We start from the raw sequence: 112211 nt of genomic DNA, 5'->3' as shown, positions 1-112211 counted from the left end.
GCGTCTTCCTCCCAGGAATCGACCTCACCGGGGCCACCTCCCGTACCCTCGACCCCATGTCGCTCTACGCCGCATACGCCGGCAACCTCGACGCGCGGCTGATGACGCGCCGCGCACCGCACTCGCCGCTGCGCGGAACCGGCTGGCTCAACGGCTGGCGGCTGACGTTCGGCGGGGAGCAGATGGGCTGGGAGGGTGCGCTGGCCACGGTGGTCGAGGCGCCGCGCTCGCAGGTCTTCGTCGCCCTGTACGACCTGGCCCCGATGGACGAGGACTCCATGGACCGCTGGGAGGGCGTCGGCCTCGACATCTACCGGCGGATGCGGGTCCGGGTGCACACCCTGGACGGCGAGGAGCCGGCCTGGATGTATGTGCTCAACGGCTACGAGGGCGGGCTGCCCTCCGCCCGCTACCTCGGCGAGATCGCGGACGCCGCCGACTCGGCGGGCGCCCCGCACGACTATGTGATGGAACTCCGCAAGCGCCCCTGCTGAGCCCCGCGGACCGGCCCTTCTGTGCGAAAGCACGAACGGATGCCCCGAGTCTCTGTACGGGAACATCTACGCGCGTAGGGAATCAGCGGTTACGCTCATCCGCGTGAACGCATCAGTTATTCCGGACCACATCCAGGGCGACCCGCGCGCCGCCGCCGACGACGCCGCCGCCCGCCTGCGCGAGCTGACCGGTGCCGAGACCCACGACGTCGCACTCGTGATGGGCTCCGGCTGGGCACCCGCGGGCGATGCGCTCGGCACCCCGGAGGCCGAGTTCCCGGTGACCGCCCTGCCAGGATTCCCGGCCCCCGCCGTCGAGGGCCACGGCGGCACGATCCGCTCGTACCTGATCGGTGAGAAGCGCGCCCTGGTCTTCCTGGGCCGCACGCACTTCTACGAGGGCCGGGGCGTCGCCGCTGTGGCGCACGGGGTGCGTACCGCCGTCGCGGCGGGCTGCAAGACCGTCGTCCTGACGAACGGCTGCGGCGGGCTGCGCGAGGGCATGCGCCCCGGGCAGCCGGTCCTGATCAGCGACCACATCAACCTCACGGCGGCGTCGCCGATCATCGGCGCCAACTTCGTCGACCTGACCGACCTGTACTCGCCCCGGCTGCGGGCGCTGTGCAAGGAGGTCGACGAGACCCTCGAAGAGGGCGTGTACGTACAGTTCCCCGGCCCGCACTACGAGACGCCCGCCGAGATCAACATGGTCCGCGTGATGGGCGGTGACCTGGTCGGCATGTCCACCGTGCTGGAGGCGATCGCGGCCCGGGAGGCCGGGGCGGAGGTCCTGGGCATCTCCCTGGTGACGAACCTGGCCGCCGGGCTGAGCGGGGAGCCGCTGAACCACGAAGAGGTGCTCCAGGCGGGCCGTGACTCCGCGACCCGGATGGGCTCGCTGCTGGCGCGCCTGCTCGACCGCATCTGACGGGTCCGTTTCCCGGGGGCGCCCCCTCCCCCAGCAACCTCCACCAAGACCACCAAGGAAGGCGGACGACCGTGACGACTCAGGACCTCGTCGCGCGGGCCAGGACCTGGCTCGCGGAGGACCCCGACCCCGACACCCGCGAGGAGCTGGCGAAGCTCATCGAGGCGGAGGACCTGGCCGAGCTCGGCGCACGGTTCGCCGGCACCCTCCAGTTCGGCACCGCGGGCCTGCGCGGTGAGCTGGGGGCCGGTCCGATGCGGATGAACCGCGCCGTCGTCATCCGCGCCGCCGCCGGGCTCGCCGCGTACCTGAAGGACCAGGGGCAGGCGGGCGGCCTGGTCGTCATCGGGTACGACGCCCGCTACAAGTCCACCGACTTCGCGCGCGACACCGCCGCCGTGATGACCGGCGCCGGACTGCGGGCGGCCGTGCTCCCCCGCCCGCTCCCCACCCCCGTACTCGCGTACGCCATAAGGCATCTGGGCGCCGTCGCGGGCGTCGAGGTGACCGCGAGCCACAATCCGCCGCGCGACAACGGCTACAAGGTCTACCTGGGCGACGGCTCGCAGATCGTCCCCCCGGCGGACGGCGAGATCGCCGCCGCGATCGCCTCGGTCGGCCCGCTGGACACCGTCCCGCGCCCGGACGACGGCTGGCAGACCCTGGGCGACGAGGTGCTGGACGCCTACCTGGCCCGTACGGACGCCGTACTGGCCGACGGTTCACCGCGCACGGCCCGCGTCGTCTACACCGCGATGCACGGCGTCGGCACCTCGGTCCTCACCGCGGCCTTCGACCGGGCGGGCTTCCCGGCCCCGGTCCTCGTCCCCGAACAGGCCGAGCCGGACCCCGCGTTCCCCACCGTCGCCTTCCCCAACCCGGAAGAGCCCGGCGCGATGGACCTCGCCTTCGCCACCGCACGCCGCTCGGAGCCCGACCTCGTCATCGCCAACGACCCGGACGCCGACCGCTGCGCCGTCGCCGTCCCGGACCCGGCGGCCGACGGCGGCTGGCGGATGCTGCGCGGCGACGAGGTCGGCGCGCTGCTCGCCGCCCATCTCGTCCGCCGGGGGGTCAGCGGCGTCTTCGCGGAGTCGATCGTGTCGTCGTCCCTCCTCGGCCGGATCGCGGAGAAGGCGGGCCTCGGCTACCAGGAGACGCTCACCGGCTTCAAGTGGATCGCCCGGGTGGACGGTCTGCGCTACGGCTACGAGGAGGCGCTCGGCTACTGCGTCGACCCGGACGGGGTCCGCGACAAGGACGGCATCACCGCCGCGCTGCTCGTCGCGGAACTCGCCTCCGTACTCAAGGCACAGGGCCGCACCCTGTCCGACCTGCTGGACGACCTCGCGGTCGAGCACGGTCTGCACGCCACGGACCAGCTGTCGGTCCGGGTCGAGGACCTCTCCCTCATCGCGGACGCCATGCGCCGCCTGCGCGAGGTGCCCCCGACCGCCCTGGCCGGACTCACCGTCACCTCGGCGGAGGACCTCTCCCACGGCACCGCCCTGCTGCCGCCCACCGACGGACTCCGCTACCAGCTGGAGGGCGCCCGGGTCATCGTCCGCCCGAGCGGCACGGAGCCCAAGCTCAAGTGCTACCTGGAGGTCGTGGTCCCGGTCGCCTCACCCGCCGGACTCCCGGCGGCCCGCGCGAGGGGCACGGAACTGCTCGACGGCATCAAGCGGGACCTGGCGGCCGCGGCGGGGATCTGAGGCGGGGCGGGAAGCCGAACGCTTCCCGCCCCTGCCCGTCCTCCCCGGGCCCCCGGCGCGGTCAGCCCGCGAACCGTGCCATCCACTTCTCGACCTCGTCGGCGGAGCGGGGCAGGCCCGCCGAGAGGTTCTCGTGGCCGTCCTCCGTGACGACCAGGTCGTCCTCGATCCGGACGCCGATCCCGCGCCACTCCTCGGGCACGGTGAGGTCGTCCGGCTGGAAGTACAGGCCGGGCTCGACGGTGAGCACCATGCCGGGTTCCAGCGCGGCGTCCACGTAGGCCTCGTTGCGGGCGTGGGCGCAGTCGTGGACGTCCAGGCCGAGCATGTGGCCGGTGCCGGCCATGGTGAAGCGGCGCTGGAGTCCGAGTTCGTACGCGCGCTCGGCCGGGCCCTCGATGAAGCCCCACTCGACCAGGCGTTCCGCGAGGTGGCGCTGGGACGCCTCGTGGAAGTCGCGGTAGGCGGCGCCCGGCTTCACGGCGGCCATGCCCGCCTCCTGGGCCTCGTAGACCGCGTCGTAGACCTTGCGCTGGAGCGGTGTGAAGGTGCCGTTGATCGGGAGGGTGCGGGTGACGTCGGCGGTGTAGAGGGTGTGGGTCTCGACGCCGGCGTCGAGCAGGAGGAGGTCGCCGGGGCGTACCGGGCCGTCGTTGTCCGTCCAGTGCATGATCGTGGCGTGCTCGCCAGCCGCGCAGATCGAGCCGTAGCCGACGGCGTTGCCCTCAAGGCGGGCGCGGCGGAAGAAGGTGCCCTCGATCCAGCGCTCGGAGGAGGCGACCGCGCGGGAGAGCTCACCGATCACGTCGGTGAATCCGCGCACGGTGGAGTCGACGGCCTTGCGGAGCTCGGTGATCTCCCAGGCGTCCTTGACGAGGCGGAGGTCGCTGAGCGCCTCCTCCAGTTCGTCGTCGCGCTCCTCGTCGGTGGTGACGGCGTCCTCCAGGGACGGGTCGATGCCCCGGACGATCCGGGTCGGCGCGCCGGAGCCGGCGGCGAGTGCGTCGGCCGCGGTGCGGACGTCGCGGCAGGGCAGGCCGAGTACCCGCTCCGCCTCGGCGAGCGAGCGGCGCCGGCCCATCCACAGTTCCGCCGTGGGGCCGGTCCAGAACTCGTCGTTGTCCCGGCTGTCGCGGGGCAGCTGGAAGCAGTAGGCGTCGTGGCCGCCGTCCGCGCGGGGTTCGAGGACGAGGGCGCCGTCCCGGGCCCGGTCGCCGGTCATGTGCACGTAGCCGGTGTAGGGGCGGAACGCGTAGCCGTCGTCGTTCGACCGGACCTTGAGGTTGCCCGACGGGATCACCAGGCGCTCGCCGGGGAAGCGCGCGGAGAGCGCCGCGCGGCGGCCGGCCGCGTACGGGGCCTGCTCGTCGGGCTGGAGGTCGTGCCGCTCGGTGTCCGCCCAGCCGGTCCGCATCAGGGCGGAGAGTTCCTCTGAGATACCTGCGTAGAGACGGTTCTTTCGGCCTTGCGCCACGTCGTACACCTTCTTCTGGTGGGTTCCTCGGCGGCGAGGTACGCGTGCCCCGCCGGGTGCGGCCCGGGGCGCCCTCGCGGCCGCCGGTCGGCGGCACCCGGACGGTACCCCGCACGGGGTGCGCGCGGGGCGAAGGAGTGCCAGTGGCACAGATCGGCCATATCCGGACGCGGCCGTTGGACAATGAGGGCATGACGAACGAGAGACTCCGTGCGGCCCTGCGGCTCCTGGGGCTCGGTACTCCGGCGGCCGATGTCTATCTGGCGCTGCTCGATCTGGCCCCCGCGCCGCTGCCCGCCGTCGGCGCGGCGGCGGGTCTGGCGGGGCCGGAGCTCGACGCGGCGTACGGCGCGCTGGTCGACGCCGGTCTGGCCAGCGCCGCCGGGGACGGCGGGGACGTGGTGGCCCCGGTGCCGCCGGCCGCGGGCCTGGAGATCCTGGCCCGGCACCGGGCGAGCGAGGTCGAGGCGTCGCGGATCGCGGTCGGGGGCGCGTTCGACTCGTTCCGGCGGCAGCGGCTGGCGGCGTACAACGACCATCTCGTCGAGGTCGTCACCGGCGACGCCGTCGGCCCCAGGATCCGCCGGGCCTGGGCGAGCGCCCGCGAGCAGATCCGGCAGTTCGAGTCACCGCCGTACTTCCCGCTGCCGGGCGCCACGGACGACGCGCTGGCCACCCTGGCGCGCGGAGTGACGCAGCGCGTCGTGTACTCGCGGGAGTCGCTGGAGCACCCGGGCCATCTGAAGGACGTCATCGAACCGTGCGTCAACGCCGTGAGCAGGCCCGGGTGCTGCCGTCCGTGCCGGTCAAGCTGGTGATCATCGACGACGCGTACGCGCTGGTGTCGCTGTCGATCAAGGAGGCCGACGTGCACAACACCATGCTGGTGGTGCAGCCGTGCGGACTGCTCTCCGCCCTCATCGCGCTGTTCGAGCAGTCCTGGCAGAACGCCCTGCCCTTCCACGGCCGCACCGCCCGGCCCGGCGGCCTGCCGCCCGCCGACCGCCGACTGCTGTGGCTCCTGGCGGGCGGCGCAAGCGACGAGGTCATCACCCGCGAACTGGGCATCAGCCGCCGCACCCTGTTCCGCCGCCTCCAGGTCCTGATGGCCCGGCTGGGCGCCGCGAACCGCTTCCAGCTGGCGCTCCAGGCTCAGCGCAGCGGCTGGCTGTGAGGATGGGGCGGCCGGACCGTGCGGGGACGGACGGGGCTGCCGTGCCGGGCTCAGCCAGTCGGGGAGGGCACTCGACCCGCCGAGGAGGGCGCTCAGCCCGTCGCGCCCAGCACCACCAGCAGGATCGCGCCCACGGCCGCCGGGGCGATGACCTCGTACGCCCAGCGCACCGATGCGGTGATGTCACCGGCGACGGGCTTGTCGCCCGCCCGTTCGGCCAGCTCCCGCAGGTCCACCACGGTCTGGTCGGCGCCCGCGGTCAGCGCCCTGGTGGCCTGGACGTCGGCGGTCACCGAGGTGCGGCCGTACGGGTCGTCCGTCGCCTGGCGGGTCTGGCGGCGGGCGGCCTTCTTGCGCTGCCGCAGCGAGACGGGGACGGCCCAGAGCTGGTACTTGGTGCCTTCCTGGGTGAACAGTTCGCTGGAGTAGCCAGCCCGCACGTTCGCGACGTCCGTCCAGGGCAGCGTGATCGTGCGGAACGGATTGCGGATCCGGACGCGCCGGTCGTTGGCGAACACCACGGGGCGCAGGGTGAAGGCGACCACCAGGGGGACCACGGTGAGCAGCCCGGCCAGCGCCAGCCACGGCACCCGGCCCTCGCCCCGGATCGCGGCGTCCAGGCCGATCCAGAGGATGAGCAGGAGCAGCAGGGCGCCCCCGACCAGCCCGGCGGGCGACCGGAAGGTCCGGTCGGCGTAGGTGGGCTCTGCGGGTGGCGTGGGGCTCGTCATGAGCCCGATTCTGCCTCAGAAGCTATGGTCCAACCCCCGCTGGGCTCGGAACGCCTGGCACGGCCGCTCGCGGCGTTGCCGAAACGCCCTAATAGCTCCGCTATGAGGACACTCCGGCGCCTTGCGATCGACCGCACCAGACGTTCCGAGCTGATCCAGCGGGGGTTGGACCACAGCTCCTGACGAGCGCAAGCGACGCGGGGGCGGCTCCCGGTCGCCGACCGCGCCGGGCCGTGGGTCCGGGCGATACGCGAACGGCATGGGCCCCTGTACAGGCCGCTACGCGCGTAGATATGCTCATCTGGTGACCATGCCCACCACTGCTCCCGCATTCGCCGACGCGACGGCGTCCGACAGTGCGCTGCGCCGCTTCCTGCACGGGCTGCCCGGCGTCGACGCCGTCGGCCTCGAAGCGCGCGCCGCCTCACTCGGAACCCGTTCGATCAAGACGACGGCCAAGGCGTACGCCATCGACCTCGCCATTTCGATGATCGACCTGACGACGCTGGAAGGCGCGGACACCCCGGGCAAGGTCCGGGCGCTCGCCGCCAAGGCCGTCCATCCCGATCCCACCGACCGCACGACCCCGCGCACCGCGGCCGTCTGCGTCTACCCCGACATGGCGGCGACCGCGGTCGCCGCCCTGGCCGGTTCCGGCGTCAAGGTGGCGTCCGTCGCGACGGCCTTCCCGGCCGGCCGGGCGGCGCTCGACGTGAAGCTCGCGGACGTCCGTGACGCCGTGGCCGCCGGGGCCGACGAGATCGACATGGTGATCGACCGGGGCGCCTTCCTCTCCGGCCGGTACCTGAAGGTGTACGAGGAGATCCTCGCCGTGAAGGCCGAGTGCGGCTCGGCCCGCCTCAAGGTGATCTTCGAGACCGGCGAGCTGTCCACGTACGACAACATCCGGCGGGCCTCCTGGCTCGGGATGCTGGCGGGTGCGGACTTCATCAAGACGTCGACCGGCAAGGTCGGGGTCAACGCCACCCCCGCGAACACCCTGTTGATGCTGGAGGCGGTGCGCGACTTCCGGGCGCGGACCGGCGTCCAGATCGGCGTGAAGCCGGCCGGCGGCATCCGCACCTCGAAGGACGCGGTCAAGTTCCTGGTCCTGGTGAACGAGACGGCGGGCGAGGACTGGCTGGACAACCACTGGTTCCGGTTCGGCGCCTCCAGCCTGCTGAACGACCTGCTGATGCAGCGCCAGAAGCTCAGCACCGGCCGTTACTCCGGCCCCGATTACGTGACGGTGGACTGATACCCCATGGCATCCGCATTCGAGTACGCACCCGCCCCCGAGTCGCGCTCCGTCGTCGACATCGCGCCCTCGTACGGGCTGTTCATCGACGGTGAGTTCACCGACGCCGCCGACGGCCAGGTCTTCAAGACGGTCAGCCCGTCGTCCGAGGAGGTCCTCTCCGAGGTCGCCCGCGCCGGCGCGGAGGACGTGGACCGGGCCGTGAAGGCCGCCCGCCGCGCGTTCGAGAAGTGGTCGGCGCTGCCCGGCTCCGAGCGCGCCAAGTACCTGTTCCGGATCGCCCGGATCATCCAGGAGCGCAGCCGCGAGCTGGCCGTCCTGGAGACCCTGGACAACGGCAAGCCGATCAGGGAGACCCGCGACGCGGACCTCCCGCTGGTCGCCGCGCACTTCTTCTACTACGCGGGCTGGGCCGACAAGCTGGACCACGCCGGCTATGGCGCGAACCCGCGCCCGCTCGGGGTCGCCGGGCAGATCATCCCGTGGAACTTCCCGCTCCTGATGCTCGCGTGGAAGATCGCCCCGGCGCTCGCCACCGGCAACACGGTGGTGCTGAAGCCCGCCGAGACGACCCCGCTCTCCGCGCTGTTCTTCGCGGACATCTGCCGGCAGGCCGGGCTGCCCAAGGGCGTCGTCAACATCCTCACGGGGTACGGGGACGCCGGTCAGGCACTCGTCGAGCACCCCGACGTGAACAAGATCGCCTTCACCGGCTCGACCGCCGTCGGCAAGGCCATCGCCCGCGGCCTCGCCGGTACGGACAAGAGGGCCACGCTTGAGCTGGGCGGCAAGGGCGCCAACATCGTCTTCGACGACGCGCCGATCGACCAGGCCGTCGAGGGCATCGTCACCGGCATCTTCTTCAACCAGGGCCAGGTCTGCTGCGCGGGCTCCCGGCTCCTCGTCCAGGAGTCCGTCCAGGACGAGGTGCTGGACGCGCTCAAGCGCCGGCTGACCACGCTGCGCCTGGGCGACCCGCTGGACAAGAACACCGACATCGGCGCGATCAACTCCGCGGAGCAGCTCGCCCGGATCACCGCGCTCGTCGAGACCGGCGAGGCCGAGGGCGCGGAGCGCTGGTCCGCCCCCTGCGAACTCCCGTCCGCCGGCTACTGGTTCGCGCCGACGCTGTTCACCAACGTCACCCAGGCGCACACCGTCGCACGCGACGAGATCTTCGGCCCGGTGCTGTCCGTGCTGTCCTTCCGTACGCCGGACGAGGCGGTCGCCAAGGCCAACAACAGCCAGTACGGCCTCTCGGCCGGCATCTGGACGGAGAAGGGCTCCCGCATCCTCGCGGTGGCGAACAAGCTCCGGGCAGGCGTCGTCTGGGCCAACACGTTCAACAAGTTCGACCCGACCTCGCCGTTCGGCGGCTACAAGGAGTCGGGCTTCGGCCGCGAGGGCGGCCGTCACGGTCTGGAGGCCTACCTCGATGTCTGACGGGCGACTGAGCGTCTTCAAGACCTACAAGCTGTACGTCGGGGGCAAGTTCCCCCGCTCCGAGAGCGGCCGGGTGTACGAGGTGACCGACTCCAAGGGCAAGTGGCTGGCCAACGCGCCCCAGTCGTCCCGCAAGGACGCCCGCGACGCGGTCGTCGCCGCCCGCAAGGCGTTCGGCGGCTGGTCGGGCGCGACCGCGTACAACCGCGGCCAGGTCCTCTACCGCGTCGCGGAGATGCTGGAGGGCCGCCGGGAGCAGTTCGTCCGGGAGGTCGCGGAGGCCGAGGGGCTCTCCAAGTCCAAGGCGGCCGCGGCCGTGGACGCGGCGGTGGACCGCTGGGTCTGGTACGCGGGCTGGACCGACAAGATCGCCCAGGTCGTGGGCGGGGCGAACCCGGTCGCGGGGCCGTTCTTCAACCTCTCGACGCCCGAGCCGACCGGTGTGGTCACCGTCCTGGCCCCGCAGGAGTCGTCGTTCCTGGGCCTGGTCTCCGTGGTGGCCCCGGTGATCGCGGCCGGCAACACCGCGGTCGTCATCGCCTCGGCGGACGCGCCGCTGCCCGCCCTCTCGCTGGGCGAGGTGCTGGCCACCTCCGACCTGCCCGGCGGAGTCGTCAACATCCTGTCCGGGAAGACGGCGGAGATCGCCGCGCCGCTCGCCTCCCACCAGGACGTGAACGGCATCGACCTCACGGGCGCCGACGCGGAGCTGGCCAAGGAGCTGGAGATCGCGGCGGCCGACAACCTGAAGCGCGTCTCCCGCCCACAGGCTGTGGACGGCGACGACTGGTCGGCCGATCCCGGTACGCGCCGGCTCACCGCGTTCCTGGAGACCAAGACGGTCTGGCACCCGACGGGCGCGCTGGGCGTGTCGGGCTCCTCGTACTGACGCGCCGACGGACATGACGCGCTGACGGACATACGGGTGTGGCCCGTGCCCCGGACTCGCCGGGGCACGGGCCACCTCCGGGTCAGCTGTGCAGCAGCCCCGTGACCTGCCCCACCACGGGGAGGTCCTTCAGCGCGCCGCCGCTGGTCACCGGGTCCGTGACCAGGGCCGTGGAGACCGGCTTGAAGTCCGCGATCTGCGTCCCCACCGCGTTGTCCAGCGGGTCCGTGCCGGTACCGGCCAGCGGGTCGAGCCGCAGATGCGTGACGGGGGCGATGCTGTTGTCGAGCGCGGGGCCGAGCGCCCCGGTCAACGCCCCGCCGGCGGCTTCCGTGGCCGCACCCAGCCCGCTGCTGCCGCTGTCGCTGCCGGTCACCGGTGCGGCGGGCAGCGGCGCCGCCTGGGCCGCCGCACCCCCCGCGCCGAGTGCGGCTCCCACCGCGGTGACGGTCAGCCCCGCCCGCAGCAGAGCGCGGCGCGGGGACTTGGAAAGTGCGTGACGTGCCATGGATTTCCCACCTGATCGGGCCGATCGAACCATCGATCGAGTAATCGTCTGGGCGCACAGCGTAGTTGAGGTGTGATGCTCGATACCAACAAGACCTCCGGGGGGTCCCCTGTGCGGGTCAATGCCTCACACTCATGTCCTGTGAGTTCCCATGCGCATTCGACCCGCGTCGTCCTCCTTGCGGGCCCCTCCGGCTCCGGCAAGTCCTCCCTCGCCGCCCTCACCGGTCTTCCGGTGCTGCGGCTGGACGACTTCTACAAGGAGGCCGGCGACCCCACCCTGCCGCTCGTCCCCGGCAGTACGGACATCGACTGGGACTCCGCGCAGTCCTGGGACGCGGAAGCGGCGGTCGCCGCGATCGCCGCGCTGTGCCGCACCGGCCGCACCGATGTGCCGCTGTACGACATCGCCACCAGCTCCCGGACCGGGCACGAGGTGCTCCACATCGAGCGCACCCCGCTCTTCGTGGCCGAGGGAATCTTCGCCGCCGACATCGTGGAGCGGTGCCGGTCGCTCGGGGTGCTCGCGGACGCCCTCTGCCTGCGCGGCCGCCCGTCGACGACGTTCCGCCGGCGGCTGCTGCGGGATCTGCGCGAGGGCCGCAAGTCGGTGCCGTTCCTGCTGCGGCGGGGCTGGCGGCTGATGCGCTCGGAACGGCGCATCGTGGCCCGCCAGGCCGAACTCGGCGCGCACCCCTGCAACAAGCCCGAAGCCCTGGGCCGCTTGGCCGCAGCGGCGGCGGGCCGCTGCCGCACGCCCGCCATTTCAAGCCCCTCCGGCGATTGAGGAGCGGGGGTCCGGGGGCAGCGCCCCCGGAACGCGCCGCGGGGCCGGACGAGACCCCCCGGCCCGTCCGACCCCACAGCTTCCCCCGTACGCCGCCGCCTCCCCCGAAGCGACGACCCCGTTTCCCCCGTTCCCCGTTCCCCCGTATCCCCGTTCCCCCGTCGCCTCAGGCCACCAGCTCGCCGAAGGACTCCTCCTCGTCACGGCCGAAGCTGAGGACCTCGTCCTCACGCAGCCGGCGGAGCGACCGCCAGATGCTGGACTTCACCGTGCCGACACTGATGTCGAGGATGGACGCGATCTCCGGGTCCGTACGGCCCTCGTAGTAGCGCAGGACCAGCATCGTGCGCTGGAGCTCCGGCAGCCGCGCCAGCGCCTGCCAGAGCACGGCACGCAGCTCCGTGCCACGCATCGCGTCCGTGTCGCCCGCCGTCTCCGGGAGCTCCTCTGTCGGGTATTCGTTCAGCTTGCGCCTGCGCCAGGCGCTGATGTGCAGATTGGTCATGGTGCGGCGCAGATAGCCGCCGACCGCCGCCTTGTCACTGATCCGGTCCCACGCCCGGTACGTCGAGAAGAGGGCGCTCTGCAGCAGGTCCTCGGCCTCGAACCGGTCGCCGGTCAGGTGATAGGCGGTTGCGTACAGGGAGGCGCGGCGTTCCCTGACGTAGGCCGTGAACACCGCTTCGGTGTCCTCGTCCCGCGCCGGGGCCTGCCGCTCCCCCGTGGCCTCCCCGTACGTGCTTCCCCCGTTGCTCCCGCCCGTTGAGGCGGGTGCGTCCACCACCGTCATGTACGACGGGTGCTGACGCCCAGCGCCGCGAACGCACCCCCGCCCGTTCAATGCGGCGCCGGACTTCTCCGCGGTCCGCCCGACGTCGTGGAGACGCGTGACAACTGCGCTTGCGGTGATGCTGTGAGTTGCGTTCATCTCGCGCCCCCCGTCGGTGGAGTCCGTCCGTTCCTTGTGACAACGAGCTTGCCGGGGCAGTTTCATGGCGCTGTCCCCCGACTGTCACAGGCCTGTCACAGGGCCCTGTGAGGACGCGATCAAGAGGTGCCCGACCCATAAGAGGGGACCAACTGTCGAACTAGGGCTCCCCCATGGGTCAGAATGACCAGCGTGCCTTTCCTGTTGCTGATCGAGGACGACGACGCCATCCGCACGGCCCTCGAACTCTCGCTGTCACGCCAGGGCCACCGTGTGGCCACCGCGGCGACGGGAGAGGACGGCCTCAACCTGCTGCGAGAACAGCGGCCCGACCTGGTCGTGCTGGATGTGATGCTGCCCGGAATCGATGGATTCGAGGTGTGCCGGCGCATCCGGCGCACCGACCAGCTGCCGATCATCCTGCTGACCGCGCGCAGCGACGACATCGACGTCGTGGTCGGCCTGGAGTCCGGTGCCGACGACTATGTGGTGAAACCCGTGCAGGGCCGGGTGCTCGACGCCCGGATCCGTGCGGTGCTGCGCCGGGGCGAGCGCGAGTCCACCGACTCCGCGACGTTCGGGAACGTGGTGATCGACCGGTCCGCGATGACCGTCACCAAGAACGGGGAGGATCTCCAGCTCACGCCGACCGAGCTGCGTCTCCTGCTCGAACTGAGCCGCCGCCCCGGCCAGGCCCTGTCCCGGCAGCAGCTGCTGCGGCTGGTCTGGGAGCACGACTACCTCGGTGACTCCCGGCTGGTGGACGCCTGCGTCCAGCGGCTGCGCGCGAAGGTGGAGGACGTGCCGTCCTCGCCGACCCTGATCCGTACCGTGCGGGGCGTGGGATACCGGCTGGACTCGCCGCAGTGAGCACGGCTGTGCGGCGGGGCCTGCTCGCCGGGCTCCGCTGGACCAGCCTGCGGCTGCGGCTCGTCGTCGTGTTCGCGCTGGTGGCGCTGACCGCGGCGGTGTCCGCGTCCGGGATCGCGTACTGGCTGAACCGCGAGGCGGTGCTGACCCGTACCCAGGACTCGGCGCTCGGGGACTTCCGCCAGGAGATGCAGAACCGGGCGGCCTCGCTGCCGCCCCGTCCCACCAAGGACGACCTGGAGCACGCCGCCGCGCAGATGGCGAGCAGCAGCCCCGGTTACAGCGTGCTGCTGATCGACGAGCGCGATCCGGGCAAGCCGATCGTCGGCACCTCCGACGTGGACACCTTCACCCGGGACAACGTGCCGGAGTCCCTCCAGAAGCAGGTCGCCAAGAAGCAGCCGGTCAAGGCGGGCAACAAGTACCAGTACCACCTGTTCTGGCAGCGGACCTCGATCCGCGGCACCCCGTACCTCGTCGGCGGTACGAAGATCATCGGCGGCGGCCCGACCGGCTACATGCTCAAGTCGCTCGACCAGGAACGGCAGGATCTCAACTCCCTCGCCTGGTCGTTGGGGATCGCCACCGCGCTCGCCCTGGTCGGCTCCGCGCTGCTCGCGCAGGCCGCCGCGACGACGGTGCTGCGTCCGGTGCAGCGGCTCGGTGACGCCGCCCGCAAGCTGGGCGAGGGCAAGCTCGACACCCGGCTAACGGTGTCCGGCACCGATGAACTGGCCGATCTCTCGCGGACGTTCAACAGAACAGCGAGTTCGCTGGAGAAGAAGGTCGCGGACATGACCGCGCGCGAGGAGTCCAGCCGCCGGTTCGTCGCCGACATGTCGCACGAACTGCGCACCCCGCTCACCGCGATCACCGCGGTGGCCGAGGTGCTGGAGGACGAGGCCGACAGCCTCGACCCGATGATCGCGCCGGCCGTGCACCTGGTGGTCAGCGAGACCCGGCGGCTCAACGACCTGGTGGAGAACCTGATGGAGGTCACCCGCTTCGACGCGGGCACGGCCCGGCTGGTCCTGGACACCGTGGACGTGGCCGACCAGGTGACGGCCTGCATAGACGTGCGGGCCTGGCTGGACGCGGTGGATCTGGACGCCGAACGCGGCATGATGGTCCGCCTCGACCCGCGCCGGCTCGACGTCATCCTGGCGAACCTGATCGGCAACGCGCTGAAGCACGGCGGTTCGCCGGTCCGGGTCACGGTACGGACCGAGGGCGACGAGCTGGTCATCCAGGTCCGCGACCACGGCCCCGGCATCCCCGAGGACGTACTGCCCCATGTCTTCGACCGCTTCTACAAGGCCAGCGCCTCCCGGCCGCGTTCCGAGGGCAGTGGTCTCGGCCTGTCGATCGCCATGGAGAACGCGCACATCCACGGCGGTGACATCACCGCCGCGAACTCGCCGGACGGCGACGGCGCCGTGTTCGTACTGCGCCTGCCGCGCGACGCGGAGGCGCTGAACCGCACCGCAGAGGACCACGACGCGGAGACCCCGGACCAGGAGGACGACGCGACGTGATGTCCAGTGAACGCCGGGGCCGACGCCCCGTGACGTCCGGCGAACGACGGGGCCGGCACCCCATGACGTCCAGCGAACGACGGGGCCGGCGCCCCGTCGCGGCGGTGGCCGGGGCCGCGCTCTGCGCGATACTGGCCGCGGGCTGCGGGATCAGGACGACCTCGGTCCCGGTGGACGCCGGGCCCGCGCCGTCCAGGGTGCCGTGCGACATGCCCGCGCAGGACGGCGCCGCCCAGCCGGGGCAGAGCATCGGCGCGGAGATCTACCTGGTCTGCAACTCGCAGCTGGTCGCGGTCGACCGCACGGTCCCGGTCCAGGAGGCGAAGGCCGGCCGGCTCACGCTCGCCGGGGCCCTCCTGAACGAGCTGCGCGAGGAGCCCCCGGCCTCCGAACGGCAGGCGGGCTTCGCCACGGACGTCCCAGCCACGCTGCGTGTCGGCGCCCCCCGCGCGGGCGACCCGAAGGACGCGCTGCGGCTCAGCGAGCAGCCGGAGGACCTGACGGCAGAGGCGCTGGCCCAGATCGTCTGTACGTACACGGAGAGCGAAGGGCTCGTCCAGGGCGGCACGGTGCTGCTCGGCGGCCCGGGGGCGTACGCGCCACGCGGCTATCTGTGCACCGCGGAGACGAAGGCCAGGCCCAAGACCGTACCGACACTGGGCGCGCTCAGGCTGTCCTGAACGGTCCGGCTGTCCTGAACAGTCCCGGCTGTCCTGAGCGCGTCGGCTGTCCCGAGCAGTGCCGCTGTCCCGAGCGCGCCGCCTTGACCTGCCGCACGGTGAGCCATGTCTCCCCCTGGGGAGCGGAACCGATCCTGCCGCTGCCCGCGTCTTGGGGAACGTGCGTCAAGGTTCGGGCGGCCAAGCCGTCATCCGCTTCCGCGCGGCCGGAGTATCGCTCCTCCTCGCGCATCTGCTGCTCGTCGGGTGGCTGACTCTCCGCCCGCTGGACGTGCCGTGGATGACCGCCGCCAACCTCCAGCCGTTCGCCGGTATCAAGGCGGACCTTGCTCTGGGCCCGGTGACCGCCACCCGTCGGATCGGCGGGGACCTGCTGCTGCTGGCGCCGCTGGGCGTACTGCTCCCGATGGCCGGTGGCCGGCTGTTCGTCTCGCCGTTGGCCTCGCTCGCCCGTACCGTCGCGGCCGGGGCGCTGATCTCGCTGGCCATCGAGCTGGGCCAGACCGGGGTGCCCGGTCAGGTCGTCGACGTCGACTCGCTGATCCTGAACACCGTCGGTGTGGCACTCGCCCACGCGCTGTTCGTCCCCGCCTGCCGGGCCCGGCTGCGCCGCCGCGAGCAGCGCCGGATCCGGGTTCCGGCACCGGTCGGCCGGGAGGTCCCTCAGGGGTCGACCCCGACGATTTCCGGGGTCGGCATCGCCCCGTAGAGCGATGCCCCGCCACCGTCGTACGAGCCATCCTGGATACATCGGGAATGGACAGGCCGCTCCCGGCACGGGGAGCGCGACAGGCCGCTCCCGTCAGCAACGGTTCGCGAAGGAGCCCACCATGGCCGCACTTGCCCGCCCCCGCGACGGACGCATGATCGGTGGAGTGTGCGCGGCGCTGGCCCGGCGCTTCGGCACCTCCGCGGGAACCATGCGCGTCATCTTCCTCGTCTCGTGCCTGCTGCCGGGCCCGCAGTTCCTGCTCTACCTGGCGCTGTGGGTGCTGCTCCCGCAGGAGGAGCGCTCGTCGTCCTCCGCCGCGGCCTGGTAGCCCCGTACACATGCCGGTGGGCGGGCACCCCGGTCGGGGGCCCGCCCACAGGCGTGTGCGGTACGGGTCAGCGGCCGAGCGGCACGCCGTTGAGGTTCAGGCCGCCGGTCTTCATGCCACCGGTGGGGAGGCCGCCGAGGAGACCCTTGGCGGGGGCGGTGACGTCCTTGACGGTCTTGGCCTGGCTGGTGCCGAGGAGGTTCGTGGCGGTGTCCGTGACCGGCAGCGTCGAGGTGGCGTTGGCCAGGGAGCCGACGACGGGCAGGGCGCCGGTCGCGGTGTCGAGCGGCAGCGCGGCGGCCGACGCGGTACCGGCGGCGGCAGCGGCGAACGCGGCACCGAGAGCGGCGACGCCGAGAGTCCTGGCAGCAGACTTCTTCATGTGAATTTCATCCTTGGGGAAGGGGATGTGAGCGGCTCTGCAAGGTAGCCAGCTCCTGGCCCGTCCCGCAAACATCGAAAACACGCGAAAACGGCCGGGACATGCCGTCCCGGCCGTGTGTCGCGGAGCGTCCGTTCAGCCGGCCACGGAGGTGGAGACGCTGGTCGCAGCGGTCTGCTCGAAGAGCCATTCGGACTTCAGCTCGGCGTATCCGGGCTTGATGACGTCATTGATCATCGCCAGACGTTCATCGAAAGGAATGAATGCTGATTTCATCGCATTGACTGTGAACCACTGCATGTCGTCGAGCGAGTATCCGAAAGTCTCGATCAGCTTCTCGAATTCCTGACTCATGCTCGTACCACTCATAAGTCTGTTGTCCGTATTGACCGTGGCCCGGAAGTGGAGCTTGCGCAGCAGCCCGATCGGGTGCTCGGCGTACGAGGCGGCGGCGCCGGTCTGGAGGTTCGAGGTCGGGCACAGCTCCAGCGGGATGCGCTTGTCCCGTACGTAGGAGGCGAGGCGCCCCAGCCGCACACTGCCGTCGTCCGCGACCTCGATGTCGTCGATGATGCGGACACCGTGGCCGAGCCGGTCGGCGCCGCACCACTGGATGGCCTGCCAGATCGACGGCAGCCCGAAGGCCTCGCCCGCGTGGATGGTGAAGTGGTTGTTCTCGCGCTTGAGGAACTCGAAGGCGTCGAGGTGCCGGGTGGGCGGGAAGCCCGCCTCCGCGCCGGCGATGTCGAAGCCGACGACACCCTGTTCCCGGTAACGGTTGGCGAGTTCGGCGATCTCCAGCGAGCGGGCGGCGTGCCGCATCGCGGTGAGCAGGGCGCCGACCCGGATCCGGTTGCCGTCCCGGCGGGCCCGCGCCTCGCCCTCCCGAAAGCCCTCGTTGACCGCCTCCACGACCTCTTCGAGGCTCAGCCCGGCTTCCAGGTGCTGCTCGGGGGCGTAACGGATCTCGGCGTACACGACCCCGTCGGCGGCCAGGTCCTCCGCGCACTCGGCGGCGACCCTGACGAGCGCGTCACGGGTCTGCATGACGGCGCAGGTGTGGGCGAACGTCTCCAGATACCGCTCCAGCGAACCGGAGTCGGCGGCTTCCCGGAACCAGTTGCCGAGCTTGTCCGGCTCGGTCTCCGGGAGTCCTTCGTATCCGGTCGCCGCGGCGAGGTCGACGATCGTCCCGGGGCGCAGGCCGCCGTCGAGGTGGTCGTGGAGAAGGACCTTGGGCGCACGCCGGATCTGATCCTGGCCGGGCACATTGAGGGTCGGGCTCATCATCCACGCACTCTAGCGCCTACGCGCGTAGAGCGCCGCTGGGTACCGCTTGCCGATACGTAACGGTGACCGCGAATACGGGTGGCGTACACCCTTCCTTCTGAGACTGTTACGTCATGGCACAGCGCGCACTACCCCTGCCTGCTGCGAGGCTGGGACGGGCCGTCAGAACGGCCGGAGCACCTACCGAGGTCAGCGGCGTGGTCGTGCTGCTCCCGGACGGCGAGCCCCACTCGTACCGCCGCCCCTCCCCCGTCTCGTACGTCCGCCAGCTCCCGCTGGCCCGCGCCCTGACCCGGGCCGCCCGGGACGACGGCCTCACCGCTCACGTCGTCCACTACCGCTGCCGCGGCTGGAACACGACGGAGGCGCGGCTCGCGGCGGACGCCGAGTGGGCGGTGGAGGAGGTGGTACGCCGCTACGGCGACGTCCCCGTCTGCCTGGCCGGCCACGGCATGGGCGGCCGCGCGGCCCTGCGCGCGGGCGGCCACCCGGCGGTGGGCGCGGTCCTCGCGCTGGCCCCCTGGCTGCCCGGGGAGCCGGACGCGGAGCCGGAGCCGGTGAAGCACCTGGTCGGGCGTCAGGTCCTGCTGGTGCACGGCACCACCGACGCGGGCGCCGACCCCGAACTCTCCTTCCGCCTCGCGGAACGCGCCAAGAAGTCGAACCGCGACACCTGCCGCTTCGAGGTCCACTCCGACGGCCACGGCCTGCGCCAGCACCACAGCGAAGTGGCCGCCCTCGCGGCGGACTTCGTCCGGGGCGCGCTCTTCGGCCACGCCTACGCCCGCCCGGTGGCCGACGCGCTGGCGGCCCCGCCGCCGCTGGGGCTGCGGATGCCGCTGGCGGCGGGGTTCGGAAAGTCCTTGGGACACTGAGGCCGAGGAACCGGACGGTTCGGGAGAGGCGGGGCAGGATGAGTTTCCGGCTGGCGGCGTACGCCGTGTGTGTCGAGGACGGACGGGTGCTGATCGCTCGTCACGTCTCTGCGGACGGGACGAGCAACTGGACCCTTCCGGGCGGCGGGGTCGAGCACGGGGAGGATCCCTTCGACGCGGTGATCCGGGAGGTCGCGGAGGAGACCGGCTGCACGGCGGTGGTCGAGAGCCTGCTGGGGGTGGACTCACGGGTGATCTCGGCGGCCGAGGCACGGCACGGGGTCACGCACCAGAACGTCGGCGTCTTCTACCGGGTCCGCATCACCGGCGGCCGGCTGCGGCCCGAGCCGAACGGCGAGATCGCCGAGTCCGTCTGGACACCCTTCCCCGACGTCGCCGCCCTGCGCCGCTCCTCGCTCGTCGACATCGGCCTCGCCCTCGCGCACACCGCTCCCGCGACCGGCCACGTGGGCCCCGTCCCGGTCGGCGGCCTGATCCAGCACTGAGCCCCCCGTGGGCCCGGCCGCGGTGCGATGTGGGCCCGGGGATGGGCCTTCGGGCACTGTCCGTGGGCCCCCGTGTCGTCGTTACGGTTCGGGTCCGGCGGGTGTCCCGCCCCCGGTGACCCGGGCGAGGTACGACGAGGTGACGCGTGAAGCGCAGCGATCGGATACGCCGAGGCGTACGCACGAGCACGGGGCAGAGCGCGATCGAGTACCTGGCCGTACTGGGCATCGTCGTGGCGGTGGTCGGCTCGATCGTGGCCGTCAGCATCGGTGGCGACGTGACCGGTTCCGCGCACGAGCAGATCTGCCGCATCGCGGCGACGACGGGCGGCGGGGGCGAGTGCGGCCGCGATGACAACGCTGTCAGCGACGGCGGTACGGAGTCCGGCGACGACGAACCGGACGACGACGCGGGCGACGAGCCGGGCAGCAAACCGGGCGACAAGCCCTCCGGGAAACCCTCGGAGAAGCCCTCCGGGAAGCCCGACGAGAACAAAGGGAACGCGCTCCCCAGCCTGTGCTTCGAGCCGAGGGAACGCTCGTCGAACTCATCGGTCTCGGTCCCCGGCAACGGCCCCGTCAGCACGGCCGCCGCCTGGGGGTACTCGTACCTCGTCAACTTCATCATCGACAAGATCAACAACGAGAAGAACAAGGAGAAGCGGGTCAAGCAGGCGCTCGACGACCTCTCCTACTGCCTCCCCGACTACAACATCGTCATCGCGCAGCCGCACGAGGGAAACCTGCAGCAGATGGACGGCGCGGCGATGATCCAGACCGTCGAGATCAGCGGCACGACGTACCGCGTGTACGCCTTCAAGACCGGCACGTTCACCTGGGCGGACGATGCCGACCTCGGGTGGAAGAACCGCGCGTTCAAGGGCGTGTTCGACGTCAGCGAGGACAAGCGCACGGTCACGTTCGACGAACCGCCCCGCCCCAAGCGGAAGAAGGACTGGAAACCCGGCGACGAGGGCTGCCAGATCGAGGGCCAGGAGCCGCCCGACCGGAGCCGCTACTACAACACGTACTCCCCACTGGACAACGAGGGTTCGGCCCAGGCGGTCCGGATGCTCGTGAACGACATGCGCCGCTGCTACCCGGACTACAACGTGGTCGCCATGCACTCGGAGCAGTCGTCGCACTGGGTCGACAAGCCGGACTCGTTCATCAACGAGAGCAGGTACCGGCTGAACTCCAACGAGTACCACGACGAGGAGACCGGCGACGACATCGCCTCGGGCCGCGCGGTGTTCGACGTCTACGTCTTCGACAAGGGCACGTTCAGCAACGACGGCGACGGCGGGTACACCAACTGGGCGTTCTACGGCGACTTCACCCGCGACGGCTCGGAGGCCACCTTCGAACAGCCCGAACCCGCCGACCTGGACGCCGACTCGATCTCCACCGGCTCGGAGTCGGTCAACTTCAACGACGGCGCCCCGAAGTACACCGACGGGACGTACCCCGGCACCGACTACGACGGCAAGGCGCCGGGCGACGACGCCGAGCTGAACCAGTCACTGATCGACGAGTACAGCCGCGCCTTCCCCGACACGAACATCATCGCGGTGAAGAACTTCAACGACCTCTCCTTCTCCGGGGTGTCCGGCCTCGAACACCTCGCGGTGGTGGACGGCGTCGACATCTTCTCGATCAAGAACGGCACGATCATCAACAACGGTGACGGCGGCTGGAAGAACTGGGGCTTCGCGGGCACGTACGACCGCGACAAGGACTCGAAGGAGGTGACGTTCAAGCGGTAGTCGGCAGTCGGACCGTAAGCACCTCGCGGGTGGCGGGCCGAGGGTAAGTTCTTGTGCCTGCGACACCACGGCCGCAACCCGATTCGAGACCTCATGAGCGTTTTGCCGGATTACCCGAAGATGGTGGGAAACTGCTGCCACGCGCGGTATACGTGCAGGTCGCGCAGTCTGCTCCCCGCGCGTGCGGGGATGGTCCCGAGTTGGACACGGCGGAGGCCGCGAGTTTCAGCTGCTCCCCGCGCGTGCGGGGATGGTCCCTCCGGCCGTCGCCGGACCACCCCGCCGCTCGTCTGCTCCCCGCGCGTGCGGGGATGGTCCCGTGGTGTTGGTGCGGGTGGCGTAGACGGTCATCTGCTCCCCGCGCGCGCGGGGATGGCCCCGGATACGCCGGACTCCCCGGGCCCCTGTGCCACTGCTCCCCGCAAAGGCGGGGGTGCCCGTCCCCGCAGTCGCGGGGGTGCCCGTCCCCGCAATCGCGGGGGTGCCCGGTCGGGGGCCGCACCGCGTACGCGCCTGCCGCGCACCCCCGACCGCTGCCCGCGGCACCCCGCCCCCGTTCTCGCCGCTCACTCCGGCAGCAGGTGGCCCCTTCGGGAGAGCAGGAACTTCTTGAACGCCGCGACCGGTGGGGTGTCCGGGTGGCCGTCGAGCCAGGCGACGCCGATCTCCCTGGCGGCCCGTGGTGCTGTCACCGTCAGTTCGACGACTCCTGGGCGGGCGACTGCCGGAGGGGGGAGCAGGGCGACGCCCAGGCCGGCCGCGACCAGGCCGCGCAGGGTTTCCGCCTCCTCGCCCTCGAAGGCTACGCGGGGGACGAAGCCCGCCTCCGCGCAGAGGTCGTCCGTGATGCGGCGCAGGCCGTAGCCGGGTTCCAGGGTGACGAACGTTTCGTCGGCGGCCTCCGCCAGGCGGACGCGGCGGCGGGTGGCGAGGCGGTGGTCGTCGGGGACGACCAGGCGGAGGCGTTGTTCGTCCAGGCGTCGGGCCACCAGGTCGGGGGCGTCCGGGACGGGTGAGGTGAGGCAGAGGTCGAGGCCGCCCGCGCGGAGGCGTTCGATCATGGCTTCGCCGTAGTTCTGGACGAGCTGGAAGCGCACGCGGGGATGGTCGGCGCGGAAGGCGCGGATCAGGGCGGGGACGGTTTCCGAGCCCATGGTGTGGAGGAAGCCGAAGGCGACCTTGCCCGCGGTGGGGTCGGCGTCCGCCCGTACCGAGTCGGCGGCCTTCTCCACCTCCGCGAGGGCCCGTTCGGCCGAGCCGAGGAAAGTGCGGCCTGCGGGGGTGAGGGAGACCGTGCGGCCCTTGCGGGCGAACAGCGAGACCCCCAGGTCCTGTTCCAGCCGGACCATGGCCCGGGAGAGCGTGGACTGCGGGACGCCCAGCTCCTGTGCGGCCCGCGTCACATGCTCGTGACGGGCGACCGCCGCGAAGTAGGCGAGCCGTGGCGCGAGGACCGCGCGGATGTCTTCTTCGTAACTGCTTGGTGACAGCCGTGGCTGTGAGCTGTGCTGATGCGCCATGGGATTGATTATCGGTGGTTTGTGCATTGGACGCATGAACACAGGTCGGCCTACGTTCTACGCATGCCTCCCGCCAGTACCGGGGCGTCCACCATCGTCGTGGCCGCCTCGACCCAGCCGTCCCCCGTAAACCCCGTGACCGCAGCCGGGACCGCCACCGCGGACCGGCTCGAACCCGGTGGGCCCGGCTACCGCCGGATGAGCTTCGCGCTCTTCGCCGCCGGTGTCGCGACCTTCGCGCTCCTCTACTCCACCCAGGCGCTGCTGCCCGCCGTCTCCGCGTCCTTCGGCGCCACGGCCGGGCAGGCGAGCTGGACGGTATCGGCGGCGACGGGTGCGCTGGCGCTCTGTGTGCTGCCGCTCAGCGCGCTGTCCGAGCGGTTCGGGCGGCGGCAGATGATGACCGCGTCACTGACGGTCGCGGTCGTGGTCGGGCTGTTCGTGCCGTTCGCCCCGTCGCTCGGCTGGCTGATCGCGCTGCGGGCCGTACAGGGCGCAGCACTGGCCGGACTGCCCGCCTCCGCGATGGCGTACCTCGCGGAGGAGGTCCGGCCCAAGGCGCTGGTCGCGGCGATCGGGCTGTTCGTGGCCGGCAACAGCATCGGCGGGATGAGCGGCCGCATCCTCACCGGCTGGGTGGCCCAGCTGTGGGGCTGGCGGGCCGCGCTCGGCTCCGTCGGCCTGCTGGCCGTCGCCTGCGCCGTCGTCTTCCACTTCATGATCCCCCGGGCCCGGCACTTCACCCCCGGTTCGCTGAACCCGAAGGCCCTCGCCAGGACCGTTGGCGGGCACCTCGCCGATCCGCTGCTGCGCCGGCTGTACGCGATCGGCGCGCTGTTCATGACGGTGTTCGGCGCGGTCTACACGGTGATCGGCTACCGGCTCGTGGAAGCGCCGTTCAACCTCCCGCAGGGGGTCGTCGGCTCGATCTTCCTCGTCTATCTGGTCGGTACGGTCTCCTCCGCAGCGGCGGGGAAGCTCGTGGCACGGATGGGGCGCCGGGGCGCGCTGTACCTCGCCGTCTCCACCACCGCCGCCGGTCTGCTGCTCTCGCTGGCCGACCAGCTGGTCGCGGTGCTGGGCGGGCTGGTCCTGATCACGGCGGGCTTCTTCGCCGGGCACGCGGTCGCCTCCTCGTCCGTCAGCCGGACGGCGACCAGGGGCCGGGCCCAGGCATCGGCGCTCTACCAGTCGGCGTACTACCTCGGCTCCAGCGCGGGCGGCACACTCGGCGCGGTCGCGTTCCACGCAGGCGGCTGGGCGGGCACGGTCACGCTGGGACTGCTCGCGGTGCTCGGCGTCGTCTCGATCACGCTGTACGGGACGCGGGCGGCGCGCGTCGAGGAGCGCCGGTCCGCAGCCGTTCTGTCCGTCCAGAACTGAGACGTCCAGAACCGAGCCATACAGAACTGAGACATACGGCGCACAACCAACCACTCCCCTCCGCGCGTCTTGCAGGCGGAATCACCGCACTGTGCGCGAAGGGGAGTTGGGGCATATGAGAGCCAAAGAGAACATAAAGAAGATTCCGGGCATGACGGGCATGCGGTCGCGGCGCGTGCTCGCACTGTCCGTCGCGGGCCTGACCGCGATACCGGCGATCGTCCTCGGCACCGGCACGTCCGCACAGGCGGCGTCCTGCACGGCGTCCAAGGGCCCGTACCAGAAGCAGGCCGAGAAGTACCTGCACCTGAAAGTGGACGGCAAGCAGTCGGCCGCCGACTGCAAGGCGATCAGGTCGTTCCAGAGCACCTACGGGGTCACGCCCACCCTCGGGTACGCCGGGCCGGTCACCTGGCGCACCATGCAGACGCTCACCGCCCAGAAGGCGGCCGGGAAGAACCCGAACAAGGCCAAGAAGTGCCCCACGAACAAGGGCCGCATCGCCTGCGTGGACCTGACCCGGCAGATCAGCTGGATCCAGGACGGCAGCAAGCTGAAGTTCGGCCCGGTGCCGGTGCGGACCGGGCGGGACGGGTACGAGACCCGTACCGGCGCGAAGAAGATCTACTGGCGCCACATCAACCACGTGTCGTCGATCTACCACTCCGCGATGCCGTACTCCCAGTTCTTCGACGGCGGGGAGGCGTTCCACGCGGTGGGCGTGAAGATGTGGAACCCGCCGGGGTCGCACGGCTGCGTCAACATGCGCACCGCCGACGCGAAGTCATACTGGAAGCTGCTCAAGAACGGCGACGACGTCTTCGTGTACGGGCGCAAGCTCGGTACGTGACCGCTTCCGCTCTTCCCGCCCCCGTTGTCAGTGCCCTGGGGTAGCTTCCGAAGTGCTGGAGTGATCGGTGTCACGGCGCAACAGGGGTGGAGCGACGCAATGGGTGATCTGACGGCGACGGCGGGCGATGTCGACAGCCGCCTCGAAGGACACCGGACCGAGCTGACCGGGTACTGCTATCGGATGCTCGGTTCGGCCTTCGAGGCGGAGGACGCGGTCCAGGACACGCTGGTGCGCGCCTGGCGCAATTTCGACAAGTTCGAGGGGCGTTCCTCGCTGCGGTCCTGGCTGTACCGGATCGCGACGAACGTCTGTCTCGACATGCTGAAGGCGGGCAACAAGCGCGCCAGGCCGGTGGATCTCTCCGGCCCGACGCCGCTCGCGCAGGCCGCGCTCAACCCACTGCCGGAGAACACCCTGCTGGAGCCGATGCCGGACGGGCGGATCCTGCCGTCGGTCGCGGACCCGGCGGAGGCGGCGGTGGCGCGCGAGTCGGTGCGGCTCGCGTTCGTCGCGGCGCTCCAGCATCTGCCGCCCAAGCAACGGGCCGTACTCATCCTGCGCGAGGTGCTCGCGTGGAAGGCCGGCGAGGTCGCGGAGCTGCTCGACACCTCGGTCGCGTCGGTCAACAGCGCCCTCCAGCGGGCGCGGGCGACGCTCGACCAGCACCGGAGCGCGGCGGGCGACGCCACCGATCCGCTGGACGAGGAGCAGAGCAGACTCCTGGAGCGGTACGTGGCGGCGTTCGAGGGCTACGACATGAAGGCGCTGACCGCGCTCCTCCATGAGGACGCCATCATGACGATGCCGCCGTTCGACCTCTGGCTCCAGGGGCACGACGACATCACCGGCTTCATGACCTCGTTCGGCGCGTCCTGCGCGGGTTCCCGGCTGGTGGCCAAGTCCGCCAACGGCACCCCGGCCTTCGCGCACTACAAGCCGAATCCGGACGGGCCGGGGCTCGTGCCGTGGGCGGTGCAGGTCATCGACATCTCGGACGGTGCGATCACCGCGATGCACTGCTTCCTGGACACGCCGCGCTGGTTCCCGCTGTTCGGGCTGCCCGATCACCTCGATGCCGATGCGGCGTGAGCCGACGGCTCGGCCGGGTCACGACCTACGGTCTGGTCGCGGCGTGGGCCGTGGTCGTGGCGGGCGGCTGGGGGATCAGTCAGTTGCTCGGTGAGCCGGTCGCCACGTCCGGTCCCGGCCGCGTCGCGCCACCGGCCTCCGACGCGGAGCCGGGACCGCAGCCGGAGTTCGGGGACGGCGATCCCTGCGACCTGGCCCGGTCGGGGAACGGGGCCGGGGCCGACGCCGGTTCGTCCGCGCCGCCCTCCCCGTCGCCGTTTCCGAGCACCCCCTCGGCGACGGTGAGCGCCGAGGCCCATCTGTCCGTGGTCCAGTGCTCAAAGGTGATCGCCCGCGACGGCTGGAGCGAGGCGGACGAGTAACGATGAGTAGCCGGGCGCGAGGGCGGCGGTGACGGTGGTGGTGACGGCCGTCAGATGTCCGCGATCACGCGGTCCAGGTGGTAGTCCGCGCCGTAGCGGATCAGGCCGCGCAGCAGTTCGCGCGGGTCGCAGGGGCGGGCCCGGCGCTTGTGGGGCTGGTGGGTGAAGGGGATGCCCGACCAGGGGTTGTCCGGGTGGTGGTGGCTGCCGCGCGGGGCGTCCGGCTCGATCGCCCAGTGCACCCAGGTGCTGTCGTGGTGCCGGCGGATGACCTCTCCCAGGTACCAGACGGCGCCGGGGAGGAACGGCCCGTCGGCCTCGGAACCAGTCTCGGGCCCGGCCGCGGATTCGGCGTCGAATTCGGCCGGTGTGCGGTACCGGACGCGTACCTGCCGTTCCAGGGCGTCCAGGCCGGCCGGGCTGAAGTCCCACTCGACGGCCGCCGCCTCGGCCGCCGCGGGCGAGGCGGCCTCGGAGAGCCGCCGTACCCAGGCCGGGTGGTCATCACGCCGGGCGGTGAGCCAGCGCAGCAGCCACGCGTCCACCGGCTGCGGGCCGATCGGGTCCAGCGGCGAGCGTTCCTTCTCCGGCCCCCGGCCCGGCGCGGTCAGCCGCCATGCGGAGACGGCCTCCGCCAGCTCCCCGTAATCCCGGGTGAGTGCCTCGCCCGACTCCTCGGCCAGCGCGAGGTCGATGAGCGTGCCGATGAACAGCGGGTCCAGGCCCAGCGCGGGGTCGGGCCGGACGAAGGGTTCGCCGTCCTCGCCGCCCGCCTCCGGGTCGATGTCCCACCGGCCGCCGCAGACGTCCATGAGGATCTCCCCGAGGTAGGGGATCGCGGCCCGGCGGAAGTCGGCGTCGGGCCCCTCCGCCAGCAGCGCCTCTTCCAGCGGGGCCAGTGAGGCGGGCGAGTAGTCGAACGGGAAGCCGTCGGGAAGGTGCACCTGCTCCAGCCGTCCGGCCAGCACCTGCATGTCATCCAGCCACCGTTCGAGGAGGTGCTCGCGGGCCGGGTGGTGCGGGTTGGTGTTCATGACCGGAAAGCGTAGGCCGGTGCCCCGTCCCGGCGCCAAGTCGCCTTGAAGAAGCTGTGGTTGTTGTGCGCCACGCCTGTGTAATCCTTGTGGGCCGCGAGGCCCCGGAGTCTATGGTGCCGGGTATCGGCCTCTTCCGCGCCCATCGCGCCGGGGCCGGAAGAGGCGGTGCCAGCAACGGGGGCCATGCACCGCCGCTTTCCCTTTCGCGCCCTGTCCACGAGGGCCCGCGCCCTGGGGGCAGGGACTGACCGCCGCCCCCACGAGGGACAAGAAATCATGCGTTTTGCGATGCGTGCACGCGGCTGGTTAAGGCTTCGCGTGGCGGCCGTTGCGTTCGGTGCGACCGTGCTGGTCGCCGCCCCGCTGCCGGGCCTCCACGACGGCGCGGAGGCGGCGCCGCCCAAGCCCATGCTGGGCCGTTGCATGGACAAGTACGGCACGAGCCCGACGCCGCCGCCGGCGTACAAGCTGCCCGGCTCCAAGCCCGCCGGTCCCAACCAGTGGAAGACCCCGGACGCCGAGGACCGCTTCTACAGCTACGACCACCTGGCCAAGGGCTTCGAGGCACTGACCGACCCCGGACTGATCGCGCTGCCCGACGGGGACAACCCGAAGAAGTACGCCTTCGGGACACCGGAGCACGCGGTCACCACCTGGAAGCAGAACCAGGCCGGGGCCAAGCCCTACGCGGGTTCGTTCAACGAGTGGCTGAACAGCATCTACTCCCGCAACGAGGGCAACAACAAGCGGGGCAACGGCTTCGAGTCGGAGGTCGTGAAGTACTTCGACCTCGGCGGGGTCGACTGGATCTGCCAGAAGAACGTCCGCGACCTGGACCCCAAGCTGTACAAGGAGCTTGAGCGGACCCTCGGCAAGGACGTGATGAAGGACGGCCGGGTCTTCGACGCGGTCAACCAGCGCACCCGGACCGTGTACGAGGTCAAGTCCGGGGTCGGCTACGACGCCCGGCAGCTCAAGATCGACGCCGAGCTCGTCCGGCGGGGCTGGAAGGTCGTCTACATCAACGGCCAGGAGCCCGACGCCAACACGGTCACCAAGTACAAGGAAGCCGGGGTGAAGTACTACCGGCACGCGGCCACTCCGAATCCGCGCTACACCGTCGGCAAGTACACCCCGAGCACCAACAAGCTGATGACGCCGGACCCGAACCGGCCCTCGTTCGGCTCCGGTTACGACATGGCCCGCAGGTCGGCGCCGACCCCCGAGGACGCCCGCCGCCAGATGGAGCGGGCCCGCGGCCTGATCCAGCAGCCGGGCAACGGCCTCCGCAGCCCCGGCGGTGTCGACTTCTCCACCCTCGACATCTCCTACATCGGGCAGACGAAGACCGGGAACCTCTCGTACGCCTTCAGCGCGAAGAACACCGACGAGGAGACGGCGCCCGGTTACGGCGGGCAGGAGAAGGCCCAGCTGACCTCCGACGCGTTCTTCACCTGGCTCGCGCTCACGCCCGACCACTTCTGGGTCAACCTCAATCCGGACGACCCCGACACGATCATGAAGGCGCCGTTCGACAAGACCGACGCCGGGCGCGTCCTGCTTGAGGCCGACATGGAGATGAAGCACGACTTCGGCCGCGCGGAGGACCCGAAGACCGAGGCGGGCAAGCGGTTCTGGAACGAGATCACCAAGGTCAACGGTGCGCCCTGCATGGGCTCGACCCGTAACTGGATCGTCCCGAAGAAGGCCCGCGTCCGGATCGAGAAGGACGGCGCGTACATCCTCAGCGCCCCGCTCGATGTCAAGACCGTCGCCCAGGACTACAGCACCCCCGGACCCGGCGGCGGCATGCCCTGCACCCTGACCAAGGAGCAGACCGCGCACAACATGGACGTCTACCGCGAGACGATCCTGCCGGTGGTGCAGAAGCAGATCAACGAGGACGCCAAGTACGCCGATCTGCGCCGCGTCTACAAGGCCCGTATCGCGGCCGAGTACGTCCGCCAGACCGTCGCCGAGGACCCGAAGGCCTTCGGCGGCTCCTTCAGCAAGATCATCGACAGCGACCAGGTGAAGCGCTGGCCGCTGCGCGGCAAGAACTCCGACTGGGACAAGCTGACCGTCTGGAAGGAGATGAAGCGCTCCTACACCGAGGGCGACTTCAAGTACGAGATCCCCGTCGGCGGCGAGGTCTGGGTCTACACCGTCGGCGGCGTCGACCTGACCAAGCAGCCGCAGCAGAAGGTCAGCCGAACGGTGTTCCGGACCGAGAAGCCCAACCTGCCGTCCGTCACCAAGGGTTCGCGCAACGAGGCCCTCGACTACCAGGCGACCGGCACCACGGTGATGGGCGGCGACGACAGCGGCAACGCGGGAGGCGGCGGCCCGAGCCCCTCCCCCACCCCGACCGGCAAGCCCACCGGCAAACCGACCGCCACCCCGTCCCCCACCCACACCACAACCCCGCAGCCCACGCCGTCCGCCACCACCCCGCACCCCACCCCGTCCACCGGCGGAAGCGGGGGCGGGGGCGGCGGCAGCATGGCCGACACCGGCACCCAGGTACTGACGATCGCCGGCCTCGCCGCGGCCCTGCTCGCGGCCGGCGGAGCACTCGTCCGGTTCAGGCGCAGGCACGGCCTGAACAGCCAGTAGCACTGGGGCATCCGCGGTGACCGGCCCCCGTACCCCTCCCGGGTGCGGGGGCCGGAAGCTACCCCGCACCGGCTCCCGGAGCTCCGCCTTCCACGCCCCCGCTCACGACGACGTACCGGCGAGACCCACCGCTTCGCTCAACCCCATCAGCTCGATCAGCAGCCGCAGCTCGGGCGACGTTCCGCGCAGCCGCAGCCGTCTGCCGCCCGATCTGCGGGCGACCAGCGACAGGCGGGCAATCGCCTCCACGGCGGCCAGGTCCGGTCGGACGACGGCGGCCACGTCGCAGTACACCGAGGTCGCTTCCCTGTCGGCCGTGGCCAACAGCGCCTCCAGCTCGGCGCAGAGCCCGGGGACGGCGGACCGGGTGACGCGTCCGGAGACGGTGAGAACGATCGGGGCCATGGCATCCACATCCGGAAGACCGGTCCGGCGGCCGAAACTCATCGGCCCGCCGCTCACCGCCTGTCGCCGGACCGCCGCACTCCCACGACCGGTCGCTCGGGGGACCCAGGTGCCCCCAGCAGCTCGTACGCCTCTCCGGCCACCTCTGCGACGGCTGCTCCATCGCATCACGGGGGTAGTCGACAGACGACGAAGAGACGCCAACTTCGAACACCTTTGTGTCTGCTGTGAACCACTCCGATCAGACCACCCCTCTCTACGGGTGAAACTGCCGGCGCCGATGCACGCATCGGCGCCGGCGGCTCAGTGGCCCCTTCGGGGTCACCAGGATCTCCGCGGGGAGTGATGCGCCGACACGACAGAATATACGGTTGTAGGACCGACGCCCCCGCGGGCCCCCGGGCCCTCGCGGCCGGGTTGACCACCCCGGCCGCGGCACGCGACAGCAGCCCGTCCCGGTCGGCGGGCAGCCCGTCCGGGGCCCGGCACCAGTTGACTCTCATCACCGGCGACCGCGTCTCAGTGGACGCCAAGGGCCGGATCGTGAGCTTCCGCCCGGCGGCGGGACGCGAGCACATACCCGTGCAGCGTCAGATAGTCGACGGGCACACCCTGCTCGTCCCCGTCGACGCACACCGTCTGATCGCTTCCGGAAAGCTGGACCGCCGGCTGTTCGACGTCACGGAGCTGAACCGGGCGGAGAACCGCAGGGCGCAGAAGTCGGGTCTGAAGCTGATCGTCGCCTACCGGGGCACCGGGGCCACGGCCGCGAAGGCCGGAATCCGGGACGCGGGCGCGACCCGCGTCGGGCCCGTGCTGAAATCGCTGAACGTCCAGTCCGTGGCCACCCCGCGGGAGGACGCGGCGGCCGTCTGGCGGGCGCTCACCGCCAGGCCCTCGAACAGCGCCCAGCGGACGACGGCAGCCGGAATCGACCGGGTGTGGCTGGACGGCGTGCGCCGGGCGAGCCTCGACAAGAGCGTCCCGCAGATCGGCGCCCCGACCGCCTGGAAGGCGGGCTACACGGGGAAGGGTGTCAAGATCGCCGTCCTGGACACCGGAGCGGACGCCACCCATCCGGACCTCAAGGGCCAGATCCTCACGTCCAAGAACTTCGCCGGGACGCCCGACACCCTGGACCACTTCGGCCACGGCACCCACGTCTCGTCGATCGCGGCCGGTACGGGCGCGAAGTCGGGCGGGAAGTTCAAGGGGGTGGCCCCCGACGCCAAGCTCCTTGAGGCCAAGGTGCTCGACGACGACGGCTTCGGTGACGACTCCGGCATCCTGGCCGGTATGGACTGGGCGGTCGCTCAGGGCGCCGACATCATCAACCTGAGCCTGGGAGGCACCGACACCCCGGGCATCGACCCGCTGGAGGCGGCGGTCAACAAGCTCTCCGCCTCCAGCGGCGTGCTCTTCGCCATCGCGGCGGGCAACGAGGGCGACCAGGCGGGCACGGTCGGCTCCCCCGGCAGCGCGGACGCCGCGCTGACCGTGGGCGCGGTGGACGACCACGACCTGCTGGCGGACTTCTCCAGCCGCGGGCCCCGGGTCGGCGACAGCGCGATCAAGCCCGATGTCACCGCACCCGGTGTGGACATCACGGCGGCGGCCTCACCGGGCTCCGTGATCGACAAGGAGGTCGGCCAGAACCCGCCCGGGTACCTGACGATCTCCGGTACGTCGATGGCGACCCCGCACGTGGCGGGCGCCGCGGCGCTTCTCAAGCAGCAGCACCCCGCGTGGAAGAACACCGAGCTCAAGGGCGCGCTCACGGCGTCCACGAAGCCGGGGAAGTACACCCCCTTCGAGCAGGGCTCGGGCCGGATCGCGGTCGACCGGGCGATCACGCAGTCCGTCGTCGCCGACCCGGTCTCGGTGAGCTTCGGCCTCCAGCAGTGGCCGCACACCGATGACGCGCCGGTCACCAAGCAGGTGTCGTACCGCAACCTCGGTACGACCGATGTGACGCTCGCGCTCACCGTCCAGGGCACCGGCCCGATGGGCAAGCCGGCCCCGGCCGGCTTCTTCACCCTCGGCGCCACCGGCGTGACCGTCCCGGCGGGCGGCACCGCCCGGGTGCCGCTGACCGTGAACACCAAGCTCGGCGGCACGGCCGTCGGCACCTACTCCGCGTCCCTCGTCGCGACCGGCGGCGGGCAGACCGTCCGCACCAGCGCGGCCGTGGAGCGCGAGCGCGAGTCGTACGACCTCACGCTCAAGACCATCGGGCGCGACGGCAAGCCGGCCGCGTTCACCACGGGCGACGTCTACGGCACCGGCGGCGCCTCGTCCGGCCTGTGGGAGTCGCCCGAGTCGGTCGACGGCACGGCGAAGCTCCGTGTCCCCAAGGGCGGGTACGTGCTGAACTCGGCCGTGTTCGTCGACCCGGAGAACTACGACAAGGGCGTCGACTGGCTCACCCAGCCGTACCTGAAGGTCACCAAGAACACCAAGGTGACCTTCGACGCGCGACTGGCCAAGCCGGTCGACATCACCGTTCCGGCCGCCGGTGCGAAGCCCCTGCTCGCCACGCCCGACCTCCAGTTCGAGACCAAGGACGAAGCCTACGGCTACGGCTGGCTGCTCGACTCGTACAAGCAGCTGCGCACCGCGCACATCGGTCCCGAGGTGACCGCCATCCAGCTCTCGCAGCACTGGAGTGGCAGTTGGGCCAAGGGTGGCGCGACACGGTACGACATCTCGGTCGGCGGCCCGGTGCGCCGGGCGGCGACCGGCTACCACCGCGCGTTCAGCAGCGGTCAGCTGGCCAGGTTCACGATCCGCGCCGGTTCCTCCGTCAAGGGCAAGACCGGCGACATCTCCGCGTCGGGCACGGTGCCCGGCCAGTTCGGCGGCTGGGCGGCCATCACCACTCAGAAGCTCCCGTCCACCACCACCGCCTATGTGTCCACCGCCGACAAGGTGAACTGGAGCTTCGACTTCGAGCAGAGCGGCGCCCCCGACGAGGACGGCTTCCCGCGCTCCGACGCCTGGTTCTCGCTCGGTGCCCCGCAGACCGTCAAGGCGGGCAAGACGTACGCGAGGACCGTGAACACCGCGGTGTTCGGGCCGTACATCAACGCCGACTTCGGGATCTTCCGTGAGCGCGACGGCCTGGTGGCGTCGTTGCCGCTGACCGCCGACGGGCACCGGAACGTCGGCGGCTCCGCCTACCGCTCGGTGAAGACCGCGCTGTACCGCAACGGCAAGGTGCTCGTCAGGAACGACGACCCGCTGACCGGCGAGAACACCATCACCGTGCCGGCCGCGGCGGCCGACTACCGGCTGACCACGTCGGTCCGGCGCGGCACCGACGTCGCTTCCGTCTCCACCCGGATCGACGCGAGCTGGACCTTCCGGTCCGGCCGGACACAGGATCTCGTCGCACTGCCGGTGTCCATGGTCCGCTTCACGCCCGAGGTGGCACTCGACAGCACGGCCAAGGCCGGGAAGTCCGTCTCCGTGCCGGTGACGGTGCAGGGCGCGGCCGCCGGGAAGAACCTCAAGTCGCTCACGGTGTACGTCAGTTACGACGCCGGGAAGACCTGGAAGAAGACGGCGGTCAAGAAGGGCAAGATCTCCGTGAAGAACCCGGCCAAGAAGAAGTCCCTCTCCTTCAAGGCCAATGTGACGGACAAGAAGGGCAACAAGTCGTCGGTGGCGATCTATGACGCCTACTTCGGCAAGTAGCCGGTGACCGGCTCGAAGCAGTCGGCGCCGACCGCGTGACAGCGGCCCGCCGGGACGGTGAGACACCGTCCCGGCGGGCCGTTCGCGTGGGCGGGCGCGGTTACGCGATGCGCTCCCGGACCACCGGGGTGGCGGTGAACGGGGTGCCGGACGGGGCGATGTCGTACGCCTCCGGGAGCGCCTTCAGCGCGTAGTCGAACTTCTCCGGGGTGTCCGTGTGCAGCGTCAGCAGCGGCTGGCCCTCGGTCACCTCGTCGCCCGGCTTGGCGTGGAGCTCGATGCCCGCGCCGGCCTGGACCGGGTCCTCCTTGCGGGCGCGGCCCGCGCCGAGGCGCCACGCGGCGACGCCGATGTCGTACGCGTCCAGGCGGGTGAGGACTCCGGAGGCGGGGGCCGTCACGATGTGCTGTTCGCGGGCGACCGGGAGGGTGGCGTCGGGGTCGCCGCCCTGGGCGGAGATCATCCGGCGCCAGACGTCCATCGCGGAACCGTCCGCGAGGGCCTTCTCCGGGTCGGCGTCCTTGAGCCCGGCCGCGTCCAGCATCTCGCGGGCGAGGGCGAGGGTGAGGTCGACGACGTCCCTGGGGCCGCCGCCGGCCAGCACCTCGACGGACTCGCGGACCTCAAGGGCGTTGCCCGCGGTCAGGCCGAGGGGGGTGGCCATGTCGGTGAGGAGGGCGACCGTGCGGACGCCGCTGTCGGTGCCCAGGGCGACCATGGTGGAGGCCAGTTCGCGGGCGTCCTCGATGGTCTTCATGAAGGCTCCGGAGCCGACCTTGACGTCCAGGACGAGTGCGCCGGTGCCCTCCGCGATCTTCTTGGACATGATCGAGCTGGCGATGAGCGGGATCGCCTCGACGGTGCCGGTGACGTCGCGGAGCGCGTACAGCTTCTTGTCGGCGGGGGCGAGGCCGTCGCCCGCCGCGCAGATGACGGCGCCGGTGGTGTCGAGGACGTCCAGCATCTCGGCGTTGCTGATGTGGGCGCGCCAGCCGGGGATGGACTCCAGCTTGTCGAGGGTGCCGCCGGTGTGGCCGAGGCCGCGGCCGCTGAGCTGCGGTACGGCGGCGCCGCAGGCGGCGACCAGCGGGGCGAGCGGCAAGGTGATCTTGTCGCCGACGCCGCCGGTGGAGTGCTTGTCGGTGGTGGGGCGGGAGAGCGCGGAGAAGTCCATCCGCTCGCCGGAGGCGATCATCGCGGCGGTCCAGCGGGCGATCTCCGTACGGTTCATGCCGTTCAGCAGGATCGCCATGGCCAGCGCGGACATCTGCTCGTCGGCCACCTCACCGCGGGTGTACGCGTCGATGACCCAGTCGATCTGCTCGGGGGTCAGCTCGCCTCGGTCCCGCTTGGTGCGGATGACGGAGATGGCGTCCATGGTCTGGAGTCCTTCCGGCCGGTACGTACGTGCGCGATGGGTACGCATGAGTCCCGTTGACTCTACGCGCATAGAGGGGAAAAGAGCCGTCGGGTGGGCCCATGTGCGGGCCCACCCGACGGGGTGCTACCCGAGGTGCGAGGGTCCGAACGCCTGCGGGAGCATCTCGTCGAGGGTGCGGAAGCCGTCCGGGGTCTCCAGGACGAGTTCCGGTCCGCCGAACTCGTACAGCAGCTGCCTGCACCGGCCGCACGGGACCAGGATCTCGCCCGACCCGTCCACGCAGGTGAAGTGGGTCAGCCGGCCGCCGCCGGTGGCGTGCAGCTGGGAGACCAGTCCGCATTCGGCGCAGAGGCTGATGCCGTACGAGGCGTTCTCGACGTTGCAGCCGACGATCACGCGGCCGTCGTCCACCCGGGCGGCGACGCCGACCGGGTAGCCCGAGTAGGGCGCGTACGCCCGGGACATGGCTTCCCGGGCGGCGGTCCGCAGGGCGTCCCAGTCGGCCCCTGCCACAGCGGTGGCGCCCGCTCCGGCGGTGGGCGTCACTTGCCCTGGCCCTTGCGGTAGCGCATGCCGTCCGCCTTCGGCATCCGCAGCCGCTGTGCGGAGAGCGAGAGGACGAGCAGCGTGACGACGTACGGGGTCGCGCTCACGAACTCGGTGGGCACGGTGTCCGTGGCGAGGTACCAGACCAGGATGGCGGCGGCGACGACCGCGCTGACGGCACCCTGCACGAAGCTCTTGCGGTAGAGCTTCCAGGCCGCGATACCGGCCAGCGCGACCACGAGCAGCAGGAGCAGCGCGTGGACGGACTCGCCGCCGTTGCGCAGCTGGAGCGCGTCGGCGAAGCCGAACAGGCCCGCGCCCATGGCGAGTCCGCCGGGCCGCCAGTTGCCGAAGATCATCGCGGCGAGACCGATGTAGCCCCGGCCGCCGGTCTGTCCCTCGTTGTAGATGTGCGAGGTGACCAGGGAGAGGAAGGCACCGCCCAGTCCGGCCATGCCGCCGGAGATGATCACCGCGATGTACTTGTACGTGTACACGTTGACGCCGAGCGACTCGGCGGCCACCGGGTTCTCGCCGCAGGAGCGCAGCCGCAGGCCGAAGGCGGTCTTCCAGAGGACGAAGAACGTCACGACGAAGAGGACCACGGCGACGATCGTCAGCAGCGACACGTTGGTGACGATTCCGCCGAGGACTCCGGCCAGGTCGGAGACGAAGAACCAGTGGTGCTTCTCGACGCTGTGCAGCCAGTCGGAGAGGCCGGGGATCGTCACCGAGGTGATGTCGTCGGCCGGTGGGGACTGCTTGGGTGAGCCGCCCTTGGTCGCCGCCTCGCCCGAGTTGAACCAGAGCTTGGCGAAGTAGGTGGTGAAGCCGAGCGCCAGGATGTTGATCGCGATGCCGGAGATGATGTGGTCGACGCCGAAGGTGACGGTCGCCACCGCGTGCAGCAGGCCGCCGAGCATTCCGCCGACGACACCGGCGAGCACGCCGAGCCAGGGGTTGGTCTGCCAGCCGGCCCAGGCGCCGAAGAAGGTGCCGAGGATCATCATGCCTTCGAGGCCGATGTTGACCACGCCGGCCCGTTCGGACCAGAGGCCGCCGAGACCGGCGAGGCCGATCGGCACGGCCATCGCGAGGGCCGCGCTGATCTGTCCGGCCGAGGTGACGTCCTGTGCGCCGGTGATGGCGCGCACGGCCGACAGCGCGAGCAGCACGCCCGCGATGATCAGGAGGACGACGGGGAAGGAGAGACGGGTGCGGCCGCCCTTGCCGCCGGAGACCTTGCGGGCCGCGGGGGGCGGGGTGGAAGTCGCCGTGACGGTCACGCCGACACCTCCTGCTGGTCGGAGTTACGGGCGGCCTGTGCGGCGAGTTCCGCGCCGACCTTGCTCTGCTGTCGCTTGAGTCCGTAGCGGCGGACGACTTCGTAGGCGATGACGACGCACAGGACGATGACGCCCTGGATCACGCCGACGATCTCCTTGTCGTACCCCTCGAACTCCAGCTTTCCGGTGCCGCGTTCCAGGAAGCCCCAGAGCAGCGCGCCGAGCGCGATGCCGACGGGGTGGTTGCGGCCGAGGAGGGCGATGGCGATTCCGGTGAAGCCGATGCCGACGGGGAAGTCGCCGCTGAACTCGTGGCTGTCGTTGAGCAGCGTCGGCATGCCGATCAGACCGGCCACGGCGCCCGAGATGAGCATCGAGGTGACGACCATCTTCTTGACGTTCACGCCGCTGGCCTCGGCGGCGGAGCCGGACTGGCCCACCGTGCGCAGGTCGAAGCCGAACCGGGTGCGCGAGAGCGTGAACCAGTAGGCGATGCCCGCGACGACCGCGACCACGATGAAGCCCCAGACGGGCGTCGGGGTGGTCGGGAACTCGAAGAAGTACGAGGACTCCGGGAGCGGCTTGGTGGAGATCTTGGTACCGGCCTCGTCGAGGTGGCCGAGCCGGTTCTGCTGGAGCAGGTAGCCGATGACGGCGGTCGCGATGGAGTTCAGCATGATCGTCGAGACGACCTCGCTGACGCCCCGGGTGACCTTCAGGAGGCCCGCGATACCGGCCCACATCGCGCCGACGATCATCGCGGTGAGGATGATCAGCGGGATCTGGAGGGCGCCCGGCAGGGTCAGCGCGCCGCCGACCGCCGCGGCGAAGAACGCGGCGAGGCGGTACTGGCCGTCGACGCCGATGTTGAAGAGGTTCATCCGGAAGCCGACGGCGACCGCGAGACCGGCGAGGTAGTACGTCGTCGCCTTGTTCAGGATGTAGACCTGGCTGTCCGACTTCAGCCCGTAGTCGAACATGATGCCGAAGGCGCTGAACGGCTCCTTGCCGGTGGCGGCGAGCACGAGTGCCGTCACCAGGAAGGCGACCACGATCGCGAGTACGGGGGCCGCGATCCCCAGGAGCAGCCGCTCCTTGTCGATCTTCTTCATCGGTCCTCTCCCCCGTCCCGGGGGTCGGTGTCGTCGTCCGTGCCGGGGGCGGCGGAGGTGCCGTCGCTCCCGGGCTCGGCCGCTGCGGGCGTTTCGAGGTGGCCCGCGGCCGCGCCCGTCATCGCGGAGCCGAGCTCCTCCGGGGTGACGGTCGCCGGGTCCGCGTCCGCGACGAGGGCGCCGCGGTACATGACGCGCAGGGTGTCGGAGAGCCCGATCAGCTCGTCCAGGTCGGCGGAGATCAGCAGCACCGCGAGCCCTTCGCGGCGCGCCTCGCGGATCTGGTCCCAGATCTGGGCCTGGGCGCCGACGTCCACGCCCCGGGTGGGGTGCGCGGCGATCAGGAGCTTGGGTGCGTGGCTCATCTCGCGGCCGACGATCAGCTTCTGCTGGTTGCCGCCGGAGAGCGAGGCCGCGGTGACCTCGATGCCGGGGGTGCGCACGTCGTACTCGCGCACGATCCGCTCGGTGTCGGCGCGGGCCGCCTTGAGGTCGAGGAAGGCGCCCTTGCTGTTGGGGCGCTCCGTGACGTGGCCGAGGATGCGGTTCTCCCAGAGCGGGGCCTCCAGCAGCAGTCCGTGCCGGTGGCGGTCCTCGGGGATGACGGCCATCCCGTCCTCGCGGCGCTTGCGCGTCGGGGTACGGGAGATGTCCGCGCCGTCCAGCGACAGGGAGCCCGCGTCGAGGGTGCGCATGCCCATGATGGCGTCGACCAGTTCGGACTGGCCGTTGCCCTCGACACCGGCGATGCCGAGCACCTCGCCCTTGTGGATGGTGAAGGTGATGCCGTCGAGCACGGCACGCACCACCCCGTCCGGGTCGGTGGCGGTCAGCCGCAGCCCGTCGACGTCCAGCATCGGCGTCTCGGTGACGGTCGACTCGCGGGTCTCCGGCGACGGCAGCTCGCTGCCGACCATCAGCTCGGCCAGCTGCTTGGTCGTGGTGTGCTCCGGGTCGGCGGTGCCCACGGTCGTCCCGCGCCGGATGACGGTGATCTCGTCGGCCACCGACAGCACCTCGCCCAGCTTGTGCGAGATGAAGATGACGGTGAGGCCCTCCGCCTTGAGCTCGCGCAGGTTGTCGAAGAGCGCCTCGACCTCCTGCGGTACGAGGACGGCGGTGGGCTCGTCGAGGATCAGGGTGCGGGCGCCCCGGTAGAGGACCTTGAGGATCTCCACGCGCTGGCGGTCGGCGACGCCGAGGTCCTCGACCATGGCGTCGGGCCGGATGCCGAGACCGTACGAGTCGGAGATCTGCTTGATCTTGGCGCGAGCCCGGTCCCCGATGCCGTACAGCTTCTCGGAGCCGAGTACGACGTTCTCCAGGACGGTGAGGTAGTCGGCCAGCATGAAGTGCTGGTGCACCATGCCGATGCCCCGGTCGATGGCGTCGCCCGGGTTGGAGAACGTGGCCTGTTCGCCGTCCACCGCGATGGTGCCCTCGTCCGGCTTCTGCATGCCGTAGAGGATCTTCATGAGCGTGGACTTGCCGGCGCCGTTCTCACCGACGAGGGCGTGGACGGTGCCGCGGCGCACGGTGATATCGATGTCGTGGTTGGCCACGACCCCGGGGAACCGCTTGGTGATGCCGCGGAGCTCCACGGCATGAGGACTGCTGGACGCGTTGATGGCGCACTCTCCTTGACAGGAGCGGAGGGCGGAGGCGGTGGGTGCCGATTGCGGGGGCGGAAAAAGGTACCGCGCCCGAGCGGGCGCTACGCGCGTAGCGCTTCCGAATCGTTGGCCACCTGTTCACAGGTGGCGTACCGGGGCCGGTGACCCCCGTCGCGGGGGTACGTGAATCGGGGCCCGGGTGAGCGGTGGAAGCCGCTCACCCGGGCCCCGATCGACGGGCCGGATCAGGTCGTGGACTTGACCTTGATGGTGCCGTCGACGATCTTCTTCTTCGCGGCGTCCAGCTGGGTCTGGATGTCCTTGAGGTGGTCACCCGTGGGGGTCAGGCTGACGCCGCCCTTGGCCAGCGAGTACGTCGTGGTGCCGGTCATCGGCTTGCCGTCCTTGACGGACTTGACCAGGTCGAAGACACCGGCGTCGACGTTCTTGACGACCGAGGTCAGGATCGTGTCCTTGTACTTCGCCAGCGCCGGGTCCTTGGCCTGGTCGGAGTCGACACCGATGGACCAGGCGCCCTTCTTGCCCGCGACGGCCTCGATCGAACCGGCACCGGAGCCACCGGCGGCGGCGAAGATCACGTCGATGCCCTTGTCGAGCATGCCCTTGGCGGCTTCCTTGCCCTTGTCGGGGCTGCCGAAGCCGGACAGGTCGGAACCGGTGGACAGGTACTGGATCTGCACCGTGGCCTTGGGCTTGGTGTCCGTGACGCCCTGCCGGAAGCCGGCGGCGAACTTCTTGATCAGCGGGAGGTCCACACCGCCGATGAAGCCGACCTTGCCGTCCTTGGACTTCAGCGCCGCCGCGACTCCGGCGAGGTAGGAGCCCTGCTCCTCGGTGAAGACGATCGAGTTGACGTTCTTCACGTCGGACACCGAGTCGACCAGGCCGAAGCTGACCTTCGGGTACTTGGGGGCGATCTTGTCGACCGCTTCCTTGTACGCGAAGCCGATCGCGATGACCGGGTTGTAGCCGCCCTCGGCGAGCGACTGCAGACGCTGGTCACGGTCGGCCGAGCTCTCGCCGGTCTTGGCGGTGAGCTCCTTGGTCTCGGCGCCGAACTCGGCCTTGGCCTTGTCCAGGCCGCGGGCCGCGGAGTCGTTGAACGAGTTGTCACCCCGGCCGCCCACGTCGTAGGCCATGCCGATCTTCATCTTGCCGTCGGAGCTGCTGGACTCGTCGGACGAGCTGCCGCACGCGGTGGCAGTGAGGGCGAGCGCCGCGGCAATGGCACACGCGGCGGTGATCTTGGATACCGGGCGCAAGGGAAGGCTCCTTCAAACCTGACCGAAGCGCCTCTTCCGGCGCTGGTTTCGCGGCGATCGTAACGCGCGTAGATGTCAGATAAAGCCCTGTACGGAAGCCGTTATCGGATCGTCGCGAACCGGGGGTGACCTGTCCGGTTACAGATGATTACCGTCGAGCAACGCGGCGGCGGTGAAGAGTTCCACACCCACGGTGATCGCCTCCTCGTCCGCGTCGAAATTCCCCCGGTGCAGGTCCAGTCCGCGGGGGTCGCCGGGCGTACGCACGCCGAGCCGCGCCATCGCGCCCGGCACGTGCTCCAGGTACCAGGAGAAATCCTCCCCGCCCAGGCTCTGTTCGGTGTCCTCGATCGCATACGATCCGCGCCGGGCGGTCATGGCACCGGTGAGCAGATCGATCGCGGCGGCGTCGTTCACCACGGGCGGCACCCCCCTGATGTAGTTGATCACCGTCTTGGCCCGGTGCATTCCGGCCACCTCGTCGATGGCCGCGTGCACCAGGTCGGGGGCGTCCCGCCAGGCCGCCAGATCGAGGCAGCGGACCGTGCCGGAGAGCTCGGCGTGTTGCGGGATCACATTGCAGGCGTGCCCGGTCTCCAGCCGCCCCCAGGTCACCGCGAGCCCGGCCCGCGCGTCGACCCGGCGGGCCAGCAGCGCCGGGACCTCCGTGGCCACCCGGGCGGCGGCGGTGACCAGGTCGGTGGTCAGGTGCGGGCGGGCGGTGTGGCCGCCGGGCCCGTCCAGGGACAGCTCCAGCCGGTCGCAGGCGGAGGTGATCGCCCCGACCCGCAGCCCGATCCGCCCCACGTCCACCTTCGGGTCGCAGTGCACCCCGATGATCCGGCCGACGCCCTCCAGCACCCCCGAGTCGATCGCGTCGGGCGCCCCGCCGGGCAGCACCTCCTCGGCCGGCTGGAAGATCAGCCGCACCGGGTTGGGCAGCAGCCCCTGCCGGTCGAGACCGGCGAGCACCAGGCCGGCGCCGAGCACGGTGGTGGTGTGGATGTCGTGCCCGCAGGCGTGCGCCCGGTCGGGCACGGTGGAGCGGTACGGGACGCCCGTCTTGGTGTCCGGGATCGGCAGCGCGTCGATGTCGGCCCGCAGCGCGAGCATGGGCCGCGTGGTCCCGCTCCTGGTCCCGACGTCACACATGAGCCCGGTCCCGGAGGCGAGCACCCGAGGCTCCAGGCCGGCCAGCTCCAGCCGGGCCTTGATGGCCGCGGTGGTGCGGAACTCCTGGTTGCCGAGCTCGGGGTGCATGTGCAGGTCACGCCGGAAGGCGATCAGTTCGGCACGCAGCGCTTCGGGCAGCGTGCCGGGCAGGTCCTCTCCTGCGGGCGGCCGGACTTCACAGAGGCGGGACGTCGAGTGGCTCACTGGTGAAGCGTAAGGCCCTTCCCCCGCCAACTGACCATGAAACAAGAAATGTTCAGCCACATAGACGAATAAATGACTGGAGCACGGCGTGTGAGCCGCTCCCGGGATGGGTACACTCGCGCGCTCCGTCGACAGGACGGGCACGGCCCCACAGCGGGCCCAGGGGGCCTCGCGACTCGCCTCCTGTCTCGCCTCCCGTCTCGTCTCACGGTGGTGCCGTCATCACCTCGCGGGCGCTCCGGGTGAACTTCTCCCGGCTCCTCTCCAGGGTGTCGACCGCGTCTTCGAGACCGGTGCGGTACCCGTCGTACGCCGCGCTCTCGCGCACCCCGTGGAGCACCCGTTCGAGGTAGGCCCGCAGGGAGCGCACGTCCGACCAGACGTTCACGGCGTCCTCGGCCACGGGCTCCGGGCCCATCAGATCGAGCCGTGCCTGTGCCTTGCTGAGCGCGTGCACCGCGGTGCCGAGCTCCTCGACGGCCGCGTCCAGCGCGTCGGCGGTGGGCGGGGTGTCCCGGGCCGCGGCGGGCACCCCGTCCCGGTGCGCGAGCCGGTGCAGCACGTCGTCGACCGGTTCCGCCGCCCGCATGAACGCGAGGTAGGCCTCCCGGCGCTCGTTCCGCAGCTCCCGCAGGTGGTCGACCACCCCCTGGTCGCGCGCCTGGCGCCGGGCGGACGCGTACGTCAGCCCGGAGGCGCACAGGGTTCCGGCGACGCCCAGCCCGGTGCCCAGCAGGGCCGCCAACGCCTGTTCCATGCCCTCCATCTTCCGTGGCGCGCGGCCGGACGCGGCCTTTTCGCGGATATCCGTGACTCCTAGAATCGGAACGGCGGACCGGACGTCACCCATGGACGGCCACGGACCGTGGCTTGGAGGGCGGAGAGGTGGCCGGAGGATTACGGCCTCCGCCGGGCGGTCCGGCGGCGGATGCGACGGAGCGGTTCGCTCACGCGTTACGGGCGCTCCGCAGCGAGGCGGACACCCCGAGCTACCGTCAGATGGGCGCGCGCACCGGCCAGTCGCCCGGCGCCCTGTCCGAGGCGGCGGAGGGAAAACGGCTGCCGCCCCTCGCGGTCGCCCTGGCCTACGCGCAAGCGTGTGGCGGCAACCGCGCGGAATGGGAGCGGCGTTGGCAGGCGGCGCGGAACGAGCTCGACGCGTCACGGCCCCGGCCGACGGGGCGGCGGTGGGCCGTCGCGGTCGCGGGGGTCGTCGCGCTCGCGCTGACGGCCGCAGCGGTGGTCCTCGCGAACCGGCCGGACCACCGGGCGCCGCCGCCCGCCGCCGCGGGCTCCTCCCGCTTCTTCTCCGACGACGACGCGTTCAACCGGCGCCACCCGCACCCCCGGCTGTCGCCCGACTCCGCGCGAATGGTCTCCGCTCTGCTCGCCCCTGGCCGGGTGAAGCTGTACACCGGCACGGCCGGATCCCTGGTGTACCGGGCCACCTCCCGTACCCGGACCTACGAGGTCACCCCGCGCGAGCACGTCGGCCAGTGGGGGCCCAACCCCTTCGACGGTGCCCGCTTCCCCTGGGACCCGTCGTGGAAGGCGCCGGCCCCGGACCGCGAGTGGACGGTGGTGATCGGGCCGGACGGGCGGGCGATGGAGTGCTGGCGGACGAAGGTGTCGCCCGCCGGGCCCAGTTGCGAATGGGGAGCCGTGTCCGACACCCGTGGCTCGTCGGTCTCCGAGAAGGGCCAGGACACCGGGAGCGGTCTGTCCCGCCTCGCCGGGCTGATCACCCGCGCGGACTGGAAGGCCGGCCGCATCGACCACGCCCTGAGCTTCGGCACCCCGGACAACAGCGGCCGCCATGTCTTCCCCGCCGTCGGCAGCGACGGCCAGGGGCAAGGGCTGTGGCGCGCCGGGCAGTTCATCTGGCTGGACCCCTCGTACGACATCGACGCCGACACCTCGCTCAGGCCGTACGAGCGGATGGTAGCGAAGGCGCTTCAGGAGTACGGGGCGTTCGACGTCAAGAACGCCCAGGAGTTCGGCTTCACCTCCGAGTTCGGCTCGCAGGCCCCGGGCAACAGCGGCGGCGCCTACGCCCCGCTCGACCGCATCGACTTCGCGAAGTACCTGCGGGTCGGAACGGTCGAGCCGTCGCCGTAGGCGCCGCCGTCAGCCCGGCAGTCCCCGGCGCATCGGGAAGAGGGCGAGTCCGATGCACAGGGCCCCCAGCGTCAGCAGGTCCAGGCTCACGGCCATCATGACGACGCCGGCCAGCACCAGCAGCGGGGACCGGGCCGGGACGTCGCCCCGGCGGAGGAACGCGAGCAGCGTGACGAGCGCCAGCAGCCCGAGCCAGAACAGCATCGGCACGACCGTGTAGACCAGCGGCATCACACCGGGCACGTCCTGCACCTTCTCGAACATGTCGCTCATGGCCCGGTCGTCCGCCGAGACGAACCCGACCACCAGGTCGATCACCGCCTGGACCGCCACCGCGGCGGTCCCCAGCAGCCCGGTCCCGGCAGCCACCCGGACGGCCGCCCGTCTGCCGCCGCGGACGCCGTCCGGCAGCCGCAGGCCACGGAAGACCGGAACGAACGCGAGCACGCCGGCCAGGAACAGCACGTGCGCCAGCGACCACCACACACCGGGCCCGTAGTCCCCCATCGCCTTCCCGGCCGCCCGCACCAGTCCGTAACCGGCCATCAGAGCCGGGGCCAGTAGGAACGCCCGCGTGGTGGCACTGTTCTGACGTCGCGTCATTTCCGTGATCTGCATGTATCGATCATCAGCTCGGCGTGATTCCGCGGCTATCGGGGATGACCCCCGGCCGCCCCCGAGTGCGCTGGGGGGCGGACTCGGGGGCGGACTCGGGGTCAGTTGAGGGTCAGGACCGTACCCGCGCCGTTGGAGTACTCGATCCAGGCGGTGGACCTGGCGTCCGACGGGACGCCCGACCAGGTGGTGGTCAGATCGGTCGGGGTGCCGGGGGTCACACGGGCGTGGTCGGGCGTGACCGTGACCTTGCCGGTGGTCGCAGGGGCGTCGGTGACGTTGTTCACCTGGTAGGTGTACGGAGTGAGGCTCGCGCCGGTACCGCTGCCGTCGACCGCGACGAGAGCCACGAAGATCTTCCCGGCGTCGGGCTGCCGCAGGGTGACGGTGGCGGTTCCGTCGCTGTCGGGGTCGACGAGCGCGAGGTCGGTCAGGGCGCCGTCGACCAGCCTTCCCCAGACGAGGCCGGCGATATCGCCCTCTGCGATGTCGAAGTGGGCCGAGATCTGGGTGGCCCTGGTGCCGGCCGGGATGACCGCCTCGTAGTCGGCCTCACCGTTTCCGGTCAGGGTGCCCCTGGTGACGGGCGCGGAGACGGGGCCGTGGGCGGTGGCCACGAGCGTCTTGGCGGCCGGGGTGACGGAGTAGGTGCTTTCGCCGTCGGTGCCGGTGCCCTTGACCTCCTCGGGGGCGTGGACGCTCTGCGGGGTGACGACGATCGGGCTGCGGACCGTGGTGCGGCCGGACTTCCAGGTCAGGGAGCCCGTGTCGACGACGCCCGCGCGTGCGGTGGTCACCTTGAGCTTGACGGTGAAGGTGCGCTTCTGCCCGGCGTGGCTGAAGCGCAGGACGGACGGGGAGACCGTGGCCTTGACGCCGGGGAGGTCGACCTGGGCGCGGTAGGTGCCCGCAGAGGTCGCGGTGACGGTGCGGGTGACGGTCTGGCTGCCGAAGAGCTCACCGATGGCGATGGAGGGGTAGTTGAGGTCGCTGGGGTCGATGGCCCTGGTACCCGTCCCGGTGTCGACGCCGGAACCTTCGAGGTAGGCGAGCCAGTCCCGCTCCGTGGAGTCGTAGACGAGTCCGGGCCGGAGCATGTCCCTGGCCTCGACCTCGCCGGAGCCCTGGGCGAAGGCGTCGGTGCTGTTCCTGCCGTCGGGGGTCTTGGTGGGGGACGCGGTGGTCATCATGGCCGACTTGACGCTCATGGGCGACCAGTTGGGGTGCTCGGAGAAGTAGAGCGCCGCGAGGCCCGCGATGTGCGGGGCGGCCATGGAGGTGCCGGAGTAGAAGTCGAAGTCGCGGCCCTGGTTACCGGGCGGGGCCACCGCGGCGAGGATGGTCGCGCCGGGCGCGGTGATGTCGGGCTTGAGCAGGTCGCCGTTGCCGGTGAGGGAGGGGCCGCGTGAGGAGAAGCTCGTGACCTGCGGGTAGGGGGTGCTGCCGGCGGCGCCGGGGGTGAGGGTGGCGGTGGCGTTGTCCGTGGCGGCGTAGTCGCGTACGGCGGTGGCGTCGGCTCCGGTCAGGTGGACGGTCGGCACGGAGTGCAGGTCGCCGTCGGTGCTCTCGTCGTGGAGGTTGGCCAGGACCATGCCGATGCCGCCGGCCCGCTGGACCTCGGCGGACTTCGCGACGCGGTCCACGGTGCCCCGGTCGCAGACGACTATCTTTCCGGTGACGCGTGCGGGGTCGAGGGTGTCCTCGGCACAGACGTCGGCCTCGGTGGCGTCGGAGCCGTCGGCCCTGACGGCGGCGGCACGGACGAGGGGCGCGGAGCCGACGGTGTTCCGCACGCTGGTGCTGATGCCCGCGTAGCTCTTCCCGTTCCCGAGGGTGACGGTTCCGGTGTACGGGGCGATGGTCCCGGCGGCGACGGTGGTGGTCCAGGGAGCGGTGTTGTCGAGGCTGGAGGCGTCGGGGCCGGTGTTGCCCCCGGCGGTGGACACGAAGATCCCGGCGGCGGCGGCGTTGCGGAGCGCGGTCTGCGCGGGGTCGTCGTAGTCGCTCTCGTACGGAGCGCCGAGGGAGTAGTTGATGACGTCCACGCCGTCGGCCACGGCCTGGTCGATGGCGGCGACGAGGTCGCTGGTCAGGCCACCGCTGTGCTTGCCGTCCTTGCTCTGCCAGAGCGCCTTGTACACGGCCACGGCAGCGGCGGGGGCGACGCCGGAGACGGTGCCGAAGTCGGCGCCGTCGACGGTGGCCCGGACGTCGGCGTTACCGGCCGCGGTCGACGCGGTGTGGGTGCCGTGGCCCTCGCCGTCACGGGCGGAGAAGTAGTCGGGGTCGAAGTCGGGGAACGCCTGGACCCAGCCGTCGACGAAGTAGCGGGCGCTGATGATCTTCTCGTTGCAGTCGGCGGCCGTGAAGCTGTCGCCGGTCTGGCAGGTGCCGGTGAAGGTGCCGCCGTCCGCCTTGGGCATCACCGTGGTGGTTCCGTCGAGGTAGGGCCGGTAACGGTCCTTCTTGGCGGGCTTCTTGCCCCGCTTGCCGGGCTTGAGCGCGGGGGCCTCGAACGAGGCGCTCTCCGGCCAGATACCGGTGTCGATGTCCCCGATGACGACGCCCTTGCCCGCCTTGGCGCTGCCGCCGAGGGAGGCCCACAGGCCCTTGCGGCCCGAGAGCCCGAGGAAGTCGGTGGATTTCTTGTCGTCGGTGGCGTGGTGGAGCCGGTCCGGGGCGATGGAGGTGACGCCCTCGGTGGCGGCGAGCCGGACGAGCTGGCGGGCAGTGAGCCGCGCGCTGAAGGTGTTGGTGGTGACGGCGTAGTGCCGGCGGACCGTGGCGCCGACCTTCCTGGCGACCTGGGCCTGTTCGTCGACCAGGTGGGTGCGGTAGCGCTTGGCGTTGGCGGCGCCGACGTCGAGCTTGCGCCCCTCGGTGGGCCGGGTGGCGGGGATGCCGTCGACGCTGCCGTCGTAGGTGGCGATCGGCCGGTCGGCGAGGGTGACCAGGTAGACGCCGGCGGCGAGGGGGGCCGCCGGGCCCGTGGCGGCCGCGGCGGGGGTGGCGAGGGGCAGGCTGACGGCGGCGAGGGTGGTGGTGAGCAGCGCGCCGATGGTGCCGCGCCGTATGCGGGACGCTCTTCGTGGCCGAGGTGACACGTGTTTCCTCACAGGGGTCCGGGCAGGCCGGGCAGGCGAACGGGGGTGCTCGCCTCGCGGGGCGGATGCCGACGACTGGGGTGGGCAAACCGCCGTTCACGTGGAGCTTTTGACCGACGATCACTCAGGAGTGAACGCTGTTCGATCACTTGATGTCCAGATAATCTGTTGGCGTCTTTGGCCTGGTGACCAAAGGCGCCACCTGGGAGGGGACGGTCGGCCGTGACTGACTGCCGTACCTGTCCGGGGGCTCCCCCATACGCGAGGCAGGGGAGGCTGGTTGTGCTGGAGGCGGTGGGTGTGAGCCCGTTCGACGAGGGTGTCTACCGAGCGGTGCTGTCGGAATCGCAGAGCGCGGTGCGCGACGTCGCGGCAGGCGCCGGGGCCGGCGTCGCGCGCACGGGGCAGGCACTGAAACGTCTGGCCACTCTGGGGCTGGTACGGCGGGTGGCGCCGGGCAGGTGGGAGGCGGTGAGTCCGCGTTCGGCACTGGCGGCGCTGCTGCACCGCCGCCGCTCCGAGGCGGAGACCGCGTTCGCCGGGGTGGAGTCGGGCTTCGCCGATCTGAGCCGACTGCACCGGGCCGGGCAGTTGCGCTCCGACCCGGGCTCCCTGGTGGAGGTGCTGACGGGCCAGGAGGTGATGACGCGGAAGATCGAGGAGCTGAGCCGGTCCGTCACCACGCACCTGTGGACGCTGGACAAACCGCCCTACCTGGAGCAGGTGGGCCAGCCGCTGGCCGACCAGGTGGAGACGGCGGCGACCCGGGAGCGGACGCGGCGCGGGGTGGACGTCCGGGCGGTGTACTGCCTGGAGTCGATCGAGCCGCCCGGCCGGCTGGGGGCGATCCTCAATCTGGCGGCGGCCGGGGAGCGGTCGCGGCTGTTGCCGCACCTCCCGCTGAAGGCGCGGATCGTGGACCGGCGGATCGCGGTGGTGCCGCTGACGGGGGGAAGCAAGGACTCCATCGTGCTGGTGCATCCCTCGGGCCTGCTGGACGGGCTGATGGAGTTGTTCGAGGCGTACTGGGAACGGGCCGAGCCGTTGCTCGCCGAGGGGCCGGAAGTCGCGGAGGGGCCCAGCGAGGAGGAGCTGGTGCTGGTGCGGTTGCTGCACTCCGGCTACAAGGACCAGGCGATCGCCCGGCAGTTGGGCGTGAGTGTGCGGACGGCTACGCGCCGGGTGGCCGCGCTGATGCAGCGACTGGACGCGGGCACGCGGTTCCAGGCCGGGGTGGAGGCGCGGGAGCGGGGCTGGGTGTGAGGGCTCCCGTCACCGGTGGGCGCGTCGCCGGGCCGGGTCGGACTCCTTGTACGCCTCCTCGGCTCACGGCTTACGCTGCATCGTTGCCGTCGGACGCGGATGCGCGTCCGGCATATATCTGAGCGGTCTCCGGGGGGAGCCGTAGGACGAGGGGGCTCAGCGGTGCTCGGCACGGTGGAGGAGAGCGTTCGGTCATGCCCGGAGTGCGGGGAGGAGATCCGGACGGACCACAGGTTCGTGGCGTGGTGTGCCGCCTGTGACTGGAATGTGGACCCGGGTGAGCCCGAGGAGCCGGGCGGGCGGCTGGACTCGCTGCGGCGCAGGCTGGCCGGGGAGCACGGCGAGAGGCTGCTGGCCGAGGTGACGACGGACGAGCTCCTGCGCCCCCGCCGCGACGCGTCGAGTGTCCTCGCCCTGGCGCTGGCGCTGGCCGTCCACGGCTTCACGGCCGCGCTGCTCGTCGGCGGAGTGCTGCTGATGGTCCTCGGCTGGGGCAGCGCGTTGCCGGTGCTCGGCGCCCTGTGCCTGTTCATCGGCTGGCTGCTGCGCCCCCGGGTCCCGCGCCTGCCGGAGGACGAGCAGGTGCTGTACCGGGCCGACGCGCCCGAGCTGTTCGCCCTGATCGACGAGGTGGCCGGGGTGGTGGGGACGACCGGGGTGCACGCGGTCGTGGTCGGCGCCGAGGCCAACGCGGCCGTCTCGACGTACGGCCTGCGGCGCCGCAGGGTGCTGACCATCGGCCTCGGGCTCTGGGAGGTACTCGACACCGGTCAGCGGATCGCGCTGCTGGGCCACGAACTGGGCCACTACGCCAACGGCGACATCCGCCAGGGCGTGGTCCTCGGGAACGCGCTCCAGTCGTTGCACACCTGGTATTACCTGCTGAGCCGGATCGAGCGCCCGACACTCCCGGAAACCCTGCTCAACGCCTTCTACCTGGCTCCTCGCGGTGTGGTCGTCGCCGTCGCGACAGCCCTCGACCACCTGACCCTGCGGGCCACCCAGCGCGGCGAGTACCTGGCCGACTCCTTCGCCGCCCGGTGCGGCTCGACGGCGGCCGCCGCGGGGCTGATGGACGCGATGCTGGTCTCCGACTCCGCCGAGGTCACGCTGGAGCGCGAGGCCAACGCCCTCCGGAAGCACCGCTCCGGCGGCCGGGCGGCCGGTGCGGCGGAGAGCGGCCTGTGGGAGCGGCTGGCCGCCCACGTGGAGTCGATTCCGGCGAGCGAGTACGAGCGTCAGCGCCGCCGCAGCGCGTTGCGCGGGCACAGCGTCGACTCCACGCACCCGCCGACCCACCTGCGCCGGTCCCGGCTGCTGGCCGTCGCCGCGGTCCCGGCGACGGTGGCGGTCGACGGCGCCCGCGACGCCGCGCTCCGGGCGGAACTCTCCGAGGCGCGGCGGCTCGTGGCGCGTCGCGTCCTGAACGGAGGGTGATTCCGGGCCGGGTGGCGGGTAGTCCGGCACCCGGCCCGCCTCATGCCTCCCTGACCACCGCCGTGGCCCGCCAGGGTGCCAGGCGCTGGACGTCGCGGGCCGTCTCCGTGACGCCCGTGAGGAAGCCCTGGGCTCGCGGGGACGCCGTTTCGCGCAGCCATTCCGGGGCGATGTCGCAGACCGCGACCTTCACGTCGGTGCCGACCAGGGCCAGCGGGAGGGTGTGGACCACCGTGGAGGGGAAGCTCAGGACCGTGCGGCCGATCGGGCCCCGGCGGGCGATGAGTTCCAGCGGGAGGTCGGGGCGGACGATCTCCAGGCCGGTGGCGGCCTCCAGGGCGTGGAGCTTCTCGGTGGACTCGCGGCGGTGGGCGAAGTAGCGGGTGGCGCCGTGGGTGCGGGCCAGCTCCGCGACCGCTTCCAGGTACTGGGCGCGGTCGACGACGCCGGTCTCCACCAGGGAGGTGCCGACCAGGTCCGCGCCCTTGGTGAGCAGCGGCGGGCCGAAGCGGGAGCGGGTCCAGGAGAAGGTGTTGGGGATGAGGGTGATGCCGGGCGGCGGGATCACCGGCATCGCGGTGAAGAGCTCCACCTCGCGGGCCGCCGACGGGGTGAAGCGGCGCCGGGCGGTGGCGGTGACCGGGGCCAGCGCCAGATCGCGGGGGTTCGTTCCGCCGCGCCGGTGCCAGCGGGTGAGGCGTTCGCCGCGGGTGAGCTGGGCGACGAACTCCATGGTGGCGGTGCCGTCGTCGACCACGGTGAGGCGGCGGGGCCGGACCAGGGTGAGCAGCAGCTGTACGTAGCGGGAGAACGGGTCGCCGATGACGATGTGGTCGGCGTTGCGGACGAGCCGGGTCAGGGCGCGCAGCGACTTCAGGGGGGTGCCCGAGTCGCCGCGCGCCTCCTGCCAGCGCACGGTGACGCCCTCGTCGCGGGCCAGCTCCGCCATCCGGCGCAGCTGACCGCGCGACATCGGGTCGACCGGAGGGAGGACGACGACGGTGACGTCCGCGAGGACGCGGCCGCCGCCTCCCTCTGTGTAGGCCCACTCCAGGACGTTCAGGAGCTGGACCGGGCTCTCGACGAAGGCGAGGTTCACCGGTCGGCCCGTCAGACCGTGAGCGGCTCGGCGGCCTGGGCCGTCTCACCGCTCTCCGCGACGACACCCGGGACCCGGCGGAGCTTCTTCATCGGGCCGAGCTCCGACTCGTACACCTTCTTGACGCCGTCGCCGAGGGAGGCCTCGATGGTGCGGATGTCGCGGACCAGGCGGGTCAGGCCCTGCGGCTCGACGGAGGCGGCCTGGTCGGAGCCCCACATGGCGCGGTCGAGGGTGATGTGGCGCTCGACGAACGCGGCGCCGAGCGCGACGGCGGCCAGCGTGGTCTGGAGGCCCGTCTCGTGGCCGCTGTAGCCGATCGGGACGTTGGGGTACTCCTGCTGGAGGGTGTTGATGACCCGGAGGTTGAGCTCCTCCGCCTTCGCCGGGTACGTCGAAGTGGCGTGGCAGAGCAGGATGTTGTCCGAGCCGAGCACCTCGACCGCGTGGCGGATCTGGCGCGGGGTCGACATGCCGGTGGAGAGGATCACCGTGCGGCCGGTGGCGCGCAGCGAGCGCAGCAGCTCGTCGTCGGTGAGGGAGGCGGAGGCCACCTTGTGGGCCGGGACGTCGAACTTCTCCAGGAAGGCGACGGCCTCGGTGTCCCACGGGGAGGCGAACCAGTCGATGCCGCGCTCGGCGCAGTGCTCGGAGATGGCGCGGTACTCGGTCTCGCCGAACTCGACGCGGTGGCGGTAGTCGATGTACGTCATCCGGCCCCAGGGGGTGTCGCGCTCGATGTCCCACTGGTCGCGCGGGGTGCAGATCTCCGGGGTGCGCTTCTGGAACTTGACGGCGTCGCAGCCGGCTTCGGCGGCCACGTCGATCAGCGCGAGGGCGTTGTCGAGGTCGCCGTTGTGGTTGATGCCGATCTCGCCCGTGACGTAGACGGGGTTGCCGGGGCCCGCGGTGCGGTTGCCGAGGGTGCGCAGTCGGGAGGTGCTCATGAGGGTGTTCCTTACTTACTTGGTGGGGGTGGAAGCGGTGGGGGTGGACGTGGTGAGGGTGGGGCCCAGCAGCCAGGCCGCGATCTCGCGGATGGCGCCGGAGCCGCCGGGGGTGGTCGTCACGGCGCGCGCCGCGGCGCGTACCGAGTCGTGGGCGCTCGCGACGGCGACGGGCCAGCCGGCGAGTGCGAAGCAGGGGAGGTCGTTGACGTCGTTGCCGACGTACATGACGCGTTCGGGGGCGATGGACTGCTCGTCGCACCACTGCTTGAGCGCGAGGTCCTTGCGGTCGATGCCGTGCAGGACGGGTACGCGGAGCTTGTGGGCGCGGGCGGCGACGACCGGGTTCTGTTCCGTGGAGAGGATCAGGAGGGGGACGCCCGCCTTGCGCAGGGCCGCGATGCCGAGTCCGTCGCCCCGGTGCACGGCGACCGTCTCGCGGCCGTCGGCGTCGATGAGGACCCGGTCGTCGGTCTGGGTGCCGTCGAAGTCGAGGACGACCGCGTCGATGTCCTCGCGGGTGGGCAGCGGCGCCGGGTCCAGGAGCGGGGCGAGCGCGCGGGCGCGGGCCAGGTCGTGCGGGTCGTCGATCTCCAGGACGCGGGCCGGGTCCGTGCGCACCAACGCGGTGTGGCCGAAGAAGCGGTGCCGGTGGGTGCGGAAGCCGGTCGCGTCCATCGCGTAGGCGGCACCGGTTTCGAGGAGGTCCTCGGGGCGGTCCTGGCGGCGCGGGCGGACCGACTTGTCGTGGTTGACGCCGTAGTTGTGGTCCTCGACCGCGCTGCCGTCGCGCCACAGGAAGCCGTGGAACGGGGCGACGGTGACGGCCGAGTCGGCGCCCTCGCGGGCGACGGAGGCGGCGACGCCGTCGATGTCCTCGCGGGTGACGAAGGGGCTGGTGCACTGGACGAGGAGGACGACGTCCACGCTGCGGTCGTACGCGGTCTCGTAGCTGTCCATCGCGTGCAGCACGGCGGCCTCGCTGGTCGCGGTGTCCCCCGCGATGGCCTCCGGGCGCTGGACGCAGTGCAGGCGGGCGGCCTCGCCGAGTGCTTCGGCGGCGGCGCGGGCGGCCTCGGCGACGGCCGGGGCGTCGGTCGTGACGACGACGTCCGTCACCTCGGCCGAGGCCAGGCAGGCGCGGACCGCGCGGACGACCAGGGGTACGCCGCCGACCTGGGCGAGGTTCTTGGCCGGTACGCCCTTGGATCCGCCGCGGGCGGGGATCACCGCGAGCACGGTGGGCCGTGCGGTGGGCTGCGTCATCGCTGCTCCAGTAGGTGTCGTGGTGGTGGTGTTCACAGCTCGCCCATCCGTCGGATGACCGGGGCGACCCGCTGGACGCCGTGCCGGTAGGCGCCCCTGGCGGCGTCCCGTACCGCCTCGCGGACGGCTCCCCTGACCCGGCCGCCCTCCCCGGTCGCGGTGGCGCCCGGCAGCGGGTGGCCGTCGGGGGCCAGGTGGTGGCGGGCGAGGATGCCGGGGAGGTAGCCGGGGGCGGTGGCGGGCGTGTAGTAGGGCGTGAGGGCGGGCAGCCGGTCCCGCTTCGCGAGCAGGTCGGTGACCCGGGTCCGTGCGGTGTCGTAGGCGCTCCCGTAGCCGCCGTCGGCCGCGACGCCCTGGCCGGACAGCCAGTCGGCGTCGGGCTCCGGGTGGGCGCCGCCGTCCAGGTGGTCCCAGGAGGTGAGCAGCCCGGAGCCGATGAAGTGGTGGTTGCCGAGGGTCTCGCGCACCCCGAGGTCGGTGAGGACGGCGGTGGGGATGCGCCGGTGCAGAGATTCCAGGGCGGCGGTCGAGGAGACGGTGACCAGCAGGTCGGTGCGGTCCAGGACCTCGCCCATGTGTCCGTACACCAGGCGGAAGTTGGGCGGGAGTCCGCCGGGCAGCCGCTCGGCGAGCCGCTGGTAGGGGAGTTCCTCGATGTGTGTGGTGTGCTCGCCGGGCTTGGAGCGCAGCTTGAGGAGCACCTCGCGCTCCGGGTGCAGCCTGGCGTGCTCGACGAGCCTGCGCAGCAGGTACGTCCGGTCGGCGCGGGAGGCCGGTACGGAGGGCTGGGCGGCGAACACGACGGTGTCGCGCCCGGGTTCCGGGTGGTGCGGCTCGCCGCCGAGGAAGGGCAGGGCGGCCTCCGTGACGGCGGAGGCGTCGGCGCCCACTCCCTCGTACACCGCGCGGAAACGCTCCGCGTCGTGGCGGGAGTTGGCGAGGACGATGTCGGCGCCGTGCCGCAGCAGCAGCCCGTCCGCGAGCTTCTCGTAGACGACGCCGACGTAGCCGGTGACGACGACGGGCCTGGCCGGCAGTCGCAGTGCGGCGAGGCCGTGCAGCATCGCCTGGACGGCGCCTCCGACCAGCGCGAGGACCACCAGGTCGTAGCCCTCGTCCCGCACGGTGCGCAGGAACTCGGCGGCCGTCACCTCGCGGACCCGGCCGGGGTCGATGCCGACGTCTCCGACCTCGGCCAGCTGGCGCGGCGTCGGGGTGGCCCGGCCGCGCAGCAGCAGTCCGCTGATCTCCGCCCGGGGCGCGTCCGCGCGGCCGTCGCCCGAGGTCAGCCGGCGCGCGGTGAGCGCGCCCCACTTCCATCGGGTGTCGGAGTCCGCGAGCACGGCGACCCGGAGCACCGGGGACGGCGCTCCTGCGGATTCCGGTTCTGCCGGCGAAGCCGAATTGCTTTTACTGGGGGGCACGTCCTAGAAGGTAGGAAGGCCGGGGGGTGAGCAGCCCAACGTGACAGCAACAAAGGGTTAACAGCCCGCCGACGATTGCCCAACCCGCAGCCCGGCTGCTTGAACGGGCCGGAAAGGCGTCCCCTGATGCTTACCGGTTCATCATTTCGACGGTCGCCGTTCACCTCGCGTCCGTACGACCGCAAGGGCGAATGCCCGGCCCGGAACTAGCGTGACGCGGGTGGTTAAGCTCTCGGTCATCGTGCCGTTCTACAACGTGCAGACATACGCCCCCGACACCCTGAGAAGCCTGCGGGCGAACGCCCGCGAGGACTTCGAGTTCATTCTCGTCGACGACTGTTCGACCGACGGGACCGCGGACATGCTGCGCCGCGCGCAGGAGGAGATTCCGGGGGTGGTCGTCCGCAGTCACCAGCAGAACGGCGGACTGGCCACCGCCCGGAACACCGGTCTGGACGCGGCCCGCGGCGAGTACCTCGCCTTCCTGGACGGCGACGACTGGCTGGCCCCCGGTTACTACGCCGAGCTGCTGGCCAGGACCGAGGCGCTGGGCTGCGACTTCGTCCGCACCGACCACGTCCAGGCCGACGGCAGGGCCCGTACCGTCCAGCGCGTCCCGCACGGCCCCAGGAACGTGGTGTCGGCGCCCAGGGACGCGATCCTGCCCGCCGGGCGCTCCACCTCGGTCGACTACGCGTACGCCTGGGCGGGCCTCTACCACCGCAGGCTGCTGGACCGGGGGCTGCTGCACTTCACGGACGGGCTGCGCACGGCCGAGGACCGGCCGTGGATCTGGCGGCTGCACCGGGAAGCGGATTCCTTCGCGGTGCTCGGGCTTCTCGGAATCTTCTACCGACGCGGCGTCGCCTCGTCGCTCACCCAGATCGGTGACATGCGCCAGCTCGATTTCATTCGCTCGTTCGACCAGGTCGTACGGGAAACAGCGGCGGACCGCGATGCGGCGGAACTCCTGCCGAAAGCGGTCCGCAACTATTGCGCGATCATTTCCCATCACATGGGTTCGATCGAAAGGTTCGAGCCCCCGGTGGCGCGCGCCCTGAAATCGATGAGCGCCGGCGCGCTGGGGCGAATGCCGCAGGATGTGCTGGACGCGGCGATCGATTCGATGGACGTCAAGCGGGCGACCCTGCTGCGCCGGCTGCGGCGGCGGTCCGCCGCGAAGGAGGTGGCGGCCGCGTGAGCAGCAGCCGGGAACGTACGACGCAGATCTTCTTCGCCTCCACCCTCTACGGCGCGGCCACGCTTGCCGCCGCCCTGGACGCCGGGCTCTTCGCGGACGCGGGGCGCCGCGTCCTGCTCGTCTCGAACAACGCGGCGATCCCGGAGACGGCGACCGCCCTCGACGCGATGCCCGGGTTCGACGTGCTGCGCGGCCGGTTCGACGACGTCGTGTCGTGGAACGCGACGATCGCCCCGCACCACCCGGGCGCCTGGTCGCCGCGCCCGGACGACGTACCGCTGTGGGAACGGCATCTGCGGCTCGCCTGGGGGCTGGGCGACGACGCCGTCGAGCTCGCCGTGGAGTCGATCCAGGTCGACCCGGCGATGGCGGTCGCCCAGATCTTCACCGGCGTACCGGTCGATGTGTACGCGGACGGGCTGATGAGCTACGGACCGACCCGGAACAAGATCGACCCGCTGGTCGGCACCCGGGTGCGGCGGCTGCTCCATCTCGACCTGGTGCCGGGGCTGCGGCCGTTGCTGCTCACGGAGTTCGGCGTGGAGCCCGCGATCGTGCCGACCGACGCGTTCCTCAAGGTGCTCGGCGAGCTGGGCGACGCGCCGGACGTGGCGGCGGGTGTGCCGTCCGTCGAGGCGCCCGCGCTGCTGCTCGGCCAGTACCTCTCCGCGCTCGGCCTGATCAGCGCGGCGGAGGAGGAGGAGCTGCATCTGCGGATGATGCGCGGCGCGGTCCGGCTCGGCCACTCCCGGCTGGTGTTCAAACCGCATCCGACGGCCCCGGCCCAGTGGTCGCGGGGGATGGCGGCGGAGGCGGCGAGGCTCGGCGCCGAACTGACCGTGCTGGACGCGGGGGTGCTCACCGCGCCGGTCCTGGCGGAGGTGCTGTACCGGCGGATGCGGCCCGCGCTGGTCGTCGGCTGCTTCTCGACGGCGCTGCTCACGGCGTCCGCGTTCTACGGGCTGCCGGTGGCCCGGGTCGGTACGGACACGCTCCTGGAGCGGCTGACCCCGTTCGAGAACAGCAACCGGGTCCCGGTCACGCTGGTGGACGCGCTGGTGCCGGACCTGGAGGACCCCGAACCGGACCCGGCCGGTCCGACCGGTCCGGCCGTGGCGCCGGACGGGCTGAACGACCTGGTGCGGGCGGTCGGCTTCGCCATGCAGCCGAAGATCTATCCGGGGCTGCGGCCGGTCGCGGAACGCTATCTCGCCGCCCGTCCGGCGGCCGCGTCCCGGCGCTACTTCAAGCGCAGGCGGCTGACCGCGCTCGCGCTGCCGGGCGGGGTGCCGCAGCAGCTCGGGTTCCTGCCGCGCAGTGCGGCGGTGCGCCGGGTGGCGCGGCGCGCGAAGGCGCTGCGGCCGGGCGCCAGGCGGTAGGAGCGAGAAAGCGGCAAGAGGGGCGGGGCACCCGGTGCCCCGCCCCTCTTGCGTCGTCGCGTCAGACGCGTAGGCCCGCCTGGATCAGCTGGAGGTCCGCGGCGTTCGCCTCGGTGACCTTCCACAGTTCCTGCTGGCGCCCGTGCACATCGGCCACCGCCGCCGCGTGGTCGTCCAGCATCCCGGCCGCCCGCTCCACCAGCCGTGCGCCGAGGTGCCGGTCGTGGACGGAGATGCCCCACTCGGGCCGCTCGATGTCGGCCAGGAAGTACGCCATCTTCGGGTGCGAGATCAGGCTGATGACCGGGGTGCCGCAGCCGAACGGGATCATGCCCGCGTGCCCGCGCATCCCGATGACCAGCTTCGTCCGGGCGTAGGTGTCCCGGATCGCGTCGTTGCCGAAGTCGTACATCGGGATCACCGGCAGCGCGATGCCGTGCTCGCGCCGCAGGTCGTACGCGATCCGCTCGTCGTCCAGCGAGTGGGCGACGCACTTCACCTCCGCGTAGCTGCCGAGCCGCTTCACGGCGGTGGCCATCTCGGCGAGGAAGTGCCCGTAGTCGTGGCCGAAGCGGAGCCCGGCGCGGTCGTACGCGGCGTTGATCAGCACGGTGTTCTCGCGCTCGGCGGGATCGGTCCAGCCGTCCACCAGCTGCCGGGTCACGGTGGTCGGGCAGGGCTGGAAGCGGACCTTGTCGTGCAGCGAGGCGGGCAGCAGCTCGCGCACCTTGGCGATCGAGCCGTGGTTGCGGAGCCCGAAGAACGCGGAGCGCTCCACCAGCTTGCGCAGCGAGGAGAGGAACCGCTCCCGGCCGTGCCCGTAGGCCTGGCCGTCGAAGGCGTTGAAGCCGACCGCGTACACCATGACGGGGACGTCGATCCGCTCCAGCAGCGCGTCGGGGACGTTCCACTGCCAGCCGCTGTTGCCGTTCGGCGCGGTGTCCGGGATGAACAGGCCGCCGCCGCCGATGACCAGCCCGCGCCGGGCGTTGACCCGTTCCAGCGCGGCCTCGTCGAACAGCCGGTGGGCGTGGACGGAGTGCCAGCGGGCCGGTCCGGTGTCGCGGCCGAAGGCGAGGCGGACACTCTCCGGGAGGAGCTTGTCCCCGGCGTTGCCCTGCCGGTCCATGTAGAAGGCGACATGCGCCAGTTGGTCGTCGGGCGACCCCTCTGCGGGGGTCTCGGCGTCCCGGGTGCGCTTGTACATCAGCCGGTTCGCCCGGTGGGTGGGGTCGACGCCGAGACCGTCGAGGGCGTACCGCGCCGCGCTGGTGTCGTCGCCGTGGATCCAGGCGATCTGGGCGAGCCGCGAGAAGGCGGTCGCGGCCCGGTTCGGGGCGGCGGCGGCCAGCAGGAGCTGGGCGCGGGCCTCCTCGTAACGGGAGACGCTCATCAGCGCGTGGCCGAGCACCTCGTGCGGCCAGGCCTCGTCCACCGGGATGCGGACCGAGCCGAGGAGGTCGGCCGCCTCCTGGTACTCACCGGCGACGATGTGCGCGGTGGCGACCCGGCGGGCGCTGTCGGGGTCCGCGGTGCGGCGGACGTGCGGGGTGCCGTAGTGCACCAGCAGGTCGTGGTGCTTGGCGCCGGGCCGGGCCAGGTACGCGGCGTGGAACTCGGCGTCGGACAGCTCGAATTCGCGCCAGCGCTCCTCCGCCTGCCCGTACCCGGCCTCGCCGCCCTGCCAGGGCTTGTGCCGGCCGGTGAAGTGCAGGATCGCGGTGGTGTCCGGCACCGGGAGGTCGCCGGAGAGCCGCCGCTTGACGAAGTTGTAGCGGGAGTCGAGCTGTACGAAGTCGCCGTCGAGCACCGCGTTCAGGATGCCCTGGTCGTGCTTGTCCAGCTCGTACGCGCCCGAGCGGCCGGTCTCGTCGATCCGGGCGCAGAACTCGTCGCTCAGGTACTCGCGCTGGATGACCAGCAGCCCGCTGTTGAGCTTGTGCTGCCCGTAGAAGAACTGCGGAACGGCGGCGAGTCCCTCGCGCAGCCGCAGCAGTTCGTCCAGGGCGCCGAGGACCACCATGTCGGTGTCCAGCGTGATCACGGTGTCGTAGTCGCGCACCCGGAACACGTCCAGGATGAAGTAGGCCTTGCGCACCAGGTAGTTGTCCTGGTCGCCCTTGGCGTACGAGTCGTAGTGCGCGGCGTCGACCCGGCGGAAGTCGACGCGCGGGTGCAGTTCCCGGATCCGGGCGACGGAGGCGGGGCGCAGCCCGTCGTGCAGGACGATGAAGTCCTCGCAGACGCCCGGGTTGGACAGGGCGAGGCTGCGCAGCAGGGCGAGGAAGCCGGGCAGGTAGTTCTCGTCCACGAAGCTCGCGAAGGCGACCCGGCGCTTGCCGGTGAGCGCGTTGGCGGGCGCGGGCTGTACGGGGGCTCCGGCAGGGGGCGTTGTCGTCATCGCAGTGAGATCCTCGTATCGGTGACGCTCTGGGCGCGTTCCATGACCCACGCCTTTTCGCTGGTGTACTCGTGCACGGAGGTGATGGGCATCTTCATCGCGGCGGGCAGCCGGTAGGCGCCGCTCTCGTAGAAGTCGAAGCCGATCAGGTCCAGGCGCGGGCTGACGTCCAGGTGGTCGAGCAGCCAGAGCATGTTGAAGCCGCTGGTCGGGATGGACGGCCAGACGTCCGTGGTGACCTTGCCGATGTCGCGCAGCGGCCAGCGCAGCGACTCGTCGCCCAGGTACCGCTGGGCGCCCGGCACCAGCCGGGCGCGCAGGGAGTGCTTCCAGTCGCCCGCGAGCCCGCCGAAGACCAGCCTGGTGTGGACCCGCTGGTCCCAGTTGAAGCCGTGCTTGTGGATGCTGGCGTGGATGTCGGTGCGGCTGCCGGTGGCGGCCGGGTCTATCCGGTACGAGTTGAAGCGGACGACCAGGTCGTACGCGTCGATCTCTCCGCCCAGCGAACCGGTGCCGACCCGCTGGGAGTTGGCGATCAGACAGATCGACTTGCCCGCGATGTGGTTGCGGAACTCACCGAGCGTGAGCCACTCGACCCCGCCGAAGGTGGGGTCCGCCACCGGGCCGCGCATCCGGCTCCGTCGCTGCCCGGCGTAGAGCGCGATCAGCTCGGTGAGGTGGGCGGGGTCGCCGTGGCCGTTGCCGTTTCCCTTTCCGTTGCGCGGGGCGGCGCCGCTGCCCGGTGCGCCGCCGGCCTCCAGGGCGAGGCCCAGGTAGTGGGCCAGGGCCTCCTGGATCTCCGGCACGGGCGCGCCGGACCGGTCCTGGGCCAGCAGTGCGCCGATCAGCCGGGACCGCGCCCGGTTCCAGTCGCCGCGCGCGTGCAGGGCGAGGCCCTCGGCCCAGGTGTCGGTGACCGGTCCCCCGGCGAACCCCGCCGCCTCCGGGCAGTCCCGCTCCAGCATCCGCAGCAGCTTGTCCTGGCGCTCCGCCCCGGCACGGAGCCCGGCCGTCCTGGCCGCGATCCCGAAGCCGTCGTCGTCGGTGAGCGCGAGGTAGCGCTCGTACGCCTCGACGGCGGCGGTCTCCGCGCCGACGGCCTCCAGGACGCGGGCCCGCAGCCGCCAGGCCGCGCGGGAGCGGGTGCGCTGGGTCAGCACGGTGTCCGCGACCAGGAGCGCGAGCTTCAGCTCGTCCTCGTAACCGCAGTCCAGCGCCTTGTTGCCGACCGCGAGCAGTGGGTCCATCAGCCGGTCGCCGATGACCAGCGCGGAGGCGGCGGGGCCGGCCTTGGCAGTGCGGCGCAGCAGGGGTGCGGGGGCGGCGGGGGCGGGCGTCTGCTCCATGGCGGCGTGGGTGGCCAGCAGATTGCGCAGGGCCTCCGCGAGCGCTGTGCGCCGCCGGTCGAGCCCGGCGACCAGCTTCCCGCTGTGGGCGGCGCAGGCGCGCAGGCAGGTCTCCAGCTCCGTCGGGCTGACGGCGGCGAGGGAGGACGCGGGGTCCTCCGACGGGAGCGGGGCCTCCGCGTCGCGCTGCCGTGGCCAACGGGTGCGGGCTTTCGTCATGGCGCTCCAAAGCGTCTGATGCCCGTGGGGGGAAGGGCGTGGGGCGGGGAGACGGATGTTCGTCAACCGTTCGGGGTTCCGTGGCACGGTAGGAAACCTGGACGGCCGCCGGGTGAACTCACCCTGTCGGCACGGAGAACGGCTCACCCTGTCCTCCGGCCCCGGTGACTCGGCGGGGACCGGCGCGTGAAGGGCGGCGGGCCATCAGGTGAACCGCCTTTTCCCGCACGGGATTTCACGATGTTCGATGACATATTCGAGCCACCATGAGGACTCCGCCGATTCTCCGATCGCCGCGCGCCACGGCCGCCGCCCTGGCCGCCGTGCTCACCGTCGTCACCGTCTGCGTGGGCGACGCGGTGGCCCGCAGCTACCCGTTCGGCCCGCGCACGCGCAGCGTGAACGACCTGGGCAACCAGTTCGTACCGTTCCACGCCCACCTCTGGGACCTGCTGCACGGCAAGGGTGACGGCGGGCTGCTGCTGAACTGGCAGTCCGGCTTCGGCACCAGCTTCCTGCCCGATCTCGGTACGTATCTGAGCAGCCCCTTCGCCCTGCTCGTCGGGGTGTTCCCGAGGGACCGCATCGACCTGGCCGTCTACGTGGTCACGCTGGTGAAGACGGGGGTCGCGGCGGCGGCGATGACGTGGCTGCTCACCGCGTTGCGCCGGGGGCGCGGCCGGGAGTGGGCGGCGGCCGTGCTCGGCGCCTCGTACGCGCTGTGCGGCTGGTCGGTCGCGGAGGCGGCGTACAACCCGATGTGGCTGGACGGGCTGATCGCCTTCCCGCTGCTGTGCCTGGCCGGTGAGTGGGCGCGGACCGCGCGGCGTCCGGTGCTGGGGACGCTCCTGGTGACGCTCGCCTGGGTGTCCAACTTCTACACCGCGTACATGGCCACGCTCGGGGCCGCGCTGGTGCTGGTGGTGCGGCTGCTGCTGGAGGACGGGGAGGCGCTGGAGGGGAAGCGGGAGCGGGTACGGGGGCTGGTGCGCGCGATACGGACGGTGCTGATCGGCATCGGTCTGGCCGCGCCGGTCCTGCTGCCGGTCTTCCTCGGCACCAAGCACGCCTACCCGGGCTGGACGCGGGAGTTCGCCCCGGCCGCCTGGCCCGATGTCGCGGCCCGGCTGCTGCCGGCCACGTACGGATTCTTCAGCCCGGCGGTCTTCCTGGGCACGGGCGCCCTGCTGCTCGCCTGCGTGCTCGCGTTCCACCGGGGCGTGCCGCGCGCCGAGCGGTGGGTGTGGCCGGGGCTGGTGGCGGCGGTCGCGCTGTCCATGCAGTGGGGGCCGACCCATCTGCTCTGGCACGCCTTCGCGACGCCGAACGGCAGCCCGTTCCGGCAGACGTTCGTGTTCTCCGGCATCGTGGTGATCGCCGCCTGGACGTCCATCGCCCGGGGCTGGCCGGACCGGCGGGCGCTGCTGGCCGGCGGCGGGGTGCTGGTGCTGATCGCGGCGGCGGCCGCGCCCAGCGCGCTGGTCACCCGGTGGACGTATCCGCTGTTCGCCGCGGGTCTGGTGGCGGCGCTCTGCGCCCTCGCGCTGGTGCGCGGCGGCAGGTTCCTCGCGCTGGCGGCGCTGCTGCTGGTGGGGGCGCAGGCCGGGCAGGCCGCCGCGACCACGGCGTACGCCGACCGGCAGCGGCTGAAGCAGCTCGACGATTACGCGCCCTGGGGCGAGCGCCAGCGCCTCCAGGCCGACGCGGTGGCGGGCGCCGACGGCTGGCCGCGCTACCGCACGGACCCGGGCCTGGAACAGAGCACCGCCAACGACCCGCTGACGGTCGGCGGCCAGGGCGGGGCGTACTACAGCAGCCACACGCCCGACGTGACGACCCGTACCTTCCTCGCGCTCGGCGGCGGCTTCACCTCGCGCGGGCGGGCCCTTCAAAGCCTGGACAACCCGGTGACCGACGCGGTGTTCTCGGTCGGCGCCCGGGTCCATGTACCGCGCGATCCGCACCAGGTCTGGAACCGCCCGGACGACCGGCCGACGACGGTGACCAGGCGCGAGGTCCCGCCGCTGGTGACGGTACGGCCGTCCGGCGCCGACGGGGAGCGGTGGGCGCGCTCACCGTTCCGGAACCAGGAGCAGTTGCTCGGCGCCCCGGTCTACACGCTGCCGCGCACCGTGCTGCGCTCCGCCGACGGGACGGCCGCCACGGACCGGAACGCGTACGCGTACGAGGCGCGGTCCGGCACGTACACCCTGAGCGCGAGCTGCCCGGCCGGCAGCGAGGTGTTCCTGTGGGCGCCCGATCTGTTCGGCACCGCGCGGCTGGGTGCCACCGGTGAACCGGCCGATGTGAGGGGCGACCTGCCCGCCCGCCGGGCCGGGATGCTGCCGCTCGGGCCCGGCGCGGGCCGGATCAGTGTGACGTTGCGGGCGGAGCGGGACGGGACCGTTCCGCACGAGGCCGTCGGCTGTCTGGATCCGGGGCGCCTCGCCGCCGCGGTGGCGGGGCTGAAGCGCACGGGGGCGACGCGGGTCACGGTCTCCGGCAGCGGTGTGCACGCCGAACTCCCGGCGGGCACCGAGGGGGTGGCGGTGCTGGCCGCGCCCCGGATCGCGGGCTGGAGCTGCGACGGGCGCCCGGCCGGCTCGTACCTCGGGCTCGTCGCGGCGCCGGTGGGCGGGGGCCGGACGGCGGTGGACTGCTCGTTCCGGCCGCCGGGGCTGCGGGCCGGAACGCTCACCGGGGCCGCCGCGCTGGTGGCACTGCTGGTGACGGCGCTCGGTCCGGCGGCGCTGATCCGGATACGGCGGCGCAGGAGCGGCTGACGCTGTCCCGCAGGCGCGGCTGAGGACCGCCCCGCCGCGCTGGTGGCCGGGGCTGTCGGGCTGGTGGCCCGGGCCCTCAGCTGCCCCCGTACCGCGCCTCGATGCCCGCGATGATCAGCCGCAGGCCGTCCTCGAAGCGTTCGTCGTAGTTGGCGAAGATCTCCGGGCCGGCCGCCGCGGCGAGCGGGTAGCGGGCCAGCCGTTCGGCGCGTTCGGCGACGTCGAAGCCCTCCCGCCGCTGGTCCGGCATCGGGCGTACGCCCTGCTCCTCGCTGACGAAGCCCATCGTGTAGGAGTACGCGGTGGTGCCCGCCCGGACCGCCTGCCACAGCTCGAAGCCCGCGTCGACCATGGTCCGCAGATGCCCTTCGAGCCCGTCCGCGTGGTCGGTGCCGGTGAACTGCGCGCCCCCGTAGACCTTCGCCCCGTCGCGGTAGCGCAGCAGGCCGCGGCGCAGCCCGCTGTTGTAGGCGACGAGCTGGTCCTGCCAGCCCTCCGGCGTCGGACCCGGCAGGTCCTCTTCGAGCATCCGGCGGTACATCACGGTCGCCATCTCGTCGAGCAGCGCCTGCTTGTCCTTGAAGTGCCAGTACAGCGCGGGCGCCTTGACGTCCAGCTCCCGGGCGATGGCGCGCAGGGTGAGCTTGTCCAGGCCCCCCTCGTTCAGCAGCCGCAGCGCCGTGTCGGCCACTCGGGACCGGTCGATCTTCGTCGTACCCACCCGGCCAAGTTAACAGCCCCGACCTTGACAACTTAACAACGTTAAGCGCAGACTCGCGGCCATGGAACTTAACAACGTTAAGGAAACTGGGGTCCTGATCGTCGGCGCCGGTCCGTGCGGTCTCGCCCTTGCCTGCGACCTGGCCCGCCGGGGCGTGCCCGCCCTCCTGGTGGAGCAGGCGCCCGCGCTCTTCCCCGGCTCGCGCGGCAAGGGCATCCAGCCCCGTACCCGGGAGGTCCTGGACGACCTCGGGGTGGGCGACGCGGTCCGCGAGCACGGCGGCCCGGCGCCGGTCGGGATGGCCTGGCGGAACGGCGAGCGGATGGGCGAGCACCGGATGTTCCGGGTGGCGGCGCCGACGGACGCCGAGCCGTACGGGGAGCCGTGGATGATGCCGCAGTGGCGGACCCAGGAGATCCTGCTGGCCCGGCTGCGGGAGCTGGGCGGCGACGTGGTGTTCGACACCGCGCTGACCGGCCTCGACCAGGACGCGGACGGGGTCACCGCACAGCTGTCCACCGGTCCGGTCCGCGCCTCCTACCTGGTCGCGGCGGACGGCGGGCGCTCCACGGTGCGACGGGCGCTGGGCATCGCGATGACCGGGGAGACGGTGGACCCGGCACCGATGCTGGTGGCCGACGTACGGATCGCCGGGGACGCGCTGGACCGGCTCAACTGGCACATGACGGACACCGGCTCCGGGTTCATCACGCTGTGCCCGCTGCCCGGCACCGAGGACTTCCAGCTGGCCGCCCAGTTCAAGGAGGGCGAGCCCGACACCTCCGCGGAGGGGGTGCGCGCGCTGGTCGCCGCGCGCACGCACCTGGAGGCGGCGGACGTCACCGAGGTGCGCTGGTCCTCCGACTTCCGGCCGCGCGCCGCCCTGGCCGACCGCTTCCGCGAGGGCCGGGTCTTCCTGGCGGGGGACGCCGCGCACGTCCACTCCCCGGCGGGCGGGCAGGGGCTGAACACCAGCGTCCAGGACGCGTACAACCTCGGCTGGAAGCTCGGCCAGGTGCTCGGCCACGGGGCGCCCCCGGCCCTGCTGGACACGTACGAGCAGGAGCGCCGCCCGGTCGCCGCCGAGGTGCTCGGCCTGTCCACCCGTATCCACCGGGGCGAGCAGGAGCGCGGCGCGGCCACCCAGCAGCTCGGCGTCGGCTACCGGGGCGGCCCGCTCTCCTCGGGCCGGGCGGGCGTCCTGGAGTCGGGCGACCGCGCCCCCGACGGCCCCTGCGGCGACCGGCGGCTGTTCGACGTCTACCGGGGCCCGCACTTCACGCTGCTGGCGGTCGGGACCGAAGCGGAGCTGCCGGAGCCCGCCGCTCCGGAAGGCCTCCGGGTGCACCGCGTCGACGCGTACGAGGCGTACGGCAAGGGGCTGTTCCTGGTCCGGCCGGACGGCTACATCGGCTGGGCGGGCGAGGACGCCGACGGCCTCGCCGGGTACCTGGCACCGCTGGGCCTTGGCCTCAAGCGAGGTTGAGTTCCTACGTTCGTCGTCATGGACTGCTCACATGACGACGAAGGGCTCGCCCGTCCGATTGTTCAGACGCTGCTGAGCGACAGCTTCGCGGCGAAGCCGAGGAACAGCACACCCGCCGCCGAAGTGGCCCCCGCCGAGAGCCGCTTGCGGCGGCGGAACGCGGCCGACAGCCGGGTGCCGCCGAAGATCAGCGCGGAGAGGTACAGGAAGCTGGCGACCTGGAGCAGCGTGCCCAGCAGCAGGAAGGAGAGCGCCGGATAGGCGTACCCGGGATCGACGAACTGCACGAAGAACGAGATCAGGAACAGGATCGCCTTCGGGTTGAACAGGCTGACCACCAGCGCCCGCCGGTACGGCCGCTCCATGGCGCCGGCCGCCTCGGCCCCGTCCGCCGACTCCCCCGTCAGCTCCGCCACCCGCCGGTGCCGCTCGCGCCACATGGACACCGCGGCCCGCAGCATCCCGAAGGCCAGCCAGGTCAGATAGCCCGCCCCGGCGAACTTCACCACGGCGAACAGCACAGGCGTCGTCTGCAGCAGCGAGGACGCCCCCAGCGCGGACAGGGTCATCAGCACGGTGTCCCCGGTCCACACCCCGGCCGCGGCCACATAGCCGGTCCGCACCCCGCGCCGGGCGGCGACGGACAGCACGTACAGCGAATTCGGGCCCGGCAGCAGAACGATCAGCACCAGGCCGGCGAGATAGGTCGGAAGGTCAGTGACACCCAGCATGAAACGGAGTGTCGCACGCGGGTACGACACTGCGGGCGCTGGGTTCAGGTCCTGGGACGGCGCGCTCCGTCAGTCCTCGTCGCCGTTGAGCAGCCGGTCCACGGAGAGCTCCATCTCGACGCCGACCTCGTCGGGCACGAAGAAGGACGTCCCGCGCTTGTGGTGCGCCTGGTTCTTGTACTCGCCGCCCCGGGGATCGGTGCAGAGCAGCACCTGGTCGTGCTTGCGGTCGGCCACGACGTAGACCGGGATGCCCGCCTGGGCGTAGTCCTCGACCTTGGGACCGAGGTCGTCCGCCCAGTTGGTCGAGGTCACCTCCACGACCATGCGGAAGACGTGGGCGGCGTAGCAGTTCTTCATGGCGTGAGAGTCGCGGAAGTCGGCCTCGACAACCGACAAATCCGGAATCGCGTAGTCATCGGGGCCGGTGGGAAGCCAGAGCCCGACTCCCTGAACGAGTCTCAGCCCCGATTTGCGTGCCCTGGCACCGAATTCCTCGCTGAGCCAGGACAGCGCCAGAGCATGCGTTCCATCAGCCGGTGGTGTCACAATGAGCCTCCCCTGGAGAATCTCCACGCGATGCCCAGGCAGCGAGCGTGCCAGCTGGTCAGCTGCCTCGCCGAGCGTCAGCTCCGGCTGTTCCTGCACGTGCACCTGCTCCTCGTGCTGTATTACGGCCACGGCATCCTCCTTTCGGGGACCACTGTTCACGAGCTTATCCAGGGCCACGGACAAACGGCGAGAGGTCACCCTCGCGAGTGCCTCCGTGGCAGCCCTCCCTCTCCCGCTCCGGCCGCTGACCGGTAACCGATGAATCTCGATAACGCTTTCGCCGTCATGTCCGGAGTTCGGCAACCGGGCAGGGCGGGAATCCGTCCCATGAGATACCGGAGACCCAGGGGGCCGAGATGATACGCACCAGAAGGACCGGGCGCGGCCGCGCGCACCGGGGCAGCCGTGCGGTGGCGACGGCCGGCGCCGCCGTCGCCGTCCTCGCGCTGACCGCCGTGACCGCGGGGTGCGAACCGCAGGCCGCGGGCAGCACCCCGGCGGCCCCGTCGCCCGCGCCGACGAGCGGCAGCCCCACCGACGACGCCAAGCCCGGCGCGGACGGGCCGGGGACGCCGACGCCGTCCGCGAGTACACCGCCGAAGCCCACGCCCACACCCTCGGCGACGGCACCGGCCGCGCCCGACCCGCAGGGCAAGGTGCTGATGGCGAGCGGCGCGCAGGGCAAGCAGGTGCGCGAGCTCCAGGCCCGGCTGCGCCAGATAGGACACTTCAACCGCACCCCCACCGGCTACTACGGCACCGTCACGGTCACGGCTGTGCAGTCGTTCCAGGGCAAGCGCGGACTGTCCCGTACCGGAAAGGCGGACACGCTCACCTGGCAGAAGCTGCTCGGGATGACGCACGAGCCGACGGCGGCGGAGCTGAACCCGCCGACCACCCGGCCGGTCGCGAAGCCGGACAAGCGGTGCATGACGGGCCGGGTGATCTGCATCAGCAAGAACAGCCGGTCGCTGTCCTGGATGATCGACGGCAAGGTTCTCTCGTCGATGGACGTGCGGTTCGGCTCGCAGTACACACCGACCCGCGAGGGCACCTTCTCCGTCTACTGGAAATCGCGGCACCACGTGTCGACGCTCTACGACTCCCCGATGCCGTACGCGATGTTCTTCAGCGGCGGGCAGGCGGTGCACTACTCCTCGGACTTCGCGGCCCGCGGCTACAACGGCGCCTCGCACGGCTGCGTCAACGTCCGGGACGAGGGGAAGATCGCCTCGCTGTACGCCCAGGTCCGCAACGGCGACAAGGTCGTCGTCTACAACTGAACGGCCTGTACGGGTGAGGGGCGCGGGCGGGACCGGGGGAACGTGTCCCGCCCGCGCCGTTGCGCCGAGCCGAAGGTACGGGGGGAACCCCGGCTCAGGACGCTGCCGATGACCAGTCGGCTCACTCTGTACTGCGTCCGCGTGCCGAAAAACGTCACACCCGGTGGTGGACGGGGTCAGCGGGCCTCGGCCGGCACCACCGGCGGCGAGGCACCGGCGTCCGCTCCGGGGTCCGTTCCAGGGCCGGCGGCGGGGTCCGTTCCGGCGAAGGCGGTCGACGGCTGCGGGGACGCGGGGGAGAAACCGATCGACGGGAGGGAGCCGAAGCCGCCGGACGGCGAGTGGCCATCGCCGTCCGAATCACCGCCGTTGCCGCTGTTACCGCTGTTGCCACCGCCGTCGCCGTCGCCGTCCTGACCGCTGCCGTTGTTGCCGTTGTTGCCGCCATTGCCGTTGTTGTCGCCGCTGCCGCCCTTGTCGCCGGCCGCGTCGAGCATCCGCTCGCAGAACCGGTCCAGGTTGCGGGCGCCCTTGGCCAGCGCTTCGAGGCGGCGTCTGCTGTCGTCGTCGAGCTTGCCGTCGCGGTAGTCGCGGCAGGCCTTCAGCGTCTTGGCGTACCAGGCGCCCGAGGTGCCGGGCTGCGGGGGATCGGGCTGCCCGGAGCCGTCTCCTTCACCGCCCGTGCCCTTGGTGCCGTCCGGGACGCCACCGGCCGGGTCCTGGTGCTTTCCGGCGCCGGTTCCGCCGTCGGTGGCGGGTCCGGTGGGGCCGGGCCCCTCCGAGCTCCTGCCGCCGGGGCGGGCGGAGTCCCGGGCCTCGGGCGGCGAACTCTTCGGGCCCGGCGTGCCGGACGGCGGCTTCGGCGTCCCGTCGTCGGCGGTGAGACCGGAGCCGAGTTCCTCGGGCGAGGCGGCGGCCGACACCGATGTCGCCGGCGCGGGGGCGTGCCGGCCGAAGGGTCCGGGCAGCACCCCGGTCCCGGCGGCCACCGCCACCCCGCCGATCGCGCAGCACGCGAGGGAGGCGACCAGACCGAAGCGGACGGGCCGGCTCCAGCTCGGCGGCCGGGCGGCGGAAGCGGAGCCCGGCCCGTTGCCGGAACCGGCCCTGCCTATGTGCACGGGTGCGAGCAGGCCGCCGCCATCCCCGTCAGACCCGGCGGCGGGCCCCCGGCCGGCCCGCGCGGACGCGGCGCGGGTACGGGCCGTGGAGCGGGGAGCGGCGCGGAAGGCGGCCAGGGCGGCGGCCTCGCCGGGGAGTTCACCGGCGGCCGGGCGGGCGGACCGGGCCGCGGCGTCCAGGGCGGCCGCGAGCCTGTCGGCATCCTGTCCCTGCTGGCCGTCGACGGGATCGACCGGTTCACGGCGGAGAAGTCTCTCCGCCGTTTCCTTGTCAAGCCATTCGTACTGCTCGTCGGCCATCACATGTCCTTCTGCGTCCAAAGACGCGAATGCGTCACACCGGCGGGCGCCACCAGGCCGGTGCGGGAGGGGCGCTGCGCGGGTACGGCGCCCAGTTCCGCCGTCCGTCCGGCCGCACTCCCGTGCGGTGCCTGTACGGGGGCCGGCCCGTCGGCGGCCCCGGAGGCGCCGATGTCCGTCCGGCCCTCCTCCGCGTGGCCCGGACCGCTCCCGCCCTCCGGATGCGCGGTGCCGTCCGGCACGTCCGCGCTGTCCGCCCGCAGCAGTTCGGCGAGCCGCTTCAGCCCGCGGTGCGCGGCGGTCCGTACCGCACCCGGCCGCTTGCCCAGCGTCTGCGCCGCGCTCTTCGCGTCCAGCCCGACCACCACACGCAACACGACGGCCTCGGCCTGGTCCTGCGGCAGCTGGGCGATGAGCGACATGGTGCGCCCGGTGGCCAGGGCCTCGATCGCCTCGGCGGCGGTGTCGGACTCGGCGGGCTTCTCGGACAGTTCGGCCTCGTCGCCGCCGGCCGAGGGGCGCCTGCCGCGCATCCGCAGATGGTCCAGGGCACGGTTACGCGCTATGCGCGCCGCCCACCCCCGGAACCGGTCCGCGTCCCCGCTGAACCGGTCGAGGTCACGCGCTATCTGGAGCCAGGACTCGGACGCCACGTCCTCGGCGTCCGGCTCCCCCACCAGTGTCCTTATATAGCCCAGCAACCGCGGCTGCACAGCGCGGTACACAGTCCGGAAGGCGTCCTCGTCCCCGTCCTGCGCCGCGAGTACCGCGGCGGTAAGCCCCGCGTCGTCCCCCAGCACTCCCTCAACCCGCCCTGCTGTCCTGAATCGCAGCTGGTCACCACTGCCGCGCCACCCTGCGCGAATCAGCACGCTACGTCCTTCGCGGGCATCACGTCCATGACTTGTACAACCCGCAACATTGTGCGGACACGACGCGGTGTGACAGAAATCGCGGTCCCGACGCTGAGATGAGTACGGGGTCGTTCCGCGGCCCCGCGGAAGACGACCGGGGCCTCTCCTGTGGGGGGTGGCGGCCCCGGTCGTCCTCATTTCTCCCCACTCCTGACCTGGAACTCTCCGGGCCGCACACCCCCTCGTGACCAACGGCGTGACCAACCCGCCTCCGGCACGCGAGGAACACCCCGGACGTCAGAGCGCCTGACGGTCCTCCGCGGCTCGTGCACTACATCGCTCCGTGCGAGAGCTTCTTGCTCTCGGCTCACCAGTGACCGCGTAGGCAATGGCCAACGCCGCAGCCAGCAAGGCACACGAGTGTCGTGCGTAAGACGCGGCTCACGACTGCGGCCGCCCTGAATCACTTCTCCCTACGAGACGTTCCGCGCTCGCATAGATCAGACTTTCAGCAGGGTGGGAGGAGCATGCGCCGCTACTGATGATTCAGCTGGAGCGTCCGTAGAGCACTTGGCCTGTTACCAGAAAGCTTCCGCCGCAAGCCGCGAGCACGTTCCACCACAACACAAGCGAGCCAAACAAAGGTTCACCTGTTCGACTACTGGCACCTTTACGCCCGCTCAATCCCCTTGACGGGGCCACCTGGCCCCGTCAAGGGGATTGAGCATCGAAGCCGACTAGGTAGCTAGAGGGGCTCCAGAAGCCCTCTCGACTCGACCGTGCGCTGCCCTGCGTAGGTAATCTGCACGTTCTCATCGGCGACATGCACTAGCGCCTTCGCATCGAGCGTACGCAGAGTACGCCTGAGGTTTGAGCGCATACTGTTCGGCATCCACTGGAGCAACTCTGGGTACCGAGCCCCCTGCACTCCCCGTCGGTACAGCAGGACGAGCACACGATCACCCACGCGCATATCAGGTCGGAGGATCTTCTGGAAATCGCCAAAGTCTTGCACCCCTGGCACCTGCCTCGTTACGAGATCCTCAATGATTTTCTGGGCTTCCTCTGGCGTCACTCCATTGCTGAGGCGAACCAATTCCGCAACCACCCAATCCAGCACTGATGTCACGAGTGTCGCGTCCTGCAGATTGGCGTCGATTTCGTCAGAGAGGTGGGCGGCATTTCGACTGTTGCGAATGTCGTATACCACCCGCAGCGCTCGCGGGATGTAGATCCGAACAGACTTCGGATGCTTCTCCTTCGGTTGAGCGCCTGCTACGGAGATTACGTTTTGAGTATTGAGGGACTCGCCGATCGGCGTATGGGATCCAGTGGTGATTTGTTCGAGGATCCTGAAGGCAGCCTCACAAAACCGTCCCCCCTCAACAGCGCTGAGCCTGTGACCTCCACGATAAAAATTGGTCTTCGCCTCCTGATAAGACGCAACCAATTCATCCACGAGCTGGGGCGGGTAGGAGGACCCGAGTACCGCCCTCGTACTCTCGCTCATTTGTCGCCCTTCGTTCGATCAGACGATCGCTTCAGCGCCGCCTCACGGGATCGTCGGGCCCTGAAGGGGTTCTCCCGAAGCGCCGCACTGACCGAATCTCGATCAGGGAGCGCTTGAACCACAGCTTCCCCACGTGGAGTGATCTGCTTGACCCCCTTCCCCGCTGTCACGAGATATCCATTCTGTCGGTCAGCGTTGTCACAGTCCCTGGAAGGGTTGCCGAACTTTGGCGCCGCCGCCTCGGTGTTCAAGGAAACGAGGTCACTAGTTTTGAAATGCGGAACATCTCGGTAGAAGCTCAGATAGTAGGCAAGGCATGCGATACGTTCGACCAGAGATTTCGGCTTCTTTTGACTCATGAACGCACGAGGGGTCGGAACTTCCCTAAAGTCTCCCGAAAGGGAATCGATATCATTAGGCGGAGAAAATCCAGAAGCCGTGGCCGACAGCTCCGACTGAAGGTCACAACCATCCATACCCAAAGCATCCAGAAGCCACTTCACAGCTCGGCTTCGCGCTTGGCCCGCCAGCGGGCTGAGGACCTCGAACGAGGCCTGCATCGCCTTCAGTTCGTGGCCAGCGCCGACAACATCCAAGTCCTCAGTTGCGATTTCCGGATGAATGTTCGATTCACCCTCGGGGGTGTGCTTCGGGGTCTCCATGCGGGTTGCTTCAGACACGAGCTTCTCCGTCCGATCATGGTCGATGCGCACTTGACGCATCGACGCCTCGGGGCCAATCTCACTGGATGTGTGTCGCAGTTGTGTCGCACGGCTACCTGAACCCCGCACCCTCAGACGTGAAGGTGCAGCTCAGTTATGTGAGGCGCTCGCCTCTCGGGTAGGGCCGGTGATACTCGGGCGCTACATTCCTGGCACAGGAACGGAGGGGGAGGTGCCAGCCATCAGAAACCAGGGGGCCTTCATCACGAGCCGCAGGCTGAGAGAGATCCTCGCCGTGCACCCTAGGTATCGCCGGCGGTGGCAGCAGCGGGCCAAGCGCGCAAGAGAGGATCTCCACCAAGCTGCTATCGCCGAAGTTATTACACTTCACCTGTGGGATTGCGGCGAGCTATCCGAAAATATTGCACCTCGCACTCTAAAGGACAGAGTCTCCCGTGCCTTGAATGGATCGATCATCTCCCCAGAGACCCTCAGGTGGTTCATCGAGGCATTCGAAATGGAAGATTACCATCGGGAAGAATTATGGGGCGCACTCTTTGGGGAGAATAACCCTGATCTCGGCGTCGCACACACACTCAGAAATCGACGCGCGATGGCTAAAAGACAAAGACATCGAACGATCAACTTGGTCGAAAGGTACTCCGTCGACCCCAATCGATCACTACTCTGGCGAAAGACATTTCACGCTATTCGAGCTGTTGAGGATAACGTCGACACCTATTTTTTCAATCACGAACCTTGGGCTTCTCGAATCGAGGTTCTACATGGAGGCACGCTCGGCGATCGATACTCGTATGGCGACGGCCTGACCGGGGTCGACATCCTGCTGGCGAATCCGCTGGCGGCGATGCAGGCCACAGCGCTTGAATATCAGGCCCACTACGAACCGATCCACTCCAAGACATCTGAAATAAGGCGCCCAGCCTTTGCGCGAGTCGAAAACGTAGATATCGCCGTTGAATTCACTTCAAGCGATATCCCCCGGAAGATATGGTGGTGCATCTGGGATGACCATATCGACAATAGGCCCGTATGGGAAGAGGAATGGAATATTCGCGGCCACGTAGCGCGAAAATATATTCCATTCATCGAGGAAGCGGTGGTCGGATTTCGTTGGGAATGGTAGGCGAGCAATCTAGATCTGGCGACAGCAAGAGGTGACTAGCGCGAACCGGGACTGACCGGAAAGGATGGGTGACAATATTTTGGTGCCGTTCGCGACCGCAGACTAGTGGAGACGAATTCTTCGTGGCCTCTTCATGCTCAGCAAGATCCTTTCATTCCATCCCTGAGCATGAAACGCAACGTGCGCCGAACGCATGGCCGCCTTCAAGGCGATCGCGAACAAGTAGCCGCTACAGTGATTGAGTGAACACTGCTTTCCAACTGCCCGCCGTCTTCCGCCTGATCGTCACTGGAGGCGGCACCGGCGGTCACACGTACCCCGCTCTCACCGCTATCCGCACCTTGCGGGCACGCCTGGCGGCTTCCGGTCGCACCCTCGACGTCCTGTGGATCGGAACGGCCGAGGGCCTGGAGGCCCGGGTCACCGACGCGGAGGGCATCCCGTTCACCACCGTCGCTACGGGCAAGATCCGGCGTCACTCGAACCCTCTGAAGATGGTGTCTCCTGCCAACGTCCGGGACATGGCGCGCGTGCCGCTCGGGGTCGCCCAGGCACGCAGCGCTGTCTCCGCCTTCGGGCCGGACGTCGTGCTCGCCACGGGCGGTTACGTAGCCGTGCCGGCCGGGCTCGCCGCCAAGATGTGCCGAGTCCCGCTGGTCCTGCACGAGCAGACTGTCCGCCTCGGCCTCGCCAACCGGAAGCTGGCCAGCTCCGCCGCACGGATCGCCGTGTCCTCGGAGTCGACCCTGCCGCTCCTGCCGGAGAGCATCCGGTCGGCGGCGGTGGTCACCGGCAACCCCGTACGTCCGGAGGTCCTGACCGGCAACCCGGACAAGGCCGTGACGGCACTGGGTCTGCACGCGTTCGACCGGCGTCTTCCCACGGTGTACGTCACCGGCGGGGCGCAGGGGTCGCAGCAGATCAACGACCTGGTCGGCGGCGAACTGCCGTGGCTGCTGGAGCGCGCCAACGTGGTGCACCAGTGCGGTCCGGCCCACCAAGAGGCGCTGTCCGCGCGCGCGGCGAGACTTCCGGTCTCCCTGGCCGCCCGGTACCACCTCACGGCCTTCGTCGGACCGGAGCTGCCGGACGTCCTGGCCTTGGCCGATCTCGTGATCTCCCGCAGCGGCGCGGGAACCCTGGCCGAGCTGACCGCCCTGGGCAAGCCCGCCGTATTCATCCCGCTCGCCACGGCGGCCGGGAACGAACAGGCTCACAACGCCCGCCACCTGGAGGAGTCCGGCGCAGCGGTCGCCCTCCTCGGCGAGATCACCGGCGGCCACCTGCGCGAGGCGGTCGGCCCGCTCCTCGCCGATCCGGAGCGCCGGGCCACGATGGCCGCAGCGGCCAGGGCCCACGGTCGCCCGGACGCTGCGGAAAGGCTCGTGGACGTGATCCTTTCCGCAGCGTCCCGGTGACAGCTTGGCCCGCAGTGGGCTACGTGATCCGTCCACCGGTATGGAGTGCGGTGCCGACTTCAATGAGCACAGCGCACTCATGGAACGCAGCGTCGTCCTGGCCTATCGGGTCGGGCACGTCCCGGCCAGCCAGGTAGAGGCGCAGTTTGTTCTCGTTCTCCGGACCGCAGACGGCCTGGAGGGCTGCAAGAACGGAGACGTCCATGGCGAGTACTGTGTCCGCCCACTCCAGCATGTCCAGGCTGATCTGCCGGGCGCGGTGGGCAGTGAGGTCGTAGCCCAGCCGCCGCGCAGCGTTGATCATGGCGGAATGGGCTGGTTGGTCCTGCCATTTGCCGATCAGTCCGGCCGAGCGGACGGCCGTATGTGGTCCGCCCCGTCGAGCGAGAGCAAGCTGAGCGAAGGGGCTACGGCAGTAGTTCCCCAGACACACGACGAGCAGATTCGACATCATGAGCCGCCTGTGGTCTTGAGTGCGTGTCCGAGGGTGGTCACCACTCGGTGGACGTCTGCCGCGGTGAGGTGCTGGTGAAAGGGCAGGCTCAGGATTTCCCGGCTGACCCGTTCGGTGGCGGGCAGGTCACGCGTCCAGCGTGCGAAGGCGGGCTGGAGGTGGTTGGGCGGGTAGTGAACGCCGACGCCGATGCTCCTCGCCCGGAGGTGGGCGAATACGTGGTCCCTGTGCGGCACGCGTACCTGACACAGGTGCGGCACCGTGTGGCCGAGGTCGACGTCGACGAGCGTCACCCCCTCCAGGGCGTCCAGGGCATCGCTGTAGGCGCGCCACAAATGCCGCCGGGAGCGCACGGTGGCGTCGAAATGGTCGAACTGCGCCAGCCCGATGGCGGCGTTGATGGACGAGAGCTGATAACGCAAGCCGAAGCCTTCCACCTGGTAGCTGGTGGTCTCAGCGCGCTCGCTCTGGGACTGCGTGACGCCCAACATGCGGAGTCGGCGGACAGCGGCGGCCTCCTCGGGCGTACGAGGGATGACGGCCCCGCCTTGGCCACACGTCAGATTCTTGACCGGTCCGAAGGAAAAGCACGTCAAGGCCGTGTCGTCGGCACCGACGTGTTTGGATCCGCAGTGAGAGCCGAAAGCATGGGCGGCGTCCTCAATGACCACGATGCCCCGCTCCGCCAGCTCCTCGCGAATGGAACTGAGGTCGACGGCCCGGCCACCGAAGAGCACCGGCAGCACGGCGGCCGTGTCGTCGGTGACTGCGTCCATGACGAGTTCCGGGGTGACGCACGACGTCGCCGGGTCTACGTCGATGAACCGCGGGGCGGCTCCTACAGCCCGGATGGCCTGCACAGTGGCGCAGAACGTCATGGACGGCACGATTACCTCGTCGCCAAGGCCGATGCCTGTGGCCAGCAGGGCGCTGTGCAGGGCAGCGGTACCGGAACTGACGGCCACCACGTCGGGTACGCCGAGGTACGCGGCGATCCGCCTCTCGAATTCGGCGGTGAGGTCAGTGTGTCCGTACTGGCCGTCCTCCAGGACTCGGACGACAGACGCTGCCTCATGTCCGTAGAGGTACGGGGAGGCGTTGCGCCGGGCGTCGGGGGTGGTCAGGCTCATGTGGTTACCCCGTTCATGGCGATGCGCTTCAGGTCGGTCGTCTCACCGACGGCCAACGTCTCGACGTAGTTGGTCAGGAAGATCCCTGTCCGGTAGGTCAGACGGTCATGGTCGACCGGGAGGCCGAACAGCCCGTTGACCATTTGCCCGACCAGGTCAGCTCCGGCCGCCTCGGTCAGCGGGAAACCGCCGGCGATCCGGACGTTCAGTTCCGTGATCGTGACCTGCCCGTCTGCCTGGACGAAGCCTTGTACGCAGCACAGGCCCTCGGCACGTACAGCACGTAGGGCGGCCAGCACGAGATCGAGCACGGCGGAGTCGCGGAAGGTCGTGGAGACTGCTGCGAGCCCGGCCTTCACCAGGTCCCGGCGGCGCAGGATCGCCGACGCTCGGCCCGTGCGGTCCACCAGGCAGTCTGCCGTGAACTCGGTTCCGTACACCCTCTCCTGCACCAAGGCATCAGGGACCACCTCGCTCAGGAGCAGGGCGTGCTCCTTCTTCTCGACGAAGTGGACGTGCTGGGCACCGTGGCCGCGCCGGGGTTTGACCACCAACCGCGTGTGCTCGGGGACCCGGTCGAGGGTGTCGCCCCACCAAGACCGAGGGGTAGGCACTCCGCTCTCGGTGAGCACGCGATGAAAGGCTGCCTTGTCGATGCATGTGTGTACCGATGCGGGTTCGGGCAGCCACATACGCACGCCGATCTCCTCCAGCCGAGAACTCATCCGCAACAGCGGCGGAAGATCGTTCTCGATGGCGGGTACCACCGCTTGTACCGCCAGCGCCCGGCACAGCCCGGTCATGCGGGCCCGGTAGTCGCGGTCGTCAGCCGTCGGAATGAGCTGCGGCACGACTTGCGGGAGCAGGAAGCCTGGGGCAAGAGGGTTGGCGTCGGCAGCGATGACTCGGTGGCCGAGACGGATAAGACTCCGGGCGAGCCCGAAGCCGGGGTTGGCTCCAGTACCGGTGACCAGGATCCGGCGCGGCGCGATCGGGTCAGCAGGCACGGTCGCCCTCCCGAGGTGCGAGTGCGGGACGGAAGGCCGACGGAGCGGTGCGCCGCAGACCCTCGCTCGCGAGCGGGGCCCACCGGTCAGGGTTGCGGCGGTACCACTCGGCGGTTTCAGCCAGCCCATCCTCCAGGCCGTGAGTCGGCCGGTATCCGAGGTGGTTGCGAGCCTTGGACCAGTCGATCGAGTAGCGGACATCGTTCGACGGTCGGTCGGGGATGTAGGTGACCGCACCCCACGTCGCGCCGCAAATGTTCAGCAAGTGGCCGGTCAGTTCCTTGCTGGACAGGTCAGTGCCTCCCCCGAGGTTGTAGATCTCCCCCGGCTCCCCACCACGCAGCACCGCTTCGATCCCGGCACAGTTGTCTTCTACGTGCAGCCAGTTACGTACGTGCTGCCCCCGGTCGTGGAGAGCGACGGGCGCTCCTCGCAGGAGCTGGGTCACGAAGAGCGGGATGATCTTTTCCGGGTACTGGTAGGGCCCGTAGTTGTTGCTACTGCGAGTTACACACAGCGGGAGCCCAAGGGTCTGGTGAGCACCCAGGGCTACCAGGTCGGCGGCCGCCTTCGACACCGCGTACGGGACCGAGGGGCGCATGGGTGAATCCTCGGTCGCTGCTCCCTTCGGCATTGGGCCGTAGACCTCGTCGGTCGAGACGTGGACGAATTTGGCGATGCCGTGGCGGTGAGCCGCGTCGACAAGCACCCGGGTACCGAGAACATTTGTGGAGAGAAACCCGTCGGCGGCGTCATAGGAGCGATCGACGTGGGACTCAGCCGCGAAATGCACTACTGCTGTGGGACCGGACGCCATCAAGTTGTCGACGGCAGTTGCGTCTCGGATGTCACCATGGACGAACCGGAGCTTGTCTGACAGGAACGCCATGCCCAGGTTCTCAATGTGACCGGCATAGGTGAGGGCGTCGAGGACGGTCACGCGGGCGACGTCCTCGGCCCGGATGATCCGCTTGACGAAGTGCGAGCCGATGAAACCCGCACCTCCAGTGACGAGTACGTGTTTCATGCACGCCTCCCGGAAGAGTGGCGGCCCGGCACATCACGCGGCGAGGCGATGTCCGCAGACCGTCAAGGAGATGCTCGGAATGTCGCCGAGCTGCCTCCACCGTGGGCCGCACACCCCGTTGGAGTCTGTATCCCCGATGTGGGCCCGCTCTGGGAATCGGGTCGCTACGGTGCCGTACAGACACCAGAGTTGGGGGGTGTGCATGACGACGGAAGCGGTACGCCATCCCCTGACCTACGTGCGCCTGCAACGCGGGTGGAGCATGGAAAAGCTTGCCTACCACCTGAACCTGGCCGCGCAACGCCGCAGTCTTCGCATCGCTGCCGACCGCAGTCGCATCTACCGGTGGGAACACAGGCGGGTAGGCGCCCCGAGCGATCTCTATCAAGAGCTGCTGGCCGACGTCCTGGGCATCGATTCCGCACGGTGGCGGACCATGGCATGGCCATGGTGGCTCCCCGCCTACGATCGTCCATTTCCCTTCAGCCCAGTCGGCGTCCGCGCCGCCCACACGGAGTTATTGGTGGATCTCGACCAGCCTGACCGCCGCACCTTCCTCGTTCTCGCCGCCGGATCCTTAGTCGGAATGGCAACCGAATGGGCCCGCGTCGAACCCGAACGTCTGGTTGGGGCTCTGGCCGGGCGCCGTGTCGACGGAAGCTTGCTCAGCTGGCTGGAGAGCAGCGTCGAACGTCTCCCCGGCCTGGCGAACACATCCCCTCAGGAGTGTGCTGACCTCCTCGGCGCGGCCATGCGTGTCACTGTCAACCTGCTCGACTCAGCCCGCTACGACGAACCCACCGGCCGCCGGCTGCGTACCGTTCTGGCTCAGGCAGCCCAGAGCGCCGCCTGGCTCCACTTCGACCAAGGCCGCCACGCCTCGGCGCAACGCCACTGGCGCACCGCCCTGCACTCGGCCCACAGCGCCGACGACCGCGACCTCGGAGCCGGAGTCCTCTCCGACCTCGCCTACTCCGCCACCTGGCTCGGCCATCCCAGTGAGGCGGTCGAGATCCTCGCCCATGCCCGCACCCGGACCCGCCACTCGACCGCCCGCTCCCTGCTGGATGTTCGCCGGGCTCGCGCCCTCGCCGTACTCAAGGATGACGTGGGCACCGCCCGCGCGCTCAACGATGCCGAAGACCAACTGGATCGTGGCCGAGCACAATCGGCACCCGCGTGGGTGTCCTGGATGTCATCTGCTGACCTCGCCGTCGACGCCGGGCGCTGCTGGCTGGATCTGGAAGATCCACGGCGAGCCACAGCCGCGTTGGAGGAGGGCCTGAGCCTGCTGGTCCCCGAACGGGAGAGAACCCGCGCCATCATGCTCACCTATCGAGCCCACGCGGCGCTAGCCGACCACGACGTCGCCTCCGCCGTGGCGGACACTCGGACAGCTCTGGACACCGCTCTGGGCACAGGTGCTTCACGTTGCCTCGACCTGGTGCGCGGCACCCTGCGGGAGTCGCTTGAGCCCCACAAGGGCGAAACCGCCGTTCAAGACCTGCGCTCGTACGCACATCAGCGGCTGGCGTCCGTGGCCACGTGAACGGCCTGCCCGGGCACCGGAGAGGCTCGGCGCATCGCATGACCAACGCGTGGCCAACAGGACCCAGGAACAGGCAGAGTCACCTGAAAACACGCCGAGACAGTCGGCAGTCAGGAACCGGCGTCCAGACGGCAAACCTGCGGCTCAGACGGCTGGCTCGACTGAGTTCGGCCGGGGGTGGCGGCCCCGGTCGTCCTCATTTCTCCCCACTCCTGACCTGCTGTTATGCCATGCGCAGGTCACTCACGCGGGCGCGCCGCGAGGCCGCCGCGCGGAGCACGCGCTGCCCCTCGGCCGACACGTCCAGCACCTGGCGCAGCCCGGCGCCGGCCGGGGCCGTGTCGGCGATCTCCGCCAGCATCTCCAGGATCCGGGCCTGGCGCGCGGTCTCCCCGGCCAGCAGCGGTCCCGCCCCTCGCGGGTCGCCCGCGCGGCAGCGCGCCACCAGCTCCGCGGGGCCGGTGCGTTCGGCGTCGTGGCCGAGGTGGATCTCCAGGGCCAGCACCGAGCAGTCGTCGGCCCAGTCGCGCAGTCCGGCGCCGGCCCGGACCGCGGGGGCCCCGCCGAGCAGTTCGCGGATCCGCTCGACCGTCGCGTCCCCGCCCGGCAGGGCGTCCAGCGCCGCGCGCGCCTCGGCCAGCCGGTCCGGCCAGGCCGCCCCGTCCGCGCAGCCGGCCCAGAGCGGGCGCAGCGGATCGGGGTCCGCGCCTTCGGCGGGCTGCGGCAGGCAACGGTCGAGGCAGGCGGCCCCGCTCGCGGTCAGGCCCCGCTCGTCGGCGGCGGCGATCAGTTCCAGCAGGCTCATCGGCAGTCTCCCGTCGGCCCTCCCCACGCCGGGACGCATGGGGACGCAGTGCACTCTGTTACCGCGTTCAGCGCCGAATGGCCGAAAATCGTCACTGCGGGCGGCCGAAACCGCTTGCTGTCCGTAGGGCGTCGCTACAGCCGGGCACTGAGCGAAAACAGGCCGACGGCGGCCCGCTCCCCCTGCATCCTGGTCAGCTTGCGCACGAACAGGATCGCGAAGACCGCGGCCGCGACGCCGAGCAGATCGGACACCACCACCATCGAGGCGGCGTCCATGATCTGCTGCGGCTGCTCGGCCCGGTCGTACCGGTCGGCGGCGAACCGGCCGAACACCATCGCGGCCACCCAGGCACCCCACCACAGGTTCAGCGGGGCATGGGAGACCTGGCGCCAGGTGCCGTCGGTGTTGGTCTGCGCGCTCGCGGTCCAGATGCCGCCGGCGATCCGGCGCGGCAGCCACAGCCCGGCGACCGGAACGAACCAGCCACCTATGGCCCAGCCGGGCCGCATCGGCTGAGCGCTCGCGTCGAAGATCTCGGCGTTCGTCCGGACCCGCCAGAACCACATGATGAAGCCGATGGCGGCGGCAAGAGTGGTGAGGATCTGCAGGACGCCGGCCGCCGCGTAGAGCGTGTCGGCGCGATCTGCCTCCGCCTGGTTGATCCCCATGAAACTCCCGCCGTCAACGGCGTCGAGAGCGTTGCCGATCAGCGTGCGGACGTTGAGGTCCGCGGCCACCGCCAGCAGGTCCGCCACGGCGGCCACCGCCAGCAGGACGACGACGGCCTTCGCGAGCCCCTCGGGCGAACGCAGCGACTGCTGCGGAGCGGTGAAGGCCGGTGCGGACGGGGCCTGAGCCCAGGCCCTTCCGGCGGCCTGCTCGACGACGGGTGCGGCGGCCCGTCCGGCGGTCGGCGCGCAGAGCGCGCAGCGTCCGTCGGAGCCGGCCGACGGTCTGGTGCCGCAGGTGGAACAGAGCACGGAGCAACCCCCCAGGGTTGTGGACGCACGGAGGTTCCGGGCGCGGACGAGAGCGGATGACAGAAGCCGCGCGCTCCTCCCCAAGTGCGCGCGGCCTCCGGAACGTAGCCCTCGGTCACTCTCCTGTCCACAGGGAATCCACAGGTGCTCCACCACTTCGGCACTCCTGCCCCGGTGCGGCGCCTCAGCCCTTGTCGATCTCCCCGGCCAGCTTCCGGAACCCGTCCCAGCTCAGCTTCGGCTTCCCCGGGTCCCACAGCTTCTGGGACGTCGCCCGCAGCGGCATCCGGATCCCCTGCGCGACCTGCGCCGCGGTCTGGGCGTTCGGGAAATCGCCCCAGACGGCGAACCGGCCGCCGAGGATCTGGCGGGAGTAGCGCGCCGGAACCGGGGTGGTGCCGCGCATGACGAGGGGGGTCCACTGCTCGTAGATCCGCTTGCCGGTGGGGTAGACGAAGTCGTTGGGCTGGCCGAGCACGTAGTAGAGGAACTCGTCGTTGAGGTTCAGCACCTGACGGCCCTCGCGCAGGTACTCGTCCGGCTGCCGGGCCCCGTACTCCTTGCCCGTCCAGTACTCGATCTCGATGTTCTTGGCCGCCTTGACGACAGTGTCGCGGAAGAGGCCGTCGTTCCATGCCTTGGGCTGCTTGCCGTGCGGGCGGACCACCGCCGCGCGGTCGTTGAGCCAGCCGGTGGCCAGGTCCGCGATCCCGGCCTTCGGCCCGTACTTCCGTACGGCTGCCGCCTGGAGCTGGGGGTAGGAGGCGGCCGGGTCGCGCGCCATCAGCGCGAGGTACTCGTCGGCGCCCAGGTGCCAGTACGTGCCGGGGAAGAGCTCCGTGTACTCGCCGAGGAGCTCGTCGACGAGTTTCGCCGCGCCCGGCTTGGAGATGTCGAGCGATCCCTGCGAGGCCACGCCCGACACATTGCGCAGCTGGAGATCGGGGTGGGCGCGCAGGACCGCGCCGAGGTGGCCCGGGGAGTCGATCTCCGGCACCACCTGGATGTGCAGCCGTCCGGCCAGGGCGACGATCTGCCGCACCTGCGCCTTGGTCAGGTGCTCGGGCGACACGATCTCGGGGTGGGTGTCGGACTCGATGCGGAAGGCCTGGTCGTCGGAGAAGTGCAGGCCGAGCTGGTTGAGCTTGAGGTCGGCCATCTCGCGCAGCCGGTCCTCGATCCAGCCGACGCTGTAGAACTTGCGTGCGATGTCGAGGTTGAGCCCGCGCTGCGGCCGGTCGGGGCGGTCGCGCACCTCGCCCTCCGGCATGACGCCGTCGGCCCGCACCGACTGTTTGAGGGTGCGGGTCCCGTAGAAGACGCCCGCCTGGCCGGGCCCGCTGATCGTGACGCGGCCGTCGTGGGCCTTCAGGGTGTACGACTCCGGGCCGCCCTCGGCCGTCGGAGTGAGGGCCAGTTCCACATCGCCGGCCCGCGCCGCCGCCTCGCCCCGGTAGGCGATCTTGAGCTCGCCCGCGAGCAGCCGCCCCTCGTCGGCGAGCCCCTTGCTGCCGTCCGCGATCACCACCGCGCTGCCCTTGCCGGGCCGCCAGCCGGGACCGTGGGCGGGGGTGTGCTCGCGTACGGCGGGGATGGCGCGGGGCGTCTTGGACAGCGGGTAGCTGCGGGTCGGGGAGGGAGTGGGGGCGGCGGACGAGGCCGAGGACGAGGCCGCGGCCCCGGACCTGCGGGCGTTGTCGGAGCTGTCGGGCCACAGGACGACGGTGAGCGTCGCCGCGACGGCCGCGGTGACGGCCGCTCCGCCCACGAGGGCGCCGCGTGAGAGCGACATCGGTCAGAAACCTCCGGTTCTAGCGGAAAGGGCACAGATACAGGAAAGAGAGCAGAAGCAAGGAGATAGCCGGTTGCTCTCCTCGCTATTTCGTACAGCAGTGATTCCGAAACCCTCCGGTCCGCTCCCGGCCCGCTCTCCCGTCACGCTCTCCCGTCCGGGTGAAATTCGCACATCCGCCGGACGGCCGTTGCCCGGCCTCGATACCTTTGAGGCACATTCGTCTCTCCCTTCACCCCGCATCCGCCTGGTCACTCCGGACCCTCACCACTCCAGGTTCACAGATGCCGCTGATTCGAGGAGCCCACGCTGTCCAGGTCCAGCGAGTCCCACGCCGGCCTGCCGGAGCAACCGCACCGGCCCGTCCGGCGGACCGCCGTGCCCGTACAGAGCTGCGGTGCGGCCCCCGGCCTGCCCGGTCCGTACGCCTTCGGCCTGCGGCGTTTCAACACCGCGCCCGTCGCGGACGTCGAGTCCGCCCTGCTGGACTGCTTCGGCAGCCACCGCTGGGCGCAGCGGCTGGCCGCCCACCGCCCCTACCCGGATCTGGACGCCCTGCTCGCCGCCGCGGACGAGGCGGGCTACGACCTCTCCCTCACCGAACGCGCCGAGGCGCTCGCCGCAGAGGCCTCCCCGGCGCTGGCGCCCGACGCGGCACCCTCCGCGCACCTCGCGCTGGCCGCCGCGCACGCCGCGTACGAGTCGAAGTTCGGGCATGTCTTCGTCATCTGCCTGGACGGGGTCCGCGCGGCCGAGCACCCGGACCAGGTGCTGGCGGGCATCCGGGCCAGGCTGGGCCACGACCCGGAGCAGGAGCGGGTGGTGACGGCGGACGAAATGCGGCGACTCGCCCGGGGTCGCATCATCGGTCTGGTATCGAGTCAGTAACGGGTTATCGGCGGGTCCGGATCGCCCCCGCCCTGCGGACAGGCCCGCGCCTAGCCCGTCCGTGCCTGATTGGTTGCCACTTTGATCACAGCGGAGGCCCCGCCGCGAACGAACCGACAAACCGTCGCTACGATGGCCGGGGCCGGTGGACCGTACCCGGCCGGGTCAGACCGACAGTCAAGCCGGCCGACCCCAATCCCCGCTCCCGGAGGGTTCTTCCGTGCCGGCTGGAACGCTGTACCGCGGCCGGGAAGGCATGTGGTCCTGGGTGGCTCATCGAGTCACCGGTGTCCTCATTTTCTTCTTCCTGTTCGTACACGTCCTGGACACCGCTCTCGTCCGTGTCTCCCCCGAGGCCTACGACGAGGTCGTGGCCACGTACAAGACATGGCCCGTCGCGCTCCTCGAATACGGCCTCGTGGCCGCGATTCTCTTCCACGCGCTGAACGGTCTCCGCATCATCGCTGTGGACTTCTGGGCCAAGGGCCCGCGACTCCAGAAGCAGATGCTCTGGACCGTGCTGGGCATCTGGATCGTGCTCATGGTCGGGGCCCTGTACCCCGTCCTCGGCCACGCCGTCCGTTCCATCTTCGGGAGCTGAGGCCCATGTCCACCGAGACTTCCGCGATCGGCGCAGTCGAAGGCGTCAGCCTCTACGACGTCGACAATCCGGCCCCTGTGATCGAGCCCCCGCGTACGCGGACCGGCAAGACGCCCAAGGGGTCGCGCACCAATTTCGAGATGTACGCCTGGCTCTTCATGCGCCTGTCGGGCATCGTCCTGGTCGTCCTGGTCATCGGCCACCTGCTGATCCAGCTGGTGCTGGACGGCGGCGTGTCCAAGGTCGGCTTCGCCTTCGTGGCCGGCCGCTGGGCCTCGCCGTTCTGGCAGATGTGGGACCTGACGATGCTGTGGCTCGCCATGCTGCACGGCGCCAACGGTCTCCGTACGGTCATCAACGACTACGCCGAACGGGACAACACCCGGTTCTGGCTGAAGATGCTGCTGTACACCGCCACGGTGTTCACCGTCCTGCTGGGCACGCTGGTGATCTTCACCTTCGACCCGAACATCCGCTAGGCGCCGGGCCCGAAGGACCAGAGGTAAACCATGCAGATCCACAAGTACGACACCGTCATCGTCGGCGCCGGCGGCGCCGGCATGCGCGCGGCCATCGAGTCGACCAAGCGCAGCCGCACCGCCGTGCTGACCAAGCTCTATCCCACCCGCTCCCACACGGGCGCCGCGCAGGGCGGTATGGCCGCCGCGCTGGCGAACGTGGAGGAGGACAACTGGGAGTGGCACACCTTCGACACGATCAAGGGCGGCGACTACCTGGTCGACCAGGACGCCGCCGAGATCCTGGCGAAGGAGGCCATCGACGCCGTTCTCGACCTGGAGAAGATGGGCCTGCCGTTCGGTCGTACGCCCGAGGGCAAGATCGACCAGCGCCGCTTCGGCGGTCACTCCCGCAACCACGGTGAGGCCCCGGTCCGCCGCGCCTGCTACTCGGGCGACCGCACCGGCCACATGATCCTCCAGACGCTGTACCAGAACTGCGTCAAGGAGGGCGTGGAGTTCTTCAACGAGTTCTACGTCCTGGACCAGCTGGTCGTCGAGGAGGACGGCGTCAAGAAGTCCGCCGGCGTCGTCGCCTACGAGCTGGCCACCGGCGAGATCCACGTCTTCCAGGCGAAGTCGGTCATCTACGCCTCCGGCGGCACCGGCAAGTTCTTCAAGGTGACGTCGAACGCGCACACCCTGACCGGTGACGGCCAGGCCGCCTGCTACCGCCGCGGTCTGCCGCTGGAGGACATGGAGTTCTTCCAGTTCCACCCGACGGGCATCTGGCGCATGGGCATCCTGCTGACGGAGGGCGCCCGCGGTGAGGGCGGCATCCTCCGCAACAAGGACGGCGAGCGCTTCATGGAGAAGTACGCGCCCGTCATGAAGGACCTGGCCTCGCGTGACGTCGTCTCGCGCTCCATCTACACGGAGATCCGCGAGGGCCGCGGCTGCGGTCCGGCCGGCGACCACGTCTACCTCGACCTGACGCACCTGCCGCCGGAGCAGCTGGACGCCAAGCTCCCGGACATCACCGAGTTCGCGCGTACGTACCTCGGCATCGAGCCCTACACGGACCCGATCCCGATCCAGCCGACCGCGCACTACGCCATGGGCGGCATCCCGACCAACGTCGAGGGCGAGGTGCTGGCCGACAACACCACCGTCGTGCCGGGCCTGTACGCCGCCGGCGAGGTCGCCTGTGTCTCCGTGCACGGTGCCAACCGCCTCGGCACCAACTCGCTGCTGGACATCAACGTCTTCGGACGCCGCTCCGGCATCGCCGCCGCCGAGTACTCCGCGAAGCACGACTTCGTCACGCTTCCCGAGAACCCGGCGCAGCAGGTCGTCGACCAGGTCGAGCGGCTGCGCAACTCCACGGGCACCGAGCGCGTCTCGGCGATCCGGCTGGAGCTGCAGGAGTGCATGGACGCCAACGTGATGGTGTTCCGCACCGAGCAGACCATCAAGACCGCGGTCGACAAGATCGCGGAGCTGCGCAGGCGCTACCTCGACGTGTCCATCCAGGACAAGGGCAAGCGGTTCAACACGGACCTGCTGGAGGCCATCGAGCTGGGCAACCTGCTCGACCTCGCCGAGGTCATGGCGACTTCGGCGCTGGCGCGCAAGGAGTCCCGCGGCGGTCACTACCGCGAGGACTACCCGACCCGCGACGACGTCAACTTCATGCGCCACACCATGGCGTACCGCGAGGTCGCCGACGACGGCACCGAGTCGATCCGGCTGGACTACAAGCCGGTCGTCCAGACCCGCTACCAGCCGATGGAGCGTAAGTACTGATGGCTACCCCCACGATGGAAAAGGCCGACAAGGTCCCTGAGCCCGAGGCCGGCTTCGCCGATTCCCCGTACATCACGGCCACCTTCCGGATCCGCCGGTTCAACCCGGAGGTCTCCGAGGAGTCCGTGTGGCAGGACTTCCAGGTCGAGATCGACCCGAAGGAGCGTGTTCTCGACGCCCTTCACAAGATCAAGTGGGAGACCGACGGAACGCTGACGTTCCGCCGCTCCTGCGCGCACGGCATCTGCGGCTCTGACGCGATGCGGATCAACGGCAAGAACAGGCTCGCCTGCAAGACGCTGATCAAGGACCTGAGCCCGGAGAAGCCGATCACGATCGAGGCCATCAAGGGCCTCACGGTCCTCAAGGACCTCGTGGTCGACATGGACCCGTTCTTCCAGGCCTACCGCGACGTCATGCCCTTCCTCGTCACCAAGGGGAACGAGCCGACCCGCGAGCGTCTGCAGTCCCCCGAGGACCGCGAGCGCTTCGACGACACCACCAAGTGCATCCTGTGCGCCGCGTGCACGTCCTCGTGCCCGGTGTTCTGGAACGACGGGCAGTACTTCGGCCCGGCGGCGATCGTCAACGCGCACCGCTTCATCTTCGACTCGCGCGACGAGGGCGGCGAGCAGCGCCTGGAGATCCTCAACGACCGTGACGGTGTGTGGCGTTGCCGCACCACGTTCAACTGCACGGACGCCTGCCCGCGTGGCATCGAGGTCACCAAGGCGATCCAGGAGGTCAAGCGCGCGCTGATCACGCGTCGCTTCTGACCCGCCCTTCGCCTCAGGCGCACCGGCCCCGTCGACCGCAGGATCTCTGCGGGAGGCGGGGCCTCTTGCTGCGCCCCGCGACCCGTGACGGTACGGTCGTGCGGAACCGAGCACCGGTTCGCCGCCCGCGGTCCAGCACGGCACGGGGGTGCACACCACTGACCGAGAGCAGGCAACGTTGAGCGATCCGAATCCGTACGCGGGCGACCCACACGCCTGGGGACCTCCCCAGAAGCCGGTGAATCCGCCCACCGTCGCGGACGGCCAGGCCTACGGATACCCGGCCTACGGATACCCGCAGGCGACGCCCGACCCGGCGGCCCAGCCCGGCTACGACTACCAGGCGGGCCCGCCGATGCTGCCGGGCCAGGGCTACCCGGGCCCGCAGGGCATGATGCCGATGGGCGGCGGACCCGTGCTGTCGTTCGGCGACATCACCGTGACGAACGACTCGGTCGTGACTCCGTCCGGGACGATGCCGCTCAAGGGTGCCGTGTGGACGGCCACGGACATGTCCCGCACCGAGGAGAAGATCCCCACGGTCGGCATCGTCCTGGCCATCGTCTTCGCCGTGTTCTGCCTGATCGGGCTGCTCTTCCTCCTGATGAAGGAGAAGCGGACGACGGGCTTCATCCAGATCACGGTGACCAGTGCCGGCCGCCACCACTCGACGATGATCCCGGCGCTCGGTCCGGAGACCTTCCAGATGGTGATGGCCCAGATCAACACGGCCCGTTCGATGAGCGTCTGAGCGGCGCGCTCCACGCTGGACCGTCGGGGGCTGTCCCGTAACACCTCGCGGGACAGCCCTCAGTCCCAGGCGGCGCCGCCCCGGTCCTCGGCGACGACCATGATGCGCCGCAGCATGGCGTTGAGCAGCCGGCGTTCGTCCTTGCCGAGGACGCCGAGCAGCCGCTCCTCCTCGTTGCCGAGGACGTCCATCGCGCCGAGCCATGTCGAGCGTCCCCGGTCCGTCAACTCCACGTCCACGCGCCGCCGGTCGGTGGTGGAGGGCGTACGGCGGACGAATCCGCGACGCTCCAGCGCGTCCAGCCGGCCGGTGACGGAGGCGGGCGCGAGGTCGAGGTCGGCGCTGAGATCGGACGGGGCGGCCGTGCCGCCGCGCCCGGCGAGCTTGTGCAGGGTGTCGAACTCCTGGCGGTCCAGGTCGAAGTCGAGGAGGGACTGCTCGCGCACCCGGCGCAGATGGACGGAGAGCTTCTTCATCCTGGTCACCGCGCCCTCGACGTCCGGGTCGAGTTCCGGAAGCACCGGCTTCCACCGCTCCACGTGTCCGTCGGTCCAGTCGCGTCGCTCCATGGTCCACAGCCTACGCCGAACCCCAACTGCCTTTCGTTGCCTCATATTTCGTTGACGAATACTTCGGAAACGAAATAGATTCCGCGCCATGCCTCATCCTCTGCGCACCCGCTCCTTCCGCCTGCTCTTCATCGGGCGCAGCCTCTCGATGCTCGGTGACGCGGCGATCCCCGCGGCCCTCACCCTCGCGGTCTACCTGGCCACCGGCTCGACCGGCGCGCTCGCGCTGGTGCTCGCGTGCGCGATGGTGCCCAAGCTGCTCCTGCTGCCGCTCGGCGGCGTCGTGGGCGACCGCTTCAACGCCCGTACGGTCGCGCTCACCACCGATCTCGTACGGTGCGCCAGCCAGCTCTTCGTCGGCGCCGAACTCCTGTCCGGCGCACCGGCGCTGTGGCAGATCGCGGTGGCGGAGGCGATCGGCGGTGCCGCCGGGGCGTTCGCGATGCCGACCGTCTCACCGCTGATCCGGGGCACCGTGGCGGAGGCCGGGCTGCTGCGCGCCAACTCCCTGATGGCGGTGGTCAGCAGCGCCACCCGGATCGGCGGCCCGGCCGTCGCGGGAGCGCTGGTCCTCACGGCCGGGCCCGGCTGGGCGTTCGTACTGGACGGCGCCAGCTTCGCGGTCAGCGCGGCCCTGCTGTCCGCGATCGACGTCCGGCACGTCCGGGTCGCCCGCAGCTCCGTGCTCAGCGACCTCAAGGAGGGCTGGGGCGAGGTCCGCGGCCGCGACTGGTACTGGACGAGCCTGATCGCGCACTCCGTCTGGAACGGCGCGGCGGCCGTCCTGATGACCCTCGGCCCCGCGCTCTTCCTCCACCACCTGGGCGGCAGGGGCATGTGGCTCGCCTTCCTCCAGACCGGCGCCGTCGGACTGCTGCTCGGCTCGCTGCTGGCCGGCCGGGCCCGCCCTCGCCGCCCGGTCCTGATCGCCAACCTGGGCCTCGCCCTGTACGCGCTGCCGCTCTGCCTGCTGGCCGCCCACGCCCCGGCGCTCGTCGCCATCGCCGCGTACGGGGTCTCCCAGGCCGGGCTCGGCTACCTCAACCCGGTCTGGGAGACCGCCGTCCAGTCCGCCGTGCCCGCGCACGCGCTGGCGCGGGTGACCTCGTACGACTGGCTGCTCTCGCTCGGGGCGATGCCGCTGGGGTACGCCCTCGCGCCGCTGGCGGCCTCCGCCTGGGGGGCCGAACTCCCGCTGGCCGCAGCGGGGGTGGCGGTCGGCGCGGCCTGTCTGGCCACCGCCGCGGTGCCGGGGGTACGACGCTTCACGTCGCCCGACGGGAGGGTGACGCGCACCACCGGGGCACCCGCTTGAACATGTTCAAATGCAGGTCTACAGTCCATGACAACAGCAGCAATTGAACGCGTTCAAGGGAGGGTGGGGCATGGACCTCACTGTTGTCGCGTACGTCATCTACCTGCTCATCAGCGTGGCGCTCACCATCTGGGTGGCCCGCACGCTCAGCCGCAACGGCAAGGTGTTCCTCGCCGATGTACTGCACGGGAACGAGAAACTCGCGGATGCCGTCAACCACCTGCTGGTGGTCGGCTTCTACCTGGTCAACCTGGGGTTCGTAACGCTCTACCTGAAGAACTCCGAGGAGGTCACCGACGCCCGCGGCCTCTTCGACGCGCTCTCGGTGAAGGTCGGCGTCGTCCTGCTCGTCCTCGGGGTCATGCACCTCGGCAACGTCTACGTGCTGAACCGGATCCGCCGCCGGGGAATGATGGAGCGCCAGCACACCCCGCCCGTGGCGCCGCAGGGCTGGACGCCTCCGGGCCCCGGTCCGTGGACCGCTCCCGCCGGCAAGGCGTGAGGGCGGGCCATGACAGCCCGGACAGCTGGGCAGCGCCAGTCCGTCAGCCGGCTCACCGTGCTCTACGACGCGCAGTGCTCGCTCTGCGTCCATCTGCGGCAGTGGCTGACGCGGCAGCGTCAGCTGGTCCCGCTGGACCTGGTCCCGGCGGGCTCCGCGGAGGCGCACCGCCGCTTCCCCGCGCTCGACCACTCCCGGACGCTGGAGGAGATCACGGTGATCGGTGACGGGGGCCAGGTCTACCGGTCCACGTCCGCGTGGATCGTCTGCCTCTGGGCGCTGGCCGAGCACCGGCCGAAGGCCCACTGGCTGACCACCCCGGCCGGCCGCCCGTTCGCCAGGGCGACCGTCCTCGCCGCCGCGAAGTACCGCTCACTGACGGCGGCGCCCTGCGGGGCGGACGGGGGCGGAGGCGGCGAGTGCGCGGTGCGGGGGCCGGAGCCGGGCACGCAGTGATCCCGGATACCCTCGGGACCGTGGTGAAGGAAGAGAAGGACGTGAAGGAAGCCAAGGCTCCCAAGAGCGAGCAGACCCGCACGCTCATCCTCGAAACCGCGCTCCGGCTCTTCCAGGAACGCGGTTACGACAAGACGACGATGCGGGCCATCGCCCAGGAGGCCGGGGTCTCCGTAGGGAACGCGTACTACTACTTCTCGTCCAAGGAACACCTCGTCCAGGGCTTCTACGACCGGATCGCCGCCGAGCACGAGGCGGCGGTCCAGCCGGTCCTGGCCGGCGACCAGGACCTCGCGGTACGCATCCGCGGGGTCCTCCTCTGCTGGCTGGACGTGGCGGAGCCGTACCACCGCTTCGCCGCCCAGTTCTTCAAGAACGCCGCCGACCCGGAGAGCCCGCTCAGCCCCTTCTCCGAGGACTCCTTCGCGGCCCGCGACGCGGCGATCTCCATCCACCGGCGCTGCCTGGCGGGCGCGGACACCAAGGTCGATCCCGAACTGGCCGAGCTGCTGCCGCAGCTGATGTGGCTGAACCAGATGGGCCTGGTGCTGTACTGGGTGTACGACCGCACGGACAACGCCGAACGCAGCCGCCGGCTCGTGGAGCGCACCGCCCCGATCGTCGCGCGGGCGATCGCGCTGTCCCGGTTCCGGGTGCTGCGGCCGCTCGTGCGCCAAGTACACGCGGTGCTGGAGGAGTTCCTGCCGGGCGCGACGGGCCGCACGACGGCGCAGACGACGGAGCGGCCGCCCCGTTGATGCCGGAGCGGCCGCCCCGTTGATGCCGGGGCGGTGGCTCTGACCGCTACTTCATGACAGTTCGTCAGATCCAGCCGAGTTCCCACAGCCGCCAGATGCCGGTGCCGTCCGAGAGGTACTGCGAACCGGACACGTCGGGCTTGGCGAGGACGTAGTCCTTCTTCTGCCACAGCGGGACGAGCGGCACGTCCTCGCCGACCAGCTTCTGGAGGTCCTTGAAGTCGGCCGAGGTGCGGCTGCGGTCGCTGAACTGCAGCGTGTCGCTGATCAGCTGGTCCATCTTCTTGCTGCTGTAGCCGTTGTGGAGGCTGGTGTCGCGGCCCACGAGGGGCTGGCTGAAGGTGTCGGGGTCCGGGTAGTCGGGGAGCCAGCCGACGGTGTACATGTCGTACTTACCGGCCGCGTAGCCCTTCTGGAACGCCGTCCACTCCACGGACTTGATCGTCACCTTGAACAGCCCGTCGGCGTTCAGCTGCCGCTGGATCTCCTTGCTCTCCGGCGTGTACGAGTCGCCGGTGCGGTAGGCGAAGGTGATCGGAAGCGGCAGCTGGACGCCCGCTTCCTCCAGCAGCTTCCTGGCGCGCTTGGGGTCGGGCGACGGGTACTCGTCGAAGAACGGGGTGCTGTGCCCGATGTAGCCCTGCGGGATCAGCGAGTAGAGCGGCTCGACGGTGCCCTGGTAGACCTTGGTCACCAGCGGCGCGCGGTCGATGATCGACGCGATGGCCTGCCGGACCCGCTTGTCGGCGAGCGGCGAACCGGCGCGGACGTTGAAGACGAGGTTGCGGATCTCGGCGCTGTCCGCCTCGGTGACGCGCTGATCGGCGTCACCGGGGTTCAGCTCGGCGAGCGCGGACGGCGGGAGCTGACGGTGCGTGACATCGATCTGCCCCGACTTCCAGGCCGACAGCAGGTCGTCCGACTCCTTGTAGTAGCGCACGGTGACCGGTCCGCCGGTCTTCTTCAGCGCGCCCTTGTACTTGGTGTTCGGCACCAGTTCGGCCTTGGAGCCCGGCTGGTACGACTTGAGCACGTACGGCCCCGAGCCGCTGACCTTGTTGTCGGAGCGCAGCTTGTTCTCCGAGTAGGCCTCCCGGTCGACGATCGAACCGGCCCCGGTGGCGAGCTTCTGCGGGAACGTCGCGTCGCGCGCGGAGAGGTTGAACGTGATCATCCGGCCCTCGGTCACCACGTTCTTGAGGGTCGGGAACAGCACAGAGGGGCCGACGTCCGTCTTGATCCTGAGCATGCGCTCGAAGGAGTACTTGACGTCCTCCGCGGTGATCTTCCGGCCGTTGGAGAACGACAGGTCGTCACGGAGCTTGCACTGGTACGTCTGGAGCTTCCCGCCGAGGAAGCCGCAGCTCTCGGCCGCGTCCGGCTCGGGGACGATCGCCCCGGACTTGAACGTCATGAGGGACTGGTAGACGTTGCTGTACATCGCCCACGAGCCGGCGTCGTACGCACCCGCCGGGTCGAGCGAGGTCACCACGTCGGTCGTGCCGACGGAGACCGGATCCTCCTTCGCTCCGTCCGAAGGAAGCAACTGCCAGGCGCCGACGCCTGCGATGACCAAAACCGCGAGAATCGCGAGAATCCGTATTCGGATCGACCGCATTGCCGTGCTCTCCCTTAACAGCCCCACCTCGGTGTCGCGCTCAGATACGCAGATCACCGCACGTTCGCGCTCAGCCAATCACACGATTTTCACATCTGGAAGAGCAAATCAGGGATACATAGCCTTTTGTTCGTTACTTGAAACCTTCGTCGATAGGCCGAATACAGAGGGTTGGTGACCGGTCACCGAATTCGCCCCGGGGAGGCGGACTAGGCCTGCTTGGAGGCGAGTTCGACGACGGTGATGTCAGAGGGGGCGCCGACCCGTACCGGCGGACCCCAGGCGCCCGCGCCGCGCGTGACGTACAGCTGGGTGTCGCCGTAGCGTTCGAGACCGGCGACCGTGGGGTTGGACAGTTCCGCGATGTAGTTGCCCGGCCAGAGCTGGCCGCCGTGGGTGTGCCCGGAGAGTTGCAGGTCCACGCCGTGCGCGACGGCCTCGTCGATGAGGACGGGCTGATGGGCCATGAGGACGGCGGCCCGTGAGCGGTCCCGGTCGCCCAGGGCGCGGCCGAAGTCCGGGCCCTGTCCCTCGCTCTCGCCCCCGATGTCATTGACCCCGGCCAGATCGAAGCCGTCGATCTCCACCCGGGCATTCTCCAGCGGGTGCATCCCCAATTCCCTTACGTGGTCCACCCATTGGGCCGCACCGGAGTAGTACTCGTGGTTGCCGGTGACAAAGAACGCGCCGTGCCGGGAGCGGAGGCCCGCGAGTGGCTCCGCCGCCGGACCGAGATCCGCGACCGATCCGTCGACCAGGTCACCGACGACCGCGATCAGGTCGGGCTGGGTCCGGTTGACCGTGTCGACGATCCGCTGGGTGTGCGCCCGGCCCAGGATCGGGCCGAGGTGGATGTCGCTGACCACGGCGATCCGGAAACCGTGCGCGGAGCGGGGCAGCCGGGCCAGCGGGATGGTCACGCGCTTGACCCTCGGGCCGCGCAGCACCCCGTACGTGCCGTACCCGACCGTGCCGAGCCCGGCGACGGCCGCGGCGCCCCCGACGGCCCGAGCGACGAAGAGCCGGCGCGAGGCGGAGGGGGCGGGGGGTGTGGAGGACGCGGGCGGCGCGGCCGTCCTGGTGTCGGTTCCGGCGCGCTCGGCCTCGGCCGCCGCCCGCCCGTTCCCCGGCGTGCGCGCGGTCTCCGGCGTGCGCGCGGTCTCCGGCGTGCGCGCGGTCTCCGGCGTGTGTGCCGGCTCGGCCCCGGCGTCGGCCCCGTCCGGTGTCGCCCGGCGCGCGAGCAGCCGGCGCAGCAGCGGCCGCACCGCCTCGCCGACCAGCAGGGCCAGCGTCAGGTAGAGCAGCGCGGCCAGCCACAGATAGCCCGGCCAGGCCAGCACCCGCTGGAGCCAGAACGGCGCACCCGAACGACCGGAGACCAGGGCGCCGACGCTCAGCAGCGGGAGTGCGTACGCCGCCACCGTGCCCGCCCGGCGCAGCCCACTGCCCGCGGCTGTGGTGTCACCGACGAAGCGGCGCCACACATAGCGGTGCACGGCGACGAGCAGCGCGAGGGCCACGATCGCCAGCAGAGCGAATCCAATGACTGCCACGTGCGCTGCCCCGCCCTTTTTGTCCGTATCCGGTCCGTACGAGGTACTGCGTCGCTACGCGGACCGGTCTCGCAACGCTCTGATGCCACGGAACCCGATCACGCCAACCGCCGTCCCCAGAAGAAAGGACGTGATGGCGAGCAGCAGATGCACCCAGAAGTACGCAGTAGGGTCACCCGCGTCGTCGAAGGCGAGACCGCTGCCGTCCTTCCACAGGTTCTTGACGAAAGTGATCCAGATGAACCAGCTCCACACCCCGAATGCGAGCAGGAACCAGGAGACGGGGCGGCTGAGCTTCATGGACTCAGTATCTCCGGCTCGCCGGGGCCGGCTCGCCCGGGGTGGGCTGTCCTGGGGTGGGCTGTCCCGGCGGTACGCACGGCGGGTCATACCGTCGGTGCCTATTTTCACATCAACTGCATGTACGTTTTCGACCGTGTCAGCTCTCAAGAAGACCGCGCTGGCGGTCACCTCTGCCGCTCTGCTGTCCGTTTTCGCCGTCAGCCCTGCCTCTGCGGTCTCCCAGGACAGCACCGACGACGCGCCGAAGCCGCCCTCGGACATGTCGCGGATCGGTGGCGAACAGCTCGGCCTGTCCGGCACCCAGGTGAATCTCGGCCCCGGGGCGCCGGTCCTGCCCAAGGGTCTGACCGGCAGATCGTGGATGGTCTCCGACGCCGAGAGCGGTGAGGTGCTCGCCTCGCACAATCCGCACTGGCGGCTGCCTCCGGCCTCCACCCTGAAGATGCTGTTCGCGGACACCGTGATGCCGGCACCGGCCCTGCAGCCGAAGACCCGGAAGTACACGGTGAAGGACGAGGACCTCGCGGACATGGGCGAGGGCAGCAGCCTGGTGGGGGTGAAGGAGGACCTCAGCTACACGGTGCACGACCTGTGGCTCGGCGTCTTCCTGCGTTCGGGCAACGACGCGGTGCACGTGCTGTCCGCGATGTACGGGGGCGTCCCGAAGACCGTCCACGACATGAACAGCCACGCCGAGGAGCTGCAGGCCCTGGACACCAACGTCGTGTCGCCCGACGGCTACGACGCCCCCAAGCAGGTGTCCAGCGCGTACGACCTGACCCTGTTCGCCCGCAGCGGGCTGCAGAACGCGGACTTCCGCGAGTACTGCGCGACCGGCACGGCGGAGTTCCCCGGCAAGAAGGAGAAGGGCGAGAAGCGGGAGGAGTTCGGCATCCAGAACACCAACCGGCTGCTCACCGGCGCCGACGGCGTCACCCCGTACAAGGGCATCGCGGGCGTCAAGAACGGCTACACGACGCACGCGGGCAACACCTTCACGGGTGTCGCGGAGCGCGACGGCAAGGTGCTGCTCGTCACCGTCATGCATCCGTCGTCGGAGGAGACGCACTCCGTCTACAAGGAGGCGGCGAGCCTGCTCGACTGGGGCTTCAGCGCGAGCGGCAAGGTGACACCGGTCGGCGAACTGGTGCCCCCGAAGTCCGCGATGCCCGACACCGGCACGGGCAAGGGCGCGGAGGCCGACGGCCCCGCCGCCGCCAAGGACGGGCACGGTGCGGCGAAGACCACCAAGGCCGCCGCCACGAGCGGTTCCGGCGGGGTCGGGGTCGCGCTGGGCATCGTCGGCGGGGTGCTGGTGCTGGTCGCCGGGGCCGCGTACCTGGTCAACCGGCGCTGGCCGCTGCCGGACCTGGTGCGCCGCCGCCCCCGCCCCTGACCTCCCCGACCCCGAGCCGGGTGCGCTAGGCCCGGGTGCTCCCGCCCCGGGCCTCGCCGCCGCCGGCCGGGGCGGCTGGGGCGTCCGGGGCGTCCGGGGCGTCCGGGGCAGCTGAGGCGTCCGCGGCCTCCGGGGCGCCCGAGGCTTCCGGGGCCGCGTCGCCCTCCACGGGGCGCGGCTCCTCGGCGTCCTTGCTGGGCGTCGCCGTCCAGGCGGCGCAGAACAGCAGCAGCTTCGCGGTGAAGTTGATCCACAGCAGCAGGGCGATCGGCACGCCGAACGCGCCGTACATGCTCTTCGACGCGACGCCCTTCATATAGCTGCCGAGCAGCAGCTTCAGCAGCTCGAAGCCGACCGCGCCGATCAGCGAGGCGACGATCAGACGGCGTCGCGGCGGCTCGACGCCGGGCAGCAGCGTCAGCAGGTAGAGCAGCAGCAGGAAGTCGGCGCACACCGCCACCGCCAGGGCCGCGATCCGCAGCAGCACACCGCCCGCGCCGTCTTCGGGAATGTTGAGCAGATCCGCGACCCAGCCGACCGCGACGGAGCCGACCGAGGAGATCGCCAGGGTCACCAGCGCCGCCCCGCCCAGGCCGAACAGCACCCCGGCGTCCTTGAGCTTGCGGATGACCGGATTGCCCTCGTCCAGATCGTCCATGTCCCACACCGCGCGCAGACAGTCCCGCATCGAGCCGATCCAGCCGATGCCGGTGAAGAGCAGCAGCGCACCGGCCACAAGGCCGACCGTGCCCGCGTGCGCCACCAGATTGTCGATGCCCAGCTGGTCGGAGATGCCGGGGACCTGCTCGGCGACCTTGTCCTCGATCTTGTCGAGCTGGCTGTCGGAGAGCAGCGCGGCACCGATCGCCGCGGCGACCGCGATCAGCGGGAAGAGCGCCAGGAAGCTGATGAACGTGATCGCCGCCGCGAGCCGCGCCCAGTGGACCCGTACCAGCGTTTCGTAACTGCGCCAGACGTGCGTCTCCATCAGCCGGGAGACGAGCGGACCGATGACGGGGAGTTTTTTCAGCCAGTCCATGACGTACGACTACCCTCCTCGCCACCGAAAACCGGCGTCCGGTCGGCCGCGTAGGAGATGACACCCTTTCAATCACCCATTTCGGTGAGTGTTGTAACAAATCCCTCAAAGGTGTTTTCTCGGGCGATACGGTCACCCTCATGTCTGTCGACACCGTGTCCCTGACCGGCTGGGGCCGCACCGCCCCGACGACCGCGCTGCGCTTCCGCCCCGGTAGTTACGAGGAGGCGGCGGCGACGGTACGCGGCTGCGGGCCCCGTGGCTCGATCGCCAGAGGGCTGGGCCGGGCGCACGGTGATTCGGCCCAGAACGCCGGGGGTTCGGTCCTCGACATGACGGCGCTGAACCGCGTCCTCGCCTTCGACGCCGGGACGGGTGAGGTGGTGTGCGAGGCGGGTGCGAGCCTGCACCGGCTGCTGGAGGTGCTGCTTCCGCTCGGCTGGTTCCTGCCGGTGACGCCCGGCAGCCGGTACATCACGGTGGGCGGCGCGATCGGCTCCGACGTCCACGGCGACGACCACCGCGTCGCGGGCTCCTTCTCGCGGCACGTCGTACGGTTCGAGCTGCTCACCGCCGACGGCGGCATCCGTACGGTACGGCCCGGCACCCCGCTCTTCGACGCGACCACCGGCGGCATGGGCCTGACCGGGGTGATCCTCTCGGCCACGCTCCGGTTCCACCCCGTCGCGACGTCCCTGATGTCGGTCGACACCGAACGGGCCGCCGATCTGGACGATCTGCTGGCCCGCCTCGCCACGGCCGGCGAGCACCACCGTTACGCGTCCGCCCGGATCGACCTGACCTCGCGCGGCCGGGCGACGGGCCGGGGCGTACTGACCAGCGGGGAACACGCCCCCTTGGACGCACTCCCGGCGCACGCCCAGCGCACACCGCTCGCCTTCCGCACCGCCCAACGGCCCGCCGCCTCCCCGCTCGGCTCGGGACTCGTCCCGGATCTCGTCTCGGGAGGGCTGGTCGGCCGCGCCGCCTCGGCCGCCCTGGCCGAACTCCGCCACCGCCGGGCGCCCCGGTCCCGCACCGGCGAGCTGCGGCGCGTCTCCGCCTTCTTCCACCCGATGGACGCCGTGCCGCACTGGAGCCCGGTCCAGGGGCGCGGCGGTCTCGTGCACTACGAATTCGCCGTCGGCCACGGGCAGGAGGAGACGCTGCACCGGATCGTCCGGCAGCTCTCGCGGCGGCGCCGCGCACCGTTCCCCGGCGTGCTCCGGCGGTTCGGTGCGGGCGGTCCCGGCTGGCTGTCGTTCCCGGTGCCGGGCTGGGCGCTCTCCCTCGACCTGCCGGCCGCCCTGCCGGGGCTGGCCCGCTTCCTCGACGGCCTGGACGAGGAGGTGGCGGCCGCGGGCGGCCGGGTCTGCCTGACGAACGACTCACGGATCCGCCCGGACGTGCTGGCCGCGATGTATCCCCGACTGGGCGACTTCCGTTCACTGCGTGCCGAGTTGGACCCGGACGGCGCGTTCAGATCCGACCTCTCGCGCCGGCTCTCGCTCTGACCGACGCGCCGCCCACGCCTCTCCGTTCCCCGCTTCCACTCGCTTTCCCCCGCCTTCCCTCGCCTTCTCCCCCTCCCCCTCCCCCAAGGAGCGTTTCCGTGAAGGATGCATTCGGTGCCCCGCAGTCCTTGCTCGTCCTCGGCGGCACATCGGAGATCGGGCTCGCCACCGCACGCCGCCTGATCGCCTGCCGCACCCGCACGGTCTGGCTGGCCGGCCGCCCCTCCCCCGCCCTGGAGTCCGCGGCGGCCGAGCTGCGCGGGCGCGGCGCCTACGTCCGTACCGTCGACTTCGACGCGCTGGACACCGAGTCGCACGAGACCACCCTCGGCAAGATCTTCACCGAGGGCGACATCGATATGGTGCTCCTCGCCTTCGGTATCCCCGGCGACCAGGAACGTGACGAGGAGGAACCCCTCTCGGCGGTCCGGGTCGCCCAGACGAACTACACGGGGGCCGTCTCCGCCGGGCTGGTGTGCGCGGGCGCACTCCAGGCGCAGGGGCACGGCTCGCTGGTGGTGCTGTCGTCGGTGGCCGGGGAGCGCGCACGGCGCGCGGACTTCATCTACGGGTCGAGCAAGGCGGGCCTGGACGCGTTCGCCCAGGGGCTGGGGGACGCGCTGCACGGCACGGGCGTGCACGTGATGGTCGTCCGCCCCGGTCCCGTGCGGTCGGCCGGTACGGCGGCGGAGACGCCGCTCGCGACGATCCCGTTCACCCGGACGCCCCTGGTCACCACGCCGGACGCGGTCGCGGCCGCGATCGTGACGGGGCTGCGCCGCCGCTCGGAGACGGTGTGGGTGCCGGGGGCGCTGCGGGCGGTGATGTCGGCGCTGCGGCATGTGCCGCGCCCGCTGTTCCGGCGGCTACCGGTCTGATCCGGCCAGCTCCGGGTCCATCGGCTCCGGGCCTGCCGGCTCAGGGTCTATCGGCTCAGGGGTGGAGCGAGGGCGCGTCCACGGAGCTGCCGCTCTGCGCGGGGAGGGCGGGCGCGCCGCCGCCAGCCGCGAACGGGAACTCGTTGATCTTGCGCCAGACGCTGTCCTGGCCCTGTTCGTACAGAGCGAAGGAACCGCAGGTCCAGGCGGCCTCGTAGTCGCCCAGCTCCGCGTACGCCCGGTCCATCGCCTCTTCGGAGATGTCGTGCGCCACGGTCACGTGCGGGTGGTACGGGAACTGGAGCTCGCGCACCAGCGGCCCCGACGCGTCCCGGACCCGCTTCTGCAGCCAGGAGCAGGCCGAGGCGCCCTCGACGACCTGGACGAAGACGACCGGCGAGAGCGGGCGGAAGGTGCCCGTGCCGGACAGCCGCATCGGGAAGGGGCGGCCACCGGACGCGATCCCGGCGAGATGCGCCTCGATCGCGGGCAGGTGGGCCGCCTCCGCCTCGGTCGGCGGAAGGAGGGTGACGTGGGTGGGAATGCCATGCGCGGCAGGGTCCCCGAAGCTCGCGCGCCGCTGCTGGAGCAGGCTGCCGTAGGGCTCCGGGACCGCGATCGAAACGCCGAGCGTTACGGTCCCCACGTCGTTCTCCTCAATCCTTGATGGTCTGTTTTCAGCCACCGACGGCCGCAAGCTTTACGCCGCCAGTGTGCCGCCTGTGGAGGTGGTACCGCCAGGGTCCTTGGACTCAGTGCTTCGCGGGCAGAAGACCCATGCGGTCGTAGGTCCGCGCCAGGGTCTCGGCGGCGACGGCCCTGGCCTTCTCCGCTCCCTTGGCCAGGATGGAGTCCAGCGTCTCGGTGTCGTCGAGATATTCCTGGGTGCGGGTGCGGAACGGTGTGACGAAATCGACCATGACCTCCGCGAGGTCGGTCTTCAGCGCACCGTAGCCCTTGCCCTCGTACTTCTGCTCCAGGTCGGCGACGGACGTGTCGGTGAGCGTCGAGTAGATGGACAGCAGATTGCTGACGCCCGGCTTCTCCGCGGGGTCGAAACGGATCACCGTGTCGGTGTCGGTGATCGCGCTCTTCACCTTCTTGGCGGTGACCTTCGGCTCGTCCAGGAGGTTGATCAGACCCTTGGGATTCGCCGTCGACTTGCTCATCTTCGCGGACGGGTCCTGGAGGTCGTAGATCTTTCCGGTCTCCTTGAGGATGTACGGGTCCGGCACGGTGAACGTGTCGCCGTAGCTGCCGTTGAACCGCTCCGCGAGGTTGCGGGTCAGCTCCAGGTGCTGGCGCTGGTCCTCGCCCACCGGGACCTGGTCGGCCTGGTAGAGCAGGATGTCCGCGACCATCAGCATCGGATAGGTGAAGAGCCCCACCGTGGTGCGGTCGGTGCCCTGCTTGCCGGACTTGTCCTTGAACTGCGTCATCCGGGCCGCCTCACCGAAGCCGGCCAGGCAGTTCATGACCCAGCCGAGCTGGGCGTGCTCGGGGACGTGGCTCTGGACGAAGAGCGTGCAGCGGTCCGGGTCGACCCCGGCGGCGAGCAGCTGGGCGACGGCGAGCCGGGTGTTGGCGCGCAGGGCCGCGGGTTCCTGCGGGACGGTGATCGCGTGCAGGTCGACGACCATGTAAAAGGCGTCGTGGGACTCCTGCAGGGCCACCCACTGGCGGACCGCGCCGAGGTAGTTGCCGAGGTGGAACGAGCCTGCGGTGGGCTGGATTCCGGAGAGCACACGGGGACGTTCAGAGGCCATAGAAATCATTGTCTCAGGTACGGAACCGATCTCGGGCAGCCGGTGTATGAAAGGTGTGAGGACGCAGGAGGGGGCTCTGCGGCCGGGCCGGAAGGGGGGCCGCGCCATCGATGACGAGGGCGCGGGCCGCGCTTTCGCGCCCCGCCGGAGGGCGGAGGCGGAGGATGTGGTGCGGTCCGCGTTCTTGCGGGCCTGCCGCCCGCCGGGCGGGTTCCGCGAGGACGCGGCGTTCCGGCCCTGGCTGTGGCGGATCGTCGTCAATGAGACCAGGAACACAGTCCGCTCGGCCGGCCGGCTGCGCGCGGTGGCCGGGCGCGCCGTGAAGTGAAGGTTTCCTCGCGGGCGATCCGACCGACGATACAAAGTGGGCACACCGACCCAATCCGCACGACGAACGGAGATCCCGTGTCGACCACGGAAGACGCCATCGCCTCCGCCGATGCGCACAGCGCGCACAACTACCATCCGCTGCCCGTCGTCGTCGCGACGGCGGAGGGTGCCTGGATGACCGATGTCGAGGGGCGGCGGTATCTCGACATGCTCGCCGGCTACTCCGCGCTCAACTTCGGCCACGGCAACCGCCGGCTGATCGAGGCCGCCAAGGCGCAGCTGGAGCGGGTGACCCTGACCTCGCGGGCCTTCCATCACGACCGTTTCGCCGAGTTCTGTACGCGGCTGGCCGAGTTGTGCGGCATGGAGATGGTGCTGCCGATGAACACCGGGGCGGAGGCTGTGGAGACCGCGGTGAAGACCGCCCGCAAGTGGGGCTACCGGGTCAAGGGCGTCCCGGACGGCATGGCCAAGATCATCGTCGCCTCTGACAACTTCCACGGCCGGACGACGACGGTCATCAGCTTCTCCACGGACCACGAGGCCCGTGCGGACTTCGGGCCGTACACGCCGGGGTTCGAGATCGTGCCGTACGGGGATCTGACCGCGCTGCGGGCCGCGATGACGGAGAACACCGTGGCGGTGCTGCTGGAGCCGATCCAGGGCGAGGCGGGGGTGCTGGTGCCGCCGCCCGGCTACCTCCCCGGGGTGCGGGAGCTGACCCGGGAGCGGAATGTGCTGTTCATCGCGGACGAGATCCAGTCGGGTCTGGGCCGGACCGGGAAGACGTTCGCGTGTGAGCACGAGGGTGTCGTGCCGGACATGTACGTGCTCGGCAAGGCGCTGGGCGGCGGCGTCGTGCCGGTGTCGGCCGTGGTGTCGTCGGCCGCCGTGCTGGGGGTGTACCGGCCCGGCGAGCACGGTTCGACGTTCGGCGGCAATCCGCTGGCGTGCGCGGTGGCGCTGGAGGTCATCGCGATGCTGCGGACCGGTGAGTTCCAGCAGCGGGCAACGGAGTTGGGCGACCACCTCCATCAGGAGCTGGGGCTGCTGGTGGGCGGGGGTGCGGTGGAGTCGGTGCGGGGGCGCGGGCTCTGGGCGGGTGTCGACATCGCCCCCGGCCACGGCACGGGCCGGGAGATCTCCGAGAAGCTGATGGACCGCCGGGTGCTGGTGAAGGACACCCATGGTTCGACGATCCGGATCGCCCCACCGCTGGTGATCAGCAAGGAGGACCTGGACTGGGGCCTGGAGCAGCTCCGCGAAGTCCTGCGCGGCTGACCACCGGGCTCCCCTCCGGCGCTCGGGACCCCAGTAGAGTCCCCGTGTGCTTCTGGGGATGATCTGCGCGCTCGGTTCAGCGGTCTGTTTCGGCACGGCCTCCGTCCTTCAGGCCGTCGCCGCGCGGGCCGCGGCCGAGCCCGGCGCCGGGGCGGGGGTCGATCCGGCGCTTCTGCTGCGGGCGGTACGGCAGTGGCGGTACGTCGCCGGGCTCGCCCTCGACGGCCTCGGCTTCGTGCTCCAGATCATCGCCCTGCGCTCGCTGCCCATCTACGCGGTCGGCGCGGCGCTGGCCGCGAGTCTCGCCGTCACCGCCGTCGTCGCCGCCCGCCTGCTCCAGGTGCGGCTGAGCTCCACCGAGTGGACGGCCGTCGCCGTGGTCTGCGCGGGCCTGGGCATGCTGGGGCTCGCCTCCGGCGGCGAGGGCCACCTGACCGGCTCGGACGCGCTGCGCTGGTCGATGCTCGGGATCGCGGTCGCCGTCCTGCTGATCGGTGCGGCGGCGGGCCGGCTGCCCGAGCGGGCCCGCGCACTGGTCCTGGGGCTCGGCGCGGGCTGCGGATTCGGCGTGGTGGAGGTCGCCGTCCGGCTCATCGACGACGTGTCACCGGCCGCGCTGCTGACCAACCCGGCCACGTACGCGCTGCTGGTGGGCGGCGGTTCGGCGTTCCTGCTGCTCACCTCTGCGCTGCAACGCGGCTCGGTGACGACGGCGACCGCCGGAATGGTCCTGGGCGAGACGATCGGGCCCGCCCTGGTCGGCGTCATCTGGCTCGGGGACCGTACCCGCGAGGGCCTCGGCTGGCTGGCGATCACCGGTTTCGCGGTGGCCGTCGCGGGCGCCCTGGCCCTGGCCCGCTTCGGCGAGGCCCCGGCACAGGACGACGCGACGGGCGACGCGCCTGCGGTGAGCCCGAGGTAGGGCCACCGTGCGGCCGGGGCCGCGCCCCCTACCGCGCGAGCGTGTCCAGGGCTTCCGCGACCGGGGCGGGGTCCAGGGGGCCGACGTGTGACGCTCCGGGGAAGTCGTGCACGCGGAAGCGGTTGCCGGGGGTGAACGCGTCGGCCTCCGCGATCATCCGGTCCTGGAGCGCGGTGGCGATCGTCCGGTCCCGGCCGAAACGCAGGTAGGTGCGGGGGATCCGTCCCCAGCTACCGGCCCGGCCGACGGCACGGCCCGCGTACGCGGCGACGGGCTCGTCGGTCTGCATGCCGGCCAGGATTCGGCGGAAGTCGGCGTCGGGGTAGTCCGCGCAGATCATCTCCTTCAGGAGGGCCAGCGCATGGCTGTCGCCCGTCCGGAAGTTGAGGCGCAGGACGCCGAGCCGGTCCGGGTCGCCCACTGTCAGCTCGACCGGGCTGACGGCGTCCGCGTTCTCGGGTGCCGCCGTGCAGTCGTCCGCCGAAGGCATGGCCCGGCTGGGGCAGAAGGCCGCCATGTAGCAGATGTGGTGGAGCAGATGCGGGACGGCGTCGGCGACACGGCTGACCGATACGCCGCCGAGGCTGTGCCCGACCAGCACCACCGGGCCGTTCCGTGCCGCCCGCCGGACGATGCCGGTGACGCGCGCCTCGTAGTCGTCCAGCCCGAGCCCCTTCAGCGGGGAAGGTTCGGCCGCCATCGCCTTGAGGTCCTGCCGCTGGTACGACTCCGGCACGAAGGCCTCCGCGCCGTGCTGCGGCTGGTCCACCGTGGCGACGCGGTGGCCGCGCAGGGTCAGCTCACGCGCGATGGGCGTCCAGAAGGCACCGGCGCTGTGGGTGCCGTGCACCAGCACGTAGGTGGTGGGCCCGCGACGCGGGTCCGCCGCAGCCGGTGAGGTCCCCAGCCCGGTGGCCAGTGCCGCGCCTCCGACCGCGAGCCCCAGCCCCGACCCCAGGCCACGCAGTGCCGTCCGCCGGGTGGTGCCCGTTCGTTCTTCGTTCGTCGCTTTCGTCATGAGCAAGACGCTACGAAAGGGCCGTTCGGCCCACCAGCGGCCCAACACCACCCCAGAGGTAGGCCCAACACCCCCTCCCGAGCACCGGTTACACCCGGCTCGTGTTCTCTACGCACAAGTGGGCCCCCGGAGTTGTCCGGGGGCCCACTCACGCGTCAGATCGGTGTGTCAGTGGCGACGGTGGCTCTGGTAGTAGCCGCCGAGCTGCTCGTGGTAACCGGCATCGCCGACGTGCTTGTCCTTGTCGAACTCCGGAGAACCCTTGATCTGGTCCTTGGTGAGATCGACATAGATCTTTCGCTCCGCCTGGTCGATCGTCTTCACGGTACCGGCCGGCAGCAGTACATGCTTGCCGAAGATCCAGACACCGGTGTCGACCACGAGATATGCGGAGTTGACGTCGTCCGAATGCTTGTCGACCTTTCCGATGCTTCCGTCGGTGGCCTCGACCTTGTATCCGATCAGGTCGGTACCCGCAGCGTGACCGGCAGTCGACGTGTAGCCCCAGATGTTCTCACTCATGTGCGTCTCCTCATCAGTAATGCTTCGCGGTCCGCGATCGAAAAGCATCGCAATCCGCAATGGCCTCACCCATATTTGGTGACGCGCTCTCAGAAAGGCGCCTGCCCCTCAGCTCGGATTCCAATCATGTCCGGCTGACCGGCACCCGCCGAGGGGGGGGGCGGGAGCGACCGGGAAGCCGCGTCGCAGTTGGAGACGAGTGAGGTCCACCCCAGTCAGAACTAAGCAGAGAGGGCGCTCGGACCTGGGCAGGGAGGGGGCTGCGCCCCAGGCGGGGGCTGCCGGGGAGACCGGCTCACCGGCAGTCCCCGCACCCCTGTCCTGATTTATTTCAGGAGAGTCGTGTGTGAAGTCGAACCCGAGGGGCAGACGGTCGGACAGAACAGCCTCCTGGCAGCCGCACAGGGGACTTCATACGTGCCAATAGATTCAAAGATAGGAACTGACATGATTCTCCTGGGGCTTATTCTGCTTATTGTCGGCCTGCTCACCAGCCTGGGACTGCTGACGACCATCGGTGGTGTACTCATCGTGGTCGGCGCCATCCTGTGGATCCTCGGCTCGACCGGCCGCGCGGTCGGCGGACGGAAGCACTACTTCTAGGTCGGGCCCTTGAGTGTCTAGCCCTCTCTGCGGGGCGTCCGAAAGAGCGTTGGGGCACGGGACCACCAGGTCAACCCTGGTGGTCCCGTGCCCCAACGCTTTACCCGCGCCCGCGGGGCCCGTGCGGGACGGCGGAATCCTCGGGCCACGCGTGCACCGCTTCTACGGTGATCGGTCGTGACGCGGTGCCCGCCGGCCCCATCGGCGCGCGCCGACCGTCCTGTTCGAGCGCCTCCGCCGCGCTGAGCGCCGCGTCGACACCGTTCTCGTACGCGACGATGTGCGACCACTCCCCGTCCGCGTCGACCGTCGGGCAGCTCCCGATCTCCTCACGTCTCGACCACGTGAGATGGATGATCGAGTAGCGAGCGGGTGTAGCGAGGTGACGGCAGAGCACGTCGTCGTTCGACCACCGGTGCGCGATCACCTCCAGCGCTGCCCCGAAGAACGGATGCGCGGGGTGCACCTCGGTCCTGAGCTCGCGCGCCAGCGTCCCGGGGGCCAGGTCGCAGCCCTCGCTCAGGTCGCACCAGTCGTCACCGAGCGCTGCGACCCTGTCCGGGTCCTTCATCTCAGCCGAACTCTCCGGTCTTCACGCCCGCCACGAAGGCGGCGAACGAGCCGGTGGGCACGGTCAGGGCGGGGCCGCTCACGTTCTTCGAGTCGCGGACCGGGACGATGCCATGCGCGGCGGCGAGATTGACGGCGACCTCGACGCAGTCGCCGCCGTTGGAGCTGTACGAGGACTTGAACCAGCGTGGGGAATCGGTCGTCACGGGGTGCCCTTTCCTAACCTGCTCGGACATGGCCATGGCCCCACCATGCGGTACACGGTGGGGCTGTGCTGCCTGCGCCTGTCAGATACCGCCGAACTCGCCTGTCTTCACGCCCGCCACGAAGGCGACGAACGAGCCGGTGGGCACGGTCAGGACCGGGCCGCTCAAGTTCTTCGAGTCGCGGACCGGGACGATGCCCTGTGCGGCCACCAAGTTGGCTGCGACCTCGATGCAGTTGCCGCCGTTCGAGCTGTATGAGGACTTGAACCAGCGTGGGGAATCGGTCGTCACGGGGTGCCCTTTCGTAACTGCTTGATCATGGCTACCGATGCGGCCTGCGACATCGCCTCGGCCTGTAGTTGATGGTATGCCGTCAGCAGAGGAACGACAGAGGCAGTCTCGCGATCCACGTGCCCCTGTGCCTGCGACTCGGCATACGCGAGGACAGACCGGTCCGCCAGGGTGAGCAGATTGACGGGAAGGTTGAAGGGGCGTCGCTCTCCTATCTCGAACGGGGCAACCTGTAGGACCCAGTTGGGACGGGCTGCGATCTCGACCAACCGCTGGAGCTGAGCCTCCATGACCTCGCTGCCCCCGACAGCATGACGGAGGCAGCTCTCATCCATGACGACAAGCACCATGGGCGGACGGGCCCTTGCGAGCGCAGCTTGCCTTTCCGCAAGGAAGGAGACGCGCTCGGCAGCCTGGTCCGGCGTGATGGACCCGCGCTGCACATCACTGTCGGCCAAGACCCGTGCGTACTCCGGTGTCTGCAACAGCCCCGGAATGATCCCGATCTCGAAGAGCCGGATCTCAACGGCTCGGCCCTCATAGCCCACGTACTGCGGGAAGCCCTCCAGCAAGTTGCCGTGCTTGATCTCTCGCCACTCACGCTCGAACGACTTGGTGCTGCCGGTTGTACCGAACGCAGTGTCGGCTCGGATCGAAAAAGGGCGGGTTGCAGATTTGCGACCAGTTTCGATTGCCGAGATGTGCCTGCCCGAGCAGCCGGCCAGCGTACCCAGGTGATCCTGGGTCCAGCCGCGCTCCTCGCGCAGTCTGCGTAAACGCGCACCGAAAGCCGCCTGGGCACTTGCTTCCGGGTTCAACTCTTTACGGTTTACCAATGTGCCCTCCCCTGGAGTTACGTTGAAGACAGCCTCACCCTAGGCCACGCTGAACGCCCTTGGTAGTGGAATGACTACAGAGAGGTGCGGCGATGCCTGAGCAGAAGCGCGTCCAACTCCCGCCCGTCGGGGCACTCCTGGTGGACCGGGGCCGCAATGACCGCGTCGGGGAGTTCCGGGGCGTCTCCGGTCCCTACTGGTCGCTGCGGCCCGTCGGCGGGGGCCCCGAGTGGGACGCCATCCCCGAATACGTCCGGCCCGCCACCCGCGACGAGCGGCTCCGCGCCCGTACCGCTTACGAGAACGCCAGGAGCCGGGGGGACGTGGCATGAACGCCAGCAGCAACAGCGCCGCCGAGCCCGCCGAGTGCCGTGAGTGCCAGGAGTTCGAGCTGGCCGAAGCCGTGGCCCGGAGCCGGCGGGACGAGAGCCGGGCGACTGACTGCCGGGTGCTGCGCAAGCGGCACCGGGACGCCGAGCCCGAGCACCCGGCGCACGCGGAGCCGTCGTGAAGCGCGTCCCCGAGCGGCGGGAGCGCGCCGCGTGACCGGTAGGGGCTACGGGGCGGAGATCGCCGTGACCGACGGGCAGCGTGCCGTTTCGCTGGGCGAGGTCGTGGTGCGCAATCGCAGGCTCGCCCTTCGGTGGCTGCGGCGGCAGGCGCTTCTGCTCGCTGAGGGGCCCGGCGCCCAGTCCGGCGGGGGGCGGCGTTCCGGAGGGG

General features: G+C 70.7%; 103 protein-coding genes, 1 pseudogene and 1 CRISPR repeat array. Of the genes and pseudogenes, 52 read left to right on the top strand and 52 right to left on the bottom strand.

The window, feature by feature from the left end; all coding sequences use genetic code 11:
- The first annotated feature begins 56 nt into the window (after positions 1–56).
- The 3 genes from ACFVQ0_RS10850 to ACFVQ0_RS10840 all read left to right on the top strand — a co-directional run bounded on the left by ACFVQ0_RS10850 (position 57) and on the right by ACFVQ0_RS10840 (position 3137).
- The gene (locus ACFVQ0_RS10850; RefSeq protein ID WP_024490113.1) at positions 57–494 is read left to right on the top strand and encodes a gamma-glutamylcyclotransferase; all 438 of its coding nucleotides are present in this window, start codon (positions 57–59) and stop codon (positions 492–494) included.
- Between the two features lie 103 nt (positions 495–597).
- A complete protein-coding gene (locus tag ACFVQ0_RS10845; RefSeq protein ID WP_073732485.1) occupies positions 598–1422 on the top strand; it encodes a purine-nucleoside phosphorylase in 825 nt (274 codons plus the stop codon).
- 71 nt (positions 1423–1493) lie between these two features.
- Entirely contained in the window at positions 1494–3137 is a 1644-nt protein-coding gene (locus tag ACFVQ0_RS10840; protein WP_390086612.1) for a phospho-sugar mutase, read from the top strand.
- A gap of 61 nt (positions 3138–3198) precedes the next feature.
- On the opposite strand, the gene ACFVQ0_RS10835 is transcribed toward ACFVQ0_RS10840, so the two are convergent.
- Positions 3199–4611 carry an aminopeptidase P family protein gene (locus ACFVQ0_RS10835; protein WP_390086611.1) on the bottom strand — a complete coding sequence of 471 codons (1413 nt, stop codon included), beginning with the start codon at positions 4609–4611 and terminating at the stop codon, positions 3199–3201.
- 191 nt (positions 4612–4802) lie between these two features.
- On the opposite strand from ACFVQ0_RS10835, the pseudogene ACFVQ0_RS10830 reads away from it, so the two are divergent.
- Positions 4803–5785, top strand: a pseudogene (locus ACFVQ0_RS10830) (LuxR family transcriptional regulator).
- Between the two features lie 92 nt (positions 5786–5877).
- Here the strand turns inward: ACFVQ0_RS10830 and ACFVQ0_RS10825 are convergent.
- Positions 5878–6516, bottom strand: coding sequence for a PH domain-containing protein (locus ACFVQ0_RS10825; RefSeq protein ID WP_390086609.1), 639 nt, complete (start codon positions 6514–6516; stop codon positions 5878–5880).
- Between the two features lie 310 nt (positions 6517–6826).
- On the opposite strand from ACFVQ0_RS10825, the gene deoC reads away from it, so the two are divergent.
- From deoC to ACFVQ0_RS10810, 3 genes are read left to right on the top strand one after another with little or no spacing between them, the layout of a single operon-like run.
- Positions 6827–7774, top strand: a complete 948-nt coding sequence (gene deoC, locus ACFVQ0_RS10820) for a deoxyribose-phosphate aldolase (RefSeq protein ID WP_390087760.1) — start codon at positions 6827–6829, stop codon at positions 7772–7774.
- Between the two features lie 6 nt (positions 7775–7780).
- Positions 7781–9217, top strand: a complete 1437-nt coding sequence (locus tag ACFVQ0_RS10815; protein ID WP_390086607.1) for an aldehyde dehydrogenase family protein — start codon at positions 7781–7783, stop codon at positions 9215–9217.
- Positions 9210–10106: an aldehyde dehydrogenase family protein gene (locus ACFVQ0_RS10810; protein ID WP_390086605.1), complete on the top strand. Its 897-nt coding sequence runs from the start codon at positions 9210–9212 to the stop codon at positions 10104–10106. The genes ACFVQ0_RS10815 and ACFVQ0_RS10810 overlap by 8 nt, the downstream gene beginning before the upstream one ends.
- 82 nt (positions 10107–10188) lie before the next feature.
- Here ACFVQ0_RS10810 and ACFVQ0_RS10805 read toward each other — a convergent pair whose 3' ends face one another.
- On the bottom strand, positions 10189–10614 hold the full coding sequence (locus ACFVQ0_RS10805) for a hypothetical protein (RefSeq protein WP_390086603.1): 426 nt from the start codon (positions 10612–10614) through the stop codon (positions 10189–10191).
- Between the two features lie 75 nt (positions 10615–10689).
- Here ACFVQ0_RS10805 and ACFVQ0_RS10800 point away from each other — a divergent pair, with 75 nt between their 5' ends.
- The gene (locus ACFVQ0_RS10800; RefSeq protein ID WP_390086601.1) at positions 10690–11400 is read left to right on the top strand and encodes a uridine kinase; all 711 of its coding nucleotides are present in this window, start codon (positions 10690–10692) and stop codon (positions 11398–11400) included.
- A gap of 166 nt (positions 11401–11566) precedes the next feature.
- Here ACFVQ0_RS10800 and ACFVQ0_RS10795 read toward each other — a convergent pair whose 3' ends face one another.
- A complete protein-coding gene (locus ACFVQ0_RS10795; protein ID WP_390086599.1) occupies positions 11567–12328 on the bottom strand; it encodes a SigE family RNA polymerase sigma factor in 762 nt (253 codons plus the stop codon).
- Positions 12329–12520: 192 nt separating this feature from the next.
- Here ACFVQ0_RS10795 and afsQ1 point away from each other — a divergent pair, with 192 nt between their 5' ends.
- The 5 genes from afsQ1 to ACFVQ0_RS10770 all read left to right on the top strand — a co-directional run bounded on the left by afsQ1 (position 12521) and on the right by ACFVQ0_RS10770 (position 16453).
- Positions 12521–13198, top strand: coding sequence for a two-component system response regulator AfsQ1 (afsQ1, locus tag ACFVQ0_RS10790; protein WP_026171255.1), 678 nt, complete (start codon positions 12521–12523; stop codon positions 13196–13198).
- Positions 13195–14733 (top strand): ATP-binding protein, encoded by a 1539-nt coding sequence (locus tag ACFVQ0_RS10785; protein ID WP_390086597.1) that lies wholly within the window; start codon positions 13195–13197, stop codon positions 14731–14733. Before afsQ1 ends, ACFVQ0_RS10785 begins: the two co-directional genes overlap by 4 nt.
- 62 nt (positions 14734–14795) lie before the next feature.
- Positions 14796–15413 (top strand): hypothetical protein, encoded by a 618-nt coding sequence (locus ACFVQ0_RS10780; RefSeq protein ID WP_390086595.1) that lies wholly within the window; start codon positions 14796–14798, stop codon positions 15411–15413.
- A 160-nt stretch (positions 15414–15573) separates the two neighbouring features.
- Positions 15574–16122 carry a VanZ family protein gene (locus ACFVQ0_RS10775; RefSeq protein ID WP_390086593.1) on the top strand — a complete coding sequence of 183 codons (549 nt, stop codon included), beginning with the start codon at positions 15574–15576 and terminating at the stop codon, positions 16120–16122.
- Between the two features lie 121 nt (positions 16123–16243).
- Complete coding sequence (locus tag ACFVQ0_RS10770; protein ID WP_390086591.1) at positions 16244–16453, top strand: PspC domain-containing protein; 210 nt, start codon at positions 16244–16246, stop codon at positions 16451–16453.
- 67 nt (positions 16454–16520) lie between these two features.
- Here the strand turns inward: ACFVQ0_RS10770 and ACFVQ0_RS10765 are convergent, their stop codons facing one another.
- Both ACFVQ0_RS10765 and ACFVQ0_RS10760 read right to left on the bottom strand, forming a co-directional pair.
- A complete protein-coding gene (locus ACFVQ0_RS10765) occupies positions 16521–16835 on the bottom strand; it encodes a hypothetical protein (RefSeq protein ID WP_390086589.1) in 315 nt (104 codons plus the stop codon).
- A 135-nt stretch (positions 16836–16970) separates the two neighbouring features.
- Positions 16971–18125, bottom strand: a complete 1155-nt coding sequence (locus ACFVQ0_RS10760) for an adenosine deaminase (protein WP_390086587.1) — start codon at positions 18123–18125, stop codon at positions 16971–16973.
- Between the two features lie 197 nt (positions 18126–18322).
- Between ACFVQ0_RS10760 and ACFVQ0_RS10755 the strand changes: the two genes are divergently transcribed.
- The 3 genes from ACFVQ0_RS10755 (at position 18323) to ACFVQ0_RS10745 (ending at position 21272) form a co-directional block, all read left to right on the top strand.
- Positions 18323–19000 carry an alpha/beta hydrolase gene (locus tag ACFVQ0_RS10755; RefSeq protein ID WP_390086585.1) on the top strand — a complete coding sequence of 226 codons (678 nt, stop codon included), beginning with the start codon at positions 18323–18325 and terminating at the stop codon, positions 18998–19000.
- Positions 19001–19038: 38 nt separating this feature from the next.
- The gene (locus ACFVQ0_RS10750) at positions 19039–19506 is read left to right on the top strand and encodes an NUDIX hydrolase (RefSeq protein WP_390086584.1); all 468 of its coding nucleotides are present in this window, start codon (positions 19039–19041) and stop codon (positions 19504–19506) included.
- Positions 19507–19652: 146 nt separating this feature from the next.
- Positions 19653–21272, top strand: a complete 1620-nt coding sequence (locus tag ACFVQ0_RS10745; RefSeq protein WP_390086582.1) for a hypothetical protein — start codon at positions 19653–19655, stop codon at positions 21270–21272.
- Positions 21273–21438: 166 nt separating this feature from the next.
- Positions 21439–21653: a CRISPR direct-repeat array (repeat unit 32 nt; unit sequence GTCTGCTCCCCGCGCGTGCGGGGATGGTCCCG).
- A 185-nt stretch (positions 21654–21838) separates the two neighbouring features.
- Here ACFVQ0_RS10745 and ACFVQ0_RS10740 read toward each other — a convergent pair.
- On the bottom strand, positions 21839–22792 hold the full coding sequence (locus tag ACFVQ0_RS10740; protein WP_390086580.1) for a LysR family transcriptional regulator: 954 nt from the start codon (positions 22790–22792) through the stop codon (positions 21839–21841).
- Positions 22793–22855: 63 nt separating this feature from the next.
- Here ACFVQ0_RS10740 and ACFVQ0_RS10735 point away from each other — a divergent pair, with 63 nt between their 5' ends.
- From ACFVQ0_RS10735 to ACFVQ0_RS10720, 4 genes are all read left to right on the top strand, one after another.
- Positions 22856–24175, top strand: a complete 1320-nt coding sequence (locus ACFVQ0_RS10735; protein WP_390086579.1) for an MFS transporter — start codon at positions 22856–22858, stop codon at positions 24173–24175.
- A 151-nt stretch (positions 24176–24326) separates the two neighbouring features.
- The gene (locus ACFVQ0_RS10730) at positions 24327–25025 is read left to right on the top strand and encodes a L,D-transpeptidase family protein (RefSeq protein WP_390086577.1); all 699 of its coding nucleotides are present in this window, start codon (positions 24327–24329) and stop codon (positions 25023–25025) included.
- Between the two features lie 99 nt (positions 25026–25124).
- Positions 25125–26117, top strand: coding sequence for a sigma-70 family RNA polymerase sigma factor (locus ACFVQ0_RS10725; RefSeq protein ID WP_390086576.1), 993 nt, complete (start codon positions 25125–25127; stop codon positions 26115–26117).
- Positions 26114–26479: a hypothetical protein gene (locus ACFVQ0_RS10720; RefSeq protein WP_390086574.1), complete on the top strand. Its 366-nt coding sequence runs from the start codon at positions 26114–26116 to the stop codon at positions 26477–26479. The genes ACFVQ0_RS10725 and ACFVQ0_RS10720 overlap by 4 nt, the downstream gene beginning before the upstream one ends.
- Positions 26480–26529: 50 nt before the next feature.
- Here ACFVQ0_RS10720 and ACFVQ0_RS10715 read toward each other — a convergent pair whose 3' ends face one another.
- Positions 26530–27513 (bottom strand): hypothetical protein, encoded by a 984-nt coding sequence (locus tag ACFVQ0_RS10715; protein WP_390086572.1) that lies wholly within the window; start codon positions 27511–27513, stop codon positions 26530–26532.
- 321 nt (positions 27514–27834) lie between these two features.
- Between ACFVQ0_RS10715 and ACFVQ0_RS10710 the strand changes: the two genes are divergently transcribed.
- Positions 27835–30132, top strand: coding sequence for an LPXTG cell wall anchor domain-containing protein (locus tag ACFVQ0_RS10710; protein WP_390086570.1), 2298 nt, complete (start codon positions 27835–27837; stop codon positions 30130–30132).
- A 102-nt stretch (positions 30133–30234) separates the two neighbouring features.
- On the opposite strand, the gene ACFVQ0_RS10705 is transcribed toward ACFVQ0_RS10710, so the two are convergent.
- A complete protein-coding gene (locus ACFVQ0_RS10705; RefSeq protein ID WP_390086569.1) occupies positions 30235–30537 on the bottom strand; it encodes an STAS domain-containing protein in 303 nt (100 codons plus the stop codon).
- 345 nt (positions 30538–30882) lie between these two features.
- Here ACFVQ0_RS10705 and ACFVQ0_RS10700 point away from each other — a divergent pair, with 345 nt between their 5' ends.
- The gene (locus ACFVQ0_RS10700) at positions 30883–34233 is read left to right on the top strand and encodes a S8 family serine peptidase (protein WP_390086567.1); all 3351 of its coding nucleotides are present in this window, start codon (positions 30883–30885) and stop codon (positions 34231–34233) included.
- Between the two features lie 100 nt (positions 34234–34333).
- Here the strand turns inward: ACFVQ0_RS10700 and ACFVQ0_RS10695 are convergent, their stop codons facing one another.
- From ACFVQ0_RS10695 to ACFVQ0_RS10660, 8 genes are all read right to left on the bottom strand, one after another.
- Positions 34334–35611 carry a thymidine phosphorylase gene (locus tag ACFVQ0_RS10695; RefSeq protein WP_390086565.1) on the bottom strand — a complete coding sequence of 426 codons (1278 nt, stop codon included), beginning with the start codon at positions 35609–35611 and terminating at the stop codon, positions 34334–34336.
- A 126-nt stretch (positions 35612–35737) separates the two neighbouring features.
- Positions 35738–36160, bottom strand: a complete 423-nt coding sequence (locus ACFVQ0_RS10690) for a cytidine deaminase (RefSeq protein ID WP_390086563.1) — start codon at positions 36158–36160, stop codon at positions 35738–35740.
- Positions 36157–37446 carry an ABC transporter permease gene (locus ACFVQ0_RS10685; protein WP_390086561.1) on the bottom strand — a complete coding sequence of 430 codons (1290 nt, stop codon included), beginning with the start codon at positions 37444–37446 and terminating at the stop codon, positions 36157–36159. The genes ACFVQ0_RS10690 and ACFVQ0_RS10685 overlap by 4 nt, the downstream gene beginning before the upstream one ends.
- Positions 37443–38558: an ABC transporter permease gene (locus ACFVQ0_RS10680; protein ID WP_390086559.1), complete on the bottom strand. Its 1116-nt coding sequence runs from the start codon at positions 38556–38558 to the stop codon at positions 37443–37445. Before ACFVQ0_RS10680 ends, ACFVQ0_RS10685 begins: the two co-directional genes overlap by 4 nt.
- Complete coding sequence (locus ACFVQ0_RS10675) at positions 38555–40159, bottom strand: ABC transporter ATP-binding protein (protein WP_390086557.1); 1605 nt, start codon at positions 40157–40159, stop codon at positions 38555–38557. The genes ACFVQ0_RS10680 and ACFVQ0_RS10675 overlap by 4 nt, the downstream gene beginning before the upstream one ends.
- Positions 40160–40416: 257 nt before the next feature.
- On the bottom strand, positions 40417–41454 hold the full coding sequence (locus ACFVQ0_RS10670; RefSeq protein ID WP_390086555.1) for a BMP family protein: 1038 nt from the start codon (positions 41452–41454) through the stop codon (positions 40417–40419).
- Positions 41455–41592: 138 nt separating this feature from the next.
- Positions 41593–42831, bottom strand: a complete 1239-nt coding sequence (locus ACFVQ0_RS10665) for an amidohydrolase (RefSeq protein ID WP_390086554.1) — start codon at positions 42829–42831, stop codon at positions 41593–41595.
- A 205-nt stretch (positions 42832–43036) separates the two neighbouring features.
- Positions 43037–43588 (bottom strand): hypothetical protein, encoded by a 552-nt coding sequence (locus ACFVQ0_RS10660; protein WP_390086552.1) that lies wholly within the window; start codon positions 43586–43588, stop codon positions 43037–43039.
- Between the two features lie 242 nt (positions 43589–43830).
- Between ACFVQ0_RS10660 and ACFVQ0_RS10655 the strand changes: the two genes are divergently transcribed.
- Positions 43831–44949 (top strand): XRE family transcriptional regulator, encoded by a 1119-nt coding sequence (locus tag ACFVQ0_RS10655; RefSeq protein ID WP_390086550.1) that lies wholly within the window; start codon positions 43831–43833, stop codon positions 44947–44949.
- A 9-nt stretch (positions 44950–44958) separates the two neighbouring features.
- On the opposite strand, the gene ACFVQ0_RS10650 is transcribed toward ACFVQ0_RS10655, so the two are convergent.
- The gene (locus ACFVQ0_RS10650) at positions 44959–45567 is read right to left on the bottom strand and encodes a hypothetical protein (RefSeq protein ID WP_390086548.1); all 609 of its coding nucleotides are present in this window, start codon (positions 45565–45567) and stop codon (positions 44959–44961) included.
- 98 nt (positions 45568–45665) lie between these two features.
- Positions 45666–48668 (bottom strand): S8 family serine peptidase, encoded by a 3003-nt coding sequence (locus ACFVQ0_RS10645; RefSeq protein WP_390086546.1) that lies wholly within the window; start codon positions 48666–48668, stop codon positions 45666–45668.
- A 300-nt stretch (positions 48669–48968) separates the two neighbouring features.
- Between ACFVQ0_RS10645 and ACFVQ0_RS10640 the strand changes: the two genes are divergently transcribed.
- The gene (locus tag ACFVQ0_RS10640; RefSeq protein WP_390086544.1) at positions 48969–49931 is read left to right on the top strand and encodes a transcriptional regulator; all 963 of its coding nucleotides are present in this window, start codon (positions 48969–48971) and stop codon (positions 49929–49931) included.
- A 267-nt stretch (positions 49932–50198) separates the two neighbouring features.
- Entirely contained in the window at positions 50199–51368 is a 1170-nt protein-coding gene (locus tag ACFVQ0_RS10635; protein ID WP_390086543.1) for a M48 family metallopeptidase, read from the top strand.
- 40 nt (positions 51369–51408) lie between these two features.
- On the opposite strand, the gene ACFVQ0_RS10630 is transcribed toward ACFVQ0_RS10635, so the two are convergent.
- From ACFVQ0_RS10630 to ACFVQ0_RS10615, 4 genes are read right to left on the bottom strand one after another with little or no spacing between them, the layout of a single operon-like run.
- Positions 51409–52467, bottom strand: a complete 1059-nt coding sequence (locus ACFVQ0_RS10630) for a hypothetical protein (protein WP_390086541.1) — start codon at positions 52465–52467, stop codon at positions 51409–51411.
- 11 nt (positions 52468–52478) lie between these two features.
- Complete coding sequence (locus ACFVQ0_RS10625) at positions 52479–53414, bottom strand: N-acetylneuraminate synthase family protein (RefSeq protein ID WP_390086539.1); 936 nt, start codon at positions 53412–53414, stop codon at positions 52479–52481.
- A gap of 15 nt (positions 53415–53429) precedes the next feature.
- A complete protein-coding gene (locus ACFVQ0_RS10620) occupies positions 53430–54680 on the bottom strand; it encodes a cytidylyltransferase domain-containing protein (protein ID WP_390086537.1) in 1251 nt (416 codons plus the stop codon).
- Between the two features lie 32 nt (positions 54681–54712).
- On the bottom strand, positions 54713–56104 hold the full coding sequence (locus ACFVQ0_RS10615) for a DUF6716 putative glycosyltransferase (RefSeq protein ID WP_390086535.1): 1392 nt from the start codon (positions 56102–56104) through the stop codon (positions 54713–54715).
- A 220-nt stretch (positions 56105–56324) separates the two neighbouring features.
- On the opposite strand from ACFVQ0_RS10615, the gene ACFVQ0_RS10610 reads away from it, so the two are divergent.
- A complete protein-coding gene (locus ACFVQ0_RS10610) occupies positions 56325–57305 on the top strand; it encodes a glycosyltransferase family 2 protein (protein WP_390087758.1) in 981 nt (326 codons plus the stop codon).
- Positions 57302–58684, top strand: coding sequence for a polysialyltransferase family glycosyltransferase (locus tag ACFVQ0_RS10605; protein WP_390086533.1), 1383 nt, complete (start codon positions 57302–57304; stop codon positions 58682–58684). Before ACFVQ0_RS10610 ends, ACFVQ0_RS10605 begins: the two co-directional genes overlap by 4 nt.
- A 61-nt stretch (positions 58685–58745) precedes the next feature.
- On the opposite strand, the gene ACFVQ0_RS10600 is transcribed toward ACFVQ0_RS10605, so the two are convergent.
- Together ACFVQ0_RS10600 and ACFVQ0_RS10595 are read right to left on the bottom strand one after the other, a co-directional pair.
- Positions 58746–61085, bottom strand: a complete 2340-nt coding sequence (locus tag ACFVQ0_RS10600; protein ID WP_390086531.1) for a glycosyltransferase — start codon at positions 61083–61085, stop codon at positions 58746–58748.
- Positions 61082–62650, bottom strand: coding sequence for a hypothetical protein (locus ACFVQ0_RS10595; protein WP_390086529.1), 1569 nt, complete (start codon positions 62648–62650; stop codon positions 61082–61084). The genes ACFVQ0_RS10600 and ACFVQ0_RS10595 overlap by 4 nt, the downstream gene beginning before the upstream one ends.
- Before the next feature lie 266 nt (positions 62651–62916).
- On the opposite strand from ACFVQ0_RS10595, the gene ACFVQ0_RS10590 reads away from it, so the two are divergent.
- Positions 62917–65433 carry a YfhO family protein gene (locus tag ACFVQ0_RS10590; protein WP_390086528.1) on the top strand — a complete coding sequence of 839 codons (2517 nt, stop codon included), beginning with the start codon at positions 62917–62919 and terminating at the stop codon, positions 65431–65433.
- A 76-nt stretch (positions 65434–65509) separates the two neighbouring features.
- Here ACFVQ0_RS10590 and ACFVQ0_RS10585 read toward each other — a convergent pair whose 3' ends face one another.
- Complete coding sequence (locus ACFVQ0_RS10585) at positions 65510–66154, bottom strand: TetR/AcrR family transcriptional regulator C-terminal domain-containing protein (RefSeq protein ID WP_390086526.1); 645 nt, start codon at positions 66152–66154, stop codon at positions 65510–65512.
- 61 nt (positions 66155–66215) lie between these two features.
- Between ACFVQ0_RS10585 and ACFVQ0_RS10580 the strand changes: the two genes are divergently transcribed.
- The gene (locus ACFVQ0_RS10580; RefSeq protein ID WP_390086525.1) at positions 66216–67640 is read left to right on the top strand and encodes an FAD-dependent monooxygenase; all 1425 of its coding nucleotides are present in this window, start codon (positions 66216–66218) and stop codon (positions 67638–67640) included.
- Positions 67641–67702: 62 nt separating this feature from the next.
- Here the strand turns inward: ACFVQ0_RS10580 and leuE are convergent, their stop codons facing one another.
- Together leuE and ACFVQ0_RS10570 are read right to left on the bottom strand one after the other, a co-directional pair.
- Positions 67703–68371 (bottom strand): leucine efflux protein LeuE, encoded by a 669-nt coding sequence (leuE, locus tag ACFVQ0_RS10575; protein WP_123524002.1) that lies wholly within the window; start codon positions 68369–68371, stop codon positions 67703–67705.
- A gap of 69 nt (positions 68372–68440) precedes the next feature.
- Positions 68441–69052: a Uma2 family endonuclease gene (locus tag ACFVQ0_RS10570; protein WP_390086522.1), complete on the bottom strand. Its 612-nt coding sequence runs from the start codon at positions 69050–69052 to the stop codon at positions 68441–68443.
- Between the two features lie 227 nt (positions 69053–69279).
- Here ACFVQ0_RS10570 and ACFVQ0_RS10565 point away from each other — a divergent pair, with 227 nt between their 5' ends.
- On the top strand, positions 69280–70206 hold the full coding sequence (locus tag ACFVQ0_RS10565) for a peptidoglycan-binding protein (protein WP_390086520.1): 927 nt from the start codon (positions 69280–69282) through the stop codon (positions 70204–70206).
- 176 nt (positions 70207–70382) lie between these two features.
- Here the strand turns inward: ACFVQ0_RS10565 and ACFVQ0_RS10560 are convergent, their stop codons facing one another.
- The 4 genes from ACFVQ0_RS10560 to ACFVQ0_RS10545 form a co-directional block, all read right to left on the bottom strand.
- Complete coding sequence (locus ACFVQ0_RS10560) at positions 70383–71627, bottom strand: hypothetical protein (RefSeq protein ID WP_390086518.1); 1245 nt, start codon at positions 71625–71627, stop codon at positions 70383–70385.
- The gene (locus ACFVQ0_RS10555) at positions 71627–72427 is read right to left on the bottom strand and encodes an RNA polymerase sigma factor (protein ID WP_390087756.1); all 801 of its coding nucleotides are present in this window, start codon (positions 72425–72427) and stop codon (positions 71627–71629) included. Before ACFVQ0_RS10555 ends, ACFVQ0_RS10560 begins: the two co-directional genes overlap by 1 nt.
- A 799-nt stretch (positions 72428–73226) precedes the next feature.
- Positions 73227–73991, bottom strand: coding sequence for a hypothetical protein (locus tag ACFVQ0_RS10550; RefSeq protein WP_390086517.1), 765 nt, complete (start codon positions 73989–73991; stop codon positions 73227–73229).
- Positions 73988–74671, bottom strand: a complete 684-nt coding sequence (locus tag ACFVQ0_RS10545; RefSeq protein WP_390086515.1) for a hypothetical protein — start codon at positions 74669–74671, stop codon at positions 73988–73990. The genes ACFVQ0_RS10550 and ACFVQ0_RS10545 overlap by 4 nt, the downstream gene beginning before the upstream one ends.
- A gap of 214 nt (positions 74672–74885) precedes the next feature.
- Here ACFVQ0_RS10545 and ACFVQ0_RS10540 point away from each other — a divergent pair, with 214 nt between their 5' ends.
- Both ACFVQ0_RS10540 and ACFVQ0_RS10535 read left to right on the top strand, forming a co-directional pair.
- On the top strand, positions 74886–75800 hold the full coding sequence (locus tag ACFVQ0_RS10540) for a hypothetical protein (protein ID WP_390086513.1): 915 nt from the start codon (positions 74886–74888) through the stop codon (positions 75798–75800).
- A gap of 242 nt (positions 75801–76042) precedes the next feature.
- A complete protein-coding gene (locus tag ACFVQ0_RS10535; protein WP_390086512.1) occupies positions 76043–77218 on the top strand; it encodes a glycosyltransferase in 1176 nt (391 codons plus the stop codon).
- Between the two features lie 19 nt (positions 77219–77237).
- On the opposite strand, the gene ACFVQ0_RS10530 is transcribed toward ACFVQ0_RS10535, so the two are convergent.
- From ACFVQ0_RS10530 to ACFVQ0_RS10515, 4 genes are read right to left on the bottom strand one after another with little or no spacing between them, the layout of a single operon-like run.
- On the bottom strand, positions 77238–77669 hold the full coding sequence (locus ACFVQ0_RS10530) for a low molecular weight phosphotyrosine protein phosphatase (protein ID WP_390087755.1): 432 nt from the start codon (positions 77667–77669) through the stop codon (positions 77238–77240).
- Positions 77669–78802, bottom strand: a complete 1134-nt coding sequence (locus ACFVQ0_RS10525) for a DegT/DnrJ/EryC1/StrS family aminotransferase (protein WP_390086511.1) — start codon at positions 78800–78802, stop codon at positions 77669–77671. The genes ACFVQ0_RS10530 and ACFVQ0_RS10525 overlap by 1 nt, the downstream gene beginning before the upstream one ends.
- A complete protein-coding gene (locus ACFVQ0_RS10520; RefSeq protein WP_390086509.1) occupies positions 78799–79809 on the bottom strand; it encodes an ATP-grasp domain-containing protein in 1011 nt (336 codons plus the stop codon). Before ACFVQ0_RS10520 ends, ACFVQ0_RS10525 begins: the two co-directional genes overlap by 4 nt.
- Entirely contained in the window at positions 79799–80836 is a 1038-nt protein-coding gene (locus ACFVQ0_RS10515; RefSeq protein WP_390086507.1) for a dTDP-glucose 4,6-dehydratase, read from the bottom strand. The genes ACFVQ0_RS10520 and ACFVQ0_RS10515 overlap by 11 nt, the downstream gene beginning before the upstream one ends.
- Positions 80837–81038: 202 nt before the next feature.
- Between ACFVQ0_RS10515 and ACFVQ0_RS10510 the strand changes: the two genes are divergently transcribed.
- Positions 81039–82385 (top strand): XRE family transcriptional regulator, encoded by a 1347-nt coding sequence (locus tag ACFVQ0_RS10510; RefSeq protein WP_390086505.1) that lies wholly within the window; start codon positions 81039–81041, stop codon positions 82383–82385.
- Positions 82386–82608: 223 nt separating this feature from the next.
- On the opposite strand, the gene ACFVQ0_RS10505 is transcribed toward ACFVQ0_RS10510, so the two are convergent.
- The 3 genes from ACFVQ0_RS10505 to ACFVQ0_RS10495 form a co-directional block, all read right to left on the bottom strand.
- Positions 82609–83190 (bottom strand): hypothetical protein, encoded by a 582-nt coding sequence (locus ACFVQ0_RS10505; RefSeq protein WP_390086503.1) that lies wholly within the window; start codon positions 83188–83190, stop codon positions 82609–82611.
- Between the two features lie 134 nt (positions 83191–83324).
- A complete protein-coding gene (locus ACFVQ0_RS10500) occupies positions 83325–84173 on the bottom strand; it encodes a DUF4328 domain-containing protein (protein ID WP_390086501.1) in 849 nt (282 codons plus the stop codon).
- A 184-nt stretch (positions 84174–84357) separates the two neighbouring features.
- Positions 84358–85965 carry a glycoside hydrolase family 20 protein gene (locus ACFVQ0_RS10495; RefSeq protein ID WP_390086499.1) on the bottom strand — a complete coding sequence of 536 codons (1608 nt, stop codon included), beginning with the start codon at positions 85963–85965 and terminating at the stop codon, positions 84358–84360.
- A 378-nt stretch (positions 85966–86343) separates the two neighbouring features.
- On the opposite strand from ACFVQ0_RS10495, the gene ACFVQ0_RS10490 reads away from it, so the two are divergent.
- The 6 genes from ACFVQ0_RS10490 to ACFVQ0_RS10465 all read left to right on the top strand — a co-directional run bounded on the left by ACFVQ0_RS10490 (position 86344) and on the right by ACFVQ0_RS10465 (position 91245).
- A complete protein-coding gene (locus tag ACFVQ0_RS10490) occupies positions 86344–86853 on the top strand; it encodes a 2-oxo-4-hydroxy-4-carboxy-5-ureidoimidazoline decarboxylase (protein WP_390086497.1) in 510 nt (169 codons plus the stop codon).
- 220 nt (positions 86854–87073) lie between these two features.
- Complete coding sequence (gene sdhC / locus ACFVQ0_RS10485; RefSeq protein ID WP_073732547.1) at positions 87074–87454, top strand: succinate dehydrogenase, cytochrome b556 subunit; 381 nt, start codon at positions 87074–87076, stop codon at positions 87452–87454.
- Positions 87455–87459: 5 nt separating this feature from the next.
- Positions 87460–87933: a succinate dehydrogenase hydrophobic membrane anchor subunit gene (locus ACFVQ0_RS10480; RefSeq protein ID WP_390086495.1), complete on the top strand. Its 474-nt coding sequence runs from the start codon at positions 87460–87462 to the stop codon at positions 87931–87933.
- Positions 87934–87963: 30 nt separating this feature from the next.
- The gene (sdhA, locus tag ACFVQ0_RS10475) at positions 87964–89718 is read left to right on the top strand and encodes a succinate dehydrogenase flavoprotein subunit (RefSeq protein WP_390086493.1); all 1755 of its coding nucleotides are present in this window, start codon (positions 87964–87966) and stop codon (positions 89716–89718) included.
- Positions 89718–90494 carry a succinate dehydrogenase iron-sulfur subunit gene (locus tag ACFVQ0_RS10470; protein WP_390086491.1) on the top strand — a complete coding sequence of 259 codons (777 nt, stop codon included), beginning with the start codon at positions 89718–89720 and terminating at the stop codon, positions 90492–90494. The genes sdhA and ACFVQ0_RS10470 overlap by 1 nt, the downstream gene beginning before the upstream one ends.
- A gap of 178 nt (positions 90495–90672) precedes the next feature.
- Positions 90673–91245, top strand: a complete 573-nt coding sequence (locus tag ACFVQ0_RS10465) for a hypothetical protein (protein WP_390086489.1) — start codon at positions 90673–90675, stop codon at positions 91243–91245.
- A 59-nt stretch (positions 91246–91304) separates the two neighbouring features.
- Here the strand turns inward: ACFVQ0_RS10465 and ACFVQ0_RS10460 are convergent, their stop codons facing one another.
- Positions 91305–91814: a MarR family winged helix-turn-helix transcriptional regulator gene (locus ACFVQ0_RS10460; protein WP_390086487.1), complete on the bottom strand. Its 510-nt coding sequence runs from the start codon at positions 91812–91814 to the stop codon at positions 91305–91307.
- Positions 91815–91902: 88 nt separating this feature from the next.
- On the opposite strand from ACFVQ0_RS10460, the gene ACFVQ0_RS10455 reads away from it, so the two are divergent.
- The 4 genes from ACFVQ0_RS10455 to ACFVQ0_RS10440 all read left to right on the top strand — a co-directional run bounded on the left by ACFVQ0_RS10455 (position 91903) and on the right by ACFVQ0_RS10440 (position 94845).
- Complete coding sequence (locus ACFVQ0_RS10455) at positions 91903–93129, top strand: MFS transporter (RefSeq protein ID WP_390086485.1); 1227 nt, start codon at positions 91903–91905, stop codon at positions 93127–93129.
- A 70-nt stretch (positions 93130–93199) separates the two neighbouring features.
- Positions 93200–93631 (top strand): hypothetical protein, encoded by a 432-nt coding sequence (locus ACFVQ0_RS10450; protein ID WP_390086483.1) that lies wholly within the window; start codon positions 93200–93202, stop codon positions 93629–93631.
- A gap of 9 nt (positions 93632–93640) precedes the next feature.
- Positions 93641–94087 carry a thiol-disulfide oxidoreductase DCC family protein gene (locus ACFVQ0_RS10445; protein ID WP_390086481.1) on the top strand — a complete coding sequence of 149 codons (447 nt, stop codon included), beginning with the start codon at positions 93641–93643 and terminating at the stop codon, positions 94085–94087.
- Positions 94088–94107: 20 nt separating this feature from the next.
- On the top strand, positions 94108–94845 hold the full coding sequence (locus ACFVQ0_RS10440; protein WP_390086479.1) for a TetR family transcriptional regulator: 738 nt from the start codon (positions 94108–94110) through the stop codon (positions 94843–94845).
- 64 nt (positions 94846–94909) lie between these two features.
- Here the strand turns inward: ACFVQ0_RS10440 and ACFVQ0_RS10435 are convergent, their stop codons facing one another.
- The 3 genes from ACFVQ0_RS10435 to ACFVQ0_RS10425 form a co-directional block, all read right to left on the bottom strand.
- Positions 94910–96463, bottom strand: a complete 1554-nt coding sequence (locus ACFVQ0_RS10435; protein WP_390086477.1) for an ABC transporter substrate-binding protein — start codon at positions 96461–96463, stop codon at positions 94910–94912.
- Positions 96464–96672: 209 nt separating this feature from the next.
- Complete coding sequence (locus tag ACFVQ0_RS10430) at positions 96673–98016, bottom strand: metallophosphoesterase (RefSeq protein WP_390086475.1); 1344 nt, start codon at positions 98014–98016, stop codon at positions 96673–96675.
- Positions 98017–98070: 54 nt separating this feature from the next.
- Positions 98071–98316, bottom strand: a complete 246-nt coding sequence (locus ACFVQ0_RS10425; protein ID WP_024492305.1) for an SCO4848 family membrane protein — start codon at positions 98314–98316, stop codon at positions 98071–98073.
- 136 nt (positions 98317–98452) lie between these two features.
- Between ACFVQ0_RS10425 and ACFVQ0_RS10420 the strand changes: the two genes are divergently transcribed.
- Positions 98453–99715 carry a D-alanyl-D-alanine carboxypeptidase family protein gene (locus tag ACFVQ0_RS10420; protein WP_390086473.1) on the top strand — a complete coding sequence of 421 codons (1263 nt, stop codon included), beginning with the start codon at positions 98453–98455 and terminating at the stop codon, positions 99713–99715.
- 25 nt (positions 99716–99740) lie between these two features.
- Here the strand turns inward: ACFVQ0_RS10420 and ACFVQ0_RS10415 are convergent, their stop codons facing one another.
- Positions 99741–100754 carry a YihY/virulence factor BrkB family protein gene (locus ACFVQ0_RS10415; RefSeq protein ID WP_390086471.1) on the bottom strand — a complete coding sequence of 338 codons (1014 nt, stop codon included), beginning with the start codon at positions 100752–100754 and terminating at the stop codon, positions 99741–99743.
- 140 nt (positions 100755–100894) lie between these two features.
- On the opposite strand from ACFVQ0_RS10415, the gene ACFVQ0_RS10410 reads away from it, so the two are divergent.
- On the top strand, positions 100895–102268 hold the full coding sequence (locus tag ACFVQ0_RS10410) for an FAD-binding protein (protein WP_390086469.1): 1374 nt from the start codon (positions 100895–100897) through the stop codon (positions 102266–102268).
- A 98-nt stretch (positions 102269–102366) separates the two neighbouring features.
- A complete protein-coding gene (locus ACFVQ0_RS10405) occupies positions 102367–103146 on the top strand; it encodes a decaprenylphospho-beta-D-erythro-pentofuranosid-2-ulose 2-reductase (protein ID WP_390086468.1) in 780 nt (259 codons plus the stop codon).
- A 55-nt stretch (positions 103147–103201) separates the two neighbouring features.
- On the opposite strand, the gene ACFVQ0_RS10400 is transcribed toward ACFVQ0_RS10405, so the two are convergent.
- The gene (locus ACFVQ0_RS10400) at positions 103202–103792 is read right to left on the bottom strand and encodes a 2'-5' RNA ligase family protein (RefSeq protein WP_390086466.1); all 591 of its coding nucleotides are present in this window, start codon (positions 103790–103792) and stop codon (positions 103202–103204) included.
- A 106-nt stretch (positions 103793–103898) separates the two neighbouring features.
- A complete protein-coding gene (gene trpS, locus ACFVQ0_RS10395; protein ID WP_311303655.1) occupies positions 103899–104912 on the bottom strand; it encodes a tryptophan--tRNA ligase in 1014 nt (337 codons plus the stop codon).
- Between the two features lie 46 nt (positions 104913–104958).
- On the opposite strand from trpS, the gene ACFVQ0_RS10390 reads away from it, so the two are divergent.
- From ACFVQ0_RS10390 to ACFVQ0_RS10380, 3 genes are all read left to right on the top strand, one after another.
- Entirely contained in the window at positions 104959–105240 is a 282-nt protein-coding gene (locus ACFVQ0_RS10390; protein ID WP_390086464.1) for a sigma factor, read from the top strand.
- Positions 105241–105317: 77 nt separating this feature from the next.
- Positions 105318–106523 (top strand): ornithine--oxo-acid transaminase, encoded by a 1206-nt coding sequence (gene rocD, locus ACFVQ0_RS10385; RefSeq protein WP_390086462.1) that lies wholly within the window; start codon positions 105318–105320, stop codon positions 106521–106523.
- Between the two features lie 58 nt (positions 106524–106581).
- On the top strand, positions 106582–107445 hold the full coding sequence (locus tag ACFVQ0_RS10380) for a hypothetical protein (protein WP_390087753.1): 864 nt from the start codon (positions 106582–106584) through the stop codon (positions 107443–107445).
- Between the two features lie 28 nt (positions 107446–107473).
- Here the strand turns inward: ACFVQ0_RS10380 and ACFVQ0_RS10375 are convergent, their stop codons facing one another.
- Positions 107474–108469, bottom strand: coding sequence for an alpha/beta hydrolase (locus tag ACFVQ0_RS10375; RefSeq protein ID WP_390086461.1), 996 nt, complete (start codon positions 108467–108469; stop codon positions 107474–107476).
- Positions 108470–108631: 162 nt separating this feature from the next.
- A complete protein-coding gene (locus ACFVQ0_RS10370; RefSeq protein WP_390086459.1) occupies positions 108632–108985 on the bottom strand; it encodes a PRC-barrel domain-containing protein in 354 nt (117 codons plus the stop codon).
- A gap of 447 nt (positions 108986–109432) precedes the next feature.
- Between ACFVQ0_RS10370 and ACFVQ0_RS10365 the strand changes: the two genes are divergently transcribed.
- Positions 109433–109588, top strand: coding sequence for a hypothetical protein (locus tag ACFVQ0_RS10365; protein WP_390086458.1), 156 nt, complete (start codon positions 109433–109435; stop codon positions 109586–109588).
- A 100-nt stretch (positions 109589–109688) separates the two neighbouring features.
- Here the strand turns inward: ACFVQ0_RS10365 and ACFVQ0_RS10360 are convergent, their stop codons facing one another.
- The 4 genes from ACFVQ0_RS10360 to ACFVQ0_RS10345 form a co-directional block, all read right to left on the bottom strand.
- The gene (locus tag ACFVQ0_RS10360; RefSeq protein ID WP_390086456.1) at positions 109689–110159 is read right to left on the bottom strand and encodes a hypothetical protein; all 471 of its coding nucleotides are present in this window, start codon (positions 110157–110159) and stop codon (positions 109689–109691) included.
- 1 nt (position 110160) lies between these two features.
- Positions 110161–110364: a DUF397 domain-containing protein gene (locus ACFVQ0_RS10355; RefSeq protein ID WP_390086454.1), complete on the bottom strand. Its 204-nt coding sequence runs from the start codon at positions 110362–110364 to the stop codon at positions 110161–110163.
- A gap of 81 nt (positions 110365–110445) precedes the next feature.
- Positions 110446–110655 carry a DUF397 domain-containing protein gene (locus tag ACFVQ0_RS10350; protein ID WP_390086452.1) on the bottom strand — a complete coding sequence of 70 codons (210 nt, stop codon included), beginning with the start codon at positions 110653–110655 and terminating at the stop codon, positions 110446–110448.
- Positions 110652–111491 (bottom strand): helix-turn-helix transcriptional regulator, encoded by an 840-nt coding sequence (locus tag ACFVQ0_RS10345; protein ID WP_390086450.1) that lies wholly within the window; start codon positions 111489–111491, stop codon positions 110652–110654. The genes ACFVQ0_RS10350 and ACFVQ0_RS10345 overlap by 4 nt, the downstream gene beginning before the upstream one ends.
- A gap of 92 nt (positions 111492–111583) precedes the next feature.
- On the opposite strand from ACFVQ0_RS10345, the gene ACFVQ0_RS10340 reads away from it, so the two are divergent.
- Complete coding sequence (locus ACFVQ0_RS10340; RefSeq protein ID WP_390086448.1) at positions 111584–111823, top strand: hypothetical protein; 240 nt, start codon at positions 111584–111586, stop codon at positions 111821–111823.
- Positions 111820–112002, top strand: a complete 183-nt coding sequence (locus tag ACFVQ0_RS10335; RefSeq protein ID WP_390086446.1) for a hypothetical protein — start codon at positions 111820–111822, stop codon at positions 112000–112002. Before ACFVQ0_RS10340 ends, ACFVQ0_RS10335 begins: the two co-directional genes overlap by 4 nt.
- The last annotated feature ends 209 nt before the right edge of the window (positions 112003–112211 follow it).

This window comes from Streptomyces sp. NPDC057900 (assembly GCF_042887885.1).
In the GTDB taxonomy this organism is placed as follows: domain Bacteria; phylum Actinomycetota; class Actinomycetes; order Streptomycetales; family Streptomycetaceae; genus Streptomyces.
Note: the sequence above shows the minus strand (reverse complement) of the source record. Positions and strands in the feature narration are given on the sequence as shown.

What these genes read in the sequence shown, in the direction of transcription:
- ACFVQ0_RS10435 (WP_390086477.1), bottom strand. Translation starts at nt 96,463, where the DNA reads ATGCGGTCGATCCGAATACGGATTCTCGCGATTCTCGCGGTTTTGGTC.
- ACFVQ0_RS10530 (WP_390087755.1), bottom strand. Translation starts at nt 77,669, where the DNA reads ATGTCGAATCTGCTCGTCGTGTGTCTGGGGAACTACTGCCGTAGCCCC.
- ACFVQ0_RS10450 (WP_390086483.1), top strand. Translation starts at nt 93,200, where the DNA reads ATGGACCTCACTGTTGTCGCGTACGTCATCTACCTGCTCATCAGCGTG.
- ACFVQ0_RS10360 (WP_390086456.1), bottom strand. Translation starts at nt 110,159, where the DNA reads ATGAAGGACCCGGACAGGGTCGCAGCGCTCGGTGACGACTGGTGCGAC.
- ACFVQ0_RS10735 (WP_390086579.1), top strand. Translation starts at nt 22,856, where the DNA reads ATGCCTCCCGCCAGTACCGGGGCGTCCACCATCGTCGTGGCCGCCTCG.
- ACFVQ0_RS10340 (WP_390086448.1), top strand. Translation starts at nt 111,584, where the DNA reads ATGCCTGAGCAGAAGCGCGTCCAACTCCCGCCCGTCGGGGCACTCCTG.
- ACFVQ0_RS10415 (WP_390086471.1), bottom strand. Translation starts at nt 100,754, where the DNA reads ATGGACTGGCTGAAAAAACTCCCCGTCATCGGTCCGCTCGTCTCCCGG.
- ACFVQ0_RS10550 (WP_390086517.1), bottom strand. Translation starts at nt 73,991, where the DNA reads ATGAGCGAGAGTACGAGGGCGGTACTCGGGTCCTCCTACCCGCCCCAG.
- ACFVQ0_RS10780 (WP_390086595.1), top strand. Translation starts at nt 14,796, where the DNA reads ATGACGTCCAGCGAACGACGGGGCCGGCGCCCCGTCGCGGCGGTGGCC.
- ACFVQ0_RS10425 (WP_024492305.1), bottom strand. Translation starts at nt 98,316, where the DNA reads ATGAAGCTCAGCCGCCCCGTCTCCTGGTTCCTGCTCGCATTCGGGGTG.
- ACFVQ0_RS10600 (WP_390086531.1), bottom strand. Translation starts at nt 61,085, where the DNA reads ATGACGACAACGCCCCCTGCCGGAGCCCCCGTACAGCCCGCGCCCGCC.
- ACFVQ0_RS10455 (WP_390086485.1), top strand. Translation starts at nt 91,903, where the DNA reads ATGCCTCATCCTCTGCGCACCCGCTCCTTCCGCCTGCTCTTCATCGGG.
- leuE (WP_123524002.1), bottom strand. Translation starts at nt 68,371, where the DNA reads ATGCTGGGTGTCACTGACCTTCCGACCTATCTCGCCGGCCTGGTGCTG.
- ACFVQ0_RS10625 (WP_390086539.1), bottom strand. Translation starts at nt 53,414, where the DNA reads ATGAGCACCTCCCGACTGCGCACCCTCGGCAACCGCACCGCGGGCCCC.
- ACFVQ0_RS10760 (WP_390086587.1), bottom strand. Translation starts at nt 18,125, where the DNA reads ATGATGAGCCCGACCCTCAATGTGCCCGGCCAGGATCAGATCCGGCGT.
- ACFVQ0_RS10580 (WP_390086525.1), top strand. Translation starts at nt 66,216, where the DNA reads ATGGAACTTAACAACGTTAAGGAAACTGGGGTCCTGATCGTCGGCGCC.
- ACFVQ0_RS10730 (WP_390086577.1), top strand. Translation starts at nt 24,327, where the DNA reads ATGACGGGCATGCGGTCGCGGCGCGTGCTCGCACTGTCCGTCGCGGGC.
- ACFVQ0_RS10715 (WP_390086572.1), bottom strand. Translation starts at nt 27,513, where the DNA reads ATGAACACCAACCCGCACCACCCGGCCCGCGAGCACCTCCTCGAACGG.
- ACFVQ0_RS10335 (WP_390086446.1), top strand. Translation starts at nt 111,820, where the DNA reads ATGAACGCCAGCAGCAACAGCGCCGCCGAGCCCGCCGAGTGCCGTGAG.
- ACFVQ0_RS10695 (WP_390086565.1), bottom strand. Translation starts at nt 35,611, where the DNA reads ATGGACGCCATCTCCGTCATCCGCACCAAGCGGGACCGAGGCGAGCTG.
- ACFVQ0_RS10770 (WP_390086591.1), top strand. Translation starts at nt 16,244, where the DNA reads ATGGCCGCACTTGCCCGCCCCCGCGACGGACGCATGATCGGTGGAGTG.
- ACFVQ0_RS10505 (WP_390086503.1), bottom strand. Translation starts at nt 83,190, where the DNA reads ATGAGCCTGCTGGAACTGATCGCCGCCGCCGACGAGCGGGGCCTGACC.
- ACFVQ0_RS10700 (WP_390086567.1), top strand. Translation starts at nt 30,883, where the DNA reads ATGCGCCGACACGACAGAATATACGGTTGTAGGACCGACGCCCCCGCG.
- ACFVQ0_RS10765 (WP_390086589.1), bottom strand. Translation starts at nt 16,835, where the DNA reads ATGAAGAAGTCTGCTGCCAGGACTCTCGGCGTCGCCGCTCTCGGTGCC.
- ACFVQ0_RS10805 (WP_390086603.1), bottom strand. Translation starts at nt 10,614, where the DNA reads ATGGCACGTCACGCACTTTCCAAGTCCCCGCGCCGCGCTCTGCTGCGG.
- ACFVQ0_RS10850 (WP_024490113.1), top strand. Translation starts at nt 57, where the DNA reads ATGTCGCTCTACGCCGCATACGCCGGCAACCTCGACGCGCGGCTGATG.
- ACFVQ0_RS10390 (WP_390086464.1), top strand. Translation starts at nt 104,959, where the DNA reads ATGAAAGGTGTGAGGACGCAGGAGGGGGCTCTGCGGCCGGGCCGGAAG.
- ACFVQ0_RS10565 (WP_390086520.1), top strand. Translation starts at nt 69,280, where the DNA reads ATGATACGCACCAGAAGGACCGGGCGCGGCCGCGCGCACCGGGGCAGC.
- ACFVQ0_RS10655 (WP_390086550.1), top strand. Translation starts at nt 43,831, where the DNA reads ATGGGCGCGCGCACCGGCCAGTCGCCCGGCGCCCTGTCCGAGGCGGCG.
- ACFVQ0_RS10725 (WP_390086576.1), top strand. Translation starts at nt 25,125, where the DNA reads ATGGGTGATCTGACGGCGACGGCGGGCGATGTCGACAGCCGCCTCGAA.
- ACFVQ0_RS10815 (WP_390086607.1), top strand. Translation starts at nt 7,781, where the DNA reads ATGGCATCCGCATTCGAGTACGCACCCGCCCCCGAGTCGCGCTCCGTC.
- ACFVQ0_RS10660 (WP_390086552.1), bottom strand. Translation starts at nt 43,588, where the DNA reads ATGGAACAGGCGTTGGCGGCCCTGCTGGGCACCGGGCTGGGCGTCGCC.
- ACFVQ0_RS10590 (WP_390086528.1), top strand. Translation starts at nt 62,917, where the DNA reads ATGAGGACTCCGCCGATTCTCCGATCGCCGCGCGCCACGGCCGCCGCC.
- ACFVQ0_RS10380 (WP_390087753.1), top strand. Translation starts at nt 106,582, where the DNA reads ATGATCTGCGCGCTCGGTTCAGCGGTCTGTTTCGGCACGGCCTCCGTC.
- ACFVQ0_RS10800 (WP_390086601.1), top strand. Translation starts at nt 10,690, where the DNA reads ATGCTCGATACCAACAAGACCTCCGGGGGGTCCCCTGTGCGGGTCAAT.
- ACFVQ0_RS10705 (WP_390086569.1), bottom strand. Translation starts at nt 30,537, where the DNA reads ATGGCCCCGATCGTTCTCACCGTCTCCGGACGCGTCACCCGGTCCGCC.
- trpS (WP_311303655.1), bottom strand. Translation starts at nt 104,912, where the DNA reads ATGGCCTCTGAACGTCCCCGTGTGCTCTCCGGAATCCAGCCCACCGCA.
- ACFVQ0_RS10810 (WP_390086605.1), top strand. Translation starts at nt 9,210, where the DNA reads ATGTCTGACGGGCGACTGAGCGTCTTCAAGACCTACAAGCTGTACGTC.
- sdhA (WP_390086493.1), top strand. Translation starts at nt 87,964, where the DNA reads ATGCAGATCCACAAGTACGACACCGTCATCGTCGGCGCCGGCGGCGCC.
- ACFVQ0_RS10740 (WP_390086580.1), bottom strand. Translation starts at nt 22,792, where the DNA reads ATGGCGCATCAGCACAGCTCACAGCCACGGCTGTCACCAAGCAGTTAC.
- ACFVQ0_RS10750 (WP_390086584.1), top strand. Translation starts at nt 19,039, where the DNA reads ATGAGTTTCCGGCTGGCGGCGTACGCCGTGTGTGTCGAGGACGGACGG.
- ACFVQ0_RS10560 (WP_390086518.1), bottom strand. Translation starts at nt 71,627, where the DNA reads ATGGCCGACGAGCAGTACGAATGGCTTGACAAGGAAACGGCGGAGAGA.
- ACFVQ0_RS10680 (WP_390086559.1), bottom strand. Translation starts at nt 38,558, where the DNA reads ATGAAGAAGATCGACAAGGAGCGGCTGCTCCTGGGGATCGCGGCCCCC.
- deoC (WP_390087760.1), top strand. Translation starts at nt 6,827, where the DNA reads ATGCCCACCACTGCTCCCGCATTCGCCGACGCGACGGCGTCCGACAGT.
- ACFVQ0_RS10480 (WP_390086495.1), top strand. Translation starts at nt 87,460, where the DNA reads ATGTCCACCGAGACTTCCGCGATCGGCGCAGTCGAAGGCGTCAGCCTC.
- ACFVQ0_RS10365 (WP_390086458.1), top strand. Translation starts at nt 109,433, where the DNA reads ATGATTCTCCTGGGGCTTATTCTGCTTATTGTCGGCCTGCTCACCAGC.
- ACFVQ0_RS10620 (WP_390086537.1), bottom strand. Translation starts at nt 54,680, where the DNA reads ATGACGCAGCCCACCGCACGGCCCACCGTGCTCGCGGTGATCCCCGCC.
- ACFVQ0_RS10445 (WP_390086481.1), top strand. Translation starts at nt 93,641, where the DNA reads ATGACAGCCCGGACAGCTGGGCAGCGCCAGTCCGTCAGCCGGCTCACC.
- ACFVQ0_RS10825 (WP_390086609.1), bottom strand. Translation starts at nt 6,516, where the DNA reads ATGACGAGCCCCACGCCACCCGCAGAGCCCACCTACGCCGACCGGACC.
- ACFVQ0_RS10470 (WP_390086491.1), top strand. Translation starts at nt 89,718, where the DNA reads ATGGCTACCCCCACGATGGAAAAGGCCGACAAGGTCCCTGAGCCCGAG.
- ACFVQ0_RS10370 (WP_390086459.1), bottom strand. Translation starts at nt 108,985, where the DNA reads ATGAGTGAGAACATCTGGGGCTACACGTCGACTGCCGGTCACGCTGCG.
- ACFVQ0_RS10515 (WP_390086507.1), bottom strand. Translation starts at nt 80,836, where the DNA reads ATGAAACACGTACTCGTCACTGGAGGTGCGGGTTTCATCGGCTCGCAC.
- ACFVQ0_RS10795 (WP_390086599.1), bottom strand. Translation starts at nt 12,328, where the DNA reads ATGAACGCAACTCACAGCATCACCGCAAGCGCAGTTGTCACGCGTCTC.
- ACFVQ0_RS10460 (WP_390086487.1), bottom strand. Translation starts at nt 91,814, where the DNA reads ATGGAGCGACGCGACTGGACCGACGGACACGTGGAGCGGTGGAAGCCG.
- ACFVQ0_RS10495 (WP_390086499.1), bottom strand. Translation starts at nt 85,965, where the DNA reads ATGTCGCTCTCACGCGGCGCCCTCGTGGGCGGAGCGGCCGTCACCGCG.
- ACFVQ0_RS10525 (WP_390086511.1), bottom strand. Translation starts at nt 78,802, where the DNA reads ATGAGCCTGACCACCCCCGACGCCCGGCGCAACGCCTCCCCGTACCTC.
- ACFVQ0_RS10650 (WP_390086548.1), bottom strand. Translation starts at nt 45,567, where the DNA reads ATGCAGATCACGGAAATGACGCGACGTCAGAACAGTGCCACCACGCGG.
- ACFVQ0_RS10595 (WP_390086529.1), bottom strand. Translation starts at nt 62,650, where the DNA reads ATGACGAAAGCCCGCACCCGTTGGCCACGGCAGCGCGACGCGGAGGCC.
- ACFVQ0_RS10510 (WP_390086505.1), top strand. Translation starts at nt 81,039, where the DNA reads ATGACGACGGAAGCGGTACGCCATCCCCTGACCTACGTGCGCCTGCAA.
- ACFVQ0_RS10410 (WP_390086469.1), top strand. Translation starts at nt 100,895, where the DNA reads ATGTCTGTCGACACCGTGTCCCTGACCGGCTGGGGCCGCACCGCCCCG.